The following is a 115,343-nucleotide window of genomic DNA, read 5'->3' on the forward strand; positions in this document are numbered from 1 at the left end:
CAGAAATTAGGGAGGTACTTAGTGAATCCAGAAACAATGTTCTGCTGTGTTTTCTATTTTTTATGTCTTGGTAGGTATTGTAAATTTTTGCGGTAGGTTTAAAATCAAAAATCTCTTGAAGCTTATTGGAGAGTTTGATGATACTTAAATCATTTTGATTTGTTATTCCGGCAAAACTTAAAGCATAAACTAGCTCCACCCAATCGGTATTGGTAAATGGCCAGGGGATTTTTTCTGTATTCGATTTAACACTTTTCTCATTTAGATTATTTTTGAGCTTAAATAATCGCTCATCCAAATAGACAACCAATAAATTGTATGCTTTAAATTTACCTAAGAGCATATCCCTTGGGGTGCAAAACTCGGGATCCTGAAAGTAGAATTTTGAAGTGGTTATATGATAAGTGTCCAAATAATCACGTGTATAATATTCCTTATCAAAATGGGTAGCTTTGGAATTGACATACTGCCCGAAATCAATATTATAGAGAAAGAAACGGTTAAGCTTGCCAATTTTCTTTTTTAGGAATTTAAGTTGGGCTTTTTTGTCAACTTTTGGAAATTGAATTTCTAAAGAATGGATTTCTGAGAAATAAATGAGCTGTACCAGCGGGATTTGTTTAATGTTCTTAAAAAAGTCTATCTCTTGTTCTAGGGAACCAAATTCATTTGCAATAATTTCCTTTTTGAACAAACTAAGAAGATTACGGCATACTTCAATAGAACGAAAAGCCCTATTCAAAATATCATTGTTTTTAAGCTTAATTTCGTTCAGTCCTTCCAGTAGTATTTCTGCTTGTAACTGTAAATCCATCACCCATCATTTTACAGATCATTTTTAAAGAGTTTAAGTGAATTCATTTAAAGATAAATTTAAAACAATAAAATACAAGTGAATTACAGCGTATTTGGCTACGTAAAAACCGTATTTTCCTACGGAAATCTATTAAACCTGAGTATTTATAGGTAAATAATAGAATACTATCCTAACTTATTTTTTGAACTTTTTACGAAAGCCTAATAAGAATTGTCGCCTATTTTTCACCCCTGTTTTCTTGTAGATGTTAGATGCGTGCTTAGATACTGTACTTTCGGCAATATATAAATCTTTGGAAATTTCTTTATAAGACTGATTACTTAAAATTGATAAAGCGACTTCAATTTCCCGTTTGGTTAAGTTTTCATAAACTATTCTGTCCTTTGCAGGATATTCATTTTGTTTTTTGTTCCAATCAAAAATTTTATGCATTTTACTCTTATTCTCAAGTAGGTAAAGATACCTTTCTATTTCAATGGCGGTAATAGCGTAAAAAGCCAAGTTCATTACAGTAAAAGTTAACCATTGGTAATCACCAATTACTGTTAAAATAGGTAGTAATGCGATACAACTTACGCTTAGGATTGAAAATTTATTTCGCCTTAGAAAAAAGCAATTGGGATTTTCGAGGTTTGATATTCTTTTATAAAAGAACCAAAGAAATACAAAAGCCACTATTGATATGGGAACTGTAAAAAGTACTCTAGCCCAATAAAGGGAACTGGTAAGAAAGTAAGGAATAAGAAATAATAAGATAAAACTACTAATTGCCAGAATTATCAAATTTTTAATTGAAAAATGTATTCTAACAACAAGAATATCATATTCTTTATATAAGTAGTATATTAAGTAAATGCAGAGGGTTATAGCTACACCGTAAGTAATAATATATTGAAGGATGAATGGGCCTGGAAAGTTTTCAAAGGGTAAAAACCCCCCTGTGCCATTATATGCTATAAAAAGTAAACCAAGCTTTAAAAACCTAAAATGGTTACTCCTAATTTTTTTAAATGAATGGTGGTAAAACGTAAACGATACGATGAGAGTATCTATTAAAAGATAGAAGAAAGTTGTCCAATGTATCGGTGTGCCAAACATTTTTAATTTTTATTTTTGGACATAAATTTGTTGGTATCTGTATTCTTGGTAACATCCTTCCAATGAAAAATTTTACCATTCATAGCAATATATACATCGGGCTTTAGAAATTGTAAAGAGCTAATGGCAAACCCTAAATTGAAAGAGGCATCCGTATCTTTAGAGTTTCCTATTATAAATGAGCCTACGAGAACAATAGTTTTTTCAAGGCCCTTATTGCCAAGGTAAAATGCGGTATCTTCCATCGTAAAAGTGCCGTGGGTTATTAAGATTTTTTCCGCATTGGAAGCTTTTATTTTTTTTAGTAAAAACATCCTGTCTTCATCGGTAATTGATCGGCTATCTTTGGCGAATGCTTTTTCGATAATGTAGGGAAAGGAAACATTGGCAGAATCAAGAAACTCCCGAATAGTGATTTTACTTTGCTCTAAATTATTTTCTGGGTTTTCATAATCCAGGCCTTCAATAGTTCCCCCTGTGGTGATAATATGAATCATTTTATAAACTTTATTAGTTTGTAAATCCCTTGGTTACTCAATGCTTATGAATATTCCCTTTTAGCACAAAAAAGTAAAGCAGAAATGAGGCAATAACCAAGAGGACAAGTACAATAACTCCCTTGACTTTATCTTTTTTTGTGATTTTGTTTTTAGCTGGTTTTTGAGCTTTTTTCTTTCTTCTATTTCTTCTACTTTGAGACATCTTGTTAAACTATTTCCAATTCATTTTCTGTAATCTTACGGCGTTGAGTATTGCTAAAAACGCCACTCCAACATCGGCAAATACGGCCTCCCACATTGTCGCCATTCCAAAGGCACCTAATGCCATAACGGCAATTTTAACCCCGAATGCCAAGCCTATATTCTGCCAAACGATTCGTCTGGTGGAACGCCCAATTTTAATGGCTTGGGCAATTTTAGAAGGCTGGTCGGTCTGGATGATGACATCTGCGGTCTCAATGGCGACATCGCTGCCCAGACCTCCCATAGCCATACCTACATCGCTGGTCGCAAGTACAGGAGCATCGTTGATGCCATCACCAATAAAAGCCACGGTAGTGCCGGTGACTTTTTGAAGCCGTTCCACTTCGTTGAGTTTATCTTCCGGTAATAATCCTCCCATTGCACTATCCACACCCATTTCCCTACCAACTTCTTTGGTAATGGAATCCTTGTCACCAGAAAGCATTATGATTCTTGATATTCCCGCTTTACGGATTTGTTTGATTGCTTCGTGGGCATCTTCCTTCAGTTCGTCGGCAATGGTCACGTAGCCTGCAAATTTCCCATCAATTGATACCATTACAATAGATTCTACAATGGTTTCAGTTTCCGCAGGGACTTCTATATTGTTTGAGGTCATTAAAGCCTTATTGCCCACTAAAACCGTTTTACCGTTTACTGTGCCTTTCAAGCCTTTTCCTGCCACCTCAGATACTTCGGAAGCTTCAAAATCCGCACCTTTGGTCTTATATTCCAATATCGCCTTGGCAATGGGATGGGTGGACTGTTCTTCCATCGCCATCAGGTATTTCATAAATTCCGCTTCCGCGAAAGTGTCATTATTAACAACATCCTTGATTTTAAAGACCCCTTTGGTAACCGTTCCCGTTTTGTCCATTACCACGGTATTCACTTTGGTCATTGTATCCAAGAAGGAAGCTCCCTTAAAAAGAATACCGTTGTGCGAGGCTGCTCCCAAACCACCAAAATAGCCCAATGGAATCGAAACAACCAATGCGCAGGGACAAGAAATAACAAGGAAGATCAAGGCACGGTACAACCAATCTTCAAAGATGTAATTCTCGACAAATAGATAGGGTACAAAGGTCAGTCCAATGGCAAGGAATACCACGATGGGGGTGTACACCCTCGCGAATTTTCTAATGAACAGTTCCGTTTTTGATTTACGGGCGGTGGCATTCTGTACCAAATCCAGGATACGGGCAATTGAACTGTCCTTGAATTCCTTAGTGGTCTCGATTTCAATAACTCCATCGAGGTTGATACTTCCGGCAAAAACCTTGTCGTCTTTTGCAACGGTATCGGGTTTGCTTTCGCCGGTAATGGCAGCAGTATTCAACGAAGCTTTTTCGGATAACAGTTTACCGTCCAAAGGGATTTTCTCGCCCACCCGTACCTGAATCTTATCACCAACCTCGACCGTTTCGGGGTTGACGGAAACAAAATCGCCATCACGATATACCAAAGCTTCATTGGGACGCACATCCAAAAGGGCTTTTATATTACCCTTCGCTTTTTTGACCGCAGCACTTTGAAAGAGCTCGCCGACCGCGTAAAAAAGCATTACTGCCACGCCCTCGGGATATTCGCCTATGGCAAATGCCCCCAATGTTGCGAGTGACATTAAAAGGAATTCGGTAAAGAAATCCCCATTTTTTATACTTTTCCAACCTTCAATAATAACGGGAAACCCAACAGGAATATAGGCTACAACGTACCAGATTATTCGAACCCAACCCTCGAAAAACGGGAAGGCATCAAAATAATCGATGACAATACCCGCAATCAGCATTACAAAACTGAAAATAGCGGGTAGGTAGGTTCTAAATTTTGATGCTTTTTCCGGACTACTGTGGTTATGGCCATCATCGTGGCTGTGTTCGCCAGAATGTTTCCGGGTATCGATATCCCTTAGATTTTGTTTTTTCTTCATCGTGATTTTATTATTCCAGACCTTGATAGGGTTTATATTCTTTGTCCCCAAATTCTTTTTCGATTTGCAGGGTGGTATGGGTTATTTCAAATTTATCGTGCAATTGTTCCCGGATATCGTAGATGAACTGATCCTCGTGCCCATCAGGAACGACCAGATGGGTAGAAAGTGCCGTTTCCGTGGTACTCATTGCCCAGATATGTAAATCGTGTACTTCTTCGACCCCTTCGATATCCATTAAGAATTTTTCCACTTCATCGATGTCGATGTTTTTGGGAACGGCATCAATGGCTATTTTTACGGAATCCCTCAAAAGTCCCCAGGCACTATATAAAATGACCAGTACAATGACCAAACTAAGCGCAGGGTCTATCCACGTCAATCCTGTGTATTTAATGGCAAGTCCACCAAGAAGCACTCCTAAAGTTACCCCGGCATCGGCGGCCATATGTAAAAATGCGCCACGTATGTTCAAATCGCCTTTTGAACCTTTCCAAAAAAGGAAAGCCGTACCGGTGTTTACCACCAAACCAATAGCCGCTACAATCATTACGATGTTACCGGAAATTTCTGCCGGATTTTGGAATTTTTGAATGGCGTCCCAAGCGATCAGTCCCGCAGCCGCAATGATGATAAGCCCATTGATCATCGAAGCCAAAATGGTCGTTTTTCGTAAACCATACGTATAGCGTTTTGAGGGTCTTTTAGTCGCTATTTTAATTGCCGCCCAGGCCAGGATCAGACTAAAGACATCGCTTGCATTGTGGGCTGCATCTGCAACGAGGGCTGAAGAATTGACCATAAAACCATAATACAACTCGACGACAACATAAATAGTGTTCAAGGCTATGCCTATGCCAAAAGCCTTTCCGTAGTTCTGTGAACCGTGTGAATGATCGTGTGCCATAATTATCTAATTTATTTTTTTATCCATTGTTTAGCTGTTTTTCTATCTTCTAAACTAAAATAGTTGATCTCGGCGTTTGTAAATGGTTTCATAAATTGGGCAATCCAATCCTGCCATTTTTTTTCACCCACCATCGCTATTTTTTCATAATCTTTTGCGTGGGCAGTATCCATTTTTAGATCTTCCCACAGGCCTGGAAAATCCCAGCCGGTAAAATTCTCCATTTCAAAATACCAGCGTACGTTTAATCCTTTGTCCAAAATAGCATGAATAATGGGATGTACCTTCTCAATATCCATTTCGGATAAATCTCCCGATGCTCTGGTTGCAATAATATTATCTCCTGAAATCTCTATAATTTGTAACATATCTATTTTTATTAATTATTAACCGCCTAAATCGTAAAACCATTCTTCAGCTTTCATAATTCCTTCTTTTATGGCATTTCCCTTAGTATAATTCTTTTCTATAACCAGACTTTTAGCAATTTCCAGGGCTTTTTCCTTCACTGCAGGATGGAGGCCATCCAAACTGGCTTTAAATTCTTCAAAGGTCCATTCCATAGCTTCATTTTAATGGTTGAACAGTTCTTTTTCTTTTTCGGGATCCATCTCATTCCTTGACTTTTTGTCCAAAAAATAATCCAGTACGATGCCCAATATAATTGCGCCCACAAAAGCAATATACACCTGCCAGTTAAACTGAACTACCAAAGACAAGCTAATGATTATGGCCAAAATGGGTAGGATAGGTACTTTTCCTATGGAAAGGGGAACTTTAAAGGGCCTTTCTTTGTCAGGTGCTTTATAACGCAAAACGATGAGTGCAATATTCACAGCTACAAAAACGAGTAACGCCCCTAAAGAGGACATTCCTGCGACAATTTTAATATCTCCCAATAACAAAAATGCCGCTACCGCAGCCATAACCACCAGTGTAGTTACCCAGGGTACTTTCTGTGCATTGGTCTTGGTCATAAATTTTGGAAGCTCGCCCACGCTTGCCATACCGAAAAGCAACCTGCTAATGGAAATAATGCCACTAAAAGCCGCATTAGCCGTAGCAAAAAGTGCCGCAACTGCCAGGGCTACGGGCAACCAGGAATTTAAATTTGAAGCGGCCAGCGACAATGGGGAATTTACCTTTGCTATTTCTGCGGGGTCACTTATATTGAGTACCGTAAAAGATATTAGTAGGTATATAATTGTGGTAAACACCATTGTCAATAAAAATGCCCTCGGAATCGTCTTGCCCGGATTTTTTACCTCGGAACCCAATGCTGCCATATGCTCAAAGCCGGTATAAACAAAAAATAAGGTAGCAGTCGCTGCCAGGGTGCCGGAAAAGGACTCCACTTTAAAAAATTCTGATTTTGGTGGTCCTGTTTCCAAAAGTCCGACCGCAATAAGAATAAACAATCCCAATAGCTGAATACTGACCATAATGATATTGGCGGTAGATGATTTTTTGATGCCCGTAATGCTTATCAATGCAAGAATCAGTAGCACAGCATAGCTAACCAGTAAGGAAGGGATGTTAAAAAACGTATTGAAATACCCTGAAAAAGCAAGTAGCACCGCGGCGATGGTGGCCGAACTGTGAAATGCAATCGTCCAACCTGTTAGAAAAGATGGAATGTCGATTTTTGGAAACGCTTTCCGTACAAAAATGAATTCTGCACCGGCATTAGGATAGGTAGAGGACAGCTCTGCATACGACATTGCCGAGACACTGGCCGCAATGGCGGCAAAAATAAAACTCAACCAAAGGTCTGTTCCCGCCTGTCCAGCGGCTGCACCAATTACAGTATATATTCCAGCACCAACAATGGTACCTACACCATAAAAAGTAAGGCGAAGAGTACCCAGAGATTTTTTTAATTCTGCCATAATACTATTAGTAATATATTATCCATTTCTATCTAAATTCCTTTTTTCCATCTCTGCCTTTACGATGCCACGCTCAATAGCCTCTTCTTTTGAACAATTTTTGTTCAAATAGAAATCCCTTGCATATTTTAATGCTACTGCTCTAATATTTTCATCCAGCACATTAAGCCTCTCCTGGTAATCCTTAAATAAATCCTCCTTCATTTTAAAATAGTTTTAGAACAAAAAACACCATAGTTAAAAGATATACAATATACGCTGCATCGAAAACGAATATCTGCCATCTGCTGAACCCGTGAAGTTCCTTGCTTTGATGGACAAATACTGAATATAAAAGCGGCATCAGTCCTACAAAAGCCAGGTTGACCCAAAACAACTGGAAATCTTCGATTGGGGTCGTTACCAGTGCCAGGGGGAAAAATGCCACTGTCATGGTAACGGCATTATCTGCAATCACACTGGTGGTACCCGCAGTCACTTCACCTCCCTTTACCACACTCCATGTTTTAAATATTTCAGGGGCGGTAGTCATAATTCCGGTGATAAACAACCCTCCAACAATTTCGGAAATATTCAGTGCCGAAACAATATTTTCGGTAGCTTTTACAATAAAAAAAGCCCCCACGGCTATGGCCAGGGCCCCTGCAACCGAAAGCCATATTTTCTTTTTATCCCATTCTACCTTCTGACCCTTTTCCCTGCCTTTTATAATGGCATGCGTTAAAAAAGCCGCATAGGCAGCCAGCATGATCCACCCATCAATGGGTTGTAATCCACGCCAGGCTTTTGGAAGGGTTAGTATAGCTACCAAAGCAATGATTGCCAGATAGGGGATGGACAATACCGAGACAGAACGTTTGTTCAGGGCCAGCAGGTTGGCATCCAAATGTTTTTGATGTTCCTTATTGTTTTTAAACTTTCTTCTGGAAGCAAAGTATGCAATGGTTACCATGAGCGGAATGGAAATTATATTGGAACCAAGCAAATTCCCCAACCCGATATCAGATACCCCACGGGCGGCGCTCGTAATATTTATCGCCACTTCAGGGCTCGCTGTTACAATAGCCAGGAAAGCTGCCCCTGCAGAAGCAGTAAGCCCCCATTGCTTACGCAGCATTTTTAAAGGGGTAAGGAGTTGGTCCGCGCCCCAATGGGCAGCCCAAGCTGCCAATCCCAATACTACTACCCAAAGCCAAGCGTTCATAACTAATCGATTTTTATAATTGTCCTGTTACTTTCAGTATATTTCAACTTTTTCTTATCCGATATTTTCTGGTCTTTTTTTTGTTGGCTTTGAAAGATCAGGAGTAAAATCACTCCCGTGCTAATCCAAACATCTGCGGTATTGAATACAGGGTCGAAAAAAGTAAATTCATTGCCTCCCCATAATAGCATCCATTCCGGAAGCCTTGTTTCAATAATTGGAAAGAACCACATATCCACCACATTGCCATTTAAAAATCCCGCATAACCACCGCCTGAGGAGAATATTTCTGCAATATTGCGAAGTGCGGGATCACTTTTTTCAAAAATCAGTCCGTAAAATGCACCGTCAATCAAATTGCCCAATGCACCTGCGTATATAAATGCGGCACAGATTATAAAGACTTTTGCATATCCTTTACGTATCATTTTTTTGATATAAAAGGTCCCCCAAATAACGGCTACGAAGCGAAATAGTATTAAAACAAATTTGGCCAGATATCCCTCGCCAAATTTAAAGCCCCAGGCCATGCCGGGATTCTCCAAAAAATGTAAGCGAAACCAATCCAGGCCAAACACAAAATATTCCTCGCCATAATAAAAATGGGTCTTCACATAAATCTTTATGGCCTGGTCTATTACCAACAACAGTAAAATCAATAATGCTACACTACTTTTATTCATAATTTCCTTATTGTTGCCCAACGTCTTGTGCAACATATATTTGCATTATTTAGATAATTTTAAAATTCTTATGGCACCCCGCATTACAAACGTAAAAACGATGCCGCCAATTACCAAATCAGGCCATTTGCTATCCAGAAAATAGACCAGCACCCCGGCCAGTATCACCCCGCCGTTTACGATGATATCATTGGAGGTAAAAATAGCACTGGCCTGCATATGCGCCTCCTTACTTTTGGCCTTATTTATCAACCAAAGCGAAATAAGGTTACCCAAAAGGGCGAAAATGGAAACAATGATCATCAATTGGAAAATTGGTGTTTCACTACTGGTAAAAAACCTTCTTAATACCTCTGCAAAACCAAGTGTTGCCAAGGCCATCTGAAAATACCCGCTGAATTTTGCCACCTTCTTTTTTCTGGAAATGGCACCACCTACTGCAAATAAACTTAGCGCATATACTATCGAATCTGCCAGCATATCCAACGAATCTGCAATAAGGCCCATAGAAGAAGAGATCCACCCCATGGTCATTTCGATAATGAAAAAGCCGAAATTTATCCCAAAGACCCACCAAAGGATTGTTTTCTGTTTGGATTGGTCTTCTATTACGGGAGGATCGGCTTCTTCGGTCCCTTGGAAGGAATCCCCAAGGTTTAAACTGGCTATTGATGTTTGTATATCTTCGATTCCATTCACATGATATACTTCCAATTTCCTGTTGGGAATATCAAAATCCAAATATTTCACTTGTGTATAAGCCTCCAACTTCATCCGGATCATCTGTTCTTCTGAAGGACAGTCCATTTGACTTACTATAAAAGTACTTTTGTTCATTTCTCCCATATCACTTAACTATATTTTTCTTTCCTTTATTGGAAGTTAATAAGAGAATTACCGCACCGCCAATAGCTGCAAGTAATGAAGCTATCAAAATGCTTATTTTCGAAATTTTAATCAATTCCTGATCATTAAATGCGAGATTGGTAATAAAAAGGGACATGGTAAAGCCAATTCCCGCAATCATACCAATTCCAATTATATGTTTCCAGTTTAGTGTAATATGTAATTCGGAAACTCCAAGTTTTTGCCCAATCAATGTAAAAATACCAATCCCTGTTACTTTGCCAATTGCTAATCCCAAAAGGATCCCCAGCCCTAAAGAACCGGAAACAACCTCAATTAAATTTACATCGAGCTTTACTCCCGCATTCGCGACTGCAAAAATTGGAATGATAAAGAAAGCATTGAAATCAACAAGGGAATTTTCCAGTTTGAGCAAAGGAGGCCTTGAATTCTCAGTATCTGTTTTAATGGCTTTTAAAATTATTTGTTGTTTTTTATCCTGAAGAGGATTTAATTTTTCCAGCTCTGTTTTCTCAAGATTAGTAACGTTTGTGGCGGTCCTTTCTTTTAATATTTTACTGTCTAATTTGGGCACTATTGGAATGGTAATGGCAAAAAGTACTCCCGCAATAGTTGGATGGATCCCCGAATTAAGGAAGCAATACCATAAGATGATCCCAATAATAATATACCAAATCAAATTTTTGACCCCAGTCCAATTCATTAATAATAATAACCCAAATGCCCCCATGCCCGATCCAAGGTATATCCAGCTCAACTCGTTGCTATAAAACAATGCTATCACCAATATGGCACCTATATCGTCAGCAATAGCGAGGGCTATTAAAAATATTTTTAACTGCCTGGGGACATTTTTCCCCAGTAGGCCAATAATCCCTAGTGAATATGCGATATCGGTAGCCATAGGGATGCCCCAACCCTTTATATTTTCAGTGCCTAAATTTAGGCTAATAAAAATGAGGGCCGGAACTGCCATACCACCTAAAGCTGCCAACAAGGGGGCTGAGGCTTTTTTAATTGAAGATAATTCCCCCACCATAACCTCCCTCTTCAATTCAAGGCCGGCAACCAAAAAGAAAATTGCCATTAGGCCATCATTGATCCATTCTTCAATTGTTAGCCCAAAACTAAGATGCTCGGAAAATTCAAAAAGCAATTCATCGCCAAGAAAATGATGATAGGCACTTGCCCACTGTGAATTAGCTAAAAGAAGGGCAACTATAGTAGCAATTATTAAAAAAATCCCCCCAGCTGTTTCCCTGTCGAGGAACTTTGTTGCCGTTTCCCTGATATACCCAATAGTGGATTGATTTCGAACTGATTGCCCCATTTTATCTTATCTGTTTTTTGAGTTAATTACTTAAACCTTAATATTTCAAAAAGCTCAGTAGCGTCTTAATTTTTAAGAACTTACTGTTAGGTCAACTTTAAATATGCAACGCCCTGTCTTCGGTGGCTGCCAAACAGGCTTCTTTAAAGGTTTCTGAAAAGGTGGGGTGCCCGTGTGACATTCTTGCTATGTCTTCGGCAGCTGCCCTAAATTCCATCGCTACCACCGCTTCGGTGTAGCTGTCTGCTATGCGAGGGCCTATCATATGCACGCCCAGTATCTCATCGGTTTCCTTATCTGCAATTACTTTTATAAAACCGTCGGTGTCCATACTTATCTTTGCCCGTGCATTTGCCTTAAAAGGGAAAGAGCCTGTTTTTATACTTTTATTGGCCTTTTTCAGTTCTTCTTCCGTCAAGCCTACACCGGCGACCTCAGGCTGGGTGTACACGATATTTGGGATAAGCGAATAATTGATATGGGGCTTTTGGCCAACAATCCGTTCGGCTACAAAAACGCCTTCTTCACTGGCTTTATGGGCAAGCATTGCCCCCCGGATTACATCCCCAATGGCATACACACCCTTGACGTTGGTTTCAAGGTTTTTATCTACCGTTATCTGTCCTTTCTCATTGGTTTCCACTCCTATATTTTCAAGCCCTAAACTGGCGGTGTATGGTTTTCGGCCAATGGCCATAAGACAGTAATCGCCATCTAAACTCATTTCTTCTTTATCGGAAAGATTTTCCGCTTTCAATTCTACTTTATCCTCAGTTGCCGTTGCGTTTGTCACCTTATGTTCCAAATAAAAATCAATTCCCTGTTTTCTAAGGGAACGGTGCAATTGATGTCCCAGTGCGCCGTCCATAGTGGCGATAAGGCTATCAAAATATTCTACTATGGAAACCTTTGAACCCAGGCGGGCGAATACGGAACCTATCTCAACACCGATAACGCCACCCCCAACGACCATTAAGTGCTTGGGGATTTCCTGTAGGGCAAGGGCTTCGGTAGAAGAGATGATACGCTTTTTGTCTATTTTAATATTGGGCAATGAAGCGGGTTTGGACCCTGTGGCAATGATGATTTTATCGGTTGCTATGGTTTCCGTTTTATCTTCTCCCTTAATTTCAATCGTGTTTTTGTCCTTGATGGTGCCATGACCTTCATAAACGGTAACCTTGTTCTTTTTCATCAGATAATCAACGCCATTGATGATTTCCTGTACCACATCCTGAACCCTTTGGCTCATTTTCAGGATATCGACATTGGCCTCTTTAACATCAATCCCAAATTTTTCGAATTGATGCTTGAGTTTGTAATAATGCTCAGAGGCTTCCAACCAGGCTTTTGACGGGATACAGCCCACGTTTAGACAGGTGCCGCCCAGGGTGCTGTATCTTTCTACAATGGCTATTTTTAATCCTAATTGGGCGCAACGGATCGCACTTACATACCCGCCCGGGCCAGATCCTATTATAGTTACATCAAATTTTTCCATATTCATATTTTTTTTAAGTTCGTTACGGTGGAAAAAACCTTAAGCTTGACCATTGGGGGCTGGGATTCAGGCTTAAGGCACTCCCACCTATTATTTTTTACTACAATTTTTACATATCCCTTTTAATACCAGGTTCACATCGTTCACCTCATACTGGTCTGGCAAACTCTCTTCCGATATTTTATTTGGTAAACAGATTGTTTTCTTACAATCGGTACAATGAAAGTGCATATGTAAACCTGTACTGAGTTTAACATTGGTGTTTTCATCAGAAAGCGCATATTTTGCAAAAGCAGTTCCATCGTCAATTTGGTGCACCATGCTTTTTTTCTCAAAGAGCTTTATCGTCCTATAGAAAGTGGTCTTATTGGCTGTTTTGATATTTTTATGGATAAAGACTTTTTGCATTTCATTTAAACTTACCGCATAAGTTTTCCTTTTGAGGTATTTGTAAATTTTCAACCTCATTTCAGTGGAACGTATCCCTTTGGACGATAATTTTTTTTCCGTTTTTGTCATTTTATATTCTTTCGAAAAACAGTCTAAGTCCGGATTTTCTATTCTTTTTTATAAGCCAAAAGCCTTAACGCATTAAAAACCACCAGTAGTGTGGAACCTTCATGGATTACAACCGCCATTCCAATATTTGCCAAGCCGAATATGGTTGAAGGTATAAGTAGGGCAACAATACCAAGGCTTACCCAAAGGTTCTGTCTGATAATCGCCTTTGCCTTCCTGCTTAAGCCTATGGCAAAGGGCAGGGTTTCCAACTTGTCGGCCATTAGCGCAATATCCGCCGTTTCTAGGGCCACATCACTTCCAGCAGCACCCATAGCTATTCCTACAGTGCTGTTTGCCATGGCAGGGGCATCATTAACGCCATCGCCCACCATTGCCACCTTGGATTCCTTTTCTTTTAATTCTTTTATAGCATCCACTTTTTCTTCCGGTAATAAACTACCCCAGGCATCGGTCAATCCTATTTCTTCTGCTACTGCGTCTGCTACCTTCTGGTTATCACCAGTAAGCATGATCATTCGTTTAATTCCTATTTCTTTTAATTTTTTAAGGGTTCCCTTGGCGGCTTCACGAGGGGTATCCATTAATGCAATGATGCCTATATATTCTTCATTTTTTCGTATAAGCATTGTTGTATTTCCACCACCTTCAAGACCACGCACTTTCGTAGCTATTTTTTCGGAAGGTGTACTCTCATCAAGCCCTTCGTACAGGTCGAGGTTACCTATATAGATTTTATCATTGCCAAATGATGCTTTAATCCCTTTACCCAGAACTGCCTCTAAATTAGAGGCATTTGGGATTTCCTCGCCTTCCAGACGCTCTTTTCCATCACGAACTACAGCTTTGGCCAGGGGGTGATCACTAAGACCTTCCACGGCTACTGCTATTTTGAGAAGTTCATTGTCTGAAATATCCCCAAGTGGCACCACTTGGGTAAGTTTTGGCTTTCCTTCCGTTAGAGTTCCGGTTTTATCAAAGGCTAGGGCGGTAATAACCCCCAGGTCCTCCAGAGGGCGCCCTCCTTTAATTAATACCCCGCCACGGGCAGCTCTGGCCACTCCACTTAATACAGCACTTGGGGTCGAGATTGCCAACGCACAGGGACTTGCAGCTACTAATACGGCCATCGCCCTGTAAAAGCTGGCGCTAAAGGGTTCGTCAATAACTAAAAAAGCAAACAAAAGAATCCCGACCAAAATAAGGACGGACGGCACAAAATATTTTTCAAATTTATCGGTGAGCAACTGGGTAGGCGATTTTTGAGTCTGAGCTTCGTTAACCAGTTTCACCAATCGGGAAAGCGTTGAATCTTTGGCTGCTTTGATAACTTTAATCTCCAAAGTATTGTTCCCATTGATCGTTCCGGCAAAAACGCGGTTTTCATCTTTAATATCATCTACCTCTGAGTAATCCTTCTCAACATCTTCTACGGGAACTTTATCTACCGGTACACTCTCCCCGGTTATTGGAGCCTGGTTAACACTACTCTGCCCATCTACCACTACGCCATCTGCAGATATTTTACTATTTGGTTTCACCACAATGATATCCCCAATATTGAGTTTTTCGATACCAACTTCTTCCGTTTTACCATTTTTCTTAACCAAAGCTGTTTTTGGCGCCAGTTCTGCCAGTGCAGCTATAGATTTTCGTGCTTTGTTCATTGCATAATGCTCCAAGGCATGCCCCAGGCTAAAGAGAAATAATAACAAAGCTCCTTCAGCCCATTCCCCAAGAATAGCTGCTCCTATAGCTGCGACCAACATGAGAAAATCAATTTCAAATCCACCTTTGGCTACGGTCTGTATGGCTTCTTTTGCTGTAAAGTAACCTCCAAAAAAGTAGGCACCTATGTATAGGGATAAGCTGACCCATTCCGGTATTGATGTTACGTAGGACAAACCAAAACCAATACCCAAAAGAGCACCACAAATAATAGCAAAAATAAGTTCGGTGTTTTTCCCAAAAATACCTCCGTGGGCGTGGGAATGTTCTTCCCCGGCCCCGTGGCTATCCGCTTCTCTATGATTCTGGAGATCAGTATCTTTATGCTTTTGTTCTTCTATATCCCTTACCTTTTCTTTATTTAAATTTTGAGGATTCTTTTCGGCAGATTTAAAGCCCTTATTCTCAGCAGAGGAGCTTTTTTTAACTTGTAGGTTTTCTTTTTCGAGCTTTGTAGTTATCTCATCAAAACTTGTTTCCCGTTTATCATATTCTAAACGGATCATTCCTCCGGCATTGGCGGAAGCTTCCAAAACACCATTGATATTCAACAGACTCTTTTCTATAGTCCTTGCATGCCGGGTATGTCTAATCCCCTCAACCTCTATAAGCAAATGTCCATATTTCGCGGTAATTTCAGCCCCGGTTCTTTCTGCCAATGATTGAATGCGGTCAATAGAAATTATATCCGGATCGTAATGAAAGCACAATTGTGGCACCGTATCTTCCTGATCATCCGCTATGTGGACTTTTTCAAGGCCATTTTCGGCTTCCAGTTCCTTAATTAGCCTTTCCACACAAGCGTCTTTTTCATTAGGTACCTGTGGAAGGATTACGGGAATTTTGATTTTTAGTTTTTTCATATCCTTAGTTATTTGTATCCAGTTTTTTGCTTGTTCCTTATCCTGAAGGTCAAAATATTTGACTTCTGAACCGGTAAAGAAATGAGTAGCTTTAACGACCCATTCCTGCTATTTTTTTCGCCTACAAATTTTATGACTTTTTTCGATGATATTGTGGATTAGCGGATGGGTTTTTTATATCCTTCTTCGTGATTCTACCATTGATTTTAGCAGCAATCAAGTTTTCTTTTTCTATGTCCAATACCTATATCATTTTTTCAATTTTATAGGGTTTATATTAATTTAAGTGTATCTCCAAATACTCCAGAGCCTCAGGCATATCCAACTCGCGGGTTCCGTTCCCGGTTCTGATAAAGAAATGCGAACGATCGCCCAAATTCAAATACACAGGTTTTTGTGATTTGTGAACCCTTACATAACAGATATCCTTTTCTTCGAATTGGTAAAAGGCCACTTTAACCAAAGGGCAAAAATGAGTGCCGAACTTGAGGGACACCAATTGCATTATATATTGCTCAAACCCGTCCTTGCCAGGTTTTTTTAAAGTACCGCAATCCTGTTCCAGCCCCAGAATACTACCTTCATCATCAATTCCGATAATTAAATGCCCTTCTTGGGTGTTCATAAACCCGGCAATTGTTTTTGCTATTACGTCCTCCAAAGCCTTATTCGGTTTAAACTGCCTCAAATCCCATCTCAAGGTAGATTTAAATTCTACTTGCTGGTTTTCTCCTGCCGCAATCAGCTCCCTGATCTCCTCCAGCTTATCTCTTCTTCCGGTCAATTGAAATATTCTTTGCCTGACCATAAACATAAGCGACAAGGCAATGCCCAGCAGTCCAAATAGCAATTTGATGATGGCTTGATCCAAATCCCATGAACTAACTTCCTGCTGATATGAAGCAAGCAGAGATTTCCACCATTCGCCATTACCTCCCTGCATGTCATACATGTGGAGTGAAATAACCAGGGGCTGTATTATAAATAAGCCAAGGGCTAATCCAATGAATATAAAAACAAATACTTTGCGTTTTTTCATTTTTACCTTCTTTTATAAGCCATAGGTGCCATCGCTTTCGATGCCTGTGCCTTATAACTACTTCTTCTTATCCTGAAGGACTTTCTTCTTTTGTTCAAATTCCTCATCGCTTATCTCGCCCCGGGCGTATCGTTCTCTCAGGGCTTCCATAGCCTTATCCTTCCGTCTATTTTGTCCCGGGGTGGGATAAGGAATTAAGAATATCCAAAAGATGAGGATTATCCAAAGCCCCCACCATATCCAGTGCATTCCCCCAAAATTCCAGTTGTCCATCATAATCTTTCTGTTTAAATTTATTTAACTTTTTTAATGATTTCCTTTCTCCATCCATTCCTTGGCCAAATGTTTTTCTTCAAGGCTAAAGAATTTAATATGTGCCTTTGTAAAGGGTATCAAAACTTCGGTAAACTGTTCCTGCCATTTTGTAATTCCCACCAATGCAACCTTTTTAACGCGTTCTTCATTCGGAAGTTTCAGTTCAATGCCCTTCCAATACGCACTTGCAGTCCACCCCTCAAAATTTTCCATTTCAATATACCAGTATACTTTATGGTTTGCCTGTATATGGTTTTTTAATTGAGATATCAAATTGTCATAATCGGTAGCATCCAATCTATTTTGAGCTACCATATATACCTTGTTTTCTTTTTTATAAATTTTCATCATTGTTCCAATTTTTTAAATCAAAAAACTTAATCCAAGTCATTGCTACATTTCTCACAGACTCCCTTAGCCACCAGATTAATATCCTCTGCCACGTAACCTTCGGGCAGATTTATCTGAGGGATTTTATGTTCTGTAAGGCACACGGTTTCCCCGCAACTATTGCAATGAAAATGTAAGTGAAGGTCGTTACCCACCTCGCATTCACAATTGTCTTCACACAGGGCATATTTAATGATGCCGGTGCCATCCTCAATTTGATGCACAATTCCTTTTTCTTCAAATGTCTTCATAGTACGGAAAAGCGTACTCCTTTCCGAGCTTTCGAAATCTTTCCCAAGGTCGCCTAAACTAATGGCCACATTCAATTGTGCCAACCGTTTATAGGTCATCAGGCGCATTGCCGTAGGGCGGATGCCTTTGCTTTCTAACTTTTTTACTATTTTTTCCATTGGGCGTAAAAGGGTTTAGAAAATTTAACGCTTTAAGGATTCCCCGGTTTTTATCTTGAAAGCATCTTCAATGTCAGACAAATAAATGATGCCATCACCTGGATCCGGTGTTTTCCCGTTTTCCAGGATGATATTGATAGCCGATTGTGCTTCTTCATTTTGACATACCAGTTCTAACTTTACCACCGGGCTGTCGGTTACACGGAAATCTAAAGAAGGTGATGCGCCTTTTGCTTTAAATGCTCCGGTACCTTCCCCCTGAGACAGCGTCATACTTTTGAATCCGCTTTCGCTAAGGGATTCTATCACTATTTGAACCCGTTTTGGCTTTATAAATGCTTTTATTTCTTTCATTACTGTGGTTTTAATTTAGTATTAAGGATGAACCCTCTGGAATTTTAATCAAGACAAACATTTAACAGAGAGTCCATCCATCTATTTTTTTTAATTTAATGACCATGGGAAGTCTGGCTTTTCTGCATTTCAGAGACCAGATAATAGGCATTATTATAAGCAACCAAAGTACCTTCAGGCAGAGGCTCCAGCAGTTTAATTTCAACCCAACCATCTTCAGTTATTCCCGTTCTTACCTGCACCGGTTTCAATTCCCACTCGGTTTCACCATCTTCCTGGTGTTTTTGGGCCGTAAAGATGTAGGGATTTCCTTCTTCTTCAATTATTGCTTCTTCCGGTAAGGCAGGAACAGCTTCTTCACCCGTCCTGATTTTTCCGTTTATATACATCCCCGGAATTAGAAAATCTTCTTTATTATCGATTTCTGCATGCACATGTACCGCTTTGGGGTTTTGTTCAAATTGTTTCCCCACTGAATAAATTTCCCCGGTTAAATTACTGCCTGGAACCGATTCCAGTGTAAACGCAATCTTTTGGCCTTCTTTCACCTTATAAATATCTTTTTCAAAAACCATTAGATCGGCATGAACATGTTCATTATCAACTACCATAAACATGCTGGTTTGCGGCTCCACATACTGTCCTATCTGCACCAGTACTTTTTCTATATAACCTCCAATTGGGCTTACTACCGGAATATATTCATATAATTCACCGTCTCTAACCTGGGAAGCATTTAGGTTTAACTGGCGTAATTGTGATTCGTACCCCCGTACTTCACCTTGTACAGACTGGTAATCGGATTGGGTCTGTTGAAAAGTTTTTCCAGATCCTACCTCTGCTTCATATAAACGTTTCTGTCTTTCAAATTCCTTTTCCAAAAATTGCATCCTACTATATGCATTAATATAATCAGACTGCATTCTGGTTAAATTTGGGTGAGAAAGATAAGCCAACACCTGACCTTTATTTACCTTATCCCCCTCAATAACCTTTATAGAAGTTATATTACCGCCTAAAATTGCCGTAACGGTAGCTTCATATTGTGGCGGCACTTCTAACTGGCCATTGGCTTCCACAATACCGGACAAAGCTTTTTTAGGTAAGGTATCTACTTTGATGCCCAAACTATTGAATTTCATCTCTGAAAGATGTACTGAACGCATCCCGCCTTCTTCTTCACCGTGTTCTTCATCTCCTTCCTCACCGTGATTTTCACCTTCTTCGGTATTAGTAGTTGCAGTTTCACTGGAAGCGTCATCCCCTTCCTCAGGATTTTCTTTACATCCAAAGAATATGCTGAGCGTTAAGGCAAGCATTAAAATATTTATTGATCTTGTATTCATATCGATTTTCTTATTTTAATTTTTAATTTGAATTCTTAAGGTAATATTCCAGTTGGTAACGGCTGTCGAGATAATCGTTAAAAGCACTCCAGGCATTTACTTCGATTCTAATGGCATCTCTTATATTTTGAAGGAAGGTTACGTAATCTATAGCACCTTCCTTAAATGCTAATACCGACCCATCCTGTTGTTCCTGTGCTAAAGGAAGCGCTTCATCCCTATAATAATTCCATGAGTTTCTCCATTTGATGTAGTCTTCCCGCATATTTTTATAGGCGATTTCCAGTTCGAGTTTATCCTGGTAAAAGTTTTGCTCTGCAATCTTTCGATTCACTTGTGCTTCCTGGGTACGGCCTAATTCCGGCCCAAAAAACAGTGGAATTTGAATTCCTATTTGATATTGAAAGAAACCCGATTGCCCGGCTATTTCCTGCCTACCGTATTGACCCTGAAATTTGGGCAAAAATTCAGATTTTCGTTCTCTGGTAACCGCTTTTGCCACGTCAATTCTTTGTTCTGAAACCTGTAGTAAGGGATGATTTTCAAGAGACTCTACCAGAAAGTTTAAAGGTTCATCCAATGCTTCAGCAGGCAAATCTGGTACATCGTAAATTGTGTCACTAACAAACCATAGGTTTAAGCGCTGTATTGATTTCAGGTAATCTCGATAAGCTTGTTCTAACTGTATTTTCACCTCATTCCCCTGATTTGAGGTGGCAAGATATTCCAGTTTAGAGGTAGCTTCTGTCTCATACCTGATTCTAGCCGCCCTTTCAATATCTTCGAAAATAGAATCCATTTTCTTATATACCTGATACCTCTTTTTACTTGTATAAACAGATGTCCAGGCCCTGCTTACTTCACGTTCAATTTCAATAGTAGATAGCTCTAAGGCATTTTCAGCAAGTGCCACCCTTTCTTTCTGTAGTTTTAACCGGGGCACTATTCCGAAAATATCGATGCCTTGTTGTTGGACGCCAATTTGGGTATAGATCCCATCAGAGCCATTTCCTACTTCTTCTTTTCCTGTAAAGATTTGGGTGTTTCCAAAATCAAAGGCGGTTTTGCGCAATACTTCCTCACTTTCAATTTCGAGCTGGGCAGCTTGGAGCTGTGGAAAATTTTTGATTGCCATTTCTTTTGCATCCTCCAAACTAATTGTTTGTAAAGAATCCTGTTGTGAATATTCAGATGACATTGCATCAGATTGTGCATTTACAGAAAAGGTTCCGCCTAAAACTAAGCCAATTATCAAAATCGTAGCTAAAGATCGCGAATTGGAAGAACCTAGTTTATTCTGTTCTTTTTTCTCTCGTTTTCTTTCTACAAGGGTATATAGTACTGGTAATACAACCAGCGTAAGCAGTGTAGCTGTAAGCATCCCACCTATAACCACCGTAGCAAGTGGTTGTTGAACTTCTGCACCGGCTGATGTGGAAAATGCCATTGGTAAAAAACCGAAAATATCTGTTGTTGCTGTTAACATAATAGGTCGTATTCGTTCTTTGGTTCCTGTAAAAATTCTATCTTTTATACTGGTTACTCCTTCTTCTTTTAAAGAATTGAATCTATTTATTAGTACCAGCCCGTTTAAAACTGCAACCCCGAATAATACAATAAAACCTACCCCAGCAGAAATACTGAATGGCATTCCCCGCAACCAAAGGGCAAAAACACCTCCAATGGCAGCGAGGGGTATGGCTATATAGATCATGACAGATTGGGAAAACGATTTTAGGGCAAAATATAGAAGAACAAATATCAAGAAAAGGGCAATGGGTACAACAATTATCAAGCGGTCCTTAGCACTCTGAAGATTTTCGAATTCCCCCCCATAAGTTATATAATACCCGGGAGGTAATTCTAATTCTTCATCTAATCTTTGCTGAATATCATTAACGACTGACTCTACATCCCTTCCCCGGGCATTTACACCCACATAGGTTCTTCTGTAGGTATCATCTCTCGAAATTTGCATAGGGCCCGGAACATACTCAATATCTGCTATTTCTTTTATCGGTACCTGAGTTCCGTCGGGAAGATCGATATACATTCCACGCAAGTCATCAATATTCTTTCTATGTTCTTCATCAAATCTTACTACTAAATCGAATCGCTTTTCTCCTTCAAAAATGACTCCTGCGGTTCCTCCCGCAAAAGCAGTACTTATATAATCATTTGCTTTTTGGATATCCAGGCCATATTGAGCAATTTTATCACGGTTAAATTTCACGGTCATTTGTGGCAGCCCAGATGTTCGTTCAGGATTAACATCTCCTGCTCCAGGTACGGTCTGGATAATATTAGCCATTTCCTGTACCTTTTCCGACAACACCCCCAGGTCCTCTCCATATAGTTTAACCGCAATATCTTCTCTAACCCCCTCTAATAATTCGTTGAACCTTAATTCTACAGGTTGCGTAAACACAAGGTTTACCCCAGTAAGTTCTTTATTGAGTTTTTCCTTGATTTGCGCTATAAGTCCTTCTTTAGTTTCAGCGGTTGTCCAATTATCCTTATCTTTTTCAAGAATCAGGTACATATCTGCGATATCCATCGGCATTGGATCTGTTGGGATGTCCGCTACTCCAATTCTTGCTGTTGCTGTTTTAATTTCAGGAAAATTTTCTAGAAGGATATTTTCTATTTTTTTGGAAACTTCAATAGACTCTGTTAATGAACTTCCTGGTCTGATTAAAGCCTGCATTGCAATATCCCCTTCATCCAGTTGAGGCACAAATTCTCCTCCCATTCTGGAAAAAAGGAAACCGGCTAATACAAGTAGAACAGCAGCAGCACCTACAACAATGAGCTTCAGTTTTAATGCCCCTTTCAGTAAAGGCATATATACCCTTTGTATTCCACCAATTATCTTATCACTTATCCTTTCCAGCCAGCGTTCAAACCTTCCAAACCAGTTCTTTTTATTCTGAATGGGTTTCATAAATAGGGCAGACATCATAGGGACATAGGTAAGGCATAAGAAAATAGCACCTATCATGGCAAAACCGAAAGTGTACGCCATCGGCTTAAACATTTTACCTTCTACCCCCGTAAGAAAAAGTATAGGCGTGAATACAATAAGAATTATAATCTGTCCAAAAAATGCGGAACTCATCATCGTGCTCCCAGCATCATAGGCTACTTCATCCATTTTAGCCTGATTGAATTTCACCTTGCCAGATCTTATCCGTTTTTGTATTTCATACACGGTTCCCTCGATGATAATCACTGCACCGTCTATAATGATTCCAAAGTCAATAGCGCCCAAACTCATTAGATTGGCCCAGACATTGAATTGTTTCATTAAAATAAAAGCAAAAAGCAGTGATAAGGGAATAGTGGTAGCAGTAATAAGTCCACCTCTTAGACTACCTAATAACAATACCAGGGCAAAAATCACTATCAATGCACCTTCCAGTAAATTTGTTTTAACAGTATCGGTTGTTCGTGCTATTAATTCACTCCGATCAATAATTGGCTCTATGGTCAAACCTTCAGGAAGTGACTTTTCAACTTCTGCCATCCTATCTTTAACATCCTGAATTACGGCATTGGGATTGGCGCCTTTTAACATCATTATTATCCCGCCTACGGCTTCCTCTCCGTCTTGAGTGAAAGCTCCGTAGCGTACCTGATTTCCAAACTGAACATCTTCCGCAACATCTCCAATAGTTATCGGAATAGAATTTTCGGTAGTAATAGCAATTTTCCTTATATCCTCCAGTGAACGGATTAAACCTTCACCTCTAATAAAATTTGACATTTTATTTTTCTCAATATAAGCTCCACCGGTATTCACATTGTTTCGGGCCAGCGCCTCATAAACCTCAGAGATACTTATACCCATACTGTTTAATTTCTCAGGATTGATTGCTACCTCATATTGTTTTATGGAGCCTCCAAAAGAATTTACTTCCACCACACCTTCCAGCAAGGTAAGTTGTCGCTTGACTATCCAGTCCTGAATAGTTCGTAGTTCCATGGGGGAATATTCGGTTTCATATCCCTCCTTTGGCTTTATGGTATATTCATAAATTTGACCCAATCCGGTTGAAATAGGTCCCATAGCAGGACTTCCAAATTTATCGGGAATGGTCTCCCCCAATTCATTTAGTTTTTCCTGTACAAGTTGACGAGGGAGATAAGTTCCCATATCATCTTTAAAAACAATAGTAACTACCGAAAGGCCAAAGCGTGAGATAGAGCGAATTTCTGTAACCCCGGGTAAATTACCCATCGAAAGTTCTACGGGATAGGTTACAAATTGCTCAATATCTTCTGTGGCGAGATTAGGTGACTGGGTGATCACCTGAACCTGATTATTAGTAATATCTGGTACCGATCCCAGGTTAACGGTGGACATGGACCAAATACCCGTCCCTATTAGTGCTAAGGTAAGTAGTCCAATAATAAATTTATTATTAATGGAAAATGCGATTATCTTATTAATCATATAAATAAAGATTTAATTCAGTTAAAATTCTTGATAATAATTTTGTGCCTAACAAAATCTACCAATAGGACCAAGGATCTAGTATGAGAACTAGGATTTGGTCAAAAAAGGACATAGCTATCCTTCTAAAAACTGAATTAAACTTTAGGGGGATCTAAAAAGGAAAGAATAGGTTCTTCCACTGAGCTGTCAAAATGGACAAAGGCTTTTGATGGAATTTCAATAATCAAAGCCTTGAAATTTGAAGAACCGAAATCTACTGTATGCACATGGCAGCAATGACAACTACAAAAAGGAGGGCATAAATCTGCTACTTTATCATGTGAATGGTCGATATCTAAATCCTGGGTAGCAACCATTGTTACTTCTGAATCAGAAATCACTTGTGAAGTATCACTATCATTACAGGCTAATAAGTTAAGCCCGAATATATATAGAGATAATATGATAGCGATCATTTTCACACTACAAAGATAAAAAAAAATCAATGCACAGATTGTGCAATGATATAATGAGTACGTTTTTAAAGTATATTCAATTATTTCAAATCTTGAAATAATCGCGAAAATCTATACCACAATGAACAGCCAAAATACAATAATTATGTTCCCGATCATCCAATTGTTATTTTTGTTCCATTAGTAGTTCTTTGCTTTTATCAAACACTCCGCTTTTACATCTTCAGGAACAAGCCTTCCGATGAAATAAATCCCAATCGGTATTAAGATTAGGCTGTCAAGATATCCAATTATCGGGATGAAGTCAGGAATAATGTCAATTGGACTTAACGCATAACCGATAATTATAAAAATCGAAAGTTCGGCTTACCAGGGAGTTCGCTTTTCTTTCGAAGTCAAATGGAGCATCACTATTCGCTGCTTTAGGTTCTTCCCCAGGTTTTTAGATTTTCAATAATACATTAGGCCTGTTCAAAATACTTAAGAATTGTTGCACAAAGGGGGAGCCAAATAGAATTTGATTCTATTTATTGTCTTTTAGTTTAAGATAATCATATATCTTTGCATTTACGAATAAAATCGGTGCAAAGGTTACCTATCCGGTTACCTGATTTTATTGAAACAGTGTAAGTGTCTGGTTATTAAAATATTGTCTAGTGGTAATTTAGTTCTGCCACCCCGACTTTAACAAGTTACATTTTAACACATTTAAAGGGTAATTACATGATTTTAATGTAGTTGCCTTTTTTTGTTCCACCTTAAGTTATCAAATAGTGGCTTCTATTCAATATTACTAAGAGGGGTTTCTCCTTCCAGATTATTGAAAAATATTCCCGTCCAGCTTCCTTCAAGTTCTATTATTTCTCCCGTGTTTATCTCACGAAAACGGGCCCGGAAACTAGCTTTATTTTTCTTTAAGTATAGAATATAAGTAGACGTTAGTTCAGTTTCTGGATTAAGGTTTGTTGAATTTTTGAAAAAGTACTGAAAAGCAAACGACGACTCCTCTTGTTGTAGATTGACTTTAAGCCCGCCACCTAGATAGGAGTAACTGTTGGATAATAAATCGATTTCTCCAGTAATAGAAACTTTAACCGGCGAATAATTGAGCTCACTGAATCTAATAGAATCGTTGAAATTAAATTCAGAACTACCATTAATACCATTAAGTGGTTCAATTACTACAGGCAAAATAGTGTCTGAATCATTTTTAAAATAAATTTCAGGAAGTTCTTTTTTAATTATTTCCTGGCTGTCACCTTCTGTTAGTTTCCATTCTATCTGCGATAGTTCATACCGCCTTGGAACGTTTTTTTCAATATTCTCATCATCTTTACTGCATGAAAGATTGAAAAACACAATAATGCTGAAAATAATACGAAATCCTTTTCTCATTGACGAAGGTTTAAGATAATGTCTCTAGTACAACTGATGTTAAATGTAATAAATTACACAATTAAAATATCATTTTATTCTTTAGCCCTCCTTCAAGGTTGTAGATTTTTTTGTCGGGAAAGAAATCTTTTAGTATCGAAATGGCTTTTAAACTTCTTATTCCGGAGGCACAATATACCAATATACTTTCTTCGGAAGTTAATTCGCTGTACCTGTTTTGTAGCTCCGGAAGGGGAATATGTAATCCTCCAATATCAAAAGCGGCACGTTCATCAGGGCTTCTAACATCGAGTAATGTATAGGAATCCGGAGACTTGAAGTAATTCTGGCAGGAGACAGATTCTGGGTTATCAGTTCCGCAGGAAAAGCTCATTTCTTCTAATTTCGTTATCACCACATCGGGATTTTTAGAAAATGGCAGGATTTGGGCTTGCATTTCAAGAGCGTCAAAAAGAAGTAACTTTCCTGATAATACGTTACCTATCTCTAGAATTATCTTAAGCACTTCATTGGCCTGCAAGTTCCCGATAATTCCTGGTATAATTCCCAACACGCCTACTTCACTACAGGAGGGCATTTCTTCTGCTGAACCTGGTTCCGGAAAAAGGCATCTGTAAGTAGGACCATTCTGATAATTAAACACCGAAACCTGTCCGTCGAATTTAAAAACCGAACCTAATACCAAAGGCTTGCCTGCAAGGACGGCGGCATCGTTTGCCAGGTATTTGGTGGTAAAATTATCACTTCCTTCCACAACAATATCGTAGTCAGTGAAAATTTTTAGTGCATTTTTTGCCGTCAATCTCTCATTATAGGCCACTATTTCTATGGAAGAATTTATCTCCTGAAGCCGCTTTTTAGCAGCGATCACTTTTGCTTCCCCTACATTTTTTTCTGAAAAAAGGATTTGCCGCTGTAAATTGGAGGTGTCTACCAGATCATCATCTATAATTCCCAATTTTCCCACTCCGCCGGCAGCAAGATATTGCAAAGCGGGGCAGCCAAGTCCGCCGGCGCCTATCACCAGGACTTTTGCCTGCTTCAGTTTTAGTTGCCCTGCTTCTCCAATTTCTTCTAAAAGTATATGCCTCAGGTAACGCTTCTTTTCTTTTTCTGTCAACATGTTACCAGCTTTTTTCCCAGTCTTTCCACACCGGTTCTATTCCGGTTTCAGAAAGCATCTTCGCAATAATTTCTGTACTTCTTTCATCCGAAATTTCAAATTGCTCCAAAGACTGTGGCTCTACCACATAGCCTCCCGGATTTGTCTTTGATTCGGCGCTCATCGAGGTGATCCCCAGATGAACGATATTGTTCCTGAAGACTTCAGTCTCCCGGGTAGAGATAGACAATTCTACCTCTTCATCCAGCAACCTATAGGCACAGATAACCTGAAGCAAATCCGGATCTGTCATTTCTACTTTTGGCTCAAGTCCGCCACTAAAAGGCCGTAACCTTGGAAATGAGATAGAATACCTCGTTTTCCAATAAGTCTTTTGTAAATATTTCAGATGCAAGGCAGTAAAAAAGCTGTCTGCCCTCCAGTCTTCAAGTCCAAAAAGAGCGCCAATACCAATCTTGTGTATTCCCGCTCTTCCCAGTCGGTCTGCAGTTTCCAGACGATAATCAAAATTTGACTTTTTTCCTTTAGGATGATGAATTTTATAAGTCTCCCGGTGATAAGTTTCCTGGTACACCAATGTGGCGTAGAGTCCATTTTCAATCAACCTTTCGTATTCATCCTGATCCAATGGCTGAATTTCAATGGAAATATTGGAGAAATAAGATCTCAGCAGTTTTACCGCGTTACACATATAATCAACCCCCACCGTCTTATTGGCCTCACCCGTTACCAGCAGAATGTGGTCGTAGCCTTTTGACTTTAAGAATTCGGCTTCCTTTATTATTTCAGTATCGCTCAAAGTTTTCCTGGGAATTTTATTCGTCATACTGAAGCCGCAATAGGTGCAAATATTCTGGCACTCATTGCTCAGGTACATTGGAGCGTACATCTGCATTGTATTCCCAAAGCGTTTTTTGGTGATCGCTTTGCTCTGCTGCGCCATTTGTTCGAGAAAAGGTTTTGCGGCAGGAGAGATCAGGGCCTTGAAATCTTCCAGATCCCTCTTCCTGCTTTGCAATGCAGAAAGTACATCAGCTTCTGTTTTGGAAAAAATGCTTTGCAGCACCTCATCCCAGGAATAATTGCTTAATGTGTCTTTAAAACTATTCATAGAGAAATTGTGTTAAAGGGCTACTGGCTTCGGCTTGCTGTCTTTGTGGAGCCAACTTCGCCGTGTAGGCGAGTCTTCCTGCTTCCACAGCGAGTTTAAAAGCTTTTGCTATTTCTACCGGATTAGGGGAAACTGCAATCGCCGTATTTACCAGAACAGCATCGGCACCAATTTCCATCGCCTGAGCGGCGTGAGACGGACTTCCGATTCCCGCATCTACAATAACCGGCACGTTGCTTTGTTCAATAATAATCTCCAGGAAGTCCTGGGTTTTTAATCCTTTGTTGCTGCCAATTGGCGCACCTAAAGGCATCACGCACTGCGCTCCCACTTCCTCGAGCCGCTTACACAACACAGGATCTGCATGAATGTAAGGCATTACCACAAAACCAATTTTCACCAGCTCTTCACAGGCTTTTAAAGTTTCTACAGGGTCTGGAAGTAAGTATTTAGGATCTGGATGTATCTCTACTTTTACCCAGTTTGTTTCCAGGGCTTCCCTTGCCATTTGAGCAGCAAATATAGCTTCCTGGGCGTTCCGCACTCCCGAGGTGTTCGGGAGAAGGCTAATGTGGGGGTTTTTTAAAGCAGAGATCATTTGATCATCGTCATTTCCCGGTTCCACCCTTTTTAAAGCTACGGTTACCAGCTCACTTTCTGAAGCTAAAATCGTCTGTTGCATTACTGTTGAAGAGCTAAATTTTCCTGTTCCCGTAAACAAACGGGAAGAAAAAGTTTTATCTGTTATTTTTAATTGATCTGTGTTGCTCATAGTTGTTTTTCTGAAAATTGATTGTGTATTTCCCGAAAGATCATTTCAGGTTGCGGATGTGTTGTGAGCCATCCGGAAATAGCTACCCCATGGACTCCGCTTTCTGCTAAAACCGGAAGATCTTCCGGAATAATTCCTCCAATAGCGATTACAGGAATTGAATTCCCCTTAGTACGAAGACTATTTAGTAGCTTCCGGTAACCTTCTGCTCCTAATATTGAGCTGAGTTTCTTTTTTGTGGTAGTAAACCGGAAGGGGCCGAGACCAATATAATCTACTTGCTTTTTACAAAGGCCTTCGCAATCTTCCAGCGTGTTAGCCGTTCCTCCAATAATCTTATCTGGCCCCAAAAGTTTTCTGGCTGCCAAAGGACACTTGTCTTCCTTTCCCAAATGAACACCATCGGCATTTACCTTTTTTGCCACCTCCGGAAAATCGTTAATTATCAGTTTAACCGGGAAATCTATACAAATTTCTTTTGCCGCTTTTGCTGTTTTCAGAACCGTCTCAAAAGATTCGTCTTTAAGGCGCAGCTGAACCCAGTCTGCTCCTGCGGCACACATCCTGAGAATGTTTTCCAGGTGTTCAATGGGAGTTTCTCCCTGAGATATGTAGTGTAAGTTTGAGATCATACGTTGTGGTATCCTAATAAGGTTTTGTTTGATGCTAATACTTTTTCGATGTAATCTTTTGCTTTTCGTGCAGCTTCCGGAAGGGAATTGCCCAAAGCCAGATGTGCTGCAACTGCCGAAGATAAGACGCATCCGCTGCCGTGTTTTTCGGTACAGTCGGTTCGCCCGGGTTTAAAGCTTAGGCTTTCTCCTTCTGTAGTGAACAATTCGTCCAATCCAATTGCTTCCGACCGATGTCCTCCCTTAAGGTACAAGTTAGTTTTGCTGCTTATTTTCCGGATTGCTTCTTCCATAGTTGATTCGGGATAAAACATGTTCAATTCATCCAAATTTGGAGTGATTAGGAATATCCTTTCAAGAATGGATTTCAGCTTTTTCTGAAATTCCTGAACCTCCTGAAAAGTGAATCCGCTACTTGATTTTAGAACCGGATCCCAAATAATTCTGATGCTACTGTTCTTCTCAAACAGTCTGTCAATCAGATTATTTAAAACCTGATGATTTTCTACAATTCCGATTTTTACCACTTCCACAGGAAAACTTTCCAGTAAAAGTTCCAGTTGCTGAAGAATGATAGCTTCAGAAGTCCAGTGGCAGGCTTCGAATTTTTCATCATTCTGAATGGTATTCGCAGTATTTACCGCCAGCCCGTAACATTTAAGGTTTTCAAAGGTTTTAATATCAGCCATTAAACCTGCTCCAACTGAAGGATCAAATCCTGCAATGCTTAAAACAAAAGGTCTGTTATTGGTAAACATTTCTGTATTCATTGTAAATCCCTGTAAAAGCCTGTTCCTTATCTTCTGCGGTCCAAACGGCTCCAAGTACCGCTACTCCCGCATATCCCATTTCTTTTGCTCTCATAATTTTATCTGCTTTAATTCCGCCCAAAGCAATTATTTGGTGCGGCAGGTTTCCTACATTAAATTTCTTTCCCGCATATCTCTTTTTGGAAACAGAAGTAAACACCGGACTTAAAAAAACATAATCAAATGCTGAAGCTTCATTTTCCAAATTTTCCTGATCGTGAAAAGAAGAACTCACGGTAAAACCTTTCAATTGGAATCGGTTGGCAGAGGCTGATAGATCTTCCTGTTCTCTTCTAAAATTTTCTTTTAAATGAATTCCTTTTACCGAAAAAACATCAGCTAAGTGATGATGCTCATGAAGTATCATCTTTTGAAGGTATTTTTCTTCAAAATTTGATAGCCATAGCTTCATATCTTCTTCGGCCATTCCCGGTTTTCGAACGTGCAAAAGGGGCAGCCCGGACTCGAAAAATCGGGTGAGCTGTTCCCTTTCAGCAGCAATATTTTCTTCCGAAGTAAAAAGAATCAACATCTAATTTCAGCTTACAGGTAAACTTCGCTTCCTTTTGCTTTAAATTCTTCCGATTTTTTCTTCATTCCTTCCTCGATCGCCTCGTGAGTGTCCATTCCGTTTTCTTCAGCAAAATTTCGCACGTCCTGCGTAATTTTCATAGAACAGAAATTTGGTCCGCACATAGAACAGAAATGGGCTACTTTAGCATTTTCAGAAGGTAAAGTCTCATCGTGGTAAGACCTCGCCGTATCCGGATCAAGTGCCAAATTAAACTGATCTTCCCATCTGAATTCAAAACGTGCTTTACTCAGCGCATCATCCCTGTGTTGTGCCCCGGGATGACCTTTAGCCAGATCTGCAGCGTGGGCAGCGATCTTATAAGTGATCACTCCTTCTTTTACATCGTCCCTGTTAGGCAGCCCCAAATGTTCCTTTGGTGTCACATAACATAGCATCGCACATCCAAACCAGCCTATCATGGCTGCGCCAATCCCGCTGGTGATGTGGTCGTAACCAGGAGCGATATCTGTGGTCAATGGGCCTAAAGTATAAAAAGGTGCTTCCCCACAAACCTCCAGTTGCTTATCCATATTCTCTTTTATCATATGCATTGGGATATGGCCGGGTCCTTCTATAATGCACTGTACATCGTGTTTCCAGGCAATTTTAGTAAGTTCCCCCAAAGTTTCAAGTTCGGCGAATTGCGCATAGTCATTGGCATCGGCAATACTTCCGGGACGTAAACCGTCTCCCAGTGAGAAGGAAACATCATAAGCTTTCATGATTTCGCAAATTTCCTCAAAATGCGTGTACAGGAAGCTTTCTTTATGATGTGCCAGGCACCATTTTGCCATGATCGAGCCGCCACGGGAAACCAATCCTGTTACCCTTTTTGCGGTATGGGGAACATAAGCTAACCGCACTCCGGCGTGAATGGTGAAATAGTCCACTCCCTGCTCGGCCTGCTCAATGAGCGTATCCCTGAAAATTTCCCAGGTAAGATCTTCGGCTTTTCCATTTACTTTTTCCAGCGCCTGATAAATAGGCACGGTTCCAATTGGCACCGGAGAATTTCTCAGGATCCATTCGCGGGTTTCGTGGATGTTTTTTCCGGTGGAAAGATCCATGATGGTATCTGCTCCCCAACGGCAGGCCCAGACTGCTTTTTCCACTTCTTCCTCAATAGAAGAGGTTACCGCTGAATTCCCGATGTTGGCATTAATCTTCACGAGAAAGTTCCGCCCAATGATCATAGGTTCATTTTCCGGGTGGTTAATGTTGGAAGGAATAATTGCTCTCCCTCGGGCGACCTCATCCCTTACAAATTCCGGGGTAATTACCTTTGGGATACTGGCTCCAAAGCTGTTTCCGGGATGTTGTTCTGAGATCTGTTTGATCTCTTCCAGCTTCTGATTTTCACGAATGGCAATGTATTCCATTTCCGGAGTGATAATTCCTTTCCGGGCGTAGTGCATCTGGGTCACATTCTGTCCCGGCTTTGCCTTAAGAGGCTTTCTGTTCCTTTTAAACCGAAGTTCGTCCAGTTTCTCATTTTTCTCCCTTTCGCGTCCGTAAGCCGAAGAAAGACCGGGTAACTGTTCTACATCTTCCCGGGCGGCAATCCAGCTGTTGCGAATAGGCATCAGCCCTTTCCTTACATCGATTTCTACTGATGGATCTGTATACGGTCCACTGGTGTCATAGACTAAAACAGGATCGTTTTTTTCTACTTTTCCGTTAAATTTATCCACTGTGTCATCCAGGGATATTTTCCGCATCGGGACTTTTATATCCAGATGGATCTTTCCGCTTACATAAACCTTTTCGGAATTGGGAAAAGGTGCGCGGCTAATGGTTTGCTGCTTTGGAGTCTGGTCCTGTTTCATAATTACTTTCTGTTTAGTGCTAATAGTTTTGCTTCCGGAAATTCTTCCGAAGCATATTTATCCTCCCTGAGTAGCCCTGATAATGAGTACGTTTTCACCTTCGGCTAATTCACGTTTGGTCCAGTCGCTTTTAGAAATAATCTGATTGTTGACAGCCACAGCAATTCCTTTTTCAGAAATAGCCAGCTGCGTCAGGAGATCCTGAAGATTGGATGGTGAATTAAAAGTGTGGGCGGTGTTGTTTACGTTTACAGTTATCATTTTTTTGATATTTAATAGCTGTAAACTGCAGGGGGATTCCCTAAAGAAAAAGTAAATACAAACCAGAATTCCTCCAAAACGGAACTATGGTAGAAAATATGTAGATAACACTTTTCCCTTCGCGGGTATTAACCGGATCAGGTTCAAAGGGTTTTATCTCAGCTGATTATAATCAGCACCCCTAAAGTTTACTTTTCGAAGATAAGGGGTTTTGTCTGGAAATAAAAAATATTTTTTCTTATAACTTTAAATCGTACTTCATTAAAGAATAAGATTCGTGGGGGTTATCCGTTAGCGGGTTCTAAGAGTTAAAAACCTTACTCCCGTTTGGTAGTCAATTATCAATAGTTATCTAAAAAAGAAATTTTCTGAAGGTGTAAGCCTTCAGAAAATTTATAAAATTCAATTATTTAACTCTGGCCCAAACTAATTTTTCTGTGGTAAATCACGGGTTAACCACCCTCTTTTACTAGCCGTGGCCATTGCATAAGGGGTAATCCAGAATATACCAAATGTATAAAAAATACTGTAGGAATAGGCCCAGGAAGCTTCAAAGAAATTATATTTTTTTGCGTAAAATAGAGCCGGAAGGCTTGAAAATATAAAAACACTTAGCAGTGTGGAACTGATAAACAAAATTGGATGTGAAAGCAATAAAATGATCATAACCAGTAACAGCGGATAAGCCGTTAACATTTGCATCCATTGATTTAAGAGTAATATACGAGGACCGGATTTTGATCCCTCGCGGAATGATTTAAAAAACAAATTTTGACATCATAAGATTTTCCCGAACATTGCTCCTTTCCCAACGTGTAAACATCTTATGTAAAGCACTAAATCTTTCCGGTATGTTGGTGTGGACATAGGCATTACGTTGGAATAATACATGATAGCCTTGTTTAAGGATCATAGTGGTCATTGCGCGATCTTCACCAATATCGGTTGTTTTTCCCATAAAAGTTTGGTTAATCCACTGCGGCAGGCAGGACATAACCGCTTTACTTAGATAGGCAGCCAGGGCGCCGGGAGTACATAATACAGAACCCAATACACTCTGAGCAGATCTTATGAATTCAAAACTAAAATACAAAACTAACATTTAACATCCTGGGAATGATCGCTTTTTCATTATTGAGAACCCGCACATTTCCCGCTACCGCGCCACAGTTTTTATTAGAAATGAATGGAGATACAAGATTACGCAAAGTGTCTTCCTCTACAATAGAGTCACTATCTACGGTTACAAAGACCTCTCCTTTAGCCAGTTTGAAACCACGATATAAGGCATGTCGTTTCCCCTTATTAGTGGGTTGCTGGTAAATTGATACACGAGCTCCCAATTGATCCTTGGCCTTTTTCATCCAGTGCCAGGTATCATCTTTACTACCATCATCAATGGCAATTAATTGTATTTTTTCTGCAGGATAATTGCTCTCAACTAAACTATGCAATGTGGACCAGACTTGTTTACCTTCATTATAAGCAGGCACTATAACAGTACAAAAAGGTAATTCCTCGTCTGTAACAGATGGAACTGGCTTATAGCGAAAAAACAACCTGGCAATATATAGTAAAAAGCAAATTTTAAATATTAATAAGAAGCTTGTGAGAATTATAAATAACATACCTGCCAATGAATCCATTCTATTTAGATTCATTTCCTGAAATTCAGCCTGGAATAGGTAAACACAAAAAGCTGAACCGATTAAAAGTATAAAAGTGCCTAATAAAATAAGAAGGTGCCTGGTGCTCCAGGAAACCTTCCTGAAATCCTTATCTGAACCTGAAAAACGTTCTCTTCCGGCGCCATATGAAGAATCTTCTTTTTTTGGTTTGTTATTGTCTGTTTTTATTATTTCAGCTGGAGCTGAAGCAGAAAATCTGATATTCTTATTCATGTGGTTTTTTAAAATCTTATTTGTTTTCTATGTGTTTACCAGTTCCATATTCTTTGATAGAACCATAAAACTTTATATATGTGCTGGGATTCAATCTTTATACCATTAGCTAAAATCAATTGATTCCAATTAATTAGGATTGATTACTGTGGGGAATAGATGTGGTGCAGTTGGAAAATTGTAGATATAATTCCCAATCTATGGGCCGGGGGAAATTTTATGGCAGTTTTGAATTCTATTATTTATTTTCTGAAAGAATTATTGCCTGCCTCACTATAATTTAAGATGGCTCTGATTCACCAAATTTCTTCAATACTTAATTTGTAATCTTTTCTGATTATTTACAGGTAGAAATTACTGTTTACCTGATGAGCGAAAACATCCATATTTAGCATTTAACCGGAAGGAAAACTTATAGGAGAAAAGAATCCATTAAACGTAGTTAATCTAAAGACACTATTGACCTTAAAACGGAAACGCAACAGTCTTTATATTCTCCGGTACCAGGTAAGAGGGGTAAAGCGCTATGTTTTGTTCCCGTATTTAAGGAAAACTAATTGCACAAAATTTTTTAAGATTTAAACAATGTGAAGAAGTATGTGAATAACTAAAAGATGAATGGAAAAAGAGATGGTGCTTTCTTGTTATTTTTGACTTTATAATTGTATTGGTTGTAAATCTAAGGGGAATCATGTGAAAGTCATGAGCTGTTGCGCAACTGTAATTTAGATTCTAAAAAGCCAGGCTACCTTATCAACCAAACCACTTTACTTTCGCATAAAAAGTAATGATTATGGGATATTTTATAATAGATTTTCACCTATTTCTTTCCATCCATTAAATTTTATGCTTTTGTTTCACCTATAATGCAAAAGTAACATGAGTATTTTTCACAAGCGGCTTAATTATAAGCCATTCGAATATCCCAAAGTTTTAGATTTTACCGATGCTATCAACAGGTCCTTTTGGGTGCATTCCGAAGTAGATTTCACTGCAGATGTGCAGGATTTTCACACCTATTTATCTGAAGGGGAAAAAGATGTTGTAAAGAAAAGTTTGCTGGCTATTGCCCAGATTGAAGTTGCTGTTAAATCCTTTTGGGGCGACCTCTATAAGCACCTGCCAAAACCGGAATTTAATGGATTGGGAAGCACTTTTGCCGAATGTGAATTCCGGCATTCTCAGGCTTATTCAAGGCTTTTGGAAGTTTTGGGCTATAATAATGAGTTCGAGAAAGTGATTGAGGTGCCCGCCATCAAAAACAGAATTGCGTATTTAACAAATGCCCTGGAGCATACTAAAGCAGAAGATCCCAGGGATTATATTTCGTCACTGATTCTTTTCTCAATTTTAATTGAAAATGTTTCCCTGTTCAGTCAGTTTGCAATTGTGCTTTCCTTTAACCGTTTCAAAGGAGTAATGAAAAATATTAGCAATATCATAGCCTGGACTTCAGTAGATGAGCAAATTCATGCCAACGCCGGTATTTATATTATCAATCAGATTCGTGAAGAATTTCCGGAATATTTTAACGACGAGCTTATTCAGAAATTAAGATCTACCGTAATTCATTCTATTGAAGTGGAAGAGGAAATACTGGATTGGATTTTTGCCAACGGTCAACTGGAAAACATCAATAAGAGAAACCTTATGGATTTTATGAAATTTCGCTTAGACGAGAGTCTGGAAAACATCGGGATTTCAAAAATCTACAATATTTCTCCGGAAGAATATGAGCCTATGCGCTGGTTTGAGGAAGAAGTATTTGCCAATAGTCTGGACGATTTCTTTGCCAGGCGTCCTGTTGATTATACAAAACACGATAAAAGCATCACCGCAGCAGATTTATTTTAATTTTTAAACCTGAGATTTTCATGATGAATACCACTCAACCTTTACAAATTGCCGAGGAGCCAAATAAAAAACGTTTATGGTGGCTTAACGAGGAAAGCCAGCAAATCCTAAACCGCGGATACTTATTAAAAGGTGAAACTGTAAAATCTGCAATAGAGCGGGTGGCTAATGCCTCTGCAAAAAGATTGTACAAGCCTGAACTCGCCGGGGCTTTTATCGAGATGATTGAACGTGGCTGGATGAGTTTAAGTTCACCAATATGGGCCAACATGGGCACCGAACGTGGTTTGCCAATTTCCTGTTTTAATGTTTATGTGCCCGATAATATTGAAGGAATTACCCATAAACTTGGCGAGGTGATTATGCAAACCAAGATTGGCGGAGGAACTTCCGGTTATTTTGGGGAACTGCGGGGTAGGGGCAGTGCGGTTACCGATAATGGTAAAAGTAGCGGTGCGACCAGTTTTATGAAATTATTCGATACGGCAATGGATACCATTTCCCAGGGCGGTGTACGCCGTGGAGCTTTTGCCGCTTACCTGGACATTGATCATCCCGATATTAAAGAGTTTCTTGAAATTAAAAATATCGGGAATCCTATTCAGAATTTATTTAATGCGGTTTGTGTACCCGACTACTGGATGCAGGAGATGATAGACGGCGATATGGAAAAACGTGATATCTGGGCGAAAGTCCTGGAAAGCCGCCAGCAAAAAGGCTTACCATACATTCTTTTTAAAGATAATATTAATCGTTTCAAGCCTCAGGTTTATAAAGACAAAAACAAAACTATCCATTCCAGTAATTTATGTTCTGAAATCGCTTTACCTTCTTCTGAAGATGAATCATTTATCTGCTGTCTTTCTTCAATGAACCTTGAACTTTATGATGAATGGAAAGATACTGAGGCGGTGAAACTTGCCATTTATTTCCTGGACGGGGTATTGCAGGAATTTATTGCCAAAACTGAAGGAAACCATTATCTGGCTTCAGCAAACCGGTTTGCCAGGAATCACCGTGCACTGGGTTTAGGCGCAATGGGTTGGCATTCCTATTTACAGAAGAATATGATCCCTTTTGAAGGAATGCGGGCCAAAGGATTAACACATCAGATTTTTGAAGATATAAGTACAAAGGCCACTAAAGCCAGTAGAGAGCTGGCCACCATTTATGGAGAACCGGGCATCCTGAAAGATTACGGGTTGCGAAATACAACTTTAATGGCTATTGCACCAACTACTTCTTCTTCTGCAATTTTAGGCCAGACATCTCCTGGAATTGAACCCTTCAGCAGTAACTATTATAAAGCGGGGCTTGCTAAAGGTAATTTTATGAGAAAGAATAAATATCTGAAGGAATTGCTTCGGGAAAAAGACCTAGATAATGAGGATACCTGGAGAAGTATTATGCTGAATCACGGAAGTGTGCAACATTTAAATTCTCTTACACAGGAGGAAAAAGATGTTTTTAAAACCTTTAAAGAGATCAGCCAATTGGAGATTATTCAGCAGGCATCGGTAAGGCAGAAATTTATCGATCAGGCGCAAAGTCTTAACCTTAACATTCCTGCGGGATTACCTGTAAAGGAAGTAAATAATTTGATGATTGAAGCCTGGAAACTTGGGGTAAAAACTTTATACTATCAACGTAGTCAAAGTGTTTCCAAAGAATTCATTTCTAATATGGTGAGTTGCGCCAGCTGTGAAGCCTAATTAGTTATTGACTTCACAGAAGAAAAGATGATGATTAGTCTTCTTGAAAATTACCAAATTTTCAGGAGGACTTTCTTATTTCTCAAACTTAAAAATTTATTCCAGTCTCTTTTTTAAAGTGGCAGGTTCTCCATCGGTAATTACTTCCCACAGAGCCTTGAAATTTGCCAGTTTTTCTCTTCTCACTAAACGGGTGGAGGTTTCATATTGTTTCTTATCTGCAACAAAGCCCTTGTAATTTAACCCAAGATTTTTAGCTATAAACATTGTTCTTGGCAGGTGGAAGCGCTGCGTGACCACAATAGCATCTGATATTCCTATTACCTGTTGGGATCTGTACATACTGTCATAAGTATCAAAACCGGCATGATCTTCCAAAATTTTGTTTTCGGGAATTCCATGTTGCAGGAGGTAATTTCTCATAGCGCCCACTTCATCGTAATTTTCGGTTTTATGATCTCCTGAAACAAGAATTTGCTCCACTTTTCCGGAGGTATAAAGGTCAATAGCAGTTTCAATCCTGTCCTGTAAAACAGGAGAAAGTTTTCCGTTAGAATGTACGCTGGCCCCCAACACGATAACTGTTTCGGCCGGAGGAACATTTTCAATCTGATCATAAATAAGAGGAGCCGTATCTCTTTGTATGTAGGCTTCAAATCCCAGCACAATCAGGCTGGCAAGAACCACACAGATTGCAAGGGTAAGAATAGATTTTTTTACCAGTCTCATGCAGACGTGAAAGTTAAAAAGTGATTCGAATATAGCTAATAAAATTTGATGTATTGGTTTAATTTATTCTTATTGTAAGGTCATCGTATTTTCATTGTTTAAATTTGTGGAAATTGTAAAAAAATATTGACTATGGGTAATATTGAAGCCCTGGAGTGGCGGTATGCAACAAAGAAGTTTGATGATGAAAAAATTCTTCCTGCGAATAAGGTTGAAATCCTTAAGAAGGCATTTAATCTTACAGCCACTTCATACGGCCTGCAGCCAATCAAGATGGTGGTAATTCACAACAAAAAAATTCAGGAGAAGCTGAAGGAATTCAGCATGAATCAATTGCAGGTTAGTACGGCTTCACATGTGATGATTATCTGCATTGAAAAAGAAGTAGGGCAGGAATTTATTGAAAGCTACTTCACGAGAGTAAAACATATTAGAGAAACCCCCGATGAAATACTTACCCCTTTTAAAAAATTTCTGGTAAACGACTTTAATTCCAAACCCGATAATGAAATAGCGCGCTGGTCAATTAACCAGGCTTACCTCGCACTGGGGACTCTGCTTACAGTTTGTGCAACCGAAGAGATTGATGCCTGTCCTATGGAAGGTTTTGAGCCTGATAAGTATGACGAATACCTGGATTTGGGAGAGCACAATTTAAAACCGGTACTGGTGTTGCCTGTGGGCTACCGTGCCGGGGATGATGTGTTTTCAAATTTTAAAAAAGTAAGGAGACCTCTGAAAGATGTTATCATTGAAGTTGATCAATAATTAACATACTCAGTAATTTCAAGTCCGTAACCTATCATTCCCACTCTCTTGGTTTGACGGGAATTTGATAACAATTTAATTTTATGAATTTCCAGGTCGTGAAGAATTTGAGCCCCAATACCAAAATCCTTATTATCCATGCTTACAGGAGGTGCTTTTAGTTCTCCTTTCTTCTGAATTTCCTTTAACTCATGTAACCGGTTGAGTAAATTCCCTGACTGGTTTGCGGGATTTATAAAAACTATGGCTCCACGTTCTTCCTGATTAATGGCCCTGAACATTCCATCCAGCTTTTTATCAGCATTATTGGTAAGTGTGCCAAGAATATCATTATTGACCAAAGTTGAATTAACCCTTACAAGAACTTCTTCATCAGGCTTCCAGTTCCCCTTTGTTAAAGCAATATGTACCTGATTGTTCGTGGTTTGTTTATATGCTCTTAACCTAAATTGTCCAAAGCGGGTATTAACTTCAAAATCTTCTTTTTTCTCAATAAGTGAGTCGTGCTGCATCCGGTAAGCCACCAGGTCTTCAATTGAAACTACTTTAAGATCAAAACGTTGTGCAACATCTATAAGCTGTGGCAGGCGTGCCATTGTTCCGTCTTCATTCATTATCTCTACAATTACTCCTGCAGGAGCATAACCTGCCAGGCGTGCAAAGTCTATTGCAGCCTCAGTATGTCCGGTTCTCCTTAAAACTCCGCCTTCTTTTGCTTTAAGCGGAAAAATATGCCCCGGCCGGCTTAAATCGTAAGGTTTGGTATCAGGATCTATAAGAGATTTGACGGTTTTGGCCCTGTCTGAAGCAGAAATTCCGGTAGTTACTCCTTTACCTTTTAAATCTATTGAAATGGTAAAGGCGGTTTCCATAGGATCTGTATTGGTACCCACCATCATCTCAAGGCGCAAATCTTTACAGCGTTTCTCGGTAATAGGTGCGCAAATAAGGCCCCTGCCGTGGGTAGCCATAAAATTTATCATTTCAGGGCTTACCTTTTCAGCTGCAGCTACAAAGTCCCCTTCATTTTCCCTGTCTATGTCATCTACAACAATAACTACTTTGCCTGCACGAATATCTTCAATAGCATCTTTGATACTGTCCAGTTTTATAGAATTCTGGTTTTCTTTAATTTCTGCCATTCCAATGGGTTTTGGGCTGCAAAGATATTTATTCTGTTTTATCTTTAGGCTTTGTGATCCCTGCTTTTTTCAGAAGTCGTTTTACTGGCTCAAAAAAATTGCCTATCACAAACAAGCCCTGGTCTGTAGTTGCCCTATAGGTAAGAAAAATTCCCAGTGGAAGCATTATAAGCGTGGAAAGCCAGGTGGCGATAAACGGACTGATACTGCCATCTTCTGCGGAATTTTTAGCAAATATTCCAATAAAATGATAGGTTAAAAAAAGCAGTATGGCCACCACCATGGGCAGGCCCATTCCGCCTTTTCTAATAATTGCACCTAGGGGAGCGCCCACAAAGAAGAGCACAAAGCATGCAACCGCTAGAGCATATTTTTCGTGCAGGGCGATTTCATATTTATTTAATTGCTTGGCACTGGCTTTAATTTCGTTCTTCTTCAGGCTTAAGTGAGAAATAGCGGCTTCCACAGAACCCGTTGCAAATCCTGCAATTTGGGCGGCCTGTTGAGCGCTGTATAGGTCAAGTACAGATTCTCCTATTTCAGAAGTGGTATCTGCAGGTTTAAGGTTAAGGCTAACCGAGGTCATGCCGGTACGGCTATACATGTTACTCTTAAAACTCCTTATCTGCTGGTTGTAATTTGTAGAAAATGAATCTATACTTTCACGAAGTTCAGAAACTTTAAGCATTCCATTGGTATTCTGGTAAGTTTCATCTTCCATGTCTACGTTATTCATTTCTGAAAGATCCATATTAATGGTATATTCTTCAAAATAACTTTTCGCATAGGGTTTGTCTCTTCTTCTGGAAGGGTCGTTTGGCTGAATTTCATCATAATAATTACCATCCTTCAGGATAAGGGAAAGTACGTCAGAATCTGTACTTCCCACCAATTCCCCTTCTTTAGCTTTCATGACGGTGAAATTTCCACTTCTGGGGCCTTTTTTGTGAATAATAACATCGGTAAGATACTGGTCGTTATCTCCGCTTTTTTCTTCAACTTTAATATTAATAGTTCCTACTTCATTAAAAATACCTTCAGTAATAGCCATTGCAGGCTTTAATTTTGCAATATTTTTCCGCAGGTTTATAGACTTGAATTCTGCGGCAGGAATAATATTATTGGCAAAAAAGAAGGCGGTGAGGCTTATCCCAAAAATGAAAAACGTTAGGCCGCGCATAGCACGTTGCAATGAAATACCTGAAGATTTCATTGCTGCAAATTCATAGTTTTCAGCAAAGCTTCCAAAAGTCATTATGGAAGTGAGCAATATAGTTAACGGCAATACTAATGGTACCAGTTTTGGCGAAAAGTAAAGCAGGAATTTAAAGATAATTTCCGTATCCAGGTCTTTCCCGGCCAATTCGCCTATATACAGCCAGATGGTCTGCAGTACAAAAATGAACATGAGAATGGTGAAAACGGAAAAGAAAGTCTTTAGGTAACTGGTTAATATGTACCGGTCTAATATCTTCAATTTAGTCTAATCTGTTAATATAGTAATTGGAGTATCGGTCTTCATCAAAGGAAAAGAGGTTTTGCGCCAGTGGCTGATCTGTTTTAAAGCTTTTTACAGTAATGGTAATTTTTGTGCCATTATCCTGAGTTTGAACCAGGTTGTAAATGTTCTTTGTTTGTGTGTCTATTCCCAAAAGTATATTTTTTACTTCGGCATTACTGTCTTTTGGAGTCAGTTTTACATACTGGATTTTTCTCCCTTTTACATCCTGGGTAATGTCCCAGGCATAATTATATCCTTCTTCATAAAAAGAGAACATTTTAGAAGGGGTAATGCTGTTACTGTCTTCTTCTACATAATTGGAGATGTTAATTTCTTCATCTTCAGGAATAATGGTGTAAATTTTTTTTCCGTCAAACATTTGGGTGGTTCCCATAAGGTTTAAAACATATTTATCTCCTTTTATGCTAACATCCCCCCGGGTTTCCTGGTTTACATTTGCAGCGGTATTTTCAAGTGCGTATTTAAAGTCTATCACCATGTTGTTGTAAGATTTTACTTTGGTGGAGACTTCATCAAGCAATGCTTCAGCTTTGGCAGAATTCTGGGCACTCATTCCCATGCTAATAAGAGTGATAAATAAAAATATGAGTTTTTTCATTTCTAATAGTAATTTTTCAGGATTGTAGTTGTTTTTGGTCCTGCTAGATGCCTTTAGGGGCTTTCATTTAATAATTGGTCCAGTGCTGCCAGATCGGTAATTAAAACCTGGCGTGCCTTACTTCCTTCAAAAGGGCCAACAATTCCTGCTGCCTCCAATTGATCAATAATCCTACCGGCGCGATTATACCCAAGTTTTAATTTACGTTGTAGCAGAGAAGCCGAGCCCTGCTGGGCGGTAACAATTACTTCTGCGGCTTCCCGAAAGAGTTTGTCCCTTTCGCTCACATCTATATCAAGTCCTGTGCCATTCTCCTCGCCCTCATAAGCGGGAAGCAGGTGTGCATCGGGATAGGCTTTTTGAGAACCAATAAATTCAGTAATTTCATCTACTTCGGGAGTATCCACAAAGGCGCACTGCAAACGTTTCATTTCACTACCCTGTGTAAAAAGCATATCTCCACGGCCAATTAACTGGTCTGCCCCCTGGCCATCTAGTATGGTTCTGGAATCTATTTTGGATGTCACTCTAAATGCTATCCTGGCAGGGAAATTCGCTTTAATTATACCTGTTATTACATTTACCGATGGCCTTTGCGTGGCGATAATCAAATGGATTCCCACGGCACGGGCAAGTTGAGCGAGACGGGCAATGGGAGCTTCCACTTCTTTCCCGGCGGTCATGATTAAATCGGCAAATTCGTCAACCACCAGTATGATATAAGGCAAAAATTTATGACCGTTCTCCGGATTAAGCTTTCTGTTCCTGAATTTTACATTGTATTCTTTAATGTTACGAACCATAGCATCTTTAAGCATTTCATAACGATTGTCCATTTCAATACACAACGAATTTAGCGTATGAATTACCTTTGTGTTATCGGTAATTATAGCTTCTTCGGTATCGGGTAGTTTTGCCAGATAATGTCTTTCAATTTTGTTGAAAAGAGTAAGTTCTACCTTCTTGGGATCTACCAGGACAAATTTCACTTCTGCCGGATGCTTGCTGTAGAGCAGGGAAGTAAGAATAGCATTTAAACCAACGGATTTTCCCTGGCCGGTAGCCCCTGCCATAAGCATGTGTGGCATTTTGGCAAGATCTACAACAAAAGTTTCGTTGGAAATGGTTTTACCGAGGGCCATAGGCAATTCCATTTCAGCCTTCTGAAATTTAGGAGAAGCAATTACCGAACGCATGGAAACAATAGTGGAATTTTTGTTAGGCACTTCAATCCCTATAGTTCCTTTTCCCGGGATGGGTGCGATTATCCTTATCCCTAATGCTGAAAGTGAAAGTGCAATATCATCTTCCAGATTTTTAATTTTAGAAATCCTGATTCCTGCTTCCGGAACAATTTCATATAAAGTAACAGTTGGTCCAACCGTAGCCTTAATTTGAGCAATTTCAATCTTATAGTTTTTGAGGGTTTCAACAATGCGATTTTTGTTTTCCTCGAGTTCCTCCTGATTTACAGTAATTCCACCACCGTAATCTTTTAATAGTTCCAGCGTTGGAAATTTATAATTGCTCAACTCCAGGGTAGGGTCAAATTCTCCAAAATCCTCCACCAGCCTGGAGCTCACATTGCCTTCATCTATTTCGTCTTCTTCGGGCGCAGTTTCAATTTCCATTTCCACCTCGCCGGGCTCTTCTTTTTTAGATTTTTTTGCAGGAGGAGTAGGGGAGGGTTCCTTTTCTTCAGCAACCTTAGTGTTTAATTCAATTTCTGGACCGGAATTTTGTTCTTCTTCTTTTCCTAAAATTTCTTCCTTCCAGTCTTTTTCCTCATCAGTTTCTGAAATATTTTCTTTCTCTTTTTCTTTTCTGAATTCAGCCTGAAAATCTTTTTTTGAAGTTTTTATGTAGTTCCCTATCAGTTCCGGAGTGACTTTTAGCCTTACCGTGAGGTAAACCATGAAAAGAAATATCATTAATAGCACTGTTCCAAATAACCCGAGATAATCCTGAAGGAAATCGTTCATTTCAAAACCAACCCTGCCACCCAAGAGAGCATTTTCTGCAGCAAAAAATCCGAAGAAGATGGAAAGCCATATCATTACCAGTACTCCCCAAAACCAGAATTTTTGAAGATTCTGTTTGTTAAAGTTTAAAAACAGGTAAATACCGGTAAGACCAACTAAAAATGCAATTATAAACGCAGCTACTCCAAAGCCCTGGTAAATAAATAAATCACTTACAACAGCTCCAAATTTACTAAGCCAGTTCCTGGCCTCTATTTCCCGATCGGCAAAATGATTCAAAGTACTTTGGTCAGTTTGCCAGTTGAATAAAAATGATATAAAAGCTACCAGTAACGCTAACCCGAATAGCATCAAAAAGCTACCTAAGACCACCTTTTGCTGCCTGCTAAAAGCAAAGCTGGTTTTTGATAATTTCTTTTTCGGAGTTTTTCTGGTTTTAGCTTTCTTTTTAGCCATAAATGATTTGGAGTATTTCGGCAAAAATACAAATTAGCGTCATCTAAAATAAAGAAAAGGTGCAGGTATTTAAAATTAACAATTCCGCAGAAGTATGAACGTGAAATCAGCAGAAATATGATTTACGGTTCTTTAAATTTGCGCGGGCCTTAAATCTTTATTAAGGATTTAATAGGAGGTTACTAAAGAGGTGAAGCAATTTCTTTTAATTCAGAAATTTTAATAGCGGATTAATAAAGCGATCAAAAGCCTCTATATGTGGAAGGTGTCCAACATTATTAATTTCTACTAATTTAGCATCCGGAATTTTTTCTGCCGTTTCTTCTCCAAGTTTATCATAAAGACCCATGGTTGCCCTGACTTCTTCAGAGACAAGATTTTTTCCCAAAGCAGTCCTGTCCCTGGTTCCAATAATTAGTAAAGTTGGAACTTCAATATTATCAAATTCATAAACCACAGGCTGTGTAAGAACCATATCATAAGTAAGTGCGGCATTCCAGGCGATTAGCGGATAATTATCGTTGAGGGTCCAGCCGGCCAGCAGCTTTGCCCATTCCGCATAATCTTCGTTCCAGTCGCCGGCATAGTAGCTTTCTTTTTGATAACTTTTTATAGCCTCGTAATCTTTTTTTAACTCCTGCTGATACCAGTCGTTTACACTCTGATAAGGAATTTTCAGCTTCCAGTCTTCAAGGCCAATGGGATTAACAAGAATCAATTTATTGGTAATTTCAGGATACATCAGCGTAAACCGTGTGGCGAGCATTCCACCCATAGAATGACCTAGAACATCAAGTTTTTCTATCTCCAAAGAATCGATGAGCTTTTTTGTATTCAAAGCAAGCTGTTGGAAAGTGTACTGAAAGTATTCCGGTTTGCTGGATTTTCCAAATCCTATCTGGTCCGGTACCAGCACGCTAAATCCATTTTCGGTTAACGCATCTATAGTAGTTTCCCAATATGCACCGTTAAAATTTTTTCCGTGAAGCAACATCACCGTTTTACCATTGGTATTTTCAGGCTTTACGTACATGTAAGCCATTTCATAGGTTTTCTGCTGGGCATTAACATTAAAAAATTCGACGGGATAAGGATATTTGTAATCGCCAAGCCTAATCCCCAGCTCTTTTACTTCTTCCTGGGCATTTGAGAAAATACCTATAAAAATACTGAAAAATAACAGGATATATTTTTTCATGCTGCCGGGGTTCTTCTAATGGTTTTCTACGGAAAAATATAGGGGACATAAATAAAAGCAGCAATCACCACAGCAGTCACTGCTGTGAAAAATACTGCTCCTGCGGCCACATCTTTTATATGACCAATTTTATTATGAAAGTCGGGGTGTACAAAATCTGCCATGGCTTCTACTGCGGTGTTCAGACCTTCACAGCCCATTACAAGACCAATTGCGGTAAATTGGAACATCCATTCGGTTCTGGTTATATCAAAATATAAACCTGCAATGGTCACTCCAACTCCAATCACAAACTGCACCTGCACGCTTGGTTCGTGCCTTAACAATAACCAGGCGCCCTTCATAGCATAGCCTCCTCCTCTTATACGTTTTCCGAGGAAACTATCCTTCATTATAACAGGGTTTTTAGCGCTGCAAGATAATCAGGTTCCTCAGCGATATCTTGCACCTGTTGGCTGTGAATTACATTTCCATTTTCATCCAGTACAATGACCACGCGGGAAAGTAAACCTTCCAGTGGACCATCAATCATTTCCAGGCCATAATCCTTTCCGAAATTACGCTCTTTGAAATCGGATAAATTTATTACATTCTCCAAACCTTCATCATCTACAAAGCGCTTTTGGGCAAAAGGCAGATCTCTTGAAATACAAAGGACCGCAGTGTTTTTCAAATCTGTAGCCCTTTCGTTAAAACTTCTTACAGAAGTTGCACAAACGCCGGTATCTATACTTGGAAAAATATTCATAATCACCCGCTTTCCCTTAAAATCATTTAAAGTAGCAGTGGATAAATCTGTTTTTACTAACTCAAAATATGGTGCTCTTTCATCTTTGGCAGGAAGATCTCCATAAGTCGTAACCTGCTCTCCTTTAAAAGTTATCTGTGACATATCAATTTTTTTGAATCATAAATTTAGAATTAAACTGATTGAGTAATACTAAAATTATCATAAAACAAAAAAGGCCGCTTTAAATTATAAAGCGACCCTTTCTAAGATTATTTCGATTAAAAATGTTTATTTATCAATAGATCCTAAAACTTTTTTAACAAAATTATTTGCGGCGTCCATTTCAGATTCACCATTTTCTATCATCTTATGAACTTCAACGGCTCCACAAAGATTGGTAATCAACTCTCCAATAACATCCATTTCCTGTTCAGAAACCGAGCGATGTTCAGTAAAGTTTTCCAATACATCTATGGTATTTTGAAGCTTTTCAACATCATTATTACGTTGAAGATGTTTAATTACTGGTAACTTCATCCACTAAGTCTTTTAACGGTTCAAATTTATTGGTTTGAACCTGGTTCACGAAATTTCCATTTTTAAAGGTTGCAAAAGTAGGCAGGTTGTTTACGTTGGCCAGCTTTCTTGATTCCGGATATTTTTCGGCATCCACCATTAAAAACTTTGCGTCCTCATTTTCAGAAGCCAGTTTTTTAAACTTTGGCTTCATCAGTCGGCAGTTTCCGCACCATCCGGCCATGTACTGTACCACAACCGTTCCGTTTTCAGCAACTATTTCGTTTAAATTATCTTGATCTAATTCTTTTACCATAACAGTTTCTTCCCTTTTTTAGTTTAAGCTTAGATAAGAAGCAACACCTTCTCTATCGGCATTCATTCCTTCTTTACCTTCTTCCCAGTTTGCAGGACATACTTCACCTTTTTCCTGTACGTGAGTATATGCATCTACTAACCTAAGGAATTCTTTTACATTTCTACCAAGGGGCATATGGTTAACGCTCTCATGGAAAATTGTTCCTTCTTCGTCTATAAGATAAGTAGCTCTGTAAGTAACATTATCTCCTTCCACAGTTAAATCACCTGTTTCTTCATCATAAGATTCGTTGCTTATATCAAGAATACCTAGTCTTGAGCTAAGGTTTCTGTTAGAATCTGCAATTATTGGATAAGTTACACCTTCAATACCTCCGTTATCTTTTGGAGTATTTAACCATGCAAAATGAACTTCAGGAGTATCACAGGATGCACCTATTACCATTACGTTTCTTTTCTCAAACTCTTCCATAGCTTTTTGGAAAGCGTGAAGCTCGGTAGGGCATACAAAAGTGAAATCTTTCGGATACCAAAAAAGGATAACCTTCTTATTATTTTTTTGGGCTTCTTCAAGAACATTTATCTTGAAAGTGTCTCCCATATCATTCATTGCGTTTACACTCAGGTTTGGAAATTTTCTTCCTACTAATGCCATATTGATTTATTTTTTAAGGTTATTATTTGTTTTAATTCTGATGCAAAATTATGGAATGAATGCAGTAAAAAAAGAATTTAAAATTTTAATTGCTTATTCAGGGATAAGTTTTGGCTATTATTGGGTAAATTTTAGATAGAATATGCTTATTTACCTCTGGAAGCAGTTGTGCTTATTAGGCTTGCGCAGGTGCTGTTTCTGCTTTTACATCCTTTAAATGTCGGATTTTTATATGCAGAGCGGCAAATAACAATGTCATGAACGGACTTATGTAATTGAAAATAGCATAACCAAAATATGAAGTCACCGGAACCCCTAAAACGCCACTGTGATATGCCCCGCAGGTATTCCAGGGAACCAGGACTGAAGTTACCGTACCTGAATCTTCCAGGGAGCGGCTTAAATTTTCTGGAGCAAGGCCTTTCTCGCGATAAGCTTTTGCAAACATTTTTCCCGGTACCACGATAGCAAGGTACTGGTCTGATGCCGTTACGTTGAGTGCAAGGCAACTAAAAACCGTACTGGCAAAAAGTCCAAAAACCGTATGAAATAAATTCAGGAGCGCTTTACTTATCCTGGCAAGAGCGCCAATAGCTTCCATTATTCCACCAAAAACCATGGCACAAATAATAAGCCAGATGGTGCCAAGCATTCCGGCCATTCCGCTGGAAGCAAAAAGATCATTGAGGGCTTCAGAATCGGTTTGCACAGATGTATCTATGGTAATAGCGTTCATAATGCCTTTATAGCCGCTTATAAAATTAAGCTCATCGCTGCCGCTTATTTCCCTTACAATATCAGGCTGAACAATTAGTGCAGCTGCTGCTCCCAATAGTGTTCCTACGAGCAATGCGACGAGAGGGGAGGTTTTCCGCACGATCAGAAAAATAACAATTATCGGGACTACAAATAACCAGGGAGTAATTATGAAAGCAGCATCTATAGAACTTAATATAGCTGAAGTATCAGTAGTTCCTGTTGTATCGAGGTTTAAACCAATAATTATAAAAATAATCAGGGTAACAGTAATGGTAGGGACTGTGGTGATGGCCATATACTTGATATGGGTAAAAAGGTCTGTTCCCGCCATTGCCGGAGCAAGATTTGTAGTGTCACTTAGAGGAGACATTTTATCACCAAAATATGCTCCCGAAAGAATGGCACCTGCTGTCATTCCAAGACTTATACCTAAAGCGTCGGCAATTCCTATAAGAGCAATTCCTACAGTTGCCGAAGTAGTCCAGCTGCTTCCTGTGGCTACAGATATTATTGAACAAATTACCACTGTGGCCGGTAGGAAAATAGTGGGGTTTAAAATCTGAAGTCCATAATAGATCATCGTCGGGATAATCCCACTCACCATCCATGTGCCAGCTAAAGCACCAACCATGAGCAAAATAAGAATTGCACCTGCCGTACTTTTTATATTTCCGGCAACTTCATCTATCATATCATCAAACTTCACTTTATTGAAGTAGCCAACAATGGCGGCCACTGCGCCACCAAGTAATAAAATAAACTGGTTAGAACCACTTAAGGCATCATCCCCATAAACAAACAGGACGTTAAAACCCAGCATTAAAATAAGGGCAAAAACAGGAATTAAAGCTTCCCAGATATGAAGTTCTTTATTTTCTACAATTTGTCCGGTTTCAGGAAAATGCTTTTCTGTTTCCATTCAGTTTTAATTTGTCTAAAGTTGCATATGAGGTCAGAAACTTATATTTCTGGCCGGTAATGTTACGATTTTGCCTGAAGCTATGCAAGGAATAAACTCTGGTGAAGCAGGAGCAGGATCTTATTCCTTTGAATTTTAGGTCTTAAAGTTTTACAAAGCATTTGCGAGGCATTGGTCATTGTAGAGAATAGTCGTACTTTTGAGTTTAATTTTTAGAAAATCAACACAAAAACATAAAATTATGAGTAAATATGATGTTGCGGTTATAGGATCAGGTCCCGGCGGTTATGTGGCGGCCATCCGTTGCGCACAATTGGGAATGAAAACTGCAATCATTGAAAAATATTCAACTCTTGGAGGCACCTGTCTTAATGTAGGTTGTATTCCCAGTAAGGCGCTTCTTGATTCTTCTCATCATTATCATGATGCCGTTGCTCATTTTGAGGAACATGGAATCGAAATTCCGGGGGATATAAAGGTGAACCTGGAGCAAATGATGAAGCGTAAATCTTCTGTGGTAAGCCAAACCTGTGACGGCGTAAAATTCCTTATGGATAAAAACAAAATTGATGTTATCCAGGGAGTTGGATCCTTTGAAGATAAAACACATATAAAAGTTGAAACTTCTGAAGGTGAATCTCAAACTATTGAGGCAAAAAATACTATTATCGCCACAGGCTCAAAACCTTCAAATCTGCCTTTTATAGAATTGGATAAGGAGCGTGTGATAACTTCTACCGAAGCACTTAAGCTAAAGGAAATCCCAAAACATATGATTGTGATTGGGGGAGGGGTTATTGGCCTTGAATTAGGACAGGTTTACCGCCGCCTTGGGGCTGAAGTTACTGTAGTGGAATTTCTGGATAGAATTATCCCAACTATGGATAGTGCACTTTCAAAAGAGTTAACCAAAGTACTAAAAAAGCAGGGTGTGAAATTCCATGTGAGTACTAAAGTGAAATCTGTAGAACGTAAAGGTGATGAGGTAATTATTAAAGCCGACGACAAAAAGGATAAGGAAATTGAAATTAAAGGAGATTATTGTCTTGTTTCCGTTGGCCGCCGTCCTTTCACAGATGGTTTAAATGCTGAAGCTGCCGGAGTGGAAATAGACAATAAAGGCAGAATTAAGGTTGATGAGCATTTAAAAACAGCTGCAGATAATATTTATGCTATTGGCGATGTGGTACGTGGAGTTATGTTAGCACATAAAGCTGAAGAGGAAGGTACTTTTGTTGCTGAAACCCTTGCCGGCCAGAAACCTCATATTGATTATAATCTTATACCCGGGGTGGTATATACCTGGCCCGAGGTTGCATCTGTGGGTAAATCTGAAGAGGATTTAAAAGAAGAAGGTATAAAATATAAATCGGGCAAATTTCCTATGCGTGCTTTGGGCCGTTCAAGAGCGAGTGGAGATCTTGACGGACTGGTGAAAATCCTTGCCGATGAAAAAACTGATGAAGTACTGGGAGTGCATATGATTGGCGCCCGTACTGCCGATCTTATTGCTGAGGCGGTAACGGCAATGGAATATCGTGCTTCTGCTGAGGATATCTCCCGTATGAGTCATGCACATCCAACTTTCGCCGAAGCAGTAAAAGAAGCTGCTTTAGCCGCAACAGATAACAGGGCGTTGCACGTTTAGAAAAAGAATAATTTTAAATCACTTAAAAAAACCATCCTCCTTAAGGGTGGTTTTTTGCTTTAATTTTTTTCGATTTTTATATTAGATCATTTACTATATTTATGCGGTTAATTCTAAATTTTAGAAACTATGGCAAAAGAGAAATCACCCTCTAAAAATTCGGCTAAGAAAGAGCCGGTGTTGAGCTTAAAAGAAAAGCGTGCTGCTAAAGCAGCAAAGAAAAAGAAAAGGACGTAAATTTGTATTGATAATCTAAAGGAACGCGAAAGTGTTCCTTTATTTCTTCTATTTCTTCCTCCTCTTATTTGCATTTTTATCGCCCCGGGTTTTGGGCTTTTTGTATTTTTTTGCGATTTCCCTTCGGTAAGAACCACCAAGATTTTGTTTCCTGTTCTTTTCTTTTTTCTCGTGAAAAGCAGGCCCTGCTTTCTCAGTTCCTTTATTGGGGTTGTTTATCTCAATGGCCCTTGGCTGTTCTTCCGGGATTAATTGTTTAGAAATTTCAACTTCCTGCGGAATTTTAAACTGCGGCACCTCCATATTCATAAGCTGCTCAATATTGCCGAATTTCTCCTTTTCTTTTTCCGTAGTAAAAAGTAGGGCAATACCTTTATTTTCAGCACGGCCGGTTCGGCCAATCCTGTGCATGTAATTTTCAGGATAAGACGGGGTGTCAAAATTTACAACATGCGAAACTTCTTCAATATCCAGCCCGCGTGCCATAACATCTGTAGCTATTAAAATACGAAGTTCTCCTTCTGCAAACTTGCGGAGGCTTCTTAATCTGTAATTCTGACTTTTTCCGGTATGTACCACGCCTGTTTCTTCGGAAAAATCAGCTGAAAGGTTCTCGAAGAGCCTATCGGCAATTCGTTTGTTTTCCATAAAAATCAACACTTTGCTGAAAATTTTTTTTTCAGCTAAAAGATGTTTCAGCAAGTTTGCTTTTGTATTGAAATTTGGAATTTTATAGCTCCTTTGTTCGATATTTTCAAGTGGAGTACCACTTACCGCTACAGAAATTTTTTCAGGAGTTTTAAAATTAGCGGTGATTAAATTTTCCACATTTTCAGTCATAGTAGCTGAAAACATAATACTTTGCCGGTTTTCAGGAAGTAACTCCAGAATATTATTTATTTGAAATTTGAATCCCAAATCCAGCATTACATCAACTTCATCTATTACCAGTTTTTGAACAGATTTCAGCTGAACGGCCCTTCTTAACACAAGATCATAAAGCCGCCGGGGCGTGGCTACCACAATGTCCAGCCCGCGCAGTAAATCCTGGTGCTGGGTGTTAATGTTTACTCCACCATAAACTCCCGCAACCCGAACATTTATATATTTGGCCAGTTTCTCTATCTCTTCCACCACCTGCACCACCAACTCACGGGTAGGAACCAAAATAAGCACACGCGGATTCTTTTGTTCCGAATATTTAAGCATACGCAACAACGGGAGGAGGTATGCAAATGTTTTTCCGGTCCCGGTTTGGGCGATTCCCACAACGTCCCGGCCAGACATTATGGAAGAAAAAGCCTGTTCCTGTATAGGGGTGGGCGTTTGAAAGTTTAAATCTTCCAGCGCGTTACGTAAAGGGGTGCTTAAATTGAGGTCCTGAAAAGTCAAAGTGTTCTTTATTTGCGGCAAAGGTAAGCTTTGAAAATCAAACCGGAAGATAATTTTCTGGTGGAGAAGAAAACGTATATGGAGATTCTCAGAGATTTTAATCTGCTAATATTCCAGACGTCCAGGATTTTGTCTGCTGTCTCATATCCTTTATTTGACGGACTATTTGCCGGAAAAAAATCATAATCTTAAATATTTGCAACCTTTCGGAACTGCTTTCTCGGGACTTTACTAAGCTGAAGATGAGGGTAGCTTTTTGGTCATTGGCCCTGGAGATGTTCGCTGTTTCGGGGCATAATACAGCGCGTGGTACGCAGGTTTTATTTCGTTTTCCTGATATCCTATTATTTAGCCCAATAGGTAAACCACATTATCCATGTAGCATAAAAAACAAATGGGCAAATTATAGAATTGGCTAATAATAGTAATGCAAATGATTTCTTTACAAAGTGGAGTATAAGTCCGATAATCAAATTTATTCCGAATAAGAATAAAATAATTTGTAAAGTTTCAAGCGCAGAGCTTAATTCGGGCTTCGCCAGGTAATACCAAAGTCCCATCAGGAACAATTCCATGATAAAAATTCCAATACCAAATTTTACTATTTTATGATGTTCCATGGTTTCTTTTTTACTTATATACCACTTGCCATATTAATTCTGACGGTAAAGTCTTCTACTATGTCGGGAGGATTTATTCTGTTTTTTCGAGCTCAGTTCTGAAATTTATCTACACCTAATATACTGTTATTAATTAACTTACTCAATAATAATCTTATAAGCAGCCTCAAATTCTTTTCCCGCTCCCAGGCTCAAAATACCTTCCTTGTTTTTAAGGTTTTGGTCTGTCCCTTCTACATCTGCAATGCCCAGCCAGGGCTCAATACAAATGTAAGGTGCGCCTGGTTTTGCCCAAATTCCCAGGTTCTTGAAATCGGGATATTCTACGCTAAGAATAGTTCCTGATATTTTACTTTTTAAAGACACTTTTTTGGAAGAGATATTTTTGAAAATCAGCGCATCACGATCAAAAAGATGTTTGTGAAGCTGAATTTGCGCTGAATTTTCCAGCACTTTTTCGGTTTTATTGCTCAGCAGTCCGTTTTCATTAAGAAGATAAGTCTCCAAATTCATTTTTTGGTCGAACTCAAGGTAGTAATCTTCATATTCTTCATTTTCATTTACAGGAGCATTAAAAGCCGGATGCCCGCCAACAGAAAAATACATGGTTTTATTATCAAGATTGGTGATTTTATGGCCAATCTCAAGAGTTTTTCCTTTCAGCTTAAAAATAATCTGGAAATCGAACTTAAAAGGATAAATCTTAAGGGTTTCTTCGGAATAAATTAATTCAAAAACCAGTTTGTCATTGGTTTTTTCCTTTAACCTGATATTTTTATTATTCCGCAACATCCCGTGTTTGGGCATTTCATATTTTTCTCCTTTGTACAGAAAAAATCCGTCCTTTAAAATGCCAATTATCGGAAACAGGTTAGGAGCATGGCTGTTCCATATTTCAGGATTCGCCTGCCAGAGATGTTCCTTGCCTGTAGTAAGGTTTTTTATGCTGCACAATTCGGCACCTTTTTCAAGAATACTGATTTTTAAATGCTCATTTGAGATCGAATACTTTTCCAAAGTTGTAGTTAGTTACAGGTTTGAAGCCTAAAGTTACAATCAATAATTTTCTTCTTCATAAACTCTTTTTGCTATTTTTAGTCGAAATAAAATTGCCATATGAAAAAGATCCTTGCCTTTGCCGGTTCCAACAGCAGTGTTTCCTTAAATCATCTTCTCCTTAGCCATGTTTCTGAAAGAATCCAGGGGCATGAAATAAAGCTCATGAAGCTTACTGAATATGAATTCCCCATGTACAGTGCAGATCATGAAAAGGGAAAAGGAATTCCCCTGAATGTTCGAATCATGAAAAACCTAATTGATGAAAGCGATGCCCTGGTAATTGCGGTTAATGAACATAACGGGATGGTATCGGCATTTTTTAAGAATTTCCTGGACTGGATGTCCCGTGCCGACAGGAATTTCCTGAAAGACAAAAAAATACTGCTAATTAGCACTTCTCCCGGTGCGCGCGGAGGCTCTTCTTCCCTGGAATATGTAAAAAATATTTTACCCAGGTTTGGTGGGCAGGTAATAGAAAGCTTCAGTTTTCCCTCTTTTAATGACAATTTTCAGGACAATAAAGTGCTAAACGAGGTGCTGGATATGGGAATTGAAGATGTCTTGACTACCTTTGCGCACCAAATTGAAAGTTAAGTGCGCACCACCAAATCCTACAAATTAGAGAACCCTATAAAGTTTAAAGAGCAGTTATTCCAATGGAGCCGGCAGGCATATGAAGTTGCCTGGCTGGATAGTAATAATCATTATTCTGAAGCGGGAAATTTCGATACCCTGCTCGCTATAAATGCTTTTACCGCCATAAAAACAGATACTTACCAGGCCTTTGATAAGTTTCGGGAATACCAGGAAACTACTAAGGACTGGATTTTTGGTTATCTTTCTTATGATTTGAAAAATGATGTGGAGCAGCTAAGATCCAGGAATTTCGACGGATTATTTTTTCCGGAGCTGTACTTTTTTCAGCCTCAAAAAATTATTCAGTTGAATGGAAATACTGCGAAATTTCATTATCTGCGAATGGTTGATGATGAAATGGATGCAGATTTTGAAGAGATTCTTTCTTTAGCGGAAAGAGGAGAGACTATAGAGAAAAGAGCGGAAGAAATTGAAATTAAACAGAGAATTTCGAAAGAAAGTTATTTGCAGAAGGTTGAAAATATGCTTTCCCATATTCAGCGTGGGGATATTTATGAAGCCAATTTCTGCCAGGAATTCTATGCTGAAAACTGCAAAATTGAACCCGAAACTGTTTTTGCTGAATTGAACAGGATTTCCAGTCCGCCTTTTGCCACTTTCCTAAAACTGGAACAGCATTACCTTATGTGCGCTTCTCCTGAGCGATATTTGAAGAAAACCGGCAACAAAATTATTTCTCAACCGATTAAGGGAACGGCACGAAGGTCTCAAAATGCTGCTGAAGACCGGGAAATTGCAAAAATGCTGGAAATAGATCCTAAGGAGATTTCAGAAAATGTGATGATTGTTGACCTTGTTCGGAATGATCTTTCAAAAATTGCCCAAAAGGGCAGTGTGAAAGTGGAAGAACTTTGCAAAGTGCACAGTTTTAAACAGGTGCATCAGCTAATTTCCTCAATTTCAGCAGAACTGGAAGCAGATATTCCCGCGGTTGAAGCGCTAAGGGCAACTTTTCCCATGGGAAGCATGACTGGCGCACCAAAAATTTCAGCAATGAAAATTATTGAAGAGCTGGAAGAAACTAAACGTGGGCTTTATAGTGGCGCGGTGGGCTATTTTACTCCTGAAGGTGATTTTGATTTTAATGTGGTGATAAGGAGCATTCTTTATAATAAAGAAAACCAATATTTGTCATTTTCTGTAGGTGGCGCCATCACGGCAAAATCTAATTCCGAAATGGAATATGAAGAATGCCTGCTGAAGGCAAAAGCCATGCGGGAAGCTTTATCTGCTTCATCTTAAACTTATCTTTTTTTAAATTTTTGTTAGCAGCTTTGTATCTTTGGGTATCATGGAAAAAGCTTTTCGAAATTTGATAAAATCCCGCTTTCCCTATTTAGGCGGCAAAAAATTGCTGCTGGCGGTAAGCGGTGGTGTAGACAGCATAGCGCTGGCATACCTGTGCAAAAATGCAAAGCTGGATTTTTCCATAGCACATTGCAATTTCAATCTGCGCGGGGAAGAGAGCGATGCAGATGAGGATTTTGTGATTGAGCTTGCCGATGAGCTGGAAGTGGAGATTTTTACTCAGAATTTCGATACCGAGGCTTTTGCTGAGGAAGCCAGAATTTCTATTCAAATGGCGGCAAGGGAACTCCGCTACAACTGGTTTGACGAACTAAGTCGAACGCTTGGGTTTGATTATGTGCTTTTAGCCCATCATGCCAATGATAATCTGGAAACTTTCCTGATTAACATGGTTCGCGGGACCGGGCTGGAAGGTTTAAGCGGGATTCATGCGGAAAAGGAGACGCTCATCAGGCCGCTATTGGATTTTTCAAGAAAAGAAATTGAAAATTATGCTGAGCAAAACCAGATAAAGTGGCGGGAAGACAGCAGTAATTCTTCTACAAAATACCTTCGGAATAAAATACGCCATGAAATTGTGCCCGCGCTGGAAGAGCTTAATCCCCAATTATTACAGGGGTTTAAACAAACGCAGTCTTATTTAAAGGAAAGCGAAGCCCTGGTTGAAGATTATATGAGCCTGATTTACCCAAAAGCAATTCAGAAAAATCAATTTGGATATGAGCTGGACATCAATTTTCTAAAGAAAATTCCTAATACAAAAGCCGTTCTATATCAGCTTTTAAAAACCTTTGGCTTTACCGAATGGAATGATGTCTATAATTTACTCGAAGCACAACCCGGGAAAATGGTTTTTTCAGAAGAATACCGGCTTGTAAAAGACAGGGGAAAATTATTGCTTACAGAAATTAATCATCCTGAAGATAAACTGTACCAGATTGCGGAAGGGGAGGAGATGGTAATGCTGCCCATGGGGAGAATTGCATTTGCTGAAGTGGATAAAATAGAGAAAGATCAGGAGTATTCAAGGATTTTTGTAGATGCCCGGAAACTGCAATTTCCGCTCACGGTAAGAAAATGGCAGGTTGGAGATTTCTTTTGTCCTTTTGGAATGAAAGGCAGGAAGAAAATCAGTGATTTCTTTAAAGACAAGAAAATGTCCCTTCCTGAAAAAGAAAATACCTGGCTGCTGTGTTCCGGCGAAAATATTGTTTGGGTGATTGGCCACAGGGCAGATGACCGCTACAAGGTTACTTCAGAAACAGCAAAAATCCTAAAAATAAGTTGTTCCTTTTAGGTTTTAAAAGCTAAAAAATGAAATTTCTTTAGCTTTAAGGCGGTAATTTCTATCTTTAGCAGCTTTAAAAAATCCCAAGATGAAATTATTCCGAATTATTCTAGTGCTTAACATTTTTATTTTTGTTGGGGCACAGTCTTTTGCACAACTTCAGGAAGATTATGAAGTTGCTGAACATTATAATAAAATGGAAGTGGATATCCCCATGAGGGATGGTACAAAGCTGCACACCACTATTTATTCTCCAAAAGATACTTCTGAAGAATATCCAATTATAATGCAAAGAACACCTTATAGTTCCCGGCCATACGGGGATGGGCAGTTCAGGTCTAAAATTGGTCCAAATGAATACCTGATGCAACAGGGAAACATCATTGTTTATCAGGATGTGCGTGGTAGATGGATGAGTGAAGGCCAGTATGACAATATGCGACCTTTTCTTCCGAATAAAAAAGGAGAAGAGTTTGACGAAGCCAGTGATACCTATGATACTATTGAGTGGCTGGTAAATAATGTTAAAAACAACAATGGCAGGGTGGGTACATGGGGAATTTCTTATCCCGGGTTTTACGCTACTTATTCCCTGCTTAGTGAGCACCCGGCGCTAAAAGCGGTTTCCCCGCAGGCGAGCATAAGCGATTTCTTTTTTGACGATTTTCATCATAACGGCGCATACCTTCTAAGTTATTGGAGGGCTACAGCACTTTTTGGTTATCAAAAAGATGGCCCTAAAGATGAAGCCTGGTACAATTTGCCCGGTTTGGGAACACAGGACCAGTACCAGTTTTTTCTTGATGCCGGCCCTTTAAGCAATCTTGATGAATATTATAAAGAAGATAATGAATTCTGGCAGCAATTAAAGAACCACCCAAATTATGATCAATTCTGGCAGGATCGCGGAATTGTTCAATATATGAAAGGAATAAAACCTGCAGTGATGATTGTAGGCGGACTTTTTGACGCTGAAGATTTATATGGCCCTTTTCATATATATAAGAGCATTGAAAAGAACAGCGATAACTATAATAGTCTGGTATTTGGTCCCTGGAGCCATGGAGATTGGGCCAGAGCTGAAGAAAGGCAGACCGTTGGAAATATCTATTTTGGAGATAATATTTCCCGAAATTTCCAGAAAGATTATGAAACGGTTTTCTTTAATCATTTCTTAAAAGGAGAAGCGGATGCGGAAACAGGACTTGCTGAAGCCCGTATTTACGATACAGGAGAAAGAATGTGGAATAATTATTCAGAATGGCCTCCCGAAAATACAGAAGAAAAGATGTTTTACCTGGGTGATGATCAAAAATTGACCAATTTGCCTACAGATACAAAACAGGAATTTGTGAGCGATCCTAAAAAGCCTGTTTCCTACAATAATGAAATTAAGACTGTTTTTACTCCACGGGAATACATGACCGGGGATCAGCGCTTTGCGGCAAGACGGCCGGACGTGCTGGTTTTTGAAACTGAAGTATTGGAAGACCTTAAAATGGCTGGCCCTATAGAGGCTATGCTGGAGGTAGCCACTACAGGAACTGCGGCAGATTGGGTGGTTAAAGTAATAGATGTTTTTCCCCCAGATGCTGAAGATTACGAAGAAACCCCTGCTCATCTTAAAATGAGCAATTATCACATGATGGTTCGCAGTGAGGTGATGCGCGGAAGATTCAGAAATAGCTTTGAAAATCCCGAGCCTTTTGAACCTAACCGAAAAACAGCAGTAAATATCGAATTGCAGGACGTAAACCATACTTTTAAAAAAGGGCATAAACTGCAAATACAGGTGCAGAGTACGTGGTTTCCTTTGATAGATCGTAATCCGCAAACGTATGTACCTAATATCTTTAAGGCTAAAGAAGAAGATTTTCAAAAGCAGACACATACAATTTATGGCGATTCAGCTATAAAATTTTCTGTTTTAAATGAATAGCCTATGAAATTGATTAAATTAATTCCGCTGCTGGTATTGCTGATTTTTTGCTCCTGTAAGGAGGAAAAAAAAGTGCTTTCTGCGGCAGACCTGGAAGAGAATTCTGAAAAGCTGAACAGTTACTTTGAAGAGCAGTTTCAGCAGGAGGTGGAGGAATCTCCTATGTTACAAACCCGGTTAGGAATAAAAACCGACTACGGGAAATGGGATGATTTTTCTTCTGAAGAATATGTCCGGGATCTTGAGCAGGCTAAAGAACGATTAAAGTATCTGAAAGATGTTGATTCTGAATCCTTAAATAAAGCTACACAATTAAGCTATATGCTTTACAGGCAGCAGCAGGAAAACGCTATAGAAGACTTTGAGTACCGTTTCTATGATTATCCCATCAATCAAATGTTTGGATATCACTCCAGCTTACCTGCTTTTCTTATAAATATGCACAGTATAGACTCTGTTAGTGATGCTGAAGCCTATATTTCCCGGCTTCAGGGTTTTCCTAAAGCTTTTGAAGACATAGTTGAAAACCTGAAAATCAGAGAGCAGAATGGAGTGATACCTCCAAGATTTGTTTTTGAAAAAGTTCTGGACGATTCCCGGAATATTATAAACGGAAAACCTTTTATGAAATCTGCTGAAGTAAGTACGCTGCTTAATGATTTTAAAACCAAGATAGGTGCTTTAAACATTTCCGAAGAAAAACAGCAGCAGTTAACTGCAAGTGCAGAGAAAGTTTTGGTTGAAAATGTAAAGCCGGCCTACAAGAATTTAATAGCTTTTATGGAAGATCAGCAGCAAAGGGCAACCGGAGAAGCGGGAGTTTGGAAATTTCCAAAAGGAGATGCTTTTTACAACAATCGCCTCCAGAGGATTACTACCACCAATTTAACCGCAGAGGAAATCCATAAATTCGGGCTGAATGAGGTAGCCAGAATTCACAGGGAGATGGAGGAAATCATGAAAAATGTGAGATTTGATGGTTCACTTCAGGATTTCTTTGGATTCATGCGAACTAATGAGAAATTTTATTACGAGGATTCTGAAGTGGGACGGCAGAAATATCTGGCAGATGCTAAAGCTATAATTGACAGGATGCGAAAAAAGCTCCCGGATTTGTTCAATACTTTGCCGGAAGCAGATATTGTGGTTAAGGCAGTTGAGCCATTCAGGGAAAAAAGTGCCGGGAAAGCATTTTATCAGCAACCTGCTATAGATGGTTCAAGACCTGGTACCTTTTATGCAAATTTATATGATATGAATGCAATGCCTACCTATCAGCTGGAGGCACTGGCTTATCACGAAGGGATTCCCGGGCACCATATGCAAATTGCCATTGCTCAGGAACTTGATGAAGTACCCGATTTTAGAAAACACAGTTTCTACACTGCATACGTGGAAGGCTGGGGCTTGTATAGTGAACTACTTCCAAAGGAAATTGGTTTTTATAAAGACCCTTATGCAGATTTTGGACGTTTGGCAATGGAACTTTGGAGAGCTTGTAGACTGGTGGTGGATACTGGAATACATGCTAAAAAATGGACACGTGAGGAAGGAATTGCATACTATAAACAAAATACCCCCAATGCTGAAAGCGATGCCATTAAAATGGTGGAGCGGCACATTGTAATGCCGGGGCAGGCGACAGCATATAAAATAGGAATGAATAAAATTCTGGAATTAAGAGAAAAAGCAGCAGCAGAATTGGGAGAAAATTTTGATCTACGTGAATTTCATGATGTAGTTTTGTTGGACGGTGCCATTCCGCTGAACATCCTTGAAAAAAAGGTGGAAGAGTGGATTGAGCAAAAACAGTAAAAAAGAAAACTTTGGATAAAACAAGTGCAAAGGATCTTAAGTTGTTAACGCTTAAGAACAGTAGTAAAACAGAAGTGAAAATCCTCAATTTAGGGGCTTCGCTTTTCAGTATGAAGATGTTTGCCACCTCAGGAAAAAAAGTTAATATTCTCGTGTCTCCTAAATCAGCTGAAGAATACCTCACCGGTCGCTATAAAATTCATAATAAATGTTTTGGTGGTTCCATAGGACGTTATGCTGGAAGGATTTCAGGTGGGAAATTTAGTCTGGACGGGGAGGATTATTCACTTTATCAGACCGAGGGCGTACATCTGCATGGGGGCGATTGCGGTTTTCAGGATAAATTATGGAAAGTGGAGGAAGAAACTGAAGGAAGTAATCCTTCGCTTACTTTATCTTATCTTAGTGAAGATGGGGAGGAAGGTTATCCCGGCAATCTAAAAATTTTTGTTACCTACACACTTTCTGAAGAAGATGAACTTAAAGTTGTTTATACTGCTGAAACCGATAAAAAAACCATAATTAACCTTACTAATCATGCCTATTTTAATTTGAACGGAGAGGGCAGTGTGAGTGATCATTTCCTTTGTATCAATGCCGATAAAATTCTTGAAGTTGATGAGAAACAACTGCCTACAGGGAATTTTATTAACCTGAGAAAAAAGTTTAAGAACTTTAGTGAAAATAAGCTTATAGGGAACCGGCCTCTGGATGATACATTCGTTCTTAATTCTGACGATAAAGAGGTTGCCGCCAGATTGTTTGCCCCGCTAACGGGAATAAAAATGGAAATGAAAACCAACCAAAGGGCTATTGTAGCTTATGCCCCTGAGGAATTACCTGAAGATCTTAATTATCAAACCAAGATTTCTCCTGAATATCCTTCGCTCTGTCTGGAAGCACAGAATTTTCCTGATGCTCCCAACCTTAGAAATTTTCCTTCGTCTATTTTGGAACCCGGCGAAACATACCGCAACGAAATTTCCTTTAAATTTTCAGTAAAGAGATAGATAAAAAGTTTTTAAACGTAAAATTTACCTTTTTAAATTTTAAAAGTTATATTTAACAAAAATTTTACACGTACATGGAATTTGAATTACTCGATCAGATAGTTTTTGCTGCCTATGCATTAATGATTATTGGAATAGGTTTATGGGTTTCCCGGGGTAAGGGAGAGACTTCAGAAGATTATTTTCTTGCCAGTAAATCCCTGCCGTGGTGGGCTATTGGTGCATCTCTGATTGCTGCCAATATTTCTGCGGAACAATTTATTGGTATGTCGGGTTCAGGTTTTGCTATTGGCCTGGCGATAGCCTCCTATGAGTGGATGGCGGCTATAACTCTTTTGGTTGTGGGGAAATTCTTTCTGCCCATTTTTATTGAGAAAAAGCTTTATACCATTCCCGAATTCGTTGAGGTTCGTTACAGCAAAAACCTAAAAACCATTCTGGCAGTTTTCTGGCTTTGTCTTTTTGTTTTTGTGAATCTTACTTCTGTTCTTTATTTAGGAGCTACTGCTCTGGATACCATAATTGGAACAGGAGACGGATCAATTTTTATAGAATCTATTATCGGCCTGGCATTGTTTGCTGCAGCATATTCCTTGTATGGCGGCCTTTCAGCCGTAGCGTGGACAGATGTGGTACAGGTAGTGCTTTTAATTATAGGTGGACTTATAACTACATTTATAGCCTTATCCCATGTTTCTGAAAGCGGGGGGATTATAGACGGTATGGTTACTGTTTATGAACAGGTTCCTGAAAAATTTTCTATGATCCTTGAAAAAGGGGAAATTTTGACTCCTAACGGAAAAGATGCCTGGTGGGATTTACCCGGCCTCGCAGTGCTTGTGGGAGGAATGTGGGTGGCCAACCTTTATTACTGGGGCTTTAACCAGTATATTATCCAGCGTACCTTAGCCGCGAAAAGTTTGCAGGAATCACAAAAAGGTATAGTGTTAGCAGGATTTCTTAAATTGTTAATTCCATTAATCGTGGTAATTCCGGGAATTATTGCTTTCGTTATGAATACAGATGCAGGAGGTAATATCGCGCAGGGGGTGACAGATGCATCTTTCTTCAGTGGAACAGGTACAATTATAAACGATAATGCCTCTCCCTGGTTAATCAAGGAATTTGTACCTGCAGGTTTAAAAGGACTGGTGGTAGCCGCGCTTGCCGCTGCGATTGTTTCTTCAGTAGCATCAATGCTTAATTCTACAGCCACGATCTTTACCATGGATATCTACAAGCCGTTTTTTCAAAAAAATAAGTCTGAGAAAGGATTGGTAACCGTAGGAAGAATATCTGCTACATTAGCATTGATTATTGCCATTATCCTGGCGCCACAACTTAAAAGTCTTGGACAGGTATTTCAATACATTCAGGAGTATACCGGCGTTGTTAGTCCGGGTATCTTAGCTGTATTCATGCTTGGCTTGTTCTGGAAAAAAACAACTAATAAGGCGGCAATTTTAGGAGTTCTGGTTTCCATTCCTATTGCTCTTTATTTCAAAGTGGGGCCTAATGGTTGGATCGATTCACCATTATTTATTAACTGGCCGTTTATGCACCAGATGATGGCTACCTGGATTCTTACCATGTTGATTATGGTTATTATAAGTTATGCTGAAGCAAAAGGAAGAAATCACGAAAAATCGATTGTTTTTTCGAAGGATTTATTTAAAACCGGACCGGTGTTTAATATTTGCAGTTTTGCGATATTACTAATAGTAGCAATGCTTTACGCCTTGTTCTGGTAACAGTTTACCTTTAAAATTAATTTGGAGAAGATACTGTAGATTGGGTTGTGTGTGAAAATAGAAAATTGAGGAGCCCGATGCAATAATAATGTTACTACTATTTAGAAGAAACAAATTAGCAGTTTCTATGTAATGGCAATTATTGGAAATCATTTAGAATCATATCGGAAGAATAAATCTCTAAACATTTTATTATGAATGCACATGAAATAGATTACCAGATTTTTGGAGAGGAAATGCAATATGTGGAACTTGAACTTGATCCTTCTGAAGCCGTTATTGCTGAAGCCGGTAATTTTATGATGATGGATAATGGCATCAGGATGAATACTATTTTTGGTGATGGTTCAGCTAAAGATGAAGGTTTTCTTGGTAAGGTTCTGGGAGCAGGAAAGCGTCTACTTACTGGTGAAAGCCTTTTTATGACCATTTTCAGCAATGAAATTGAGGGGAAGAAGAAAATAAGTTTTGCTTCACCTTATCCCGGTAAAATTCTGCCGATAGATCTCACCCGTTTTAACGGAAAATTCATTTGCCAGAAAGATGCTTTCTTATGTGCGGCTAAAGGAGTTTCTATCGGAATCGAATTCAGCAAAAAACTGGGTCGTGGATTATTTGGGGGAGAAGGTTTCATTATGCAGAAGGTTGAAGGAGATGGAATGGCCTTTGTTCATGCCGGCGGTACCATGGCAACAAAAGAATTACAGCCAGGTGAGAAATTAAAAGTGGATACGGGTTGCATAATCGGTTTTACACAGGATGTTGATTATGATATAGAATTTGTAGGTGGAATCAAAAACACCATTTTTGGGGGAGAAGGATTGTTCTTTGCAACTTTAACCGGCCCGGGTACGGTTTATATACAGTCGTTACCATTTAGCAGGCTGGCAAGCAGGATTCATCAGGCAGCCCCACAGGGAGGAGGTAAAGATAAAGGAGAAGGGAGTATTTTAGGAGGATTGGGAGATATGATGAGTGGTGATAATCGTTTCTGATTTGTTAAAAAACTACTGAAATAGAAGAAGAACAATTTTATTTTTATATATTTATTGCAAATCTTCTAGTTTATTGAGCAAAAACTACTCACTTTTTAATCAACCTAATTCTAACTAAACCAATATCAAATTATGGCGAGAGCGATGTTTGATTACACCAAGATTGTACTTGATAAAGTAAGTTTTGATGCTAATTTGTTCTGTAAGGAGGTGAAAAAGGCCATCCAGAGATTATTGCCTCATGAAATTGAAGAATTGAGGATCTGGATTATGTCTCTTATCAAGCAGAACCCTGAACTTAATGATTGTTTAATTTATTTAGATGAATAGAAAAAGCGGCTTCAGGGCCGCTTTTGTGATTTAGCATCGGATTGAAGGATTAATTTCCCAAGGTTTACTTCAAAAAAATTGAAATTGTTTTCCAGTTCATTTCGGGCTTGCCCCAAAGTTTTTAATTTTCTACAATTATTTCTTATTTACCGGACTGATAATCTGTACATTCTGAAAAGCAATTGCTCCTTTTACAACGCCAGCTATAGTGCTGCGTAAAGCCTCAATAATTTGCATTTTTAATTCGCTGCGATTGTATATAAGGCTCACTTCCCGCGCAGGTACAGGGTCTTCAAACATCTTTAAGTTGCCCTTTTCAACATCTTTTATTTCCAGGGTGTGTAGATAAGGAAGCAGGGTCATTCCCAGGCCTTCATTGGCAAGTTTAATAAGAGTTTCAAAACTCCCGCTTTCCAGCTGAAAATGATCATCACTAAAGCCGCGGGAAACTTTGCATAAATTTATTATTCCATCTTTAAAACAATGTCCATCCTGTAACAGCAAAATATCATCCAGATCAAGATCTCCTACAGCAATTTTGTTTTTTTTATGAAGCCGGTGAGATGGCGGGATGTATCCAACAAAGGGTTCATAATAAAGTACGTTTTCCTTTATTCCCTCCTGCTCAAGCGGTGTTGCAGCAATGGCAGCATCAAGATGGCCTTCTTTTAATTTTTCAATAATAGACTGTGTATTCAGCTCTTCTATCTTGAGTTTTACCTTTGGGTATTTTTTTATAAAATTGTTGATGAACAAAGGCAACAAAGTAGGCATAACTGTAGGAATTACGCCAAGTCTAAAGATTCCTCCCACATATCCTTTTTGCTGATCTACAATATCCTGAATCCTGTCGCTTTCATTTACAATATTTCGGGCCTGGTGCACAATTTTCTGCCCGGTTTCGGTAAGCTGAATGGGTTTTTTCGTTCTGTCAAATATTTGCACATCCAGTTCTTCTTCCAGTTTTTGGATTTGCATGCTTAAAGTAGGCTGCGTCACAAAAACCTTTTGGGCGGCTTTCGTAAAATTTTTATGTTCGGCAACCGCCAATACATAGTGGAGCTGGGTAATAGTCATAAAGGCTAAAATTTTTACTTTTACAAATGTATTGGTTTTTTCTATAGTATATCTATTTTTTCTTATAGCACATGCTAAAAAACCACAGCAGCCATCCTGGCACTGTGGTTTGAGATACTTGATAAAACTCTAAAAGAGTATTACTATTTCACGTATTCCTTTATCAAAAGCAAATTTGGAATCGTTCCATTGTGGTGGTCCGTAAGACATGGAATTTCCGGAGGTGCCATAATCTTCCATCGGCATTCCGCTGCTGTCAAAATCCATACGCTTGTTTCCATTTTTATCATGTAATGCAATAATGGCATAAGTTCCTTCCGGGACTTTTTCAAAAGTAGCCGTAGCCACTCCATCTTTAATCTTACTTAAAACACGAAATTCCGGTTCTGCTTTCATAAAGGTATTTTCGGTATACATTCCGAATAAAATTTCTCCTTCATCACCGGTTATATTATTAATGGTGACGATGATTTTCTCTTTTTCTTCCTGATTTTCCTGAGCATTTACCAAATTGAAGAATAATGCGGCTGCTAATACTACTAAAGTTTTCATAGTTACTGGTTTGAAGTTGATGCCCCAAATATATTCTGAAGCAGAACCTTCACAGAAAACGTTTTGCTGAACTGTAGAATTTAGTTGCTGAGCCGCAATTTTATAAAATGCCGCGGGCTTTAATTTCCAGGTATTTATTTATAGTATTGACGCTGAGGTCTTCGGGTTTGGTTAAAACCGTCTGAATCCCGTTACGCTGAAGTTCTTTGGCCATTCTGTTTTTATCGTAAGAAAACTGCTCGGCAATTGTCTGGTGAGCACTTACCGGAACAGAATCGGCTTCTGCATCAATAAGTTTTTGAACTTCGGTGTTTTCAAAAAATATAACCACTAAAACGTGCTTTTTGGCCAATGCTTTTAAATATGGAAGCTGTCTCTTTAGGCCCGAGATATGCTCAAAATTGGTGTACAACAATAGTAGGCTTCTATGGTTTATATGTTTATTGATATTTGCATACAACAGGCTATAATTAGAATCCCTGAAGCCGGTCTTGATTTTATAAAGTGTTTCCAGAATCCTGTTTAGCTGGCTTAATTTAGAATTTGCCGCTAATATATATTCAATTTTGTTGGAGAAACTTACGAGGCCTACTTTGTCTTTTTTCTTTAAAGCCACGTTGGAAAAAGCAAGCGAACTGTTAATGGCATAATCCAAAAGGCTCAGTCCTTTAAAAGGCATTTTCATTACCCTCCCCGCATCAATTATGGAATATACCGGCTGCGCCTTTTCATCCTGAAACTGGTTCACCATCAGGTTTCCCTGTTTTGCAGTCGCTTTCCAGTTAATGGTGCGCACATCATCCCCGCTTACATATTCCTTAATCTGTTCAAACTCCATCGTATGTCCAATCCTGCGGATTTTCTTAATCCCTGGCTGGGAAATCTTGTTATCGATGGCCAGGAAATCCAGCTTTTTCATTTGGATAAACGAGGGATAAACTTTCACCACCTGGTCTTCATCAAATACCTGGCGTTTTTTTACCAGTTTCAGATGGGTGGATACATAAATATTCAGTTTTCCGAAAATATACTCCCCCCGGTGCAAAGGTCTTACAATATATTCGAAAGTATGTTTTCCTTTAGCGGGAATCTGAAACTTCTTCAGAAAATCCCGCTTTTGAAACTGAACGGGCAGCTCATCTATAACTTCACAAAAAACATTGAATTTATAATTATTCTGAAGCTTAAGAACTATTGGATTTTTATCTGAATTTGAAAATTTTTCAGGTAAAATTCTTTCTGCTGTTATGCCTTGATTTTTGAATAATGTGATTATGTCCAGCAGCAGAAAAACCAGAAGGAGAACGGTAAAAATCCATGCGGTAAAATATAAAAATTCAAACCAATAGGAAAAAAGGAAGATTATGGCAATGCTGAAAAGTGCCACAAAAACCCTTTGGGTAAAATATAAAGATTTGAAGAATTTAATCACTTACCTCGGAATTTCAACAGATTGGGTAATCATTTCAATAACATTTTTAGTGGTCATGCCTTCCATTTCCCTGTCCGGTGAAAGGATTATCCTGTGGCCCAGCACAGGATTAAGCGTACGTTTAATATCTTCCGGAATAACAAAATCCCGGCCATTGATTGCCGCAAAAGCTTTGGAAGCATTCATTACTGCTATGGAAGCCCTGGGAGATGCACCAAGGTATAAATGCGGGTGCTGCCTTGTTTTTCCAACGAGCTGGGCGATATAAGTGAGCAGTTTCTCTTCAACAATTATCTCGTGAATCTGCGTTTTTAAATTGTTTAGTTGTTCGGGATTCAACACAGGTTCAATATTGGCTTCAGGCAATCTTCCTTTTCTTTCGTGATGCGACTGTAGAATTTTCACTTCATCTTCTTCAGAAGGATAACCCACTTCAATTTTGAATAAAAACCTGTCCAGCTGTGCTTCCGGCAGGGCATAAGTGCCTTCCTGCTCAATAGGGTTCTGCGTGGCGAGAACCATAAAAGGAGCTTCCATGGTGTGTTTTTTTCCATCTATGGTGATCTGTCGTTCTTCCATCACTTCAAATAGCGCGGCCTGTGTTTTGGCAGGAGCCCGGTTAATCTCATCTATCAGGATAACATTGGAAAATACAGGCCCTGGTTTAAACTCAAATTCGGAATTTTTCATGTTAAGTACTGAAGTTCCCAGAACATCGCTTGGCATAAGGTCTGGCGTAAACTGGATCCTGCTGAAGCCTGTTTCCAAACTTTTTGCGAATAACTTGGCAGTAACTGTTTTTGCCACGCCGGGCACACCTTCAATAAGCACATGCCCGTTTGAAAGTAAACCCACAATAAGAAGTTCTACAAACTCGTCCTGCCCCACAATTACCTTTGCCAGCTGTTCCTTCAGTTTTTCCACGGAATACCTTAATTCTTCAAGCGGCACACGGCTGCTAAAGTTTAGCTCCTCATTTTGTATTTCCTCCTTAGGTTGTATCTCTTCGTTTTCCATCTTTTAAATCTTTAAAACTGTTGATCGCGCGGCTAAGCTGAAGAAATTCTTCTTTGCTTACCTCTTTTTTATTTTTAAGGCGATCTATTTTATTAAATAATTCTTCGGCATCTTCCGGCTCTTTTTCTACTCTTGCAGCCAGGTTTTTGTAAAATTCCTTTCCGGCTTCCTGGGTAGAGAGACGATAGTTTATCCGGATAAATTCTAAAAATAATTCAATTTTTTTATCTGTAAGTTCTTTATACCGCTTTTGCTCAAGGTACAAATCTGCCACTGTTTGAGTGAATTCGTAAGTTTGGTTTTGTGGCGGTTTTACTACGGGGATTGGCCGCTGCTTCCTTTTTCCTTCAAAAACAATAAAGAGTACACCTGCAATAATCACAAAATAATATGCCCATTTTAAGGATCGGCTGCTTAGCAGAATGTAAAGCGGGGAAGAATAAAAGGCTTTTCCAGATTTATAATAAGCATCCCAAAATATTTTGCCACCGGGATGGAGGTAAGACAAAACTTTTTCGGCATATTCATAATTACCGTCTGAGAGTATAAAATAATTGCTAAACGCCTGCGGACTTGTATGTAACAGGATCTCGCCGTCCCCGTAAGGCACTTTAATAAAATTAACTTTTTCTTCTTCATGGTCAATATCATCTTCAAGGCCTGCCACTCCCAGAACCACATGTTGCGCCGTATCTATTTTGCTGAAGAAAATGGCATCTATATTATGGTTTAGTTTATAAGCAGTGTCGCTCTTAAGTTCAGGATTTACAAGGTTGAAGCGTGGCGCTGAAGTAAAATCTTTTTCGCTCATAAATTCACTGGTTTCAATATCCAGTGTATCCAGTAAATTAAGGCTTAGGTAATTTGCAGAAAGAAAAGCAGAATTTCCTTTTTTTACCCATTCCAGTAAATCCTCCAGTTCGTTATCGTCTAATGCGATGTAATGATTCAGGAAAAAATAGGTGCCGCCGGGCACACTGTCCTGCTGAAAAAATTCATAAGGCGGAATATTAATTTCTTCAATTTTGGTCGACTTGCTGTTTTTCCAGCTTTCAAAGAACACAAAACTTCCCAGGGGAATTTTATCTTTGGCGGTATAACTTGGGGTCCAGTTCACCGGTTCCGGCTCGATGGCCTCCATATATGTTAGCGCAAGAATAAGTAGCACAAACAGGGCAAATGTTATTTTGAAAGTTTTATTCATGTGCCGGATTTTTCAAAATATCATCCATTTGGGCGAAACCTTTTTGAGCAAGACGGAATTCTGTTTCTGAAACTTTAAAATCCCCGTACCATACAAATTCGTAAAGCCTGGTGATTTTACGAAATTGCTGCTTTACATTTTCAGTGGAAATCTCAGCCAAATAATCCTCATTTGTCTTTTGAAACTGATAAGAAATCACTCCGAGCTCATCCATCTTTTTTAAATCAAGAAGATAGTAGTAGCGCACTGCCAGGCGATATTGGTTATTTTGGATAGCCTCTTCAATTAATTTACCAATATCTTTAGACTGGATAATTTCTTCCTCTTCAGATAAAAACACTTTGGACTCTGCAGGTCTTTCCAGCAGGGACCTTCCCGGATCCAGTTTTGTGATTAACCAGAAAACAAATCCCAGTACCGCGGCCAGGATAATGTATGGTAGTATTCTTATGATAAAGTGCAAAATCCCGCCGGGAGTATATTCTCCAAACAACCAATTCAGAAATTGTTCATATTTTAGATTTAGCCATTTTTTAAACCTGGTCCACCAGGAATCCGTTTCGGTTCTGTTTAGATATTCAAACTCCGGCTGACTTTTAAAGTTTTCAATCTGCTCTTCATCAAAAGAAGTTTTGTGAAGTGCAGGCGTATGGTCATATTGAATTTCAGCAATGGAATCACCGGTATTTTCTGCCTGGGAAAAGACATTTCCGAAGCAAAAAATAGTGAGTAAAAGTGCTAAAATAAGTCTATACATTATTCGTGTTTTCCCAAATTTTCTATTGATTCAAAAGTTCCCGTTAAATTTTTCTTCTCATTCAAATTGAAATAAACGAAGGAAAGTCCCAATGGAAGAATCGAATATAAAATATATTGAAATATAGAGGCAATTATAGATAACAGCATGTAAACCCAGTCAAAAACTCCTGAAATATCTCCTGCAGAATTTTCCTGAAAGACCGTAAACATTTTGATAATGGTATAAATGAGCAGGGGAAGCTGAAAAATAAAACTGATGACATAGATTAGCAAAACAACAACAAAAATGGTAAAAAATGTAATCCACCAATTGTCTTTTACCAGTTGAAAAGCTTCCGAAATACTGTCGGTTACATTTGTTCTCCTGAAAACAAGGATTGCAGCACTAAGTCCTAGCGGCACACTTATATAAATGCCGGGAATTAGAAATAGGATTAGGCCGGCAAGGGTTAAAATCCATACGATAAGTTGTAGGCCAACCAGTTTCCCTATATCTTTTTTAAGTCCCCGGCCTACTTCAGCCTGTACCACTTCACCGTTGTTGGCCATGTAAGACCTTACATAATGTAGTACTGTGCCATTAAGAACTGCCGAATATAATAATACGGATACGGCTAAAATTATTACTGCCAGAATAACCTCTCCTTCATTAAAGGCTCCTGTACTAAATACCGGGCTTCCCACCGTGGAATAGGTATAATATGTTACGGCAGCAATAAGAAGGATAAAAGCAGGGGTAACGAATTTGAAAAAGCTGGCGAAGAAAGTTTTGTAGTTTTCCCTTAGAAACTTAAACAGAACACTAAGGATATCGCCCAATTCCCTTTGTTGCTTAAATTTGATGTATTTGCTGTTCATTGCTTGATTTTTTATTATGTAGATAGATTGGATAGAAAACGTAGTAAAACAGGATTAGGCACAAAGAAAGTAAAATAATGGCTATGGCAAGCCAGTCCGGCATTTGAGTTATGCGGGTAACAAAACCTTCCAGTAAACCTGCGATAATAAAAAAAGGAATGGTACTGATTATTATTTTTAATCCGCTTTTTATTCCTGAAGTAAAAGAGCGTAACCTTGAATAAGTGCCGGGAAACAGAATACTATTTCCTACCACAAGGCCGGCGCATCCCGCCACGATAATAACAGAAATTTCAATGGTACCATGTATCCAGATAGTTCTGGCCGATTCCCAAAGCAATCCTTTGTCGTAGAAAAAATACTGGAAAGAACCCAGCATCACGGCATTTTGCATGAGTATAAAAGCCGTGCCCAGGCCGGCAAGAATTCCCAGCGTAAAGGCAAATAACCCCACCCTTATGTTGTTAATTGTAATTCCCAGGAACATATCGATTTCTGCTGCCTGTTTATAAACGGCCATAGGATCATTATTGGCAATATTTTCGAGGGTCATGTTTACATAAGCATCACCAAGGATTCCCCGTACAAAGGCGCCATCACTGGCCGCAGAAAAAGCACCAACCACGGCAAAGAGGGCAAATATGAGAAAACTCAGCAATAGTTGCTTTTGATGGTGGTAAAAGAACAGCGGAAATTCTTCAGTAAAAAATGAGATAAACCTGTTTTTTGACTCCTTCTTGTTCCTGTACATTTTCTGATGTGCGGCCGAAGCTATTTCATTCAGGTAAAGTACAGTATTGCTTTGTGGATAAAAGGTTTGGGCGTAGCTTAAATCGTCACTTACTTCAACATAAACAGCAGAGAGTTGCTCCGGGGGAATAGCGGTTTTATTTTTAAGGAGGCTTTCAAACTTCAACCATTTATCCTTATTTTGCTTCACAAAGGCGGCCTCGCGCATGTTTTTTCAATTAGAGGACTCAAAGTAACATATTAAATGGATAATTTTCAAATAGAAACTGCTCAAAATATAAGTATAAACCAAAATGTGGCGGGAGTGGGAGAGCGTATTGTGGCCTTTATCGTAGATAGTTTTATTCTGGTGCTTTACGGAATTTTTATGGGACTTATTATTTCCGGAACAAATCTGGACCGGGGGGGCGATATGATGTATTACCTGGTGTTGGGATTACCTATTTTTTTATATTACTTGCTATGGGAAACTTTCTGGAACGGACAGACCCCGGGAAAAGCAGCCATGCAGATACGGGTGGTGATGGAAGACGGCTCCCGGCCTTCTTTTGCCAATTATCTTATACGATGGCTTTTGCGGTTTGTGGATATTAGCCTTACCAGTGGGGCAGTGGCCGTTGTGGTTATTTTGCTGAATGGTAAAGGGCAGCGGCTGGGCGACATTGCAGCCAGGACAACGGTAATTACAGAAAAGCGCAAAATAGGTATCTCTAGTACACTGGCGGTAGATCTTCCAAAGGATTACACCCCAAAATATCCGCAGGTAACGGTATTAAAGGATGCTGATGTACAGGAAATTAAAGGTATTTTCAGAAAGGCTAAAATTAATGGGAATCACCAGGTTATTTTAATGCTGGCAAAAAAAGTTTCCGAACTTCTGGATGTGGAATATGAAGAAAATCCTATGGATTTTTTAAACAGGGTTGTTTCCGATTATAATTATTATACGCAGCAGTAAAAGAGGAGATTATTGGGCTCCGTTGGCTCTCCGCTCACAATGGTGCATTGCTGCGCTCTATTGCACTTTCAAAATCATTCAATAATCTCCACATCTATATAAACATTATCAATTGGCCATTCGGATTGTCCCGTTTCTACCTGTACAATTTTTTCAGCAACATCCATTCCGTTCGTTACCTCCCCAAATACCGTGTGATCGTTGTTAAGATGTGGCGAACCACCTTTGTCCATAACAATAAAAAATTCATAAGGCGAAGAAGCCTTACTCACGTTCTGCTCACTATATTTTGCTGCGGAAAAAGCACCATAGGTATGTTTGTGGCCGGCATCAAACTCACTGGGAATAAGATAAGAACCAATGTCATGCCGCATTTCATTTGTACTTATATTATCTGAATTTCCTCCCTGTATAACGAAGCCCGGTGCAACGCGGTGAAAGTAAGTGTCATTAAAATAGCCTTTTTTCACCAGCATTATAAAATTGGCCCGGTGCAATGGAGTATCTCTGAAAAGCCTGACTTCAATATCTCCAAAACTGGTTTTTATCCTAACTCTGTTTTCCGGGTTCTTTTTTCCATATTCTGTTAAAAAAGGAATCAGTTTTTCCTGTGGAATAGGATAGGCATCACCTAATGCTTCTTCTGTTTCTTCTTTTTCTTCGGAAATATTTTCAGCAACACCAGTTGCGGTAGAATCGGCATTTTGAATCTTTTCGGCTACTGTTTCTGCTGCACTTTTCTGAGAAGATTTATTATCTTCACAACTTGCGAAAAACGAAACGGAAAAAATTAAAATTATAAAATGGCTGGGTCTCATGAATTTCGAAATCTTTAAATCAAGAATCTCAAAATTAAAAAAAATAGGGCTACCCGGCGAACCTGCACACCATAAATTAGCTCCGCAAATGCGAATTGATGAATTGGCTAATACAGATATGGGTAATCTTAAATCAAACAAAGCAGGAGTAATGGCCCTGTTTTATCCGGATAATTCCTCCCAAACAAATATGGTTTTAATCCTGCGGAAAACATATAAAGGAGTACACTCAAACCAAATTGGTTTTCCCGGTGGCCGGGTTGAAATGACAGATGGAAACCTTGAGGAAACCGCATTAAGGGAAACCGAAGAAGAAATAGGAGTTCCCAGGAAAGATATATCCATCATTAAAAAATTGACTGAACTTTACATCCCGCCGAGCAATTTTTGGGTCTACCCGTATATGGGAATCACTGAAAAAACTCCGATTTTGATTCGGCAGGAATCTGAAGTGGAAGCTATTCTTGAAGTGAAACTGGAGCATTTTATGGATGACATAAATATGGTAAAACACCGGTTGAGTACTTCTTACGCAAAAAACATTGAAGTTCCTGCTTTTAAGCTAAATGATCATATTGTATGGGGAGCTACGGGGATGATGTTGAGTGAATTGAAGGAAATGTTACGGCAGGTGCTGTAAGGCAGGAATTCTTATATTTGCTCCCGCTCAGGCAGCAGATAAATTTAGTGATTAAACATGGGCTTGTTTAAAAAAAATCCTTTCGGTCATATTTTATTTTTGAAGAAGTGGCTTATCCGCATTTTTGGCGTGATGACACACAGGAGGTACCGCGGATTTAATGAGCTGAAAATTGAAGGTTCCGAAATAATTAAAAACCTTCCCGATAACAATGTGCTTTTCGTTTCCAACCACCAAACCTATTTTGCAGATGTGGTTGCAATGTTTCATGTTTTTAACGCCAGCCTTAGCGGTAGGGAGGATTCCATCAAAAATGTGGGATATATCTGGCAGCCTAAAATGAATATTTATTATGTGGCTGCCAAAGAAACCATGCGCGCAGGGCTTTTAACCCGGATAATGGCTTATGCCGGGGCAATTACCGTTGAGCGTACCTGGCGGGAAAAAGGCCAGGAAATCCAAAGAGATGTTAACCCCCAGGATTTTGAAAATATTGGCGAAGCACTGAAGGACGGCTGGGTTATCACTTTTCCTCAGGGTACCACCAAACCTTTTAAACCAATTAGAAAAGGTACGGCCCATATTATTAAAAATTATAAACCAATTGTTATTCCTATCGTAATTGATGGTTTTCGCAGATCTTTTGATAAAAAAGGACTCCGCATCAAAAAACGCGGAATTCTCCAGTCTTTCCAGATAAAGAAGCCTTTGCAAATAGATTATGAAAACGAATCTATTGAAGAAATTGTAGAAAAACTGGAGTACGCAATTGAGCAACATTCATCATTCCTGAAAGTTATTCCTGCTCAAGAGCTGAACGCCATGGAAGAGCTTAATAAGAAGCGGGAATGGGAATATTAGGAAGTTGAAAATTATGTTTAAATGAACTTCAATTTTCCATATTTCTAAATTCATATTTCAAACAACCACCCCGCCCTACGGCCACCCCTCCTTAAAAAGGATGGGAGCTTTTATTCTGGAGGTTTAAATTTTTAATTCGGAATTTTGAATTCATTAAAATTCATTCAGAAGAAGGAAAAAACCAGAAAAAGAAAGTTTTCCATTGTACATTTTCAAATCTTTTCTTCATTATTTTCAAACTTTGAAACTCTACCTTAATTTCACACATCCAGTTTCTGGAGTTCTTTATAGTTCCGGTTTAATCTTCTTAATAAAATTCCGTAAATAAGCCTGTAGAATAACCAGATAAGCCCCATTAATAAAGCGAGACCTATAATTATCATAAAGGATAATTTTATCCATGCCAGTGTATTAAAGTTATAGTTGGTAGCAGCCGTAACTTCTGCCGTTGCGCTATGATGATCAATAATAAAATACAGGGAAATAAGGCCGGTAATTGCAGATCCAATAAGTATAAAGGCGATATAATACTTCACCGTTTTCCGGGTTTTTAGAATATTCTTCATCAATTCGGCAGCACTGTCGGTAGAATTGATCCTTCTATAGTTCCTGTAAAACTGAAATATGAAAATAAGCGTAATTAGGTAGCCTATAATATTGGAAACAATGGTAAATTCGGTTAGCTCTAGTTCTTCAATTTCCTTCCAGTAGTTCTTATCAATAACAGCAATATCCAATATGGCCCAGAATAAAAACTCCAGGATACTTATGATAAATATCCATTTTACAATAGAAGAAGATTTCTTCCATATCATGTTATAAATTTCATCATAAGAAAGGCGGGGGAGATTTGCTTCCCTGCTTTTCCAGTCTTTTTTTAGTAAATCCAATCCATCCATTTCTCCACTACGGATTTAATATTGTTCTTAATTTTGTTTTTACCCTATTCATCTTCACTCTTGCATTTACCTCGGAAATTCCCAATGTTTCTGAAATTTCCCTGTAATTTTTGTCTTCCAGGTAGAGAAAAACCAGTGCCTTTTCAATATCGTTTAGCTCTTTAATAGCATCATACATCAGTTTAATTTGTTGCTCTTCTTCATCGTTATATTCTTCAGCTTTTATTTTAAAATGAACAGTATCGTAATCCTGAGTCTGTATTCCGCGCTTTTTCTTACGATAAAGTGTAATTGCTGTATTAAGCGCAACCCTGTACATCCAGGTACTAAATTTTGCATCACCACGAAATTTAGGATAAGCTTTCCATAGCTGAATGGTGATTTCCTGAAATAAATCGTTGTGTGAAGCCTGATCGTTTGTGTAGATACGACATATCTTATGCGCTATATTCTGGTTTTTTTCCAGATTTTTCACAAACTGATGTTCTAATTCCTTGTTCACAATAATAGGTTGGCTTTTATTGGTAGTCTTCGCAACTATAATGTTACAAAAAAGTATAAAGTATAGTTAATGCCTCAGCATTTTTTCTCTCCCATAAGCAGAAATCTTAAATTTGAGTAAAACCAACTAATACATGAATATTCCTAAATCAGATCTGCCCAGGGTAGTAATAATAGGAGGAGGTTTTGCCGGAATGTCTCTTGCCCGAAAACTGCTAAAGGAGGATGTGCAAATGGTGTTGCTGGACAAGCATAATTACCATACATTTCAGCCTTTGCTATATCAGGTATCTACGGCCAGCCTGGAACCGGATTCTATCGCTTACCCCTTAAGAAAAATAACAAGGGACAGTAAAAGGTGCTTTTTTCGACTTACTGAAGTTTCTTCTATCTCGCCTGAAAAAAATCTTATACATACTAATATTGGCGATATTGTATATGATTATCTGATAATTGCAACGGGTACAAAGACTAATTTCTTCGGAAATAAAAGTATTGAGAAGAATGGGATGTGGATGAAAACTGTTCCGCAGGCCCTGAATATTCGTAGCCTCATTCTTGAAAATCTTGAGCAAGCGGTGATTACTGATAATGAAGAAGAAAGAAGGGCATTATTAAATTTTGTTATTGTTGGCGCAGGTCCCACCGGTGTAGAAATGAGCGGTGCTATTGCAGAGCTTAGAAATAACATTGTTCCCAAAGATTATCCCGATATTGATCCTAATGAAATGAATATCCACCTTCTTGAAGGTTTGGGTCGTGTATTACCTCCCATGAGCGAGGAATCTTCTGTAAAAGCAGAGAAATTTCTTAAGGAATTAGGTGTACATATCCATCTGAACACCATGGTGGAAAATTACGATGGAAATCTGGTGAAAACCAATACTGACCTTTCCTTAAAAACAGCAACTTTTATTTGGTCTGCCGGTGTAACCGGTGCACCGGTGAAAGGATTAAATGCTTCAGCGATTGTAGATAAAGCGAATCGTTATGAGGTAAATACTTTTAACCAGGTTAATGGTTATGAAAATATATTCGCAATTGGTGATATTGCACTGATGCAAAGTGAGGAATTTCCAAAAGGTCATCCAATGGTTGCCCAGCCGGCTATTCAGCAGGGGAAACATCTTGCCAGAAATATTATTAGGCTTATAAAAGGAGAAAAACTGGAACCTTTTAATTACAATGATAAAGGTACAATGGCAACGGTGGGAAGAAATCGTGCAGTGGTAGATATGGGAAAATTAAAATTTGGAGGTTTCCTTGCCTGGTTTATCTGGATGTTTGTCCACCTTTGGTTTCTTATAGGCTTTAGAAATAGATTAGTTACCTTTTTTAATTGGGTGTACAATTACATTAAGTTCGATAAAGCAGCAAGGCTTATTGTGCGGCCTTTTAAAGCGAATAGAAAAATTATGGAAGTTGATGATGATGTGTAACCATCGCTTTTAATCTTTCAACTACTTTCTATTTTAAAAAAGACATCGAGTGCTGAAATGTTCTATTTTGGCACTCGGTGTTTTTTTATCTTCTCATCCTTCACAAACTGGCTCTAGCTACTTTTTTAGAAGCTTTTGTTTTAATATCTACTTTTAACCATTTTAATTTTCACTTTCTGATTTGATGGTCAAGCGCTTTTTTGATTCTAAAGAAGGGATTATTTACAGTTAGCTAAAGAATAGTCAATTTTTACAATGTGAAGATTCTCTATTCCTGTAGAATAAAATTAGCTTTAGGTTTACGAAATTTTGATCTTATTTCCTTCTGTAACAGTTCAGCCTCAAAAATTGACATTTCAGAAAATCAATTTTTTGATATAAGAACAATAAGTTGAAATTAGCAAATAATTGTACAGCATAAATGAAATTGACTGGTAAAATATTAAAGGTTTCGGTTCTTATTGCAGTAGTAGTGAGGTTACTGGATTCTGTTTTTAATGCCAGGATGGGTAAACTTCTAAATTGGGAAATTTGGGGGATTTATCTCTTTTATTCATTTGTCCTGACGGCCATCAATGGCTCCTATTTCAAATATTTTAACCGGAAAATCGGTTGGGGCAGGGCAGGGGTGAAACGCGTACTTTTTGCTTCCGCCGGTTCCATAGTTCTTACTCTTATCGGGTTTTTCTTTTGCCGGCTTATAGATAATATAATTTTTAGAGGAGTGGAATTAAGTACGTTTCTTCAGAAGGAAGAGTTGAGGTATTACTTCCCACCGTTATTATTTACGATCATAGTTTCGCTTGTGTTTCACCTTATTTACTTTTATAAAGCCCTTCAGGAACAGAAAATTACCGAACAAAAAATTATTGCTGGTACAGCTTCAGCAAAATTCGAGAGCCTTAAAAATCAGATAGATCCGCATTTCTTGTTTAATAGCCTTAATGTACTTACCGCACTTATTGATGAAAATGCTGAACAGGCCCAAAAATTTACCACATCACTTTCTAAAATTTATCGCTATGTTCTGGAACAAAAGGATAAAGAGCTGGTAAGCCTGGAAGAGGAGCTGTCTTTTGCTGTTACTTATATGAAGTTACTAAAAACGCGCTTTGAGAACAGTATATTTTATGAAGTGGAGGAGAATCTTGATATTCCTGAAGCCAAAGTAGTGCCACTGTCTTTGCAGCTACTTTTGGAAAACACAATCAAACATAATGTGGTAAGTGAAAAGAGGCCTCTAAAGATCAGGATTTATGTGGAAGATAGATATTTAATTATTAAAAACAACCTTCAAAAGAAAGAGGTGGTGCAGCAAAGAAAAGGAGTGGGCCTTCAAAACATAGTAAACCGTTATGCTCTGATGACCAGGAGGAAGGTAGTGATAGAAGAAAAGAGAGAATATTTTAAAGTAAGATTACCAATATTAACTAAACAAATTTCAAATATGAAGATTTTTGAAACTAACCGGGGTGAGGCTTATTTTAGAGCCAGTCAAAGGGTAAAGGAAATTAAGGAATTTTATGGAAATCTGATTTCATACTGCGTGGTAATTCCTTTTCTTATATTTATTAATTATTATACCTACTGGAGGTTTCAGTGGTTTTGGTTCCCGCTGTTCGGATGGGGAATAGGACTCGCCATCCACGGTTTTTCGGTATTTGGCTATGGTTCAGATTGGGAAGAACGTAAGATAAGGGAAATAATGGAAAAAGGGAATCAGCAAAAATGGAAGTGATGAAAAATATTAGTGAGAATATGAGCTATAGGGCTGCAAAAAAGAAAGCAAAGGAGATTAAAGGTTTTTATGTTCATCTGCTTGTATATTCCTTTGTCAATATAGCAATTATTGCAGTAGCGTTTTATCAGGATGAGCATTGGGGTGCTCTTAAGGAAATTTGGACCTATTCAACTGCCTTTTTCTGGGGAATTGGTGTATTTGCACATTGGGCAAGTATATTTGGTCCCAATATTTTCTTTGGAAAATCATGGGAAGAGCGTAAAGTGCGGGAAATAATGAGCAAAGAGGAAAGAAAAACCTGGGAATAAGTGGAATATTAAAGATATGATTAAAGCACTGATAATAGAAGATGAAAAACCCTCAGCGCGGCGCCTGCAACGAATGCTGAAAAAGATTGGTGTGGAAGTGATTTCTACACTGCATTCAGTAGAGGAGAGTACATCCTGGCTGTTACAGCATGAGCAAACTGAGCTTATATTCTTGGATATTCAACTTAGCGATGGCCTCTCCTTTGAAATTTTTGAGAATGTTGAGGTAGACAGTGCAATAATATTTACAACTGCTTATGATGAATACGCTTTAAAAGCATTTAAGCTGAACAGTATAGATTATTTGCTGAAGCCGATTGATGAAGAGGAATTGGAAAAAGCTGTGGACAAATACCAGTCGAATAGGAATTACTCCCGGCAAAACCTGGATATGAAAAACCTGAAATCGCTGCTAAATTTTTCGGCTTCAGAATATAAAAAGCGGTTTACAGTGCCAGTGGGACAACATCTCAGGCTGATTAGTGTAGAGGAAATAAGTTGTTTTTATTCTGAAAGTAAAACAACCTACGTTCATACGTTAGACGGGCGTAATTACCCTCTTGACATTTCTCTGGAGAATTTGGAACAGCAGCTAAATCCCGAAAAGTTTTTCAAGATCAGTCGGCAGGCCATTATAAACGTTAAAACAATTGAAGATATTATAGCTTATTCCAATTCACGACTTAGGCTCAAGGTGCAGTCTTTTCGGGGCTTCCCATTAATTGTTAGTAGAGAAAAAGTGAAAGAGTTTAAAAGATGGCTTACGTAGAATGTTAAAATTGCCTATTTGAAAAACCACAGGGAATTAATCTCCGTATATATAAGTGAAGCTCAAAGAGATAATGAATTTAGTAATGATTCTTTTTGGCGAATTCAATACTTTGAGTTTTAATTTTTTTTGGTTGGTTATAGAAAGGCTTGTTCGTTGGGGGCAGGCCTTTCTTCTTTGCCTAATATTTAATTAAGGAGTTCCAACAGTTCCCATTACGTATAGTTGATCCATAGTAGGAGTTTCACTACCTCCTTCGGGTTCCAGGGTAATACCAAAAGCTTCAGAGTTATTGGCATTGCGTAATTGGAAAACCTTATTTTCATCTTCTGCAAAATCACTCAACAAGCCTATGCTGGTAGGTCTTAAAGGCTGCACGGTAAGAGACCAAACCTGATAAACCTTACCACGTGGAGGTTCAGGAAGTCCCTGGGCATCTATAAAAGCCTGGTTCGCATCGATATTCCAGAAAACGGTTGCATAAGAATCTGGTGCAACAGCTTGTCCTGCAAGTTGTATTCTTGTGGTATTTCTGTCTCTTATAATAGCCAATAATTCTTCAGCTCTTTCGGCGTTTTCCCGGGCATCTGCTATTTGTTGTTCCATTTGCGCATTTCTGGTCTGCTCTCTTTTTAAAGCCTCACGTAGATCATTATTTTGGTTAAAAAGAAAGAATAATCCAATAAGAAGCAGAAGACTTGCTGCCCATCCCATGTACGTGAAAATGCTTGAAGTTTTGCGGTGTAAGGGAACAGTTTTTTCTTTTTTGGCTGCAATTTTAGATTTGATGGAAGCCAGCAAAGATTCAGGATTGTATGGAGCAACGGAAACAGCAAGTTGAGAAAGTGCTTTCTCAATCTCTTCTACTTCCTCCCTTATTTCAGGATGTTTCTTAAGTTCGCGGGAAACCTCACGACTTTCCTCTTCACTTAGTGCCCCGCACACATAAAGTTCAAGAATTCCCGATGATATGTATTCATGTAAATCCATATTATTCTAGTACAAGCTCCCTTAAACTTTTTATACAGGCACGGTTTTTTGTTTTTACAGTTCCCAGTGGCATTTTTAATTCTTCTGCGGTTTCTTTTTGGGTAAATCCCTGGAAGAAGAGCAAATCAATTAGCTTTTTACATACCGGTTCAATAGCATTTAAAAATTTTTTAATCCCTATTGCATCTGTGGCGGCCGCATAATTAGTTCTGGTCTCCAAAATATCTACGAAATTATCCGGTTGCAGGTTTTGTCTTTTATTTTTGAAATCTTTCGAGCGTAGTTTATCTATTGACGCATTCCTTGCAATATTTAAAATCCAGGTGAAAAATCTTCCTTTATCAGAATCGTATGAAGATGCATTGTTCCATATTTTCATATAAACATCCTGCAAAATTTCTTCCGCGACTTTTTCATCTTTAACAATTGCGAAAATTATACCGTAGGTGCTTTCAGAATATAGCTGATAGATACGTTCAAAAGCCCGTTCATTTCCATTTTGAAGCTCTTGGATAAGGCCATCTTGTTGCATGAGGAATATTAAGGTTCTGTAAATATATAAAAATAAACTTCTACAATAAAAAAAGCAGCCAATCAGCTGCTTTTTTATTTTTATTTTGATACAGGTATTACATGGTTATTTCTCCACAGCCTACTCTTGTACCGGCATCTCCCGATGGTTGTGATGTGTAATCATCTACACCATCATGAACAATAACTGCTTTTCCAACAATGTTTTTATTAGGATCATCACATCCAATACACCATTGGTCCGTACTCATACTTACAGTACCTTCTCCGTTACTATTTACTTCAAAGTTACCAATATCACCACGGTGATATCCTTCTTCATCTCCCCACTCACCATGAGGTTCGTTAGTTGGATTCCAATGACCGCCGGCAGAAGATCCATCCTCAGCAGAACAATCTGCATTTTCATGAATATGGATAGCATGGGTTCCTTCAGGTAATCCATTTATGGTTCCTTCCATTGCTACTTCTCCGTTTTCTTCTGTAAAAGTAACGGTGCCGGAAAGTTCACTACCACTTTTAGCCTGAAGGTCTACAGTGATTTCCTGCGTTTGTTCAGATTCAGCATTTGTTTGCTGTTCCATTTCCGAAGTTTCCTCCGCATCCATTTGATTTACTGCGTCATTCTCTCCCTGGTTGTTTTTACAACCTACAATAAAGATAGAAGCGCAAAATAATAATGTTAAGCTAATACGTTTCATAATTTTAGGTTTGGTTTTAGTAATTTTCTACCTCTAAATTAAATGGAATGATAGCATCCACCAAAGTTTTAAGTATAGCTTAACAATGGAATAAGGTCTATATGAGGCCAGTAATATTGTGGAAACAGAAAAAGGGGATTATAATATTTTGGTTTTTACCTGTATTTTTCCGGTAAGGCTTTTATGTACAGGACATTTATCGGCAATTTCCAAAAGCCTTTCTTTCTGTTCTTTATTAAGGTTGCCACTAATTACAATCTCTCTTAGAAAGGTATCAATTTTACTATCTTCTTCTTCACAATTGTGGCAGTCGAACGCGTGCTGCTTTGCATAATCTATATGTGTTTCCACGTTTTGAAGAGGCCATTTTTTTCTACGGGCATACATTTGTAATGTCATAGAAGTACAGGCAGCGAGTCCCGCCGAAATTAACTCATATGGCGTAGGGCCATAATTATTGCCTCCAATTTTAACAGGTTCATCTGCTATAAAATTATGTATACCGGTTTTAATCTCTGTAGTGAGGCCCTCGTTACCCAGATTTGCCACAGTTTGATGATCGGTTTCCAAATCCACCTCTTCTTCTGCAGGGATATAGCGTTCTGCCCATGATGCAATTAGCTTTCCTGCGTAAGCCGGGTATTTCTGGTCATTTAATAGATGATCTGCACCATCCAGAGAAACAAAGCTCTTGGGGTGGCTAAGCACTGAATACAGCTCTTCGGCATTTTTTATTTCAACAATTGCATCTTGAGGAGAGTGCATTATGAGCACAGCTTTATCTAAATTTTCAAGTTTTTGCTGAAGGTCATGTTGGTGCAAATCCTCCAGGAACTGCTTTTTTATTTTAAAAGATCTGCCACCTATATTCACCATGGCATCTGCGTCTTTTTGCAGATTTTCCATCTGTTCTGCCAAGAGTCCTTTAACATGGGTCACGGTAGAGGGCGCAGCAATGGTGGCTACAGCCTTCACAGAAGAAATCTTTTCTGAAGCCATTAAGACGGCAGCTCCCCCAAGAGAATGTCCTACTAAAACAGATGGGGCATTATATTCTTTTTCAAGAAATTCTGCGGCGGCAATTAGGTCTTCAATATTACCTGAAAAATTGGTGTCAGAAAAATCTCCTTCGCTTTCTCCCAGGCCTGTAAAATCAAACCTCAAAACTCCAAAACCCTGTGAGGCCAGATTCCTGCTGATGACCTTTGGTGCAAAGAAGTTTTTATTGCAGGTGAAGCAATGGGCGAAGAGTACAAAATTCTGCGGCTTTTGATTGGTGGGAACCTCCATATATCCTGAAAGCTTATTCCCGTTTTTATTATTGAATGTAACTTTAGATGTCCTCATAGTATCTGCTTTGAAATTGATAAAATAGAAAAATTAATTGGGTTGAGAAAAGTAAAAGAGGCATTCCGGAAGTTAATTATGAACTTCCGGAATGCCTCTTTTAGAATCAGCTGAAAAAATAATTTATTCCAGTTCCTTTATTTTAATATTTCTGTAAGAAACCTGATTTCCATGATCCTGAAGTGCAATATGACCGGTGTCACTTTTACCGAAATCTTCCCATTCAGCAAATTTAGATTTACCAACCATTTCCTTCCATTTTTCACCTTTAACTGGAAACTCTGCCACCTTTGTGCCGTTTAAAGTTACACTGCCTTTATTTGTTTCGTGGTTAATCATGATGGTTTGTTTATTCCATTCTCCTGCAGGTTTGGTCACATCTTCACTTGCCGGTACCATATCATATAAAGCTCCAGATTGACGTATGGCTCCATTTTTGGCGTCCGGGTGCCTTTGATTATCCAGCACCTGAATTTCAGGACCGGTATAGTACGGCTCATGGTATTTCTCCATTTCCTGAACTCCCCACATCACACCGCTATTACCTCCTTGAGAAATTTTCCATTCAAAATTTAGTTCAAAATTTTTGTACTGTTTCCTGGAAATTAGATTTTCAGAACCTTCTCGCTCTCCTTCAGCAGGAGTGAAAACAATAGTGTTTCCTTCTTTTTTCCATTGATCTGAAACAGAATCGGAATTGTATGCCTTCCATTGATCCAGGTTTTCCCCGGCAGTTAGATCTTCCCATTCGTTTTGATCTGTATTCATAGCCTGTTCTTCATTTATTGGTTCTTCCAGCTGATTTTCTGTTTCGCTGTTGTTTTTACAGCCCGCAGCAAATATTACCAAAGCAATTAAACCTGCATTTAATTTATTCATTAGTTTCAACTTAATTGGTTCCTAATAATTGTTTTAATTTTTCTTCATCAATTTCGGAACCGGCAAAATTATCAAATTTTTTGTCGGTTGCCTGGATGATATTTTTGGCTATAAAAGGAGCACCTTCCTTAGCACCCTGTTCCGGAGATTTTATACAGCATTCCCATTCCATTACCGCCCATACATCACAGCTATATTCTGTTAATTTGGAGAATATAGTTTTGAATCTACCTGGCCGTCTCCCGGGCTTCTGTATCTGCCAGCACGGTTCACCCAATCTTCATAACCTCCAAAACTTCCTTTTTTCCCGGTTGGATTAAATTCGGCGTCTTTTACATGGAACATTTTAATGTAATCGTGATAAAAATCAATGTATTGCAGATAATCGAGTTGCTGCAATACAAAATGGCTGGGATCATATAAAATATTTACCCTTTTATGATTGTTGGTGGCCTCTAGAAAACGTTCAAAAGTAACCCCATCGTGAAGGTCTTCCCCGGGGTGTATTTCATAACACACATCAACATCCTGCTCATCAAATTCATTTAAAATAGGCAACCATCTTTCTGCTAATTCCTGAAAGCCCAATTCCACCAGCCCCTGTGGCCGCTGTGGCCAGGGATGGGCGGTATGCCAAAGCAGGGAGCCGCTAAATGTACCCATTACATCAAGCCCAAGATTACGACTTGCTTTGGCAGCACTTTTAAGCTGATCTATAGCCCAGGCGGTACGCTCTTTAGGATTATTATGAAGTTCTTTAGGAGCAAAATTATCAAACATCTTATCGTAGGCAGGATGCACTGCAACTAACTGTCCCTGGAGATGGGTGCAGAGTTCTGTGATCTCAAGGCCATAAGATGAAATTTTACCTTTTAGTTCATCGCAGTAGTCTTTGCTTTCTGCCGCTTTTTTTAGATCAATCAGGTTTTTTTCCCAGGTTGGAATTTGTATTCCTTTATAGCCTAATCCTGAAGCCCATTTACAAAGCCCGTCCAGCGAGTTGAAAGGTTCTTTTTCATCAATAAATTGTGCTAAAAATACAGCAGGTCCTTTAATTGTCTTCATATCTGTTATTCATCAATTTTCACCCATACATTTCCCTGTTGGTGGGAGTGCACGGTTTTTTCAATAAAATTCATTCCACGAAGGCCATCATCGAGGGTGGGAAATTCTCCATCATAATTTTTTTCCCCATTAATGGCTTTAGCAACACCTTTATAAATGTTACCCATAGAATCAAAAATACCTTCGGGATGGCCCGGGGGCAATTTTGTTCCATTCAGAGAAAAAGCGCTATTATATTCATGGCCTGGCTTAAGAACCTGCATAGGTTCGCCTTCTTTCAATAAATAGAGATAATTGGGATTTTCCTGTTCCCATTTTAATCCGCCTTTTTTTCCGTAGATATTTACAGAAAGATTGTTTTCCTCACCCGTGGCAATCTGGCTGGACCGCAATATTCCCTTTACATATTCTGAAAATCGTAAAAGAACTGTACCGTCTATATCCATGGCATTATCTTCATACATGTAGTTAAGGTCTGCCAGGATTTCTTTCACCTGAAGCCCCGAAACATATTCGATCATGTCAAATGCATGTGTTCCAATGTCGCCAATGCAACAGCTTATGCCCGATTTTTCAGGGTCAAGCCTCCAGATGCTGGAACGCTCCTCCTTATTGTGAATAATAGGATTTATCCAGCCCTGGTAGTATTGTACATCTATTTTTTGAATTTCTCCAATGGCTCCGCCGGCAATCATTTCCTTCATTTGGCGCACCATTGGATAGCCTGTATAGGTATAGGTTACGGCAAAAATACTTCCCGATTTCTCCTGGGTCTCTTTCAGAATTTTGGCTTCTTCATAGGTAGTGGTCATAGGTTTTTCACATATTACGTGAAAACCATTTTCCAGAAGTTTGTTAGCCATGGAAAAATGAAGAAAATTAGGAGTCAATATGGAAATCACCTGCAGGCGCTCTTCTTTTGGCAAAGATATTTCTTTAGCTATTAGTGTTTCCAGATCTTTGTAGACTCTATCGGAGCCAATTCCGACTTCTTCAGCAAATTGTAAGCTCTTTTCAAATTCAGAATTAAAGGAACCGCCAACCAGTTCATATTTATCATACATAGCAGAGGCTATGCGGTGAAGAATGCCAATTAATGAATCACTGCCTCCTCCTAGAATTCCAAGTTTTATCTTTTTACCCATGATTTAAATTTCTATGTCTTTTTTCTCTATTTTTTCATTCCTGAAGAAGATAGCGAAAAGAATCATTACGCCAAAAGCAAATGCTGCCGGAAATATCCAGATTGAATCCCATTGGTGCAGCTTTTCTCCCAGTAGATTGGCGTCACTAATTAAACCGGCCACGTAAAAACCAATCAGCATTCCTACCCCATAGGTTGCCAGCGTAATAAGTCCCTGCGCCGAACTTTTAAATTTTTCTCCGGCTTTAAAATCGGTGTATCTGGCCTGTTACAAATATCTCTGTAAAATGATTTCTAGTGGTAATTTTCATGTTACTGCTTTTCTTTTTCTGAATTCAACTTAGTTCCTTTTTCTATTAGTAATTCTTTTGTTGCGAGAATGCCTTCTTCAGGAGATAAATTTGTTCCTTCATATTCCACCCCCACATAGCTGTTATAGCTAACTTCTTTAATAATTTCCAGCATTTTGCCATAATCTATTGTAGTTTCTTCGCCTTCATCATTAAATGCGTATGATTTTGCACTAACGGCTTTGGCATAAGGCATCATCTCGGATACACCTTTATATTTCGGGTATTCTTGTACACATGAAGCTTCCCACCGTTCACCTCCTTCACGTTTAAGACAGAAATTTCCAAAATCTGGTAATGTTCCGCAGTTTTCCATATTTACATCTTCCATCACTGCAATAAGAAGATTGGCATCTGAAGATAAGTAGCCGTGATTTTCTACCAGTACATTTATATCTCTACCGGCGGCATATTCTGCAAGATCTTTTAAACCGGCAGCAGCCGATTTTCTCCAGATATCCCTGTCTTCACTTCCGAAGAGGTTTACCCTGATGGAATGACAACCAAGAGTTTGTGCTGCATCCACCCATTTTTGATGATTTTTAACTGCCTGTTTTCTTACAGCGGCATCAGGTGAAGCAAGATCCCCCTCGTTGTCAACCATAATAAGAACATTTCTCACGTTATATTCTTCGCTTTTTTGCTTCAGTGTATCTATAAGCGATTTAAAAGCAGCTTCCGGATCTTCGGCATCTTTATATTTATCCGAATAAAGCTGACTCACATATTCTATTCCTTCAAATCCCAAATCACTGGCTTTTTCAGCAAAATCTATGGGATTCATAGTTCCGTTCATAATAGGCTCGTGTAATGACCATTGTGCTAAAGAAATTTTGAAGAAAGGATCTTCGGCTGATGCTACAACTTCTGTATCAGCTTGTTGTTCATTTCTTTTATCGGAATCTTTGCAGGACGCAAATGTCAGAAGGATTAATATTAACAAGGATGATATTCCTGTAGCCCCGGAGAGAAATTTTTTCATATAAGTAGAGAAAATAAATTCTTAAATTATTTGAATTTTAAAAGTAGACTTTTTTTTAAAGATGTAAAATAATAAGCTTAAATTTCTATATTTGACATTACACCGTAAAATTTACTATCAATTAACTGCTAAAGTGTGACTAATTTATACGAAAATGATAACTATGATGCCATAGTTGTTGGTACAGGCATAAGTGGTGGCTGGGCTGCTAAAGAATTGTGTGAAAAAGGCTTTAAAACCCTGGTGCTGGAACGGGGGCCTATGGTAGAACATATTAAGGATTATCCAACTATGAATGATGATCCGTGGGATTATAAGTTTAAAGGACAATTAACTCGGGAAGAGGAAAAGCGGCAGTACAAGCAGGCACGTACCGGATATACTACGAACAAATCCAGCGCACACTGGTTTGTAGATGATATTAAACATCCGTATAATGAGGTGAAAAGATTTGACTGGATGCGTGGATATCATGTTGGAGGAAGATCTATTATGTGGGGGCGCCACAGTTACCGGCTTAGCGATATTGACTTTACAGCCAACAAAAACGATGGTGCAGGAGTAGACTGGCCAATACGGTATAAAGATATTGCTCCCTGGTATGATTATGTTGAATCCTATATTGGGGTAAGCGGGGAGAAGCTGGGATTGCCTCAGCTGCCGGATGGAAATTTTCTTCCTCCCATGGAGCTTAATTGTGTAGAAGATCATTTGAGAGAAAAAATTGCTGAAAACTTTAACGGCCGGGTTATGACGATGGGGCGTGTGGCCCATATTACTGGAGATAAAAAGTTTGAAGGCCGTAATAAGTGTATGTACAGGAACAGGTGTATCCGGGGTTGCCCTTACGGAGCCTATTTTAGTAGTAATGCCTCAACACTTCCAGCAGCTGGCAGAACGGGAAATATGACCCTACGGCCAAACTCGGTGGTGCATGAAGTGGTTTATGATCCTGAAACCAAAAGAGCTACTGGAGTTAAGATCATAGATGCGGAGACCAAAGAAAACATAGAATATAAGGCCAATGTGATTTTCTTATGTGCATCTGCTATGGCTTCTACAAGCATACTTATGCAGTCAAAATCTGATCGTTTTCCTGACGGAATGGGAAATGACAGTGGCGAATTGGGCCATAATGTTATGGACCACCATTTCAGAGTTGGGGCATCAGCAACTTATGATGGTTTTGAAGATTCTTACTACAAGGGAAGGAAGCCCAACGGAATTTACCTCCCTCGTTTCAGAAATATTGACGGTGGGGAAAAAATGCCGTTTACACGTGGTTATGGCTACCAGGGTGGGGCCAGCAGAACCAATTGGGAAGAGAGCATTGCTGAAGCTTCGTACGGAAAGGAATTAAAAGAAGCTGTATCCAAACCCGGTAAATGGACAATGGGACTAATAGCCTTTGGGGAAACCTTACCTTATCATGAAAACAGGATGTTCCTTAATTATGATAAAAAAGACGAATGGGGCTTACCAACAATAACTTTTGATGCGGAATTTAAAGAGAACGAATTACTCATGCGTAAAGATATGCAGGAGCAGGCCGTAGCTATGCTGGAAAAAGGAGGTTTTCAGGATATACGTGCTTATGATGAACTTGGGGCACCGGGACTGGGAATCCATGAAATGGGAACCGCAAGGATGGGAAGAGATCCTGAAACTTCAGTTTTAAATGGCAATAATCAGGTACATGCCGTGCCTAATGTATATGTTACAGACGGTGCTTTTATGACTTCTTCGGGATGCCAGAATCCTTCGTTAACATATATGGCGATGACGGCAAGGGCTGCAGACCATGCATCAAAGAATTTTAAAAAATCTAACGCTTAATTTTTTCTTATCATGAAAAGAAGAGAGGCATTAAAAAATATCGGACTTGGAGCAGGAATAATGGTGGTGGGACCTACAACTTTAAGTCTGTTGCAGAGCTGTAAGAATGAATCTGAGTATGAGTGGCAGCCTGTTTTTTTATCTGCTGCAAATGGCTTTGTCCTTAAAAAAGTCCTGGATATAATTCTACCCGCAACAGATACTCCCGGGGCGGGCGATTTAAATATAGCTCAATTTCTGGATTCCTACATGGCTGAAGTAGCTCCTCCTGAACGGCAAGAGGAGTTCCGAGAGTCCGCTGATGCTTTTGCAGAGGCCTTTAAAAATGAATTTGATAAAGATCCAGGCGAAGCAAGTGAGGAAGAATTTGAGAAAATTGTAGAGAAGTATCTTCGTGCCACTCCCGCGGAAAAAGAAAAATACATGAAGCGGAACAGTGAAACTCAGGACCCTCAGGATAAAGATCCTGTACAGGAACCCAAAGAAGAAAATACTTCTAATCCCGATGTAGGTGCATATGCTTATCTGCAAGACGTTAGGGAAATGGGTGTCTGGGCGTGGAAAACCAGCGAACAGATTGGGGAAAATGTTTTATGGTACGATCCAATTCCGGGACAATATATTCCGTGTGGCCCTGTGGAAGAGCTTGGAAATGGAAATGCAATGGCTTTATAATCACTAAAAATTTCATCTGAAATTTTTTCAGTTTAAGAGAAGACGAATTTTTCTTCCAATTTTCAGGATAATTATCGTAAACCGTCTGTATACTATCGCAGATGATTTTTATGTATAAAATTTTTAGCTTGAAGTTTTACTTTTCTTGTATTCAATAGGAACTAATACTTATGGTGAGAGAACATTTTTAATAAACGGATTGAGCCACTACAATTAAAAAGATACTAAAACCTTTAAAATTAATTCGGGACAGCTATTTTAGCTTTTTCAGATAAAATATTTACATTCACTCGGGTTACTTCGCCCAAATATTCTCCGTCTATTTGAAACGGAACGGGTTCTTCGCAAGTAACCTTAGCCTCTTTTACAGGTATCACCTTAACAAAATCTTTGCTTAGGTTAGTCTCATTTCGCAAGGTGTTAAGTATTTCTCTAAAATCAAAATCCTTAAATATCAGAATTTCCATAATACCGTCATCTATCTTTCCATTGGGGTTTACATTTGCTCCTGTACCATATTTTTGTGCGTTTGCAAAGGCCAGTAAAATTCCTTTTTCCGTAATTTTTTCATTTTCAGTTTCAATAGTGAAGCTGTACGGGTATTTGCCTTTTATAAGAGTGGGAACAGTTTGCAGCAGGTAACCAAACTTTCCGCGAAAAGTAGATTCTTCATAATTTTTGATTAATTCCGCATTAATTCCTAGGTCACTCATATGAAGACCAATTTCATTATTGAGGCAAATAAGATCAATATCAATAAAATTAGTTCCCAGGGCTACATCTATCTGTTCTTCTAGGGTATCTGGGATTTTTAAGTTTAGTGCTAGTGCATTAGCCGATCCACCGGGTATTATCCCCATTGGTATATTAAAACTTTTTGTAGCTTCAGCAACAAGTTTAATTGTACCGTCCCCTCCAGCAGTAATAATTCTCGATGGCTGTCTTTCTTCAGTTATTTTACGTATATTTTCCAGATCATTTTTTCCTTTTGTATGGTAGATAAAAAGTTCAGCACCTTTACTTTCAATTATTATCTTTAATTCATCTACCATATTTTTTTTATTAATGTCTCCTGAGATAGGGTTTACAACTAATAAAATTTCTTTAATATCTCCCATAGATTTATTCATATAGTTAAAATTAAGTATTTTAGAAATGATTGTTAGTTAGAGAAAAATTAAAGCTTTTGAAACTCGATTTAAAATTATACCGTGGATATGTTAATGACCAGGAACTTGTAGTATTTGGACATCTTTTTAAATCCTGGGCACCCGATAAATACCGCTTGGACCGCAGGGGGATTAGACATGCTTTTTCGATTATTCATATGTTCAGAATTAAACCACTGCCTAATGTAAAAATCCGGCTTAAGTTCAGGGGCTTAGATGTTACCACTAAAACACAGGATGACGGCTACTTCCGTTTTTCCATACCTTTTACAGAAGAACTGGAAAGCGGTTGGCATAGCTATGAGATTATTTGTGAATTGCATGAATTTGGAATTATTGAAAAAGGAGAATTGCTTAAACCTTATGAGAGTAAATTTGCCATTATATCAGATATAGATGATACTTTTCTTATATCCCACAGTAACAGTTTTTTTAAAAAATTGTATGTAATGCTCTCAAAAAATGTAAATAAGAGAAAGATATTTGATGATGTGGTGAAACACTACAGGGCATTGAGCATTGCAGGACAGGACAGTAAAGAGGCTTCCAATTCCTTTTTTTATGTTTCAAGCAGCGAGTGGAATCTATATGAATTTATTGAAGAATTTGCACGTATTCATGAGCTTCCAAAAGCGGTTATTAAATTGAAAAAAATAAAAACCGGTATTCGTGATTTTCTCTCTAGTGGAAGAGGAAGTCACAATCATAAATACGAGAAAATTAAAGACATTATCTCATTTTATCCAAAATTGCAATATGTATTGTTAGGAGATGATTCTCAAAAGGACCCATACCTATATGAAAGGATTTGCAAAACATATCCACTTAGCATTGGTGCAATTTATATTAGGCAAACCAAAGGTTCCCAGAAAAAAGAAGTACAGGAAATACTAAAAAACATTGAAGATATGGGTGTAGTTACCTGTTATTTCAGAAATAGTGAAAAAGCTATTGAACATTCCCGGGAAGTAGAAATTATTTAATTTTTCATTTCGTGTTGTTTCTTTCGAAATACTTCAGGTATTTTTGATTGTTCAGATATATTTGTGACATTCTAATTTCTCAAAATTCATATTTTTGAAACTTTTAAAATTTGTTGCCGGGCATACTAAAATCAGTCAAAAAAGTCTGAAAAATACATTAGGCTTATTAGAGCAGGATGCTACTATTCCCTTTATTGCCAGGTATAGAAAAGAGAGCACCGGCAATCTTTCTGAAGTAGAAATTGAAAAAATTTCAGGACTTATCAATACCTGGAAAGAGCTTGAGAAAAGAAAATTAAGTATTCTTAAATCAATTGAAGAACAGGGAGCCCTTTCTGATGTGCTGCGGAAACAAATTGAGATATCTGCAAATCTCATTCAGCTGGAAGATATTTATTTGCCTTACCGCAAGAAAAGGAAAACAAAAGCAGATATGGCGCGTGAGCAAGGCCTGGAGCCTCTTGCTAAAATCATTATGGCGCAAAACACAGATCATCCTGAAGGGGCTTCAGAAAAATTTGTAAAAGGAGAGGTTTCTTCAATTTCAGAAGCCTTGCAAGGTGCTAAAAATATAATCGCCGAATGGATAAATGAAAACAAGATCGTACGTGCCCGTTTAAGACAACTCTATGGAAAAACTGCAGTGATTTCTTCAAAAGTGGTAAAAGCTGAAGAGCACAAACCCGGGGCGGAAAAATATCGGCAATATTTTGACTGGTCCGAAAGTTTAAGGCGAATTCCTTCTCACCGATTTCTGGCTATTCATCGGGCAAACGCTGAAAATATAGTGAGAATAAAAGTGGAGGTAACTCAAGAGGAAGCTATTGAACTAATCTCAAGAATTATTATAAAAGAAAATACTTCTAAAGCTTCTGTACTACTTTCAGAAGCAATAGAAGATGCATACAAAAGATTATTAAAGCCCTCTTATACTACCGAATTTTTAAATGCAGCTAAAGAAAAGGCCGATGAAGAGGCTATAGAAGTTTTTGCATCGAACCTCGAACAGCTGTTAATGGCACCGCCGCTGGGAAGTAAAAGGATTTTAGCTATTGATCCGGGCTTTAAATCGGGTTGTAAAGTGGTTTGCCTTGATGAAAATGGCAATTTGCTCTATAATAAAAATATATATCCTCATCCGCCTCAGAAGGATTATACCATGGCGATGAAAAAAATAAGATCCCTTATAAATGCTTACAGAATCGAAGCAGTATCCATAGGAAATGGGACTGCTTCGCGAGAAACGGAAAGGTTTATAAAGAAAATTAATTTTGACAGGGAAGTTGCCGTTTTTGTGGTTAATGAAGCAGGAGCTTCGATTTATTCCGCATCAAAACTTGCCAGGGAAGAATTTCCAGATTACGATATTACCGTTCGTGGTGCGGTTTCCATTGGCCGCCGGTTAAGTGATCCTCTGGCAGAATTGGTTAAAATTGATCCAAAATCTATTGGAGTAGGGCAATATCAGCATGAAGTAGATCAGGCTAAATTGAAACATAAACTTGACACCGTGGTTATGAGCTGCGTGAACCGGATTGGGGTAAATGTTAATACAGCCAGTAAAGAATTGTTATCCTATGTGTCTGGCATCGGCTCTGGTATTGCATCTAACATAATTAAATATAGGAGTGGGAACAATGGTATTAATACCAGGGAGGAATTGCAGAAGGTACCACGCTTAGGGACTAAAGCTTATGAGCAGTCTGCGGGTTTTCTTAGAATAAAAAATGGGGATAATCCTTTAGATAACACCGGAATACACCCTGAAAATTATGCTATAATTCAAATAATAGCAGACGATTTAAATCTAAAACTTCAAGATCTGGTTGGGAATAAAGAGGTAGTTAAAAGTTTAAATATTTCAGACTATAATTCTGCGGAAGTAGGTTTACCCACTTTGCAGGACATTGCCAAAGAACTTGAAAAACCAGGTTTGGACCCACGCAGTAAGATAACATCATTTGAATTTGATCCTTCCGTAAAAACTATCGAAGATTTAAAGGAAGGAATGAAGTTACCAGGAATGGTGAATAATATTACTAATTTTGGATGTTTTGTAGATATAGGAATAAAAGAAAGCGGGCTGGTACATATTTCTAAATTAGCCACAAACTACGTTTCTGATGTTAATAAAGTAGTAAAACTTAACCAACACGTAGAAGTTACGGTTATAGGTGTAGATATAGATCAAAAAAGAATCCAGCTTTCTTTTATAGAATAATAAAAAGGCTGGCATAAAAGCCAGCCTAGTGAGGTTAAACAGATGTAGTTACAGATCTCTTTTACCCTTGTAATTTCTGTTGCGAAATTCTTCCCGATCATAAAATGGATCCTCTTCTCTTTTTTTTCTTCTTTCCTCTTCTTCATCGGTAATTCTCTTATCGGCTTCTTTTTTCGATACATCTCCTTTTTCTTTGCTAAAAGACTGATCTGAAATATATTCATCCTGGGGTTTCCCAGAAGATTGCCTGCTGTCAAAGTCCCTGTTAAATGAAGTATTGCCACGTTCATCTGATCCACTCTCCTTTTTCTTACGGGCCTGATCATCTTCACTTTCGGAGGTTAAATGTTGTTTTTCTCTCTTGCTTTGGAATTCCTTATCGTAAGAAGTATCTGCATGCCTTGAAGAATTAATGGCCCCGGTTCCAGGGCTATCTTCAGTACCGCGGTGCCTTGGATGTTCTCTTTCTTCAATTTCCCTTCTCTTTATTTCTTCATCAGATAAGGAATTTAAGGAAGTACCGCTATGTTTCCCGTCATCCACCAATTCTCCTGCTTCTTTGCTGGTTCCGTGAGTTCTTTTTCTTCCTTCGTCCGGGGAGCTGCGCTTATAAGATTTCAACACATTATTTTCGTAATGCCGTTCAACATTTGTTCCTGAGCGGTACCTTTTTGTTTCTGCAAATGTTTGGTAATCTACAGTATCAGTAAAAACAAACTTCTGGTCCCTATCAAACCCTACCATCCCTATTGGAATAATAATATGATTTTCCCCCTCTTCATTAATAAATTCATGTACATTTTCATTAGAGGGACTACCGTAAGGATCATGATTTGCTTCAATAATGGTGTTATCTACTTCTACATCCAGATAAACAACCCTGTCAAGTTCTTTATTTACAAGCAGATTATCAACTTTGCCTATTACCCTATTGTCTCTGTCCTTTACCGACCATCCGCGAACATCGGGATCATGTTTGGAAATTTTATAATCTGATAGCTCACTAAAATGATATAAATGCTTATTCCTGGTTTCCATATTGTTATTTATTTTAGATGGTTAATTTTTTGATCAAAGAATAATTACTACACTAGTGCCTCATTTTCATAGTAGAATTGTACCGGCAATAATTTAATATATAAGAAATTAGAAGAAGTCTTTAAATTTCTTATTTTCATATTTAAGCTTATTTCTTCCGAGGTTTCAGGTAAATTTGATGATTTTTGATTAGATCTATCCTGCCAAAGAAGCAATGATAGAATGATGCCGGCAATTATCAATATCAGAAATATCCACGGCCAAACCGGTTTCTTTTTCTCTATACTTATATCTGCCATGGTTATTTACTTTTAATATTTCATTTCTAAGGTAATAACATAAATTCCAAAAATATTTAAGCTTTATATAATGTATTGTTAATTAAGGCCTAAGAAAATTTTATCTATCATGGTGTATAAAAAAGCCGGAAAGTTTTGCTTTCCGGCAGATAAAAAAATCGTTAACAAAAGATGTATTTTAAAAAGTATCTGAGGGGAATACTATAAGGCTTTCATGACCATCTTTGCCAACGGCCGCGACTCCAAAGAAGTAATTGTCTATCACCACTCCTTCAAGTGTAAATTCATTTACATCTCCCACAAAACGGGAATAATCCCAGGTAGGAGAGGTTGTATCTCTCCAATATATCTTATATCCTGCAACATCTCCGCCTACTTTATCCCAGCGGAGTTTTGCCGAGGGTTCTACAATTCCACCTATTTCTACATTTTCGGGAGCGAGAGGAGCCCAGGCGAGGCTGGCCATGTTTATAGCGTTTACTGCCGTTAATTTTTTGGCATAATCAAAATTTACTCCCTCTATTACATCTCCATATTCAATCCCATTTTCTGTTCTTATATCCTGGTGCTGACGAATATAATTTTCATGAGCTTCCATAATCCTAACCCCAGCATAACCAAGATCATTAAATGACCGGTGATGACCTCCGCGCCCAAAACGGTCGAGTCTATAGATCATTATTGGATTCATCTCGGGCATGTAAGTTTCTGTGGTTTTATGGATGTACCTGGCAAGCTGTCTTGAAATTCCATCTACTTCGCCGCCATAATACCTGCGCATCTTTCTTTCCTGTTCTGTTTCGGTGGGAGGAACAGGCTCAGAAAAGATTCTAAAATCACGATTGCTAATTACCCCGTCAACTCCTTCAATGTTTCCAATCATGTCATTATTGAGAACACCAATAATGTCCCAATTGTTTTTCTTTGCATATTCCGCAAGCCCCTTCCCGCCAAAAAGACCCTGTTCCTCGCCGGAGAGTCCAACATAAATAATGCTGCTTTCAAAGTCATACTGCGATAAAACCCTTGCAGCTTCTATAGTTCCGGCCATTCCACTTGCATTATCATTGGCGCCGGGAGCATCACCAGTATAATCCATGGTGTCTGAATTACGGGAATCTATGTCTCCGCTCATAATGATATAACGGTTTGGGTATTTTATTCCCTTTTGAACAGCGACAACGTTTACCACAAGGGCTTCATGCGGCACGCTGCGTCCATCTTCAGGAGTAACCAGGTTTTTTTGATAAAATACCTCCAGGCAGTTATCACAATCTGTCGAGATTTGATCAAATTCAGATTTTATCCAGCGCCGGGCGGCACCAATGCCCCGGGTGTCAGATACTGTATCGCTAAAGGTATTTCTGGTACCAAAGCCTGCAAGTTTCCTAATATCCTCTTCAATTCTATCAGAGGATACGCTATTGATTATTTCATAAATCTGCGGATTGGTTTCCTGAGATAAAACAGAAGGGGAAAAGAATGAAAATATAAGGAGAAAAGTAAAAGGGACTAAATTCTTAAGCATTTTATTGATTTTATTTTTGGGTAAGTTAACGAAACTTTCTTCTATACTACAAGCCGAAGACGGGAAGAGCAATAAAAAAAGCCCCGACAATGCCGGAGCTTTTCTATAATATTAATAATTAATATATTTAACTGGCCTTCATTTCATGAACTTCAGCCTTGGCTTCATTAATTTTTTCTTTAGATTTTGAGTTGGTCAAATTAGCTTTTGATTTTGCTTTTAGAGCATCCACTTTGTGATTTAAAGAATCTGTGAAGTTGTTTATTTTACCTTTGGCACCAGAGATATAATCATCAGAGGTTTGAGAAATAGCTTTACGGGTATCTGTTCCTTTTTTAGGAGCAAGTAAAAGACCCGCAATTGCTCCTGCGGCTGCTCCTGAAATTAATCCTAACAACAATTTTCCTGATTTCATAATAGTTATAGTTTAGATTTTAGTTCGTAATTTTGGTTACGATGTAAAATTAATATAATATCCTCTGGTTTACCATAATAGCCTAGTTAACATTGCCATAAACTTTTTGTGTAAAAGTAAATATTCTTAACATTCCCAAAGCTTAATTTTTATCCGCGAATGATTGCAATAAAGCCCGGACTTTACGGATATCTTCCACATAATATCTTGCGCTGGTTTGCTTTATCCCTACTTTTACAGTAATAGCACTGTCCGGCAATTCTTTGAACATAAACTCATCGGTCCAATCGTCTCCCAGGGCAAAAATGAAATCAAAATTCTTTCCTGCCAGTTTTTTATTGGCAGACTTTCCTTTATTCACTCCACTACTTTTTATTTCCAGCACCTTATTTCCTTCCAGCACACTGAGTCCACGGTTAGATATAAGTTCCTTTAGAACATTAGAAAGTTCATTAGCACGTCTTTCCCCGAGTTGCGGATCTGCTTTTCTAAAATGCCATGCCAGGGAATAATTTTTTTCTTCTATAAAAGTACCTGGAGTACGGTCTACAAAATTTTCTATTACCGGGCGTACCGCTTCCATCCAGTCATTTTTAACATTTTCCGATAACTGCCAATCACTGTTGGACTTTCTTAACCAAGTGCCATGCTCAGAAATAAGATCTATAGGAGTATCCTCCCACCAATTCCCTAACGTATCTTTATCCCTTCCGCTAATAAGAACTACTTCAGTGTTTTCCTGCTTAATCAATTGTGAGATTAGTACTTTCAGTTCCTCGTCAGGTCGTGCATTTTCAGGTTTATCAGTAAAATTCACCAGGGTTCCGTCATAATCCAGGAAAAATATTCTATTACTGGCATTATTATAACGTTCCTTAAGGTCTTTGAGTACATTCGGCGTAATTCGCATTGCTTCAAAAGCCTGACGATTGTCTTCGGTATTACGTAAGGATTTCATGAAATCCTGCGCCCACTTTTCCACACTGTAACGTTTCAGTCTTTTCTGAAGCATTTTATTACGCTCTATCTGCTCTTCCTTTGGCATTTCAAAAGCCTGCTTCAATGTTCTTGCAATCTGGTCAAAATTATTAGGATTGATGAGCAGGGCTTCATTCATTTCATGGGCAGCCCCGGCCATTTCGCTTAATATTAAAATTCCGGTATGGTCTGTTCTGGTTGCTATATATTCTTTAGCCACAAGGTTCATCCCATCCCGTATTGGGGTTAGAAGTGCAATGTCACAGGAAGTATAAAGATCTACAAGATTTTCAAACGGCATGGAGCGGTAGAAATACCAGATTGGAGTCCAGCTAACCGTAGAGAATTTACCGTTAATTCTTCCAACAAGTTCATCAATTTCCCTTTTTAGCCGTTGATACTGCGGAACATTAGAACGGGAAGGTACTGCCAGCATTACCAGGCGTACCTTTTCAATAAATTCGGGATACTTATCCAGAAAGAATTCAAATGCGCGTAACCTGTTGGCGATACCTTTAGTATAATCCAACCTGTCCAGGCTTAATATGAGTTTTGCATCCGGAGTGGTCTTAAGGTGATGATCCAGCCTGCGTTGTAATTCAGATTTATCTTCAGCGGTATTCTTGAAATGGTTAAGAGCTGCCTTTTCAAATTTTTCGTAATCTATCCCCATGGGAAAGGAATCAACTTTTACAATCCTGTCAGGCAGGGTTATTTCATTAAAATCTACCTGATGCCTTAAAATCCTACTCACCGAGCTCAGGAAGTGTCTTTCATAATCGTAGGTATGAAAACCTATTAAATCTGCTCCTAAAACTCCCTCCAGAACTTCTTCCCTCCATGGCAGGGTTCTGAAAACTTCATAAGAAGGAAAAGGAATATGGTTAAAAAATCCAATTATTGCATCCGGTGCATGTTCGCGAATCATATTTGGAACAAGGAGCAATTGATAGTCATGAACCCAGATATGATCTCCTTCTTCATAATGTTTCAAAACCTCTTCAGCGTATTTCTGATTTACTTTCTTATAAGTTTCCCAATACCAGTCATCCGATTCAGTATATTCCATAAAGTAATGGAAGAGTGGCCAAACCGTCCGGTTGCTAAAGCCGTAATAAAATCCATCAATTTCTTCAGAAGTGAGGTTTACCGCAATACAATCTTCTTCTTTTGCTTTTACTTTTACATCTTCTATAAGATGCCCGGGAATTTCTTCTTCAGGCATTCCACTCCATCCAATCCAGATACTATCACCTTCCTTATGAAAAGATTTGAGTCCGGTAGCCAGTCCCCCCACACTGGGAGTTACTTCTAATTGGTCATTTTCAATGTTAATTTGTAAGGGTAAGCGGTTGGATATAATAATTGTCTTGCTCATATTTTTGATTGGTTCTGTTGCAGCCAAGTTGAATTTTCTTAAATTTCCGAAAATCATTTTAGAATACCATTCTTTTAAAAGAACTTTAAGAATATATGGAAAACTTAGATTACGGAATAATCGGAAACTGTAAGAGTGCCGCTTTGGTCTCTAAGACAGGCTCCATGGATTGGTGTTGTCTCCCCAACTTTGATTCAGCAGGAATTTTTGCTAAACTTTTAGATGACGAAATAGGAGGAAGCTTTGAAGTTGAAGTGGGCGATGACTATACTATAAATCAGGAATACCTTTGGGAAACAAATGTATTAAGTACAGTTTTTGAAAATGGAGAAGACGCCTTTCAGCTTATTGATTTTATGCCCAGATACCCCCGTGAAGATGGTTCTTTTTATGCCCCGCCGGATGTAATAAGATTCTTCAGATTATTAAAAGGTGCCCCGAAGATTAAGATTAAGTATGATCCACGGCTGGAATTTGCCCGTGAGGATACTTTTAATGAAAATAAAGGTGAATATATAAAAAGTTATACCAGAGAAGGTAAGTATGACTCGATATTCCTCTACTCAAGCTTTAAACTGGATGATATTCTTGAACGCAGGGAAATTACCTTAACAGGAAATGCTTATTGCCTCTTAGGCTATCACGAGAAACTTATAACACAGTCTCTGGACCGGTCTTATCTTAAATTTCAGCGTACTAAGACGTATTGGATGAACTGGAGTGAAAAAACTACCAGATATTCCCATTATCAAAATGAAATTATGAGAAGTGCGCTGGTATTAAAAGCATTGAGTTATAAAAAATCCGGCGCTGTGCTGGCTGCAGCTACCACTTCTTTACCAGAAACTATAGGAGAGGAGCGAAATTGGGATTATCGCTTTTGCTGGATAAGGGATGCTTCCATGGTCATAAAAGTAATGGCCGGACTGGGACACGTGAAATCGGCAAAAGATTTTCTTCAGTTTATCATCAATATTATTCCCAATAAGGATGAAAAGATCCAAATTATGTACGGGATTAACGGAGAGAAAGAATTAACCGAACATATCCTGGGTCATTTAAAAGGCTATAAAAACTCTAATCCTGTACGAACAGGAAATGCTGCGTATATTCAGAAGCAAAATGATATCTATGGAATATTGATGGAGGTGATTTATCAGCAATTTCTCCAGTTCGAAACCTCCCTGGAAAATAGTGAAGAGCTATGGACCATAGTACGAGGAATCGTGATGATTGTTGAAGAAAACTGGGAAAAACCCGATAAGGGAATTTGGGAATTACGTACGGAAGACCGTCATTTTGTATTTTCCAAACTTCTCTGTTGGGTGGCAGTTGATAGGGCAATCAAGATAGGAGAAGTACTGAGAATGGGTGTGAATGATACGAAGTGGAAAACCCTTAGAGCCGATATTTACAATGATATTTACAACAACGGCTGGAATGAGGAAATCGAGGCATACACGCAGTCCTATGGTTCTAAAGATCTGGATGCGTCTACTTTACTTATGGAATCCTACGGATTTATTGAAGCACGCGATCCACGCTTTATAAGCACTGTTAAAGCTACGGAAAAAGAACTTTGCCGGGATGGCCTTATGTATCGCTATAAAAATAAAGATGACTTTGGAGAACCTACTTCTTCTTTTACTATTTGTACCTTTTGGTTAATAGACAGCCTTTATAAAATTGGCGAAAAGGAAAGGGCAAAAGCTATGTTCGATCAACTTCTTTCTTACAGCAATCATCTGGGATTATTTAGTGAAGATATTGATTTTGAGACGAAGCGGCTGTTAGGAAATTTCCCTCAGGCGTACAGCCACCTTGCATTAATTGAAACTGCAGCTAATTTTAGTAAAGGACTGGTTTCTGAAGAAAATTTTTTAGGAGTCTTCTGATTTTTGCTGGATAGGGCCGGGAATTTCTATTCTTGTACGCGGCAGGCTTTCAGGGTAATTCTTTTGAAGAAATACAAGTATTTTTTCTCTTAGAAGTACCCTGAGGTCCCACGCCGTAGGTGAATCCTTGGCACTAACCAGTAAACGGATCTGTACTGATTTTTCTGTGGTATCAGTAACCTGCACCACGTTTACGTCTTTGTCCCATAGAGGTGTGCTTTCTAAAATCCGGGTTTGTTCAGCTCTTAACTCTTCAAACGGAACATTATAATCTGTATAAATATAAACGGTTCCAAGAATGTCGGCCGATTGGCGCGTCCAGTTTTGGAAAGTGTTTTCAATAAAGTAAGTAGAAGGTACTACCAACCTTCGTTTATCCCATATTTTCACAACAACATAGGTTAGGGTAATTTCTTCAATACGGCCCCATTCTCCTTCAACAATTACTACATCTTCCAGCCTCATTGGCTGGGTAATTGCAATTTGTATTCCGGCAAGCAGAGTTCCAATTGCTTTTTGTGCTGCAAGTCCAATAATAATCCCTGCAATTCCTGCGGAAGTTAAAAGGCTTACTCCTACAGAGCGAATGCTTTCAAAACTCATAAGAGCAATTCCAAGGGCCAGAATAACAATTATAAAAATAACTATGTTCTCCAGGATCATAAATTGAGTATAAACTTTTCTGGCTTTAAGGTTATCTTCAGAAGAAACATCATATTTCCCCAGCATGTGGTTTTTGAAAATTCTTAACCCTATAACTAAAAACCAGGCGATGCTAAGGATAAACCCTATAGTTGTTATATGCCCCACAACAACGTAAGTATATTCAAAATGAAAAATTTCACCTAGAATGGCTACCTTTCCCAGCAAACAGATAAGAAAGATAAGTAGTGGGATTTTTATTCGTTGCGCAAAATTTACCGGAAGGACATTACGCGGATCTTTACCTATTTTTTTAAGAATGTAATAAGTAATGCCAAAAAGAGCAATTAACACTACTATTCCAACAATTGAATATTTAACCCATTCCTGATCCATATCATTCATAAAATAAACTTCTTTGGGGATTTCCTTAAATCTATTAAAAAAGAAATATTTTTGTGCTAAATTCAGAAAAATTAAAAAGCTTTTAACTGATAACATTTCTCGTAACAACTATTATGTACAAAGAAATTCTTACTATCTCAGCCATTCTATTTATGTTGATTCCTATTGTCACTATCGCTCAACATCAGTCTGTAATAGCTGAAAATGCTGGACCAGAACTTGTTTCAGACGATTTTGAATTTACCGAAGGTCCTGCGGCAGACAGGTTGGGTAATGTGTATTTTACAGACCAGCCAAATAATAATATTCATAGGTGGAATTTAGAAACAGGAGAAATTTCAGTATTTCTTGAAAATGCAAAAAGGGCTAACGGGCTTTTTATTGATAATGAAGGAAATATCCTGGCCTGTGCCGATAAAAATTTTCAGTTAATAAAGATTACGCCACAAAAGGAAATGAAAGTGCTAATAGATAATTTTGAAGGAAAAAATTTGAATGGTCCTAATGATTTGTGGATGGATAATAAAGGCGGGATATATCTTACAGACCCTTATTATCAAAGACCATACTGGGAACGCACTTCTCCTGAACTGGAAAGTCAAAATGTCTATTATCTGGCTCCTGGTGCAAAATCGTTAGTTTCTGTAGCAAAAGGCCTTGTGCAACCAAACGGAATAATTGGAACTCCAGATGGAAAGAAGCTGTATGTAGCAGATATTGGTGATAATAAAACATATTCTTATTCTATTGCAGAAGATGGCAGCCTTTACAACAGGAAACTTTTTGTGGAACAGGGATCAGATGGTATGACCCTGGATAACGAGGGAAATGTTTACTTAACCGGAGATGGCGTGACAGTTTACAATGAAAATGGAGAGCAAATTCATCATATTCCGGTAGATGAAGACTGGACGGCAAACGTGACTTTTGGGGGAGAAAATCATTCAACACTATTTATAACTGCAATGGATGCTTTATATAGCCTTGAGATGAAAGTAAAAGGAACACGCTGGTAATATTCAAATAATTACAAAAAAGCCGCTCCGGAGGGGAACGGCTTTCATCTGATTATGAACGCAATGTATGTTTAAAAGCAATATTTATTTTCTGAAGTCAGTTTCTCAGCAATTGTATTTCTCAATTGAACCACGTTTGGCTGATTTTGATATTTGGTGAAACGTTTTAAGCCCATTAGCATCATACGCTGTTCGTCACCTTCAGCAAAAGAAACTATTCCTTCTTTTGCTTTCTGGTTTACGGTGTCTACAGCATGGTACAAATACAACCTGGCCATTGCAATTTGCTCTTTTTGAGCATCTTCACCATAGCGTTTTGCATTTTTCTCTGCTCTTAAAATCGCAGATTCCGCAAGATAAATTTCAATCAAAATATCTGCGGAAGCCATTAAAAGCTGCTGATGTTCTTCCAGCTGAGGTCCAAATTTTTGGACGGCACTTCCGGCAGTCATTAAAAACACCTTTTTCAGTTTACCGACCATTTCCTTTTCTTCTGCAAATAATTCAGAATAATCAGGTTTGTCCATAGAAGGGATTCCGGTTAATTCATCTGCAACTGCAGTCGCAGGCCCTAAAAGGTCAACATGGCCTTTCATGGCCTTCTTAACCAACATTCCTACCACCAACATTCTGTTGATCTCGTTTGTACCCTCATAAATCCTGGCAATACGGGCATCTCTCCAGGCAGATTCCATTGGGGTATCTGCAGAGAATCCCATTCCGCCAAAAATCTGGATCCCTTCATCACTACAATTCTGGATATCTTCGGAACAGGCTACCTTTAAAATCGAACATTCAATGGCATACTCTTCCACTCCTTTAAGCTCTGCTTCAGCATGAGAACTGCCATTTTCCACCCTTATGTTAATACGATCTTCAATATTTTTAGCCGCACGGTAAGACGCCGCTTCTCCTGCATATGCTGAAGTGGCCATTTCGGCGAGTTTAGATTTTATAGCACCAAATTTGGAAATTGGAGTACCAAACTGCACCCTGTCATTTGCATATTTCACTGAAAGATCTGTAACCCTGCGTTGTGCATCCAAAGAAGCTGCGGCCAGTTTAATTCTCCCGATGTTCAATGCATTCATGGCTATTTTAAAACCATTTCCGCGATCTGAAAGCATGTTTTCCACCGGAACCTTAGTGTCGTTGAAGAAAACCTGGCGGGTAGAGGAGGAGTGGATTCCCAGCTTTTTCTCTTCTTCGCCAAAAGTAATTCCATTCTCAGGATCATTTTCAACTATAAAGCCGGTGATGTTTTTATCATCTTCAATTCTGGCAAAAACAATAAAGACATTTGCAAAACCGGCATTTGAAATCCACATTTTTTGTCCGCTAATGTTATAGCTTTTTCCGTCTTCAGAAAGAACCGCTTTGGTTTTTCCTGAATTCGCGTCGCTTCCTGCTCCCGGTTCGGTAAGACAATAAGCACCAAACCATTCCCCGGTCGCTAACTTGGGAACGTATTTTTTCTTCTGTTCCTCGGTTCCGTAAAGGGTGATCGGCATGGTTCCAATTCCAGTATGCGCACCAAAAGCAGTGGCGATAGAACCCGTAGCTCCCGAAATGTAATCGCAAACCAGCATGGTCGAGACAAAGCCCATTCCCAGCCCGTCGTATTCTTCAGGTACTGCAACTCCAAGAAAGCCAAGTTCCCCGGCTTTGCGCATTACTTCTTCAGTTAAATCACAATTTTTCTTTTCGAATTCTTCCTTATTCGGCCAGATTTCGCGTTCCACGAATTCCTTTACAGAATCGCGCATCATAATTTGTTCGTCGTTAAAGTCTTCAGGAGTGAAAACATCTTCGCAGTTGATTTCCTTCACCAGAAACTGGCCACCGCGTAGTAATTCTTTTGAATTTAATGTTGTATTGCTCATGTTGTTTGTTATTAATGGAATCATGAAAAAAGAGCCAGGAATTAGGACAAGGTATCGATGAATTTAGAAATCATTCGCTGAATTTGTTGAACCTTTTCCTCTAATGCTTCAAATTTTTCTTTGGTTATATACTGTTCTTTATATGCGATAATTATCTGTGTTTCCCATTCAAAGGAAGAGCCAAGGCTAGCTTCCAGATAGGTTCTAAAATGTTTGTTTGTAGATTTACTCGTGCCCTCAGCAATGTTAGACGGGATAGAAACAGCACATCTCGTAAGCTGGGAAACAAGATTGAATTTTTCAGAATCAGGAAATGTTTTTACGACATTGTATGTTTCCTGAACCAGAACGATACTTTCCTGCCAAATTTTAAGATTTTTAAAATTGTGCCTTTTCATTTTCTAGCTACCTGATTCCTGTTTCCTGCTTCTTGTCTCCCTTTTAAATCTAATTTAAAACCTCATACACTCCCGCAGCTCCCTGCCCGGTTCCAACACACATGGTTACAAGGCAATGTTTGTTCTTAAGATTTCTCTTGCGCATTTCATCAAAGATCTGAACAGAAAGTTTTGCACCTGAACAACCGAGTGGATGTCCCATTGCAATCGCACCGCCGTTTACGTTTACCAGATCCGGATTTAATCCTGTTTCCCGAATTACCGCTAAAGATTGAGAAGCAAAAGCTTCGTTAAGCTCTACCAGTTCCATATCCTCTTTTTTGAGTCCGGCGCGCTTTAAAGCTTTAGGAATAGCAATTACAGGGCTTATTCCCATTACTCTTGGATCTACTCCGGCAACTCCATAACTTACAAGCCGTGCAATAGGTTCAAGGTTCAGTTCTTTAACCATTTCTTCATTCATCACCATTACAAAGGCAGCTCCATCACTCATTTGTGAAGCATTACCTGCCGTAACGCTACCCCCATCAGCAAATACCGGTCTTAAACGGGAAAGCGCTTCTACAGAAGTATCTGCGCGGGGACCTTCATCCTGGCTCACGGTATACTTTCGGGTTTCTTTCTTTCCTTCATCGTTTATAAAGTTTTCCTCAACCTCAATAGGAACGATCTGATCCTTAAATTTATCTTCTTTAAGCGCATTTAACGCTTTTTGGTGAGAATTATAAGCAAATTCATCCTGGTCTTCACGGCTGATATTGTACCTTTTTGCAACCTCTTCTGCAGTTAATCCCATGCCCCAGTAATAATCTTCGTGGCCTTCTTTTGCCACCTGATAATTTGGAACGGGTTTGTAACCACCCATTGGAATATAGCTCATACTTTCTGAACCACCCGCAATAATACAGTCTGCCATTCCCGCCTGAATCTTTGCAGAGGCCATCGCAATAGTTTCAATTCCGGAAGCGCAGTACCGGTTTACAGTCACGCCGGGAACATCTTCTATATTGAGGCCCATCAATGAAATTAAACGTCCCATATTTAAGCCCTGTTCTGCTTCTGGCATTGCATTTCCAACCATTACGTCGTCAATACGTTTTTTATCCAGCTGCGGAAGCTCTTTCATTAAATGTTCAATAGTTTCAGCAGCCAGTTCATCCGGCCTTTTAAATCTGAAAACCCCACGTGGAGCCTTTCCCACTGCGGTTCTATATGCTTTTACTATGTATGCTGTTTTCATGTTTTTAGATTTTAGATGTTAGATCTGAGATGAGAGATCATCAAGAAGAAAATTTCCGGATAAGTGTATAATTCATTTTTTGAATCTCTATCAATTCTTCAATAACAGGTTGTATTTTGTCTTCTGAAATTAAATTGAGACGATAAGATAAAATTAGCTGAGTACATAATTCGTTAGAAGAACCGTTTGCAATACCAAGAAAATTTTTAAACTCTCCATTGGTGTTTCTTCCAGCACCTTCAGCGATATTAGAAGCTATTGAAATAGCACTTCTCCTTATCTGGCTGGTTAAGCCATACTTTTCTTCAGAAGGAAATTGAGAAGAAAGTAAATAAACCTTTTTTGCAATGTCCATTGCTTTCTGCCAAATTTTTAGGTTTTGGAAATTATGCATCTCTAAAATCTTATATCTAATATCTCACTTCTAACTAATTCCTAAGCGGTTTCCCTTTTTGTAACATGTGTTGAAGTCTTTCCAGCGTTTTGCGTTCTCCTGTTAAGGAAAGGAACGCCTCACGTTCAAGGTACAGTAAATATTGTTCGCTTACGTAAGATGCTTCGGAAAGATTTCCTCCGGCCATAACATAGGCCAGCTTGTTGGCTATTTTCTTATCATGTTCGCTAATGTATTTTCCTGCAAACATCTGGTCGGTACCTACTAGAAAAGCTCCCAATGCCTGTTTCCCTAAAACTTTAATATCTGTTCTATGGATAGGTTTGGTATATCCGTTTTCGGCCATGAGCAAAGCATGTTTCTTGGCAATCGCAAGCTGTCTGTCCGGGTTCACCACTACAATATCTTTTCCTTTCTGAAGAATATTTGTATCAAAAGCTTCATAAGCTGAAGTGGATACTTTTGCCATTCCTATAGTAAGGAAATGCTCCCTCAACCTGTTAAGTTCCACATCATCCTTCTGATAAGTGTCTGAAGCCCTCACCGTCATTTCTTTAGAGCCACCGCCGCCGGGAATTACCCCAACGCCAAATTCAACTAAACCAATATAAGTTTCGGCTGCGGCAACCACTTTATCTGCGTGAAGCGAAAGTTCACACCCGCCGCCCAGCGTCATTGCGTGCGGCGCTGCAACTGTGGGAATAGAGGAGTAGCGCATACGCATCATGGTGTCCTGAAAATATTTAATAGCCATGTTCAGTTCTTCATATTCCTGTTCTACCGCCATCATAAAGATCATCCCGATATTTGCACCCACAGAGAAATTTTTCCCATTATTGGCAACCACTAATCCCTGGTAATCTTTTTCAGCAATATCAATCGCTTTGTTAAGTCCGTCCAGAACATCACCACCAATGGAGTTCATCTTACTGCGGAATTCCACATTCAGGATTCCGTCGCCAAGATTTTCAACCACAACTCCACTGTTTTTAAAGATTTCTTTGGATTCCCTGATGTTGTCAAGAATTATAAATGCATCCTGACCGGGAACTTTTACCTGCTCTTTCTTCGGAATATCATAATAATAGGTATTGCCGTTTTTTACGGTGTAAAAACTCTTACTGCCGGTTTCCAGCATCTCCTTTACCCATGCGGCAGGTGCATAGCCTTCCGCTTTCATCATTTCAATTCCTTTTTCTACTCCAATGGCATTCCATATCTGGAAAGGCCCATGCTCCCAGCCAAATCCGGCCCGCATGGCATCATCTATTTTGTAAAATTCATCGGTAATCTCAGGAATTCTATTTGAAGCGTAAGCAAATAAAGCTGAAAAGTTCTTTCTGTAAAATTCACCGGCCTTGTCCTTACCATTAATAAGAACTTCAAAGCGGTCTTCCACTTTATCTATGGTTTTGGTCTGCTCCAGTGTACCGAAATTTGCCTTTTTTTGATCCCGGTATTCCAGCGTATTTAAATCGAGTGATTTGATCTCGCTGGAACCGTCGTCTTTTTTGATTTTCTTATAAAAACCCTGTCCGGTTTTACTTCCCAGCCATTTTTTCTCCATCATGGTCTGGATAAAATCCGGAAGGGCAAAAAGATCGTGGGCTTCATCATCTGGAACGCCTTTATGCAGCCCGTTTGCCACGTGAACTAAAGTATCAAGTCCAACAACATCAACCGTTCTAAAGGTAGCCGACTTCTGGCGGCCAATTACCGGCCCGGTAAGTTTATCTACCTCCTCAATGGTCATATCCATATTCTTCACGGTATGGAAAAGGCTCATAATGCTGAAAATACCAACCCGGTTTCCGATAAATGCCGGAGTATCTTTTGCGACTACAGAAGTTTTTCCGAGGAATTTCTCTCCGTATTCGTTTAGAAACTGAAGTACTTCTTCTGAAGTATTTGGCCCAGGAATAATTTCAAATAATCGCAAATATCGTGGCGGATTAAAAAAGTGCGTTCCGCAGAAATGCTTCTGAAAATCTTCACTTCTCCCTTCGTTCATTTGCTGGATTGGAATTCCCGAAGTGTTGGAAGTAATTAATGTTCCTTCTTTTCTATGCTTCTCCAGGTTTTCGAAAACCTGTTGTTTGATATCCAGCCGTTCCACAACAACTTCGACTATCCAGTCAACTTCAGAAACTTTAGAAATATCATCTTCAAGATTTCCGGTTTTTATACGCCTTGAGAAATCCTGATGGTAAATAGGGGAAGGCTTGGATTTTAAAGAAGCCTGGAGAGAATCATTAACAATACGATTTCTCACGGCTTTATCTTCAAGGCTCAAGCCTTTCTTTTTTTCTTTATCATTAAGTTCCCGGGGAACAATGTCCAGCAGCAAAACCTCCACGCCAATATTGGCAAAGTGGCAGGCAATTCCGCTACCCATAATTCCGGAACCTACAACAGCAACTTTATTAATTCTTCGTTTCATTCGTTGGTTGGTTTATAATGTTAGTACATAGAAGACTATTCATTCTTATGAACAGGATTTAATGCGATTTCTTCTTTATATATTTCTTTTTCTGTGATAAGATTGGTGATGGTACTGGCTACCCTTGTAAAGGTTTTAAGTTCTTCTTCGGAAACATTTTCTTTTACGGCTTCGTCAAACCTTAGAACTACCTTTTTGGAGAAATCACGCATTTCTTTGCCAAAATCTGTTAAATGTATCAATACACTTCGCCCGTCCAGCGGATTTTTCTTTCGAATAATTAATCCTTTTTCCTGCATGGTTTTCAAAATTCTGGACAGGCTGGTGGCTTCCATTCCCATTTTTGGTCCAAGGGCTGTTGAAGGTGTGCCTTTTTCAGGATCTATACTTAAAAGAGCAAAACCTGTAGCCATGGTGCTACCGGCTTTTCCGGCCTCTTCATTATACATTTTTGACACCGCCATCCACGTTGCACGTAAAACATAATCTATAGTCTTTTCCTTCATTTTTGCTAATGGGTGAACTCCAAAGTTAATAAATAATACTATGCGTGCATAATAAATATACGAAAATTGTTGATTTACTATTCCTGTTTTTTAATGCTATTAAAAACAAAACTCTCCTGTTAAAGAGAGTTTTATAAACTTATAATGTAGAACTTTTAGTTCCGGTAAATCTTATTGTACAGATCGCCGTATCGGTCTTTGATATTTCTTCTTTTTAATTTCATGGTAGGAGTAAGCTGGTTATTTTCAATACTCCACACTTCGGGAGTGA

General features: G+C 38.8%; 106 protein-coding genes, 3 pseudogenes and 2 riboswitches (2 of these 111 only partly in view). Of the genes and pseudogenes, 26 read left to right on the plus strand and 83 right to left on the minus strand.

The window, feature by feature from the left end; translation table 11 throughout:
- The 35 genes and pseudogenes from RM539_RS06180 to RM539_RS06345 all read right to left on the minus strand — a co-directional run.
- Window positions 1-814: the 5' portion of an RteC domain-containing protein gene (locus RM539_RS06180; RefSeq protein WP_121665200.1), read on the minus strand. It extends 23 nt beyond the left edge of the window; only the first 814 of its 837 coding nucleotides appear in the window; its start codon is at window positions 812-814; its stop codon lies off the left edge, out of view.
- A 177-nt stretch (window positions 815-991) separates the two neighbouring features.
- Window positions 992-1,324: a LuxR C-terminal-related transcriptional regulator gene (locus RM539_RS06185; RefSeq protein WP_311502525.1), complete on the minus strand. Its 333-nt coding sequence runs from the start codon at window positions 1,322-1,324 to the stop codon at window positions 992-994.
- 593 nt (window positions 1,325-1,917) lie between these two features.
- On the minus strand, window positions 1,918-2,412 hold the full coding sequence (locus RM539_RS06190; protein WP_121665198.1) for an asparaginase domain-containing protein: 495 nt from the start codon (window positions 2,410-2,412) through the stop codon (window positions 1,918-1,920).
- 214 nt (window positions 2,413-2,626) lie between these two features.
- Window positions 2,627-4,591, minus strand: a complete 1,965-nt coding sequence (locus tag RM539_RS06195) for a heavy metal translocating P-type ATPase (protein ID WP_121665802.1) — start codon at window positions 4,589-4,591, stop codon at window positions 2,627-2,629.
- A 10-nt stretch (window positions 4,592-4,601) separates the two neighbouring features.
- Window positions 4,602-5,498, minus strand: a complete 897-nt coding sequence (locus tag RM539_RS06200) for a cation diffusion facilitator family transporter (RefSeq protein WP_121665197.1) — start codon at window positions 5,496-5,498, stop codon at window positions 4,602-4,604.
- Window positions 5,499-5,509: 11 nt separating this feature from the next.
- Window positions 5,510-5,866, minus strand: coding sequence for a SpoIIAA family protein (locus tag RM539_RS06205; protein ID WP_121665196.1), 357 nt, complete (start codon window positions 5,864-5,866; stop codon window positions 5,510-5,512).
- 18 nt (window positions 5,867-5,884) lie between these two features.
- Complete coding sequence (locus RM539_RS06210; protein WP_162984854.1) at window positions 5,885-6,061, minus strand: hypothetical protein; 177 nt, start codon at window positions 6,059-6,061, stop codon at window positions 5,885-5,887.
- Between the two features lie 9 nt (window positions 6,062-6,070).
- Window positions 6,071-7,387, minus strand: coding sequence for an APC family permease (locus RM539_RS06215; protein WP_311502526.1), 1,317 nt, complete (start codon window positions 7,385-7,387; stop codon window positions 6,071-6,073).
- 18 nt (window positions 7,388-7,405) lie between these two features.
- Window positions 7,406-7,591 (minus strand): hypothetical protein, encoded by a 186-nt coding sequence (locus RM539_RS06220; protein ID WP_013073443.1) that lies wholly within the window; start codon window positions 7,589-7,591, stop codon window positions 7,406-7,408.
- 1 nt (window position 7,592) lies between these two features.
- Window positions 7,593-8,591: a sodium:calcium antiporter gene (locus tag RM539_RS06225; RefSeq protein WP_121665195.1), complete on the minus strand. Its 999-nt coding sequence runs from the start codon at window positions 8,589-8,591 to the stop codon at window positions 7,593-7,595.
- A 2-nt stretch (window positions 8,592-8,593) separates the two neighbouring features.
- Window positions 8,594-9,274: a lipoprotein signal peptidase gene (locus tag RM539_RS06230; RefSeq protein ID WP_121665801.1), complete on the minus strand. Its 681-nt coding sequence runs from the start codon at window positions 9,272-9,274 to the stop codon at window positions 8,594-8,596.
- A gap of 45 nt (window positions 9,275-9,319) precedes the next feature.
- Window positions 9,320-10,120: a cation efflux transmembrane domain-containing protein gene (locus tag RM539_RS06235; protein WP_121665194.1), complete on the minus strand. Its 801-nt coding sequence runs from the start codon at window positions 10,118-10,120 to the stop codon at window positions 9,320-9,322.
- A 1-nt stretch (window position 10,121) separates the two neighbouring features.
- Complete coding sequence (nhaA, locus tag RM539_RS06240; RefSeq protein WP_121665193.1) at window positions 10,122-11,471, minus strand: Na+/H+ antiporter NhaA; 1,350 nt, start codon at window positions 11,469-11,471, stop codon at window positions 10,122-10,124.
- 97 nt (window positions 11,472-11,568) lie between these two features.
- The gene (gene lpdA / locus RM539_RS06245) at window positions 11,569-12,972 is read right to left on the minus strand and encodes a dihydrolipoyl dehydrogenase (RefSeq protein WP_121665192.1); all 1,404 of its coding nucleotides are present in this window, start codon (window positions 12,970-12,972) and stop codon (window positions 11,569-11,571) included.
- Window positions 12,973-13,062: 90 nt separating this feature from the next.
- Window positions 13,063-13,491: a Fur family transcriptional regulator gene (locus tag RM539_RS06250; RefSeq protein WP_009778862.1), complete on the minus strand. Its 429-nt coding sequence runs from the start codon at window positions 13,489-13,491 to the stop codon at window positions 13,063-13,065.
- 38 nt (window positions 13,492-13,529) lie between these two features.
- Window positions 13,530-16,082 carry a heavy metal translocating P-type ATPase gene (locus RM539_RS06255; protein WP_311502527.1) on the minus strand — a complete coding sequence of 851 codons (2,553 nt, stop codon included), beginning with the start codon at window positions 16,080-16,082 and terminating at the stop codon, window positions 13,530-13,532.
- Between the two features lie 277 nt (window positions 16,083-16,359).
- Window positions 16,360-17,121, minus strand: a complete 762-nt coding sequence (locus tag RM539_RS06260) for an AlbA family DNA-binding domain-containing protein (RefSeq protein WP_057482986.1) — start codon at window positions 17,119-17,121, stop codon at window positions 16,360-16,362.
- A 57-nt stretch (window positions 17,122-17,178) separates the two neighbouring features.
- Window positions 17,179-17,397 (minus strand): SHOCT domain-containing protein, encoded by a 219-nt coding sequence (locus tag RM539_RS06265; protein ID WP_008615618.1) that lies wholly within the window; start codon window positions 17,395-17,397, stop codon window positions 17,179-17,181.
- Window positions 17,398-17,427: 30 nt separating this feature from the next.
- Entirely contained in the window at window positions 17,428-17,787 is a 360-nt protein-coding gene (locus tag RM539_RS06270) for a SpoIIAA family protein (RefSeq protein WP_057482985.1), read from the minus strand.
- A 26-nt stretch (window positions 17,788-17,813) separates the two neighbouring features.
- On the minus strand, window positions 17,814-18,236 hold the full coding sequence (locus RM539_RS06275; RefSeq protein ID WP_057482984.1) for a Fur family transcriptional regulator: 423 nt from the start codon (window positions 18,234-18,236) through the stop codon (window positions 17,814-17,816).
- 24 nt (window positions 18,237-18,260) lie between these two features.
- A complete protein-coding gene (locus RM539_RS06280; protein WP_057482983.1) occupies window positions 18,261-18,590 on the minus strand; it encodes a P-II family nitrogen regulator in 330 nt (109 codons plus the stop codon).
- A gap of 95 nt (window positions 18,591-18,685) precedes the next feature.
- Window positions 18,686-19,936 (minus strand): efflux RND transporter periplasmic adaptor subunit, encoded by a 1,251-nt coding sequence (locus tag RM539_RS06285; protein ID WP_173636774.1) that lies wholly within the window; start codon window positions 19,934-19,936, stop codon window positions 18,686-18,688.
- A 22-nt stretch (window positions 19,937-19,958) separates the two neighbouring features.
- Entirely contained in the window at window positions 19,959-24,392 is a 4,434-nt protein-coding gene (locus RM539_RS06290; protein ID WP_311502528.1) for a CusA/CzcA family heavy metal efflux RND transporter, read from the minus strand.
- Window positions 24,393-24,529: 137 nt separating this feature from the next.
- The gene (locus RM539_RS06295) at window positions 24,530-24,850 is read right to left on the minus strand and encodes a DUF6660 family protein (RefSeq protein WP_121668025.1); all 321 of its coding nucleotides are present in this window, start codon (window positions 24,848-24,850) and stop codon (window positions 24,530-24,532) included.
- 180 nt (window positions 24,851-25,030) lie between these two features.
- On the minus strand, window positions 25,031-25,204 hold the full coding sequence (locus RM539_RS20030) for a DUF1232 domain-containing protein (RefSeq protein ID WP_128766714.1): 174 nt from the start codon (window positions 25,202-25,204) through the stop codon (window positions 25,031-25,033).
- 426 nt (window positions 25,205-25,630) lie between these two features.
- Window positions 25,631-26,245, minus strand: a complete 615-nt coding sequence (locus RM539_RS06300) for a hypothetical protein (RefSeq protein WP_311502529.1) — start codon at window positions 26,243-26,245, stop codon at window positions 25,631-25,633.
- Window positions 26,246-26,306: 61 nt separating this feature from the next.
- Window positions 26,307-27,368 carry a molybdopterin-synthase adenylyltransferase MoeB gene (gene moeB, locus RM539_RS06305; RefSeq protein WP_311502530.1) on the minus strand — a complete coding sequence of 354 codons (1,062 nt, stop codon included), beginning with the start codon at window positions 27,366-27,368 and terminating at the stop codon, window positions 26,307-26,309.
- A 1-nt stretch (window position 27,369) separates the two neighbouring features.
- Window positions 27,370-28,479, minus strand: coding sequence for a 2-iminoacetate synthase ThiH (thiH, locus tag RM539_RS06310; RefSeq protein ID WP_311502531.1), 1,110 nt, complete (start codon window positions 28,477-28,479; stop codon window positions 27,370-27,372).
- Window positions 28,472-29,251, minus strand: coding sequence for a thiazole synthase (locus RM539_RS06315; RefSeq protein WP_311502532.1), 780 nt, complete (start codon window positions 29,249-29,251; stop codon window positions 28,472-28,474). Before RM539_RS06315 ends, thiH begins: the two co-directional genes overlap by 8 nt.
- Window positions 29,248-29,883, minus strand: coding sequence for a thiamine phosphate synthase (locus tag RM539_RS06320; protein ID WP_311502533.1), 636 nt, complete (start codon window positions 29,881-29,883; stop codon window positions 29,248-29,250). Before RM539_RS06320 ends, RM539_RS06315 begins: the two co-directional genes overlap by 4 nt.
- Entirely contained in the window at window positions 29,880-30,653 is a 774-nt protein-coding gene (locus tag RM539_RS06325) for a hydroxymethylpyrimidine/phosphomethylpyrimidine kinase (protein WP_311502534.1), read from the minus strand. The genes RM539_RS06320 and RM539_RS06325 overlap by 4 nt, the downstream gene beginning before the upstream one ends.
- Entirely contained in the window at window positions 30,628-31,224 is a 597-nt protein-coding gene (locus RM539_RS06330; protein ID WP_311502535.1) for a thiamine phosphate synthase, read from the minus strand. Before RM539_RS06330 ends, RM539_RS06325 begins: the two co-directional genes overlap by 26 nt.
- A gap of 11 nt (window positions 31,225-31,235) precedes the next feature.
- Window positions 31,236-33,092, minus strand: a complete 1,857-nt coding sequence (gene thiC / locus RM539_RS06335; protein ID WP_311502536.1) for a phosphomethylpyrimidine synthase ThiC — start codon at window positions 33,090-33,092, stop codon at window positions 31,236-31,238.
- 57 nt (window positions 33,093-33,149) lie between these two features.
- Complete coding sequence (thiS, locus tag RM539_RS06340; RefSeq protein ID WP_311502537.1) at window positions 33,150-33,353, minus strand: sulfur carrier protein ThiS; 204 nt, start codon at window positions 33,351-33,353, stop codon at window positions 33,150-33,152.
- A gap of 97 nt (window positions 33,354-33,450) precedes the next feature.
- A riboswitch (TPP riboswitch) is annotated at window positions 33,451-33,546 on the minus strand.
- A 233-nt stretch (window positions 33,547-33,779) separates the two neighbouring features.
- Window positions 33,780-35,209: pseudogene (locus RM539_RS06345) on the minus strand (glycosyltransferase family 2 protein).
- A gap of 682 nt (window positions 35,210-35,891) precedes the next feature.
- Window positions 35,892-36,023: riboswitch (cobalamin riboswitch) on the plus strand.
- 110 nt (window positions 36,024-36,133) lie between these two features.
- Here RM539_RS06345 and RM539_RS06350 point away from each other — a divergent pair.
- Both RM539_RS06350 and RM539_RS06355 read left to right on the plus strand, forming a co-directional pair.
- A complete protein-coding gene (locus RM539_RS06350) occupies window positions 36,134-37,108 on the plus strand; it encodes a ribonucleotide-diphosphate reductase subunit beta (RefSeq protein ID WP_311502538.1) in 975 nt (324 codons plus the stop codon).
- Between the two features lie 23 nt (window positions 37,109-37,131).
- Window positions 37,132-38,820 carry a ribonucleoside-diphosphate reductase subunit alpha gene (locus RM539_RS06355; protein ID WP_311502674.1) on the plus strand — a complete coding sequence of 563 codons (1,689 nt, stop codon included), beginning with the start codon at window positions 37,132-37,134 and terminating at the stop codon, window positions 38,818-38,820.
- A gap of 96 nt (window positions 38,821-38,916) precedes the next feature.
- On the opposite strand, the gene RM539_RS06360 is transcribed toward RM539_RS06355, so the two are convergent.
- Entirely contained in the window at window positions 38,917-39,549 is a 633-nt protein-coding gene (locus RM539_RS06360; RefSeq protein ID WP_311502539.1) for a SanA/YdcF family protein, read from the minus strand.
- Between the two features lie 132 nt (window positions 39,550-39,681).
- Between RM539_RS06360 and RM539_RS06365 the strand changes: the two genes are divergently transcribed.
- Window positions 39,682-40,317 (plus strand): NAD(P)H-dependent oxidoreductase, encoded by a 636-nt coding sequence (locus tag RM539_RS06365; RefSeq protein ID WP_311502540.1) that lies wholly within the window; start codon window positions 39,682-39,684, stop codon window positions 40,315-40,317.
- Here RM539_RS06365 and ribB read toward each other — a convergent pair.
- The 11 genes from ribB to nhaC all read right to left on the minus strand — a co-directional run bounded on the left by ribB (window position 40,311) and on the right by nhaC (window position 51,112).
- Window positions 40,311-41,459 carry a 3,4-dihydroxy-2-butanone-4-phosphate synthase gene (ribB, locus tag RM539_RS06370; protein WP_311502541.1) on the minus strand — a complete coding sequence of 383 codons (1,149 nt, stop codon included), beginning with the start codon at window positions 41,457-41,459 and terminating at the stop codon, window positions 40,311-40,313. The genes RM539_RS06365 and ribB overlap by 7 nt on opposite strands.
- A gap of 28 nt (window positions 41,460-41,487) precedes the next feature.
- Window positions 41,488-42,936: an LptF/LptG family permease gene (locus RM539_RS06375; RefSeq protein ID WP_311502542.1), complete on the minus strand. Its 1,449-nt coding sequence runs from the start codon at window positions 42,934-42,936 to the stop codon at window positions 41,488-41,490.
- A 1-nt stretch (window position 42,937) separates the two neighbouring features.
- Entirely contained in the window at window positions 42,938-43,579 is a 642-nt protein-coding gene (gene lolA1, locus RM539_RS06380; RefSeq protein ID WP_311502543.1) for an outer membrane lipoprotein periplasmic chaperone LolA1, read from the minus strand.
- 53 nt (window positions 43,580-43,632) lie between these two features.
- Window positions 43,633-46,017: a DNA translocase FtsK gene (locus tag RM539_RS06385; RefSeq protein ID WP_311502544.1), complete on the minus strand. Its 2,385-nt coding sequence runs from the start codon at window positions 46,015-46,017 to the stop codon at window positions 43,633-43,635.
- A 205-nt stretch (window positions 46,018-46,222) separates the two neighbouring features.
- Window positions 46,223-47,215: an alpha/beta fold hydrolase gene (locus RM539_RS06390; RefSeq protein WP_311502545.1), complete on the minus strand. Its 993-nt coding sequence runs from the start codon at window positions 47,213-47,215 to the stop codon at window positions 46,223-46,225.
- 26 nt (window positions 47,216-47,241) lie between these two features.
- Window positions 47,242-47,607 (minus strand): diacylglycerol kinase, encoded by a 366-nt coding sequence (locus RM539_RS06395; protein WP_311502546.1) that lies wholly within the window; start codon window positions 47,605-47,607, stop codon window positions 47,242-47,244.
- Window positions 47,607-48,107, minus strand: coding sequence for a thiol peroxidase (tpx, locus tag RM539_RS06400; protein WP_311502547.1), 501 nt, complete (start codon window positions 48,105-48,107; stop codon window positions 47,607-47,609). Before tpx ends, RM539_RS06395 begins: the two co-directional genes overlap by 1 nt.
- 126 nt (window positions 48,108-48,233) lie before the next feature.
- On the minus strand, window positions 48,234-48,482 hold the full coding sequence (locus RM539_RS06405; RefSeq protein WP_311502548.1) for a DUF6952 family protein: 249 nt from the start codon (window positions 48,480-48,482) through the stop codon (window positions 48,234-48,236).
- Window positions 48,463-48,777, minus strand: coding sequence for a thioredoxin family protein (locus RM539_RS06410; protein WP_311502549.1), 315 nt, complete (start codon window positions 48,775-48,777; stop codon window positions 48,463-48,465). The genes RM539_RS06405 and RM539_RS06410 overlap by 20 nt, the downstream gene beginning before the upstream one ends.
- Window positions 48,778-48,795: 18 nt before the next feature.
- Window positions 48,796-49,434 (minus strand): peroxiredoxin, encoded by a 639-nt coding sequence (locus RM539_RS06415; protein WP_311502550.1) that lies wholly within the window; start codon window positions 49,432-49,434, stop codon window positions 48,796-48,798.
- A 175-nt stretch (window positions 49,435-49,609) separates the two neighbouring features.
- Complete coding sequence (gene nhaC, locus RM539_RS06420; RefSeq protein WP_311502551.1) at window positions 49,610-51,112, minus strand: Na+/H+ antiporter NhaC; 1,503 nt, start codon at window positions 51,110-51,112, stop codon at window positions 49,610-49,612.
- Window positions 51,113-51,353: 241 nt separating this feature from the next.
- On the opposite strand from nhaC, the gene lpdA (RM539_RS06425) reads away from it, so the two are divergent.
- Window positions 51,354-52,760, plus strand: coding sequence for a dihydrolipoyl dehydrogenase (lpdA, locus tag RM539_RS06425; RefSeq protein ID WP_311502552.1), 1,407 nt, complete (start codon window positions 51,354-51,356; stop codon window positions 52,758-52,760).
- 285 nt (window positions 52,761-53,045) lie between these two features.
- On the opposite strand, the gene RM539_RS06430 is transcribed toward lpdA (RM539_RS06425), so the two are convergent.
- From RM539_RS06430 to RM539_RS06440, 3 genes are all read right to left on the minus strand, one after another.
- Entirely contained in the window at window positions 53,046-54,389 is a 1,344-nt protein-coding gene (locus RM539_RS06430; protein WP_311502553.1) for a DEAD/DEAH box helicase, read from the minus strand.
- Between the two features lie 344 nt (window positions 54,390-54,733).
- Window positions 54,734-55,009 carry a hypothetical protein gene (locus RM539_RS06435; protein WP_311502554.1) on the minus strand — a complete coding sequence of 92 codons (276 nt, stop codon included), beginning with the start codon at window positions 55,007-55,009 and terminating at the stop codon, window positions 54,734-54,736.
- A gap of 138 nt (window positions 55,010-55,147) precedes the next feature.
- The gene (locus RM539_RS06440; RefSeq protein ID WP_311502555.1) at window positions 55,148-56,026 is read right to left on the minus strand and encodes an aldose 1-epimerase family protein; all 879 of its coding nucleotides are present in this window, start codon (window positions 56,024-56,026) and stop codon (window positions 55,148-55,150) included.
- Between the two features lie 99 nt (window positions 56,027-56,125).
- On the opposite strand from RM539_RS06440, the gene RM539_RS06445 reads away from it, so the two are divergent.
- The 9 genes from RM539_RS06445 to RM539_RS06485 all read left to right on the plus strand — a co-directional run bounded on the left by RM539_RS06445 (window position 56,126) and on the right by RM539_RS06485 (window position 67,161).
- Entirely contained in the window at window positions 56,126-56,662 is a 537-nt protein-coding gene (locus RM539_RS06445) for an NADPH-dependent FMN reductase (RefSeq protein ID WP_311502556.1), read from the plus strand.
- Entirely contained in the window at window positions 56,663-57,967 is a 1,305-nt protein-coding gene (gene pabB, locus RM539_RS06450) for an aminodeoxychorismate synthase component I (RefSeq protein WP_311502557.1), read from the plus strand.
- A 49-nt stretch (window positions 57,968-58,016) separates the two neighbouring features.
- Window positions 58,017-59,330 carry a tRNA lysidine(34) synthetase TilS gene (gene tilS / locus RM539_RS06455; protein ID WP_311502558.1) on the plus strand — a complete coding sequence of 438 codons (1,314 nt, stop codon included), beginning with the start codon at window positions 58,017-58,019 and terminating at the stop codon, window positions 59,328-59,330.
- Window positions 59,331-59,409: 79 nt separating this feature from the next.
- On the plus strand, window positions 59,410-61,260 hold the full coding sequence (locus RM539_RS06460; protein WP_311502559.1) for a CocE/NonD family hydrolase: 1,851 nt from the start codon (window positions 59,410-59,412) through the stop codon (window positions 61,258-61,260).
- Window positions 61,261-61,263: 3 nt separating this feature from the next.
- Window positions 61,264-63,075 carry a DUF885 domain-containing protein gene (locus RM539_RS06465; RefSeq protein WP_311502560.1) on the plus strand — a complete coding sequence of 604 codons (1,812 nt, stop codon included), beginning with the start codon at window positions 61,264-61,266 and terminating at the stop codon, window positions 63,073-63,075.
- Between the two features lie 11 nt (window positions 63,076-63,086).
- Complete coding sequence (locus tag RM539_RS06470) at window positions 63,087-64,085, plus strand: aldose epimerase family protein (protein ID WP_311502561.1); 999 nt, start codon at window positions 63,087-63,089, stop codon at window positions 64,083-64,085.
- Between the two features lie 74 nt (window positions 64,086-64,159).
- Window positions 64,160-65,836: a sodium/sugar symporter gene (locus RM539_RS06475; RefSeq protein ID WP_311502562.1), complete on the plus strand. Its 1,677-nt coding sequence runs from the start codon at window positions 64,160-64,162 to the stop codon at window positions 65,834-65,836.
- A gap of 194 nt (window positions 65,837-66,030) precedes the next feature.
- Window positions 66,031-66,831, plus strand: a complete 801-nt coding sequence (locus RM539_RS06480; protein WP_311502563.1) for a TIGR00266 family protein — start codon at window positions 66,031-66,033, stop codon at window positions 66,829-66,831.
- A 132-nt stretch (window positions 66,832-66,963) separates the two neighbouring features.
- The gene (locus RM539_RS06485) at window positions 66,964-67,161 is read left to right on the plus strand and encodes a hypothetical protein (protein WP_311502564.1); all 198 of its coding nucleotides are present in this window, start codon (window positions 66,964-66,966) and stop codon (window positions 67,159-67,161) included.
- A 135-nt stretch (window positions 67,162-67,296) separates the two neighbouring features.
- On the opposite strand, the gene RM539_RS06490 is transcribed toward RM539_RS06485, so the two are convergent.
- From RM539_RS06490 to RM539_RS06525, 8 genes are all read right to left on the minus strand, one after another.
- Window positions 67,297-68,238, minus strand: coding sequence for a LysR family transcriptional regulator (locus RM539_RS06490; protein ID WP_311502565.1), 942 nt, complete (start codon window positions 68,236-68,238; stop codon window positions 67,297-67,299).
- Between the two features lie 129 nt (window positions 68,239-68,367).
- Window positions 68,368-68,790 carry a DUF2141 domain-containing protein gene (locus RM539_RS06495; protein WP_311502566.1) on the minus strand — a complete coding sequence of 141 codons (423 nt, stop codon included), beginning with the start codon at window positions 68,788-68,790 and terminating at the stop codon, window positions 68,368-68,370.
- Window positions 68,791-68,890: 100 nt separating this feature from the next.
- Window positions 68,891-70,222 (minus strand): DUF58 domain-containing protein, encoded by a 1,332-nt coding sequence (locus tag RM539_RS06500; RefSeq protein ID WP_311502567.1) that lies wholly within the window; start codon window positions 70,220-70,222, stop codon window positions 68,891-68,893.
- Window positions 70,223-71,239 (minus strand): AAA family ATPase, encoded by a 1,017-nt coding sequence (locus RM539_RS06505; RefSeq protein WP_311502568.1) that lies wholly within the window; start codon window positions 71,237-71,239, stop codon window positions 70,223-70,225.
- Window positions 71,214-72,443: a DUF4350 domain-containing protein gene (locus tag RM539_RS06510; protein WP_311502569.1), complete on the minus strand. Its 1,230-nt coding sequence runs from the start codon at window positions 72,441-72,443 to the stop codon at window positions 71,214-71,216. The genes RM539_RS06505 and RM539_RS06510 overlap by 26 nt, the downstream gene beginning before the upstream one ends.
- Window positions 72,436-73,200, minus strand: a complete 765-nt coding sequence (locus RM539_RS06515; protein ID WP_311502570.1) for a DUF4129 domain-containing protein — start codon at window positions 73,198-73,200, stop codon at window positions 72,436-72,438. Before RM539_RS06515 ends, RM539_RS06510 begins: the two co-directional genes overlap by 8 nt.
- Window positions 73,200-74,060 carry a hypothetical protein gene (locus RM539_RS06520; RefSeq protein WP_311502571.1) on the minus strand — a complete coding sequence of 287 codons (861 nt, stop codon included), beginning with the start codon at window positions 74,058-74,060 and terminating at the stop codon, window positions 73,200-73,202. The genes RM539_RS06515 and RM539_RS06520 overlap by 1 nt, the downstream gene beginning before the upstream one ends.
- Window positions 74,035-75,018 (minus strand): stage II sporulation protein M, encoded by a 984-nt coding sequence (locus RM539_RS06525; protein ID WP_311502572.1) that lies wholly within the window; start codon window positions 75,016-75,018, stop codon window positions 74,035-74,037. The genes RM539_RS06520 and RM539_RS06525 overlap by 26 nt, the downstream gene beginning before the upstream one ends.
- Before the next feature lie 36 nt (window positions 75,019-75,054).
- On the opposite strand from RM539_RS06525, the gene RM539_RS06530 reads away from it, so the two are divergent.
- Window positions 75,055-75,768, plus strand: a complete 714-nt coding sequence (locus tag RM539_RS06530) for an RDD family protein (protein WP_311502573.1) — start codon at window positions 75,055-75,057, stop codon at window positions 75,766-75,768.
- Window positions 75,769-75,842: 74 nt separating this feature from the next.
- Here RM539_RS06530 and RM539_RS06535 read toward each other — a convergent pair whose 3' ends face one another.
- On the minus strand, window positions 75,843-76,586 hold the full coding sequence (locus RM539_RS06535) for a peptidylprolyl isomerase (RefSeq protein WP_311502574.1): 744 nt from the start codon (window positions 76,584-76,586) through the stop codon (window positions 75,843-75,845).
- Here RM539_RS06535 and RM539_RS06540 point away from each other — a divergent pair.
- Both RM539_RS06540 and RM539_RS06545 read left to right on the plus strand, forming a co-directional pair.
- Entirely contained in the window at window positions 76,585-77,226 is a 642-nt protein-coding gene (locus RM539_RS06540; RefSeq protein ID WP_311502575.1) for an NUDIX hydrolase, read from the plus strand. The two genes, RM539_RS06535 and RM539_RS06540, sit on opposite strands and share 2 nt — an antisense overlap.
- A gap of 57 nt (window positions 77,227-77,283) precedes the next feature.
- The gene (locus RM539_RS06545; RefSeq protein ID WP_311502576.1) at window positions 77,284-78,087 is read left to right on the plus strand and encodes a lysophospholipid acyltransferase family protein; all 804 of its coding nucleotides are present in this window, start codon (window positions 77,284-77,286) and stop codon (window positions 78,085-78,087) included.
- A 260-nt stretch (window positions 78,088-78,347) separates the two neighbouring features.
- Here the strand turns inward: RM539_RS06545 and RM539_RS06550 are convergent, their stop codons facing one another.
- On the minus strand, window positions 78,348-78,986 hold the full coding sequence (locus tag RM539_RS06550; protein WP_311502577.1) for a DUF8845 family protein: 639 nt from the start codon (window positions 78,984-78,986) through the stop codon (window positions 78,348-78,350).
- A gap of 7 nt (window positions 78,987-78,993) precedes the next feature.
- Entirely contained in the window at window positions 78,994-79,488 is a 495-nt protein-coding gene (locus tag RM539_RS06555; RefSeq protein ID WP_311502578.1) for an RNA polymerase sigma factor, read from the minus strand.
- A 133-nt stretch (window positions 79,489-79,621) separates the two neighbouring features.
- On the opposite strand from RM539_RS06555, the gene RM539_RS06560 reads away from it, so the two are divergent.
- The 4 genes from RM539_RS06560 to RM539_RS06575 all read left to right on the plus strand — a co-directional run bounded on the left by RM539_RS06560 (window position 79,622) and on the right by RM539_RS06575 (window position 83,744).
- On the plus strand, window positions 79,622-80,926 hold the full coding sequence (locus RM539_RS06560; RefSeq protein WP_311502579.1) for an NAD(P)/FAD-dependent oxidoreductase: 1,305 nt from the start codon (window positions 79,622-79,624) through the stop codon (window positions 80,924-80,926).
- A 421-nt stretch (window positions 80,927-81,347) separates the two neighbouring features.
- The gene (locus RM539_RS06565) at window positions 81,348-82,664 is read left to right on the plus strand and encodes a 2TM domain-containing protein (RefSeq protein ID WP_311502580.1); all 1,317 of its coding nucleotides are present in this window, start codon (window positions 81,348-81,350) and stop codon (window positions 82,662-82,664) included.
- Window positions 82,664-82,975 carry a 2TM domain-containing protein gene (locus RM539_RS06570; protein ID WP_311502581.1) on the plus strand — a complete coding sequence of 104 codons (312 nt, stop codon included), beginning with the start codon at window positions 82,664-82,666 and terminating at the stop codon, window positions 82,973-82,975. The genes RM539_RS06565 and RM539_RS06570 overlap by 1 nt, the downstream gene beginning before the upstream one ends.
- Before the next feature lie 16 nt (window positions 82,976-82,991).
- Window positions 82,992-83,744 carry a LytR/AlgR family response regulator transcription factor gene (locus tag RM539_RS06575; RefSeq protein ID WP_432264613.1) on the plus strand — a complete coding sequence of 251 codons (753 nt, stop codon included), beginning with the start codon at window positions 82,992-82,994 and terminating at the stop codon, window positions 83,742-83,744.
- Window positions 83,745-83,936: 192 nt separating this feature from the next.
- Here the strand turns inward: RM539_RS06575 and RM539_RS06580 are convergent, their stop codons facing one another.
- The 9 genes and pseudogenes from RM539_RS06580 to RM539_RS06620 all read right to left on the minus strand — a co-directional run bounded on the left by RM539_RS06580 (window position 83,937) and on the right by RM539_RS06620 (window position 91,733).
- Entirely contained in the window at window positions 83,937-84,734 is a 798-nt protein-coding gene (locus tag RM539_RS06580; protein ID WP_311502582.1) for an anti-sigma factor, read from the minus strand.
- Window position 84,735: 1 nt separating this feature from the next.
- A complete protein-coding gene (locus RM539_RS06585; RefSeq protein WP_311502583.1) occupies window positions 84,736-85,266 on the minus strand; it encodes an RNA polymerase sigma factor in 531 nt (176 codons plus the stop codon).
- Window positions 85,267-85,363: 97 nt separating this feature from the next.
- On the minus strand, window positions 85,364-85,966 hold the full coding sequence (locus RM539_RS06590) for a superoxide dismutase family protein (RefSeq protein ID WP_311502584.1): 603 nt from the start codon (window positions 85,964-85,966) through the stop codon (window positions 85,364-85,366).
- Between the two features lie 138 nt (window positions 85,967-86,104).
- The gene (locus RM539_RS06595) at window positions 86,105-87,313 is read right to left on the minus strand and encodes a bifunctional alpha/beta hydrolase/OsmC family protein (RefSeq protein WP_311502585.1); all 1,209 of its coding nucleotides are present in this window, start codon (window positions 87,311-87,313) and stop codon (window positions 86,105-86,107) included.
- A gap of 123 nt (window positions 87,314-87,436) precedes the next feature.
- Window positions 87,437-88,192, minus strand: coding sequence for a 3-keto-disaccharide hydrolase (locus RM539_RS06600; RefSeq protein WP_311502586.1), 756 nt, complete (start codon window positions 88,190-88,192; stop codon window positions 87,437-87,439).
- A 10-nt stretch (window positions 88,193-88,202) separates the two neighbouring features.
- A pseudogene (locus RM539_RS06605) lies at window positions 88,203-89,257 on the minus strand (sugar phosphate isomerase/epimerase family protein).
- 5 nt (window positions 89,258-89,262) lie between these two features.
- The gene (locus tag RM539_RS06610) at window positions 89,263-90,402 is read right to left on the minus strand and encodes a Gfo/Idh/MocA family protein (protein WP_311502587.1); all 1,140 of its coding nucleotides are present in this window, start codon (window positions 90,400-90,402) and stop codon (window positions 89,263-89,265) included.
- 3 nt (window positions 90,403-90,405) lie between these two features.
- Window positions 90,406-90,660, minus strand: a pseudogene (locus RM539_RS06615) (MFS transporter); the annotation flags it as partial.
- Between the two features lie 53 nt (window positions 90,661-90,713).
- On the minus strand, window positions 90,714-91,733 hold the full coding sequence (locus RM539_RS06620) for a sugar phosphate isomerase/epimerase family protein (RefSeq protein ID WP_311502588.1): 1,020 nt from the start codon (window positions 91,731-91,733) through the stop codon (window positions 90,714-90,716).
- 135 nt (window positions 91,734-91,868) lie between these two features.
- Between RM539_RS06620 and RM539_RS06625 the strand changes: the two genes are divergently transcribed.
- The gene (locus tag RM539_RS06625) at window positions 91,869-93,569 is read left to right on the plus strand and encodes a GMC oxidoreductase (RefSeq protein ID WP_311502589.1); all 1,701 of its coding nucleotides are present in this window, start codon (window positions 91,869-91,871) and stop codon (window positions 93,567-93,569) included.
- A gap of 12 nt (window positions 93,570-93,581) precedes the next feature.
- Window positions 93,582-94,244, plus strand: coding sequence for a gluconate 2-dehydrogenase subunit 3 family protein (locus tag RM539_RS06630; protein ID WP_311502590.1), 663 nt, complete (start codon window positions 93,582-93,584; stop codon window positions 94,242-94,244).
- Between the two features lie 239 nt (window positions 94,245-94,483).
- Here the strand turns inward: RM539_RS06630 and RM539_RS06635 are convergent, their stop codons facing one another.
- Complete coding sequence (locus tag RM539_RS06635) at window positions 94,484-95,374, minus strand: diacylglycerol/lipid kinase family protein (RefSeq protein ID WP_311502591.1); 891 nt, start codon at window positions 95,372-95,374, stop codon at window positions 94,484-94,486.
- A gap of 56 nt (window positions 95,375-95,430) precedes the next feature.
- Here RM539_RS06635 and RM539_RS06640 point away from each other — a divergent pair, with 56 nt between their 5' ends.
- Window positions 95,431-96,396: an App1 family protein phosphatidate phosphatase gene (locus RM539_RS06640; protein WP_311502592.1), complete on the plus strand. Its 966-nt coding sequence runs from the start codon at window positions 95,431-95,433 to the stop codon at window positions 96,394-96,396.
- Window positions 96,397-96,490: 94 nt separating this feature from the next.
- Window positions 96,491-98,617: a Tex family protein gene (locus tag RM539_RS06645; protein WP_311502593.1), complete on the plus strand. Its 2,127-nt coding sequence runs from the start codon at window positions 96,491-96,493 to the stop codon at window positions 98,615-98,617.
- A gap of 48 nt (window positions 98,618-98,665) precedes the next feature.
- Here RM539_RS06645 and RM539_RS06650 read toward each other — a convergent pair whose 3' ends face one another.
- The 4 genes from RM539_RS06650 to RM539_RS06665 form a co-directional block, all read right to left on the minus strand.
- Window positions 98,666-99,655, minus strand: a complete 990-nt coding sequence (locus tag RM539_RS06650) for a YlmC/YmxH family sporulation protein (RefSeq protein ID WP_311502594.1) — start codon at window positions 99,653-99,655, stop codon at window positions 98,666-98,668.
- A 477-nt stretch (window positions 99,656-100,132) separates the two neighbouring features.
- Complete coding sequence (locus RM539_RS06655; RefSeq protein WP_311502595.1) at window positions 100,133-101,482, minus strand: M28 family metallopeptidase; 1,350 nt, start codon at window positions 101,480-101,482, stop codon at window positions 100,133-100,135.
- A 127-nt stretch (window positions 101,483-101,609) separates the two neighbouring features.
- Complete coding sequence (locus RM539_RS06660) at window positions 101,610-101,897, minus strand: YtxH domain-containing protein (RefSeq protein WP_311502596.1); 288 nt, start codon at window positions 101,895-101,897, stop codon at window positions 101,610-101,612.
- 142 nt (window positions 101,898-102,039) lie between these two features.
- Window positions 102,040-104,253: a bifunctional alpha,alpha-trehalose-phosphate synthase (UDP-forming)/trehalose-phosphatase gene (locus RM539_RS06665; RefSeq protein ID WP_311502597.1), complete on the minus strand. Its 2,214-nt coding sequence runs from the start codon at window positions 104,251-104,253 to the stop codon at window positions 102,040-102,042.
- Between the two features lie 95 nt (window positions 104,254-104,348).
- Here RM539_RS06665 and RM539_RS06670 point away from each other — a divergent pair, with 95 nt between their 5' ends.
- Window positions 104,349-106,148, plus strand: coding sequence for a glycoside hydrolase family 15 protein (locus RM539_RS06670; protein WP_311502598.1), 1,800 nt, complete (start codon window positions 104,349-104,351; stop codon window positions 106,146-106,148).
- Here RM539_RS06670 and RM539_RS06675 read toward each other — a convergent pair.
- Window positions 106,134-107,195: a mechanosensitive ion channel family protein gene (locus RM539_RS06675; RefSeq protein ID WP_311502599.1), complete on the minus strand. Its 1,062-nt coding sequence runs from the start codon at window positions 107,193-107,195 to the stop codon at window positions 106,134-106,136. The two genes, RM539_RS06670 and RM539_RS06675, sit on opposite strands and share 15 nt — an antisense overlap.
- 113 nt (window positions 107,196-107,308) lie before the next feature.
- Here RM539_RS06675 and RM539_RS06680 point away from each other — a divergent pair, with 113 nt between their 5' ends.
- Window positions 107,309-108,211 (plus strand): SMP-30/gluconolactonase/LRE family protein, encoded by a 903-nt coding sequence (locus RM539_RS06680; protein WP_311502600.1) that lies wholly within the window; start codon window positions 107,309-107,311, stop codon window positions 108,209-108,211.
- 71 nt (window positions 108,212-108,282) lie between these two features.
- On the opposite strand, the gene RM539_RS06685 is transcribed toward RM539_RS06680, so the two are convergent.
- The 7 genes from RM539_RS06685 to RM539_RS06715 form a co-directional block, all read right to left on the minus strand.
- Complete coding sequence (locus RM539_RS06685; protein ID WP_311502601.1) at window positions 108,283-110,094, minus strand: acyl-CoA dehydrogenase FadE; 1,812 nt, start codon at window positions 110,092-110,094, stop codon at window positions 108,283-108,285.
- A gap of 41 nt (window positions 110,095-110,135) precedes the next feature.
- On the minus strand, window positions 110,136-110,492 hold the full coding sequence (locus tag RM539_RS06690; protein ID WP_311502602.1) for a four helix bundle protein: 357 nt from the start codon (window positions 110,490-110,492) through the stop codon (window positions 110,136-110,138).
- Window positions 110,493-110,541: 49 nt separating this feature from the next.
- Window positions 110,542-111,732: an acetyl-CoA C-acyltransferase gene (locus tag RM539_RS06695; protein WP_311502603.1), complete on the minus strand. Its 1,191-nt coding sequence runs from the start codon at window positions 111,730-111,732 to the stop codon at window positions 110,542-110,544.
- A 40-nt stretch (window positions 111,733-111,772) separates the two neighbouring features.
- Window positions 111,773-112,126: a four helix bundle protein gene (locus tag RM539_RS06700; RefSeq protein WP_311502604.1), complete on the minus strand. Its 354-nt coding sequence runs from the start codon at window positions 112,124-112,126 to the stop codon at window positions 111,773-111,775.
- Window positions 112,127-112,160: 34 nt separating this feature from the next.
- A complete protein-coding gene (locus RM539_RS06705; protein ID WP_311502605.1) occupies window positions 112,161-114,566 on the minus strand; it encodes a 3-hydroxyacyl-CoA dehydrogenase/enoyl-CoA hydratase family protein in 2,406 nt (801 codons plus the stop codon).
- A gap of 35 nt (window positions 114,567-114,601) precedes the next feature.
- Window positions 114,602-115,072: a MarR family winged helix-turn-helix transcriptional regulator gene (locus RM539_RS06710; RefSeq protein WP_311502606.1), complete on the minus strand. Its 471-nt coding sequence runs from the start codon at window positions 115,070-115,072 to the stop codon at window positions 114,602-114,604.
- 155 nt (window positions 115,073-115,227) lie between these two features.
- A protein-coding gene (locus RM539_RS06715) for an AMP-dependent synthetase/ligase (protein WP_311502607.1) crosses the window boundary here: on the minus strand, window positions 115,228-115,343 show its 3' portion. 1,660 nt of this gene lie beyond the right edge of the window; 116 of the gene's 1,776 nt are visible here — the last part of the coding sequence; the start codon falls outside the window, past its right edge — the gene reads right to left on this strand; the stop codon is at window positions 115,228-115,230.

Source organism: Autumnicola musiva (assembly GCF_031846585.1).
GTDB lineage: Bacteria > Bacteroidota > Bacteroidia > Flavobacteriales > Flavobacteriaceae > Autumnicola > Autumnicola musiva.

Excerpts from the sequence above, each read along its gene's own strand:
- RM539_RS06395 (WP_311502546.1), bottom strand. The coding sequence starts at position 47,607 with ATGAAGGATAGTTTCCTCGGAAAACGTATAAGAGGAGGAGGCTATGCT.
- RM539_RS06220 (WP_013073443.1), bottom strand. The coding sequence starts at position 7,591 with ATGAAGGAGGATTTATTTAAGGATTACCAGGAGAGGCTTAATGTGCTG.
- RM539_RS06635 (WP_311502591.1), bottom strand. The coding sequence starts at position 95,374 with ATGAATAAATCTATGGGAGATATTAAAGAAATTTTATTAGTTGTAAAC.
- RM539_RS06390 (WP_311502545.1), bottom strand. The coding sequence starts at position 47,215 with ATGAAAAAATATATCCTGTTATTTTTCAGTATTTTTATAGGTATTTTC.
- RM539_RS06320 (WP_311502533.1), bottom strand. The coding sequence starts at position 29,883 with ATGATCTCAAACTTACACTACATATCTCAGGGAGAAACTCCCATTGAA.
- RM539_RS06355 (WP_311502674.1), top strand. The coding sequence starts at position 37,132 with ATGAATACCACTCAACCTTTACAAATTGCCGAGGAGCCAAATAAAAAA.
- RM539_RS06270 (WP_057482985.1), bottom strand. The coding sequence starts at position 17,787 with ATGATGAAAATTTATAAAAAAGAAAACAAGGTATATATGGTAGCTCAA.
- RM539_RS06200 (WP_121665197.1), bottom strand. The coding sequence starts at position 5,498 with ATGGCACACGATCATTCACACGGTTCACAGAACTACGGAAAGGCTTTT.
- RM539_RS06185 (WP_311502525.1), bottom strand. The coding sequence starts at position 1,324 with ATGAACTTGGCTTTTTACGCTATTACCGCCATTGAAATAGAAAGGTAT.
- RM539_RS06510 (WP_311502569.1), bottom strand. The coding sequence starts at position 72,443 with ATGAATAAAACTTTCAAAATAACATTTGCCCTGTTTGTGCTACTTATT.
- RM539_RS06205 (WP_121665196.1), bottom strand. The coding sequence starts at position 5,866 with ATGTTACAAATTATAGAGATTTCAGGAGATAATATTATTGCAACCAGA.
- RM539_RS06690 (WP_311502602.1), bottom strand. The coding sequence starts at position 110,492 with ATGAAAAGGCACAATTTTAAAAATCTTAAAATTTGGCAGGAAAGTATC.
- RM539_RS06535 (WP_311502574.1), bottom strand. The coding sequence starts at position 76,586 with ATGAGACCCAGCCATTTTATAATTTTAATTTTTTCCGTTTCGTTTTTC.
- RM539_RS06230 (WP_121665801.1), bottom strand. The coding sequence starts at position 9,274 with ATGAATAAAAGTAGTGTAGCATTATTGATTTTACTGTTGTTGGTAATA.
- RM539_RS06300 (WP_311502529.1), bottom strand. The coding sequence starts at position 26,245 with ATGAGAAAAGGATTTCGTATTATTTTCAGCATTATTGTGTTTTTCAAT.
- RM539_RS06350 (WP_311502538.1), top strand. The coding sequence starts at position 36,134 with ATGAGTATTTTTCACAAGCGGCTTAATTATAAGCCATTCGAATATCCC.
- RM539_RS06325 (WP_311502534.1), bottom strand. The coding sequence starts at position 30,653 with ATGAATACAGAAATGTTTACCAATAACAGACCTTTTGTTTTAAGCATT.
- lpdA (WP_311502552.1), top strand. The coding sequence starts at position 51,354 with ATGAGTAAATATGATGTTGCGGTTATAGGATCAGGTCCCGGCGGTTAT.
- RM539_RS06265 (WP_008615618.1), bottom strand. The coding sequence starts at position 17,397 with ATGATGGACAACTGGAATTTTGGGGGAATGCACTGGATATGGTGGGGG.
- RM539_RS06250 (WP_009778862.1), bottom strand. The coding sequence starts at position 13,491 with ATGACAAAAACGGAAAAAAAATTATCGTCCAAAGGGATACGTTCCACT.
- RM539_RS06190 (WP_121665198.1), bottom strand. The coding sequence starts at position 2,412 with ATGATTCATATTATCACCACAGGGGGAACTATTGAAGGCCTGGATTAT.
- RM539_RS06490 (WP_311502565.1), bottom strand. The coding sequence starts at position 68,238 with ATGACTATTACCCAGCTCCACTATGTATTGGCGGTTGCCGAACATAAA.
- RM539_RS06235 (WP_121665194.1), bottom strand. The coding sequence starts at position 10,120 with ATGGGAGAAATGAACAAAAGTACTTTTATAGTAAGTCAAATGGACTGT.
- tilS (WP_311502558.1), top strand. The coding sequence starts at position 58,017 with ATGGAAAAAGCTTTTCGAAATTTGATAAAATCCCGCTTTCCCTATTTA.
- nhaA (WP_121665193.1), bottom strand. The coding sequence starts at position 11,471 with ATGGGGCAATCAGTTCGAAATCAATCCACTATTGGGTATATCAGGGAA.
- RM539_RS06610 (WP_311502587.1), bottom strand. The coding sequence starts at position 90,402 with ATGGGTAAAAAGATAAAACTTGGAATTCTAGGAGGAGGCAGTGATTCA.
- RM539_RS06580 (WP_311502582.1), bottom strand. The coding sequence starts at position 84,734 with ATGGATTTACATGAATACATATCATCGGGAATTCTTGAACTTTATGTG.
- RM539_RS06365 (WP_311502540.1), top strand. The coding sequence starts at position 39,682 with ATGGGTAATATTGAAGCCCTGGAGTGGCGGTATGCAACAAAGAAGTTT.
- RM539_RS06660 (WP_311502596.1), bottom strand. The coding sequence starts at position 101,897 with ATGAAATCAGGAAAATTGTTGTTAGGATTAATTTCAGGAGCAGCCGCA.
- RM539_RS06295 (WP_121668025.1), bottom strand. The coding sequence starts at position 24,850 with ATGATCGCTATCATATTATCTCTATATATATTCGGGCTTAACTTATTA.
- lpdA (WP_121665192.1), bottom strand. The coding sequence starts at position 12,972 with ATGGAAAAATTTGATGTAACTATAATAGGATCTGGCCCGGGCGGGTAT.
- nhaC (WP_311502551.1), bottom strand. The coding sequence starts at position 51,112 with ATGGAAACAGAAAAGCATTTTCCTGAAACCGGACAAATTGTAGAAAAT.
- thiC (WP_311502536.1), bottom strand. The coding sequence starts at position 33,092 with ATGAAACAGGACCAGACTCCAAAGCAGCAAACCATTAGCCGCGCACCT.
- tpx (WP_311502547.1), bottom strand. The coding sequence starts at position 48,107 with ATGTCACAGATAACTTTTAAAGGAGAGCAGGTTACGACTTATGGAGAT.
- RM539_RS06195 (WP_121665802.1), bottom strand. The coding sequence starts at position 4,591 with ATGAAGAAAAAACAAAATCTAAGGGATATCGATACCCGGAAACATTCT.
- RM539_RS06505 (WP_311502568.1), bottom strand. The coding sequence starts at position 71,239 with ATGGAAAACGAAGAGATACAACCTAAGGAGGAAATACAAAATGAGGAG.
- RM539_RS06215 (WP_311502526.1), bottom strand. The coding sequence starts at position 7,387 with ATGGCAGAATTAAAAAAATCTCTGGGTACTCTTCGCCTTACTTTTTAT.
- RM539_RS06210 (WP_162984854.1), bottom strand. The coding sequence starts at position 6,061 with ATGGAATGGACCTTTGAAGAATTTAAAGCCAGTTTGGATGGCCTCCAT.
- RM539_RS06550 (WP_311502577.1), bottom strand. The coding sequence starts at position 78,986 with ATGGATGGATTGGATTTACTAAAAAAAGACTGGAAAAGCAGGGAAGCA.
- RM539_RS06675 (WP_311502599.1), bottom strand. The coding sequence starts at position 107,195 with ATGAATGATATGGATCAGGAATGGGTTAAATATTCAATTGTTGGAATA.
- RM539_RS06495 (WP_311502566.1), bottom strand. The coding sequence starts at position 68,790 with ATGAAAACTTTAGTAGTATTAGCAGCCGCATTATTCTTCAATTTGGTA.
- RM539_RS06280 (WP_057482983.1), bottom strand. The coding sequence starts at position 18,590 with ATGAAAGAAATAAAAGCATTTATAAAGCCAAAACGGGTTCAAATAGTG.
- RM539_RS06315 (WP_311502532.1), bottom strand. The coding sequence starts at position 29,251 with ATGAGCAACACAGATCAATTAAAAATAACAGATAAAACTTTTTCTTCC.
- RM539_RS06465 (WP_311502560.1), top strand. The coding sequence starts at position 61,264 with ATGAAATTGATTAAATTAATTCCGCTGCTGGTATTGCTGATTTTTTGC.
- ribB (WP_311502541.1), bottom strand. The coding sequence starts at position 41,459 with ATGGCAGAAATTAAAGAAAACCAGAATTCTATAAAACTGGACAGTATC.
- RM539_RS06410 (WP_311502549.1), bottom strand. The coding sequence starts at position 48,777 with ATGGTAAAAGAATTAGATCAAGATAATTTAAACGAAATAGTTGCTGAA.
- RM539_RS06515 (WP_311502570.1), bottom strand. The coding sequence starts at position 73,200 with ATGTATAGACTTATTTTAGCACTTTTACTCACTATTTTTTGCTTCGGA.
- lolA1 (WP_311502543.1), bottom strand. The coding sequence starts at position 43,579 with ATGAAAAAACTCATATTTTTATTTATCACTCTTATTAGCATGGGAATG.
- RM539_RS06695 (WP_311502603.1), bottom strand. The coding sequence starts at position 111,732 with ATGAAAACAGCATACATAGTAAAAGCATATAGAACCGCAGTGGGAAAG.
- thiS (WP_311502537.1), bottom strand. The coding sequence starts at position 33,353 with ATGATAACTGTAAACGTAAACAACACCGCCCACACTTTTAATTCACCA.
- RM539_RS06540 (WP_311502575.1), top strand. The coding sequence starts at position 76,585 with ATGAATTTCGAAATCTTTAAATCAAGAATCTCAAAATTAAAAAAAATA.
- moeB (WP_311502530.1), bottom strand. The coding sequence starts at position 27,368 with ATGTTGACAGAAAAAGAAAAGAAGCGTTACCTGAGGCATATACTTTTA.
- RM539_RS06685 (WP_311502601.1), bottom strand. The coding sequence starts at position 110,094 with ATGAGCAATACAACATTAAATTCAAAAGAATTACTACGCGGTGGCCAG.
- RM539_RS06225 (WP_121665195.1), bottom strand. The coding sequence starts at position 8,591 with ATGAACGCTTGGCTTTGGGTAGTAGTATTGGGATTGGCAGCTTGGGCT.
- RM539_RS06600 (WP_311502586.1), bottom strand. The coding sequence starts at position 88,192 with ATGAATAAATTAAATGCAGGTTTAATTGCTTTGGTAATATTTGCTGCG.
- RM539_RS06275 (WP_057482984.1), bottom strand. The coding sequence starts at position 18,236 with ATGGAAAAAATAGTAAAAAAGTTAGAAAGCAAAGGCATCCGCCCTACG.
- RM539_RS06445 (WP_311502556.1), top strand. The coding sequence starts at position 56,126 with ATGAAAAAGATCCTTGCCTTTGCCGGTTCCAACAGCAGTGTTTCCTTA.
- RM539_RS06480 (WP_311502563.1), top strand. The coding sequence starts at position 66,031 with ATGAATGCACATGAAATAGATTACCAGATTTTTGGAGAGGAAATGCAA.
- RM539_RS06655 (WP_311502595.1), bottom strand. The coding sequence starts at position 101,482 with ATGCTTAAGAATTTAGTCCCTTTTACTTTTCTCCTTATATTTTCATTC.
- RM539_RS06595 (WP_311502585.1), bottom strand. The coding sequence starts at position 87,313 with ATGAGGACATCTAAAGTTACATTCAATAATAAAAACGGGAATAAGCTT.
- RM539_RS06630 (WP_311502590.1), top strand. The coding sequence starts at position 93,582 with ATGAAAAGAAGAGAGGCATTAAAAAATATCGGACTTGGAGCAGGAATA.
- RM539_RS06285 (WP_173636774.1), bottom strand. The coding sequence starts at position 19,936 with ATGAATACAAGATCAATAAATATTTTAATGCTTGCCTTAACGCTCAGC.
- RM539_RS06575 (WP_432264613.1), top strand. The coding sequence starts at position 82,992 with ATGATTAAAGCACTGATAATAGAAGATGAAAAACCCTCAGCGCGGCGC.
- RM539_RS06650 (WP_311502594.1), bottom strand. The coding sequence starts at position 99,655 with ATGGAAACCAGGAATAAGCATTTATATCATTTTAGTGAGCTATCAGAT.
- RM539_RS06590 (WP_311502584.1), bottom strand. The coding sequence starts at position 85,966 with ATGAAACGTATTAGCTTAACATTATTATTTTGCGCTTCTATCTTTATT.
- RM539_RS06360 (WP_311502539.1), bottom strand. The coding sequence starts at position 39,549 with ATGAGACTGGTAAAAAAATCTATTCTTACCCTTGCAATCTGTGTGGTT.
- RM539_RS06700 (WP_311502604.1), bottom strand. The coding sequence starts at position 112,126 with ATGCATAATTTCCAAAACCTAAAAATTTGGCAGAAAGCAATGGACATT.
- RM539_RS06670 (WP_311502598.1), top strand. The coding sequence starts at position 104,349 with ATGGAAAACTTAGATTACGGAATAATCGGAAACTGTAAGAGTGCCGCT.
- RM539_RS06485 (WP_311502564.1), top strand. The coding sequence starts at position 66,964 with ATGGCGAGAGCGATGTTTGATTACACCAAGATTGTACTTGATAAAGTA.
- RM539_RS06570 (WP_311502581.1), top strand. The coding sequence starts at position 82,664 with ATGAAAAATATTAGTGAGAATATGAGCTATAGGGCTGCAAAAAAGAAA.
- RM539_RS06585 (WP_311502583.1), bottom strand. The coding sequence starts at position 85,266 with ATGCAACAAGATGGCCTTATCCAAGAGCTTCAAAATGGAAATGAACGG.
- RM539_RS06260 (WP_057482986.1), bottom strand. The coding sequence starts at position 17,121 with ATGAAAAAACGCAAAGTATTTGTTTTTATATTCATTGGATTAGCCCTT.
- RM539_RS06545 (WP_311502576.1), top strand. The coding sequence starts at position 77,284 with ATGGGCTTGTTTAAAAAAAATCCTTTCGGTCATATTTTATTTTTGAAG.
- RM539_RS06565 (WP_311502580.1), top strand. The coding sequence starts at position 81,348 with ATGAAATTGACTGGTAAAATATTAAAGGTTTCGGTTCTTATTGCAGTA.
- RM539_RS06530 (WP_311502573.1), top strand. The coding sequence starts at position 75,055 with ATGGATAATTTTCAAATAGAAACTGCTCAAAATATAAGTATAAACCAA.
- RM539_RS06560 (WP_311502579.1), top strand. The coding sequence starts at position 79,622 with ATGAATATTCCTAAATCAGATCTGCCCAGGGTAGTAATAATAGGAGGA.
- RM539_RS06680 (WP_311502600.1), top strand. The coding sequence starts at position 107,309 with ATGTACAAAGAAATTCTTACTATCTCAGCCATTCTATTTATGTTGATT.
- RM539_RS06710 (WP_311502606.1), bottom strand. The coding sequence starts at position 115,072 with ATGAAGGAAAAGACTATAGATTATGTTTTACGTGCAACGTGGATGGCG.
- RM539_RS06435 (WP_311502554.1), bottom strand. The coding sequence starts at position 55,009 with ATGGAACATCATAAAATAGTAAAATTTGGTATTGGAATTTTTATCATG.
- RM539_RS06525 (WP_311502572.1), bottom strand. The coding sequence starts at position 75,018 with ATGCGCGAGGCCGCCTTTGTGAAGCAAAATAAGGATAAATGGTTGAAG.
- RM539_RS06405 (WP_311502548.1), bottom strand. The coding sequence starts at position 48,482 with ATGAAGTTACCAGTAATTAAACATCTTCAACGTAATAATGATGTTGAA.
- RM539_RS06520 (WP_311502571.1), bottom strand. The coding sequence starts at position 74,060 with ATGAACAGCAAATACATCAAATTTAAGCAACAAAGGGAATTGGGCGAT.
- RM539_RS06665 (WP_311502597.1), bottom strand. The coding sequence starts at position 104,253 with ATGAGCAAGACAATTATTATATCCAACCGCTTACCCTTACAAATTAAC.
- RM539_RS06460 (WP_311502559.1), top strand. The coding sequence starts at position 59,410 with ATGAAATTATTCCGAATTATTCTAGTGCTTAACATTTTTATTTTTGTT.
- RM539_RS06475 (WP_311502562.1), top strand. The coding sequence starts at position 64,160 with ATGGAATTTGAATTACTCGATCAGATAGTTTTTGCTGCCTATGCATTA.
- RM539_RS06385 (WP_311502544.1), bottom strand. The coding sequence starts at position 46,017 with ATGGCTAAAAAGAAAGCTAAAACCAGAAAAACTCCGAAAAAGAAATTA.
- thiH (WP_311502531.1), bottom strand. The coding sequence starts at position 28,479 with ATGAATAGTTTTAAAGACACATTAAGCAATTATTCCTGGGATGAGGTG.
- RM539_RS06705 (WP_311502605.1), bottom strand. The coding sequence starts at position 114,566 with ATGAAACGAAGAATTAATAAAGTTGCTGTTGTAGGTTCCGGAATTATG.
- RM539_RS06620 (WP_311502588.1), bottom strand. The coding sequence starts at position 91,733 with ATGAAAAAATTTCTCTCCGGGGCTACAGGAATATCATCCTTGTTAATA.
- RM539_RS06415 (WP_311502550.1), bottom strand. The coding sequence starts at position 49,434 with ATGGCATTAGTAGGAAGAAAATTTCCAAACCTGAGTGTAAACGCAATG.
- RM539_RS06330 (WP_311502535.1), bottom strand. The coding sequence starts at position 31,224 with ATGTTGATTCTTTTTACTTCGGAAGAAAATATTGCTGCTGAAAGGGAA.
- RM539_RS06255 (WP_311502527.1), bottom strand. The coding sequence starts at position 16,082 with ATGAAAAAACTAAAAATCAAAATTCCCGTAATCCTTCCACAGGTACCT.
- RM539_RS06290 (WP_311502528.1), bottom strand. The coding sequence starts at position 24,392 with ATGATTAATAAGATAATCGCATTTTCCATTAATAATAAATTTATTATT.